General features: G+C 40.6%; 99 protein-coding genes and 1 pseudogene (1 of these 100 running past the window's edge). 49 read left to right on the top strand and 51 right to left on the bottom strand.

What is annotated here, in order from left to right; all coding sequences use genetic code 11:
- The 4 genes from Q4557_RS10835 to Q4557_RS10820 all read right to left on the bottom strand — a co-directional run.
- Positions 1 to 2,456, bottom strand: partial view of an efflux RND transporter permease subunit gene (locus Q4557_RS10835; protein ID WP_303412625.1) — the 5' portion only. 625 nt of this gene lie to the left of the window's left edge; 2,456 of the gene's 3,081 nt are visible here — the first part of the coding sequence; it begins with the start codon at positions 2,454 to 2,456; the stop codon falls past the left edge of the window.
- Entirely contained in the window at positions 2,453 to 5,722 is a 3,270-nt protein-coding gene (locus Q4557_RS10830) for an efflux RND transporter permease subunit (protein WP_102438313.1), read from the bottom strand. Before Q4557_RS10830 ends, Q4557_RS10835 begins: the two co-directional genes overlap by 4 nt.
- 17 nt (positions 5,723 to 5,739) lie before the next feature.
- Positions 5,740 to 6,846, bottom strand: a complete 1,107-nt coding sequence (locus Q4557_RS10825; RefSeq protein ID WP_102438311.1) for an efflux RND transporter periplasmic adaptor subunit — start codon at positions 6,844 to 6,846, stop codon at positions 5,740 to 5,742.
- A gap of 1,097 nt (positions 6,847 to 7,943) precedes the next feature.
- The gene (locus tag Q4557_RS10820; protein WP_102438309.1) at positions 7,944 to 9,230 is read right to left on the bottom strand and encodes a citrate synthase; all 1,287 of its coding nucleotides are present in this window, start codon (positions 9,228 to 9,230) and stop codon (positions 7,944 to 7,946) included.
- A 415-nt stretch (positions 9,231 to 9,645) separates the two neighbouring features.
- On the opposite strand from Q4557_RS10820, the gene sdhC reads away from it, so the two are divergent.
- The 9 genes from sdhC (at position 9,646) to Q4557_RS10775 (ending at position 19,979) form a co-directional block, all read left to right on the top strand.
- The gene (gene sdhC, locus Q4557_RS10815; RefSeq protein WP_102438307.1) at positions 9,646 to 10,041 is read left to right on the top strand and encodes a succinate dehydrogenase, cytochrome b556 subunit; all 396 of its coding nucleotides are present in this window, start codon (positions 9,646 to 9,648) and stop codon (positions 10,039 to 10,041) included.
- Positions 10,035 to 10,382, top strand: a complete 348-nt coding sequence (gene sdhD / locus Q4557_RS10810) for a succinate dehydrogenase, hydrophobic membrane anchor protein (RefSeq protein ID WP_076537444.1) — start codon at positions 10,035 to 10,037, stop codon at positions 10,380 to 10,382. Before sdhC ends, sdhD begins: the two co-directional genes overlap by 7 nt.
- Positions 10,383 to 12,149: a succinate dehydrogenase flavoprotein subunit gene (gene sdhA / locus Q4557_RS10805; RefSeq protein ID WP_102476208.1), complete on the top strand. Its 1,767-nt coding sequence runs from the start codon at positions 10,383 to 10,385 to the stop codon at positions 12,147 to 12,149.
- A gap of 10 nt (positions 12,150 to 12,159) precedes the next feature.
- Positions 12,160 to 12,867 carry a succinate dehydrogenase iron-sulfur subunit gene (locus Q4557_RS10800; RefSeq protein ID WP_076537448.1) on the top strand — a complete coding sequence of 236 codons (708 nt, stop codon included), beginning with the start codon at positions 12,160 to 12,162 and terminating at the stop codon, positions 12,865 to 12,867.
- A gap of 254 nt (positions 12,868 to 13,121) precedes the next feature.
- Entirely contained in the window at positions 13,122 to 15,944 is a 2,823-nt protein-coding gene (sucA, locus tag Q4557_RS10795; RefSeq protein WP_102476209.1) for a 2-oxoglutarate dehydrogenase E1 component, read from the top strand.
- Between the two features lie 27 nt (positions 15,945 to 15,971).
- The gene (odhB, locus tag Q4557_RS10790; protein ID WP_102438303.1) at positions 15,972 to 17,162 is read left to right on the top strand and encodes a 2-oxoglutarate dehydrogenase complex dihydrolipoyllysine-residue succinyltransferase; all 1,191 of its coding nucleotides are present in this window, start codon (positions 15,972 to 15,974) and stop codon (positions 17,160 to 17,162) included.
- A gap of 79 nt (positions 17,163 to 17,241) precedes the next feature.
- Entirely contained in the window at positions 17,242 to 18,408 is a 1,167-nt protein-coding gene (gene sucC / locus Q4557_RS10785) for an ADP-forming succinate--CoA ligase subunit beta (RefSeq protein WP_076537457.1), read from the top strand.
- Positions 18,408 to 19,280: a succinate--CoA ligase subunit alpha gene (sucD, locus tag Q4557_RS10780; protein WP_102438301.1), complete on the top strand. Its 873-nt coding sequence runs from the start codon at positions 18,408 to 18,410 to the stop codon at positions 19,278 to 19,280. The genes sucC and sucD overlap by 1 nt, the downstream gene beginning before the upstream one ends.
- Before the next feature lie 198 nt (positions 19,281 to 19,478).
- Positions 19,479 to 19,979 carry a GNAT family N-acetyltransferase gene (locus Q4557_RS10775; RefSeq protein ID WP_303412640.1) on the top strand — a complete coding sequence of 167 codons (501 nt, stop codon included), beginning with the start codon at positions 19,479 to 19,481 and terminating at the stop codon, positions 19,977 to 19,979.
- 85 nt (positions 19,980 to 20,064) lie between these two features.
- Here the strand turns inward: Q4557_RS10775 and fur are convergent, their stop codons facing one another.
- On the bottom strand, positions 20,065 to 20,496 hold the full coding sequence (gene fur / locus Q4557_RS10770; protein ID WP_076537462.1) for a ferric iron uptake transcriptional regulator: 432 nt from the start codon (positions 20,494 to 20,496) through the stop codon (positions 20,065 to 20,067).
- 290 nt (positions 20,497 to 20,786) lie between these two features.
- On the opposite strand from fur, the gene cobB reads away from it, so the two are divergent.
- Positions 20,787 to 21,533: a Sir2 family NAD+-dependent deacetylase gene (gene cobB, locus Q4557_RS10765; RefSeq protein WP_102438297.1), complete on the top strand. Its 747-nt coding sequence runs from the start codon at positions 20,787 to 20,789 to the stop codon at positions 21,531 to 21,533.
- A gap of 23 nt (positions 21,534 to 21,556) precedes the next feature.
- On the top strand, positions 21,557 to 21,985 hold the full coding sequence (locus Q4557_RS10760) for an AAA family ATPase (RefSeq protein WP_102519693.1): 429 nt from the start codon (positions 21,557 to 21,559) through the stop codon (positions 21,983 to 21,985).
- Positions 21,986 to 22,044: 59 nt separating this feature from the next.
- Here Q4557_RS10760 and Q4557_RS10755 read toward each other — a convergent pair whose 3' ends face one another.
- The 6 genes from Q4557_RS10755 to ggt all read right to left on the bottom strand — a co-directional run bounded on the left by Q4557_RS10755 (position 22,045) and on the right by ggt (position 32,787).
- A complete protein-coding gene (locus Q4557_RS10755) occupies positions 22,045 to 24,123 on the bottom strand; it encodes a bifunctional 2',3'-cyclic-nucleotide 2'-phosphodiesterase/3'-nucleotidase (protein WP_303412617.1) in 2,079 nt (692 codons plus the stop codon).
- Positions 24,124 to 24,520: 397 nt separating this feature from the next.
- Entirely contained in the window at positions 24,521 to 26,713 is a 2,193-nt protein-coding gene (locus tag Q4557_RS10750) for a M3 family metallopeptidase (protein ID WP_303412615.1), read from the bottom strand.
- A 272-nt stretch (positions 26,714 to 26,985) separates the two neighbouring features.
- Complete coding sequence (locus Q4557_RS10745; protein WP_102476215.1) at positions 26,986 to 27,378, bottom strand: phosphate ABC transporter substrate-binding protein; 393 nt, start codon at positions 27,376 to 27,378, stop codon at positions 26,986 to 26,988.
- A 14-nt stretch (positions 27,379 to 27,392) separates the two neighbouring features.
- Positions 27,393 to 28,592, bottom strand: coding sequence for an outer membrane protein (locus Q4557_RS10740; protein WP_102476216.1), 1,200 nt, complete (start codon positions 28,590 to 28,592; stop codon positions 27,393 to 27,395).
- Between the two features lie 68 nt (positions 28,593 to 28,660).
- Positions 28,661 to 30,277 carry a methyl-accepting chemotaxis protein gene (locus tag Q4557_RS10735; RefSeq protein ID WP_303412612.1) on the bottom strand — a complete coding sequence of 539 codons (1,617 nt, stop codon included), beginning with the start codon at positions 30,275 to 30,277 and terminating at the stop codon, positions 28,661 to 28,663.
- Positions 30,278 to 31,032: 755 nt separating this feature from the next.
- On the bottom strand, positions 31,033 to 32,787 hold the full coding sequence (ggt, locus tag Q4557_RS10730; protein WP_102476218.1) for a gamma-glutamyltransferase: 1,755 nt from the start codon (positions 32,785 to 32,787) through the stop codon (positions 31,033 to 31,035).
- Positions 32,788 to 32,876: 89 nt separating this feature from the next.
- Here ggt and Q4557_RS10725 point away from each other — a divergent pair, with 89 nt between their 5' ends.
- Positions 32,877 to 34,061 carry a GNAT family N-acetyltransferase gene (locus tag Q4557_RS10725; protein ID WP_303412608.1) on the top strand — a complete coding sequence of 395 codons (1,185 nt, stop codon included), beginning with the start codon at positions 32,877 to 32,879 and terminating at the stop codon, positions 34,059 to 34,061.
- Positions 34,062 to 34,144: 83 nt separating this feature from the next.
- Here Q4557_RS10725 and Q4557_RS10720 read toward each other — a convergent pair whose 3' ends face one another.
- The 4 genes from Q4557_RS10720 to sbcB form a co-directional block, all read right to left on the bottom strand.
- Positions 34,145 to 34,456 carry a putative quinol monooxygenase gene (locus Q4557_RS10720; RefSeq protein ID WP_303412606.1) on the bottom strand — a complete coding sequence of 104 codons (312 nt, stop codon included), beginning with the start codon at positions 34,454 to 34,456 and terminating at the stop codon, positions 34,145 to 34,147.
- A gap of 46 nt (positions 34,457 to 34,502) precedes the next feature.
- Positions 34,503 to 35,126 carry a LysE family translocator gene (locus Q4557_RS10715; RefSeq protein ID WP_102438280.1) on the bottom strand — a complete coding sequence of 208 codons (624 nt, stop codon included), beginning with the start codon at positions 35,124 to 35,126 and terminating at the stop codon, positions 34,503 to 34,505.
- Between the two features lie 252 nt (positions 35,127 to 35,378).
- Complete coding sequence (gene cdd / locus Q4557_RS10710) at positions 35,379 to 36,269, bottom strand: cytidine deaminase (RefSeq protein WP_303412604.1); 891 nt, start codon at positions 36,267 to 36,269, stop codon at positions 35,379 to 35,381.
- A gap of 42 nt (positions 36,270 to 36,311) precedes the next feature.
- On the bottom strand, positions 36,312 to 37,724 hold the full coding sequence (gene sbcB, locus Q4557_RS10705) for an exodeoxyribonuclease I (RefSeq protein ID WP_102519660.1): 1,413 nt from the start codon (positions 37,722 to 37,724) through the stop codon (positions 36,312 to 36,314).
- A 283-nt stretch (positions 37,725 to 38,007) separates the two neighbouring features.
- Here sbcB and Q4557_RS10700 point away from each other — a divergent pair, with 283 nt between their 5' ends.
- The 3 genes from Q4557_RS10700 (at position 38,008) to Q4557_RS10690 (ending at position 40,415) form a co-directional block, all read left to right on the top strand.
- The gene (locus tag Q4557_RS10700) at positions 38,008 to 38,847 is read left to right on the top strand and encodes a hypothetical protein (RefSeq protein WP_102438273.1); all 840 of its coding nucleotides are present in this window, start codon (positions 38,008 to 38,010) and stop codon (positions 38,845 to 38,847) included.
- A 212-nt stretch (positions 38,848 to 39,059) separates the two neighbouring features.
- Complete coding sequence (gene rlmA, locus Q4557_RS10695; protein WP_102531168.1) at positions 39,060 to 39,929, top strand: 23S rRNA (guanine(745)-N(1))-methyltransferase; 870 nt, start codon at positions 39,060 to 39,062, stop codon at positions 39,927 to 39,929.
- 279 nt (positions 39,930 to 40,208) lie between these two features.
- Positions 40,209 to 40,415: a cold-shock protein gene (locus Q4557_RS10690; RefSeq protein ID WP_012155714.1), complete on the top strand. Its 207-nt coding sequence runs from the start codon at positions 40,209 to 40,211 to the stop codon at positions 40,413 to 40,415.
- 698 nt (positions 40,416 to 41,113) lie between these two features.
- Here the strand turns inward: Q4557_RS10690 and Q4557_RS10685 are convergent.
- The 4 genes from Q4557_RS10685 to Q4557_RS10670 all read right to left on the bottom strand — a co-directional run bounded on the left by Q4557_RS10685 (position 41,114) and on the right by Q4557_RS10670 (position 44,588).
- The gene (locus Q4557_RS10685; RefSeq protein WP_303412593.1) at positions 41,114 to 42,016 is read right to left on the bottom strand and encodes an ABC transporter ATP-binding protein; all 903 of its coding nucleotides are present in this window, start codon (positions 42,014 to 42,016) and stop codon (positions 41,114 to 41,116) included.
- Positions 42,013 to 42,846: an ABC transporter permease subunit gene (locus Q4557_RS10680; RefSeq protein WP_102476226.1), complete on the bottom strand. Its 834-nt coding sequence runs from the start codon at positions 42,844 to 42,846 to the stop codon at positions 42,013 to 42,015. The genes Q4557_RS10685 and Q4557_RS10680 overlap by 4 nt, the downstream gene beginning before the upstream one ends.
- 170 nt (positions 42,847 to 43,016) lie before the next feature.
- Entirely contained in the window at positions 43,017 to 43,676 is a 660-nt protein-coding gene (locus Q4557_RS10675) for a YceH family protein (RefSeq protein WP_303412589.1), read from the bottom strand.
- 78 nt (positions 43,677 to 43,754) lie between these two features.
- Positions 43,755 to 44,588, bottom strand: coding sequence for a S1 RNA-binding domain-containing protein (locus Q4557_RS10670; RefSeq protein WP_102438265.1), 834 nt, complete (start codon positions 44,586 to 44,588; stop codon positions 43,755 to 43,757).
- 492 nt (positions 44,589 to 45,080) lie between these two features.
- Here Q4557_RS10670 and speE point away from each other — a divergent pair, with 492 nt between their 5' ends.
- The 10 genes from speE (at position 45,081) to Q4557_RS10620 (ending at position 54,127) form a co-directional block, all read left to right on the top strand.
- Positions 45,081 to 45,959: a polyamine aminopropyltransferase gene (gene speE, locus Q4557_RS10665; RefSeq protein WP_198589280.1), complete on the top strand. Its 879-nt coding sequence runs from the start codon at positions 45,081 to 45,083 to the stop codon at positions 45,957 to 45,959.
- A gap of 28 nt (positions 45,960 to 45,987) precedes the next feature.
- The gene (gene speA, locus Q4557_RS10660) at positions 45,988 to 47,901 is read left to right on the top strand and encodes a biosynthetic arginine decarboxylase (protein ID WP_102438263.1); all 1,914 of its coding nucleotides are present in this window, start codon (positions 45,988 to 45,990) and stop codon (positions 47,899 to 47,901) included.
- Positions 47,902 to 47,951: 50 nt separating this feature from the next.
- Entirely contained in the window at positions 47,952 to 48,881 is a 930-nt protein-coding gene (locus Q4557_RS10655) for an adenosylmethionine decarboxylase (RefSeq protein WP_303412585.1), read from the top strand.
- A 30-nt stretch (positions 48,882 to 48,911) separates the two neighbouring features.
- Positions 48,912 to 49,844, top strand: a complete 933-nt coding sequence (gene speB, locus Q4557_RS10650) for an agmatinase (protein ID WP_102519666.1) — start codon at positions 48,912 to 48,914, stop codon at positions 49,842 to 49,844.
- Between the two features lie 206 nt (positions 49,845 to 50,050).
- On the top strand, positions 50,051 to 50,689 hold the full coding sequence (gene pdxH, locus Q4557_RS10645; RefSeq protein WP_102438257.1) for a pyridoxamine 5'-phosphate oxidase: 639 nt from the start codon (positions 50,051 to 50,053) through the stop codon (positions 50,687 to 50,689).
- Positions 50,690 to 50,749: 60 nt separating this feature from the next.
- On the top strand, positions 50,750 to 51,199 hold the full coding sequence (locus tag Q4557_RS10640) for a YaiI/YqxD family protein (RefSeq protein WP_303412582.1): 450 nt from the start codon (positions 50,750 to 50,752) through the stop codon (positions 51,197 to 51,199).
- A gap of 131 nt (positions 51,200 to 51,330) precedes the next feature.
- Positions 51,331 to 51,906: a YceI family protein gene (locus Q4557_RS10635; protein WP_303412580.1), complete on the top strand. Its 576-nt coding sequence runs from the start codon at positions 51,331 to 51,333 to the stop codon at positions 51,904 to 51,906.
- A 57-nt stretch (positions 51,907 to 51,963) separates the two neighbouring features.
- Positions 51,964 to 52,314, top strand: a complete 351-nt coding sequence (locus tag Q4557_RS10630) for a DUF3802 family protein (RefSeq protein ID WP_102438251.1) — start codon at positions 51,964 to 51,966, stop codon at positions 52,312 to 52,314.
- A gap of 54 nt (positions 52,315 to 52,368) precedes the next feature.
- On the top strand, positions 52,369 to 53,247 hold the full coding sequence (locus Q4557_RS10625) for a RimK/LysX family protein (RefSeq protein WP_102438249.1): 879 nt from the start codon (positions 52,369 to 52,371) through the stop codon (positions 53,245 to 53,247).
- A 163-nt stretch (positions 53,248 to 53,410) separates the two neighbouring features.
- Complete coding sequence (locus Q4557_RS10620) at positions 53,411 to 54,127, top strand: RluA family pseudouridine synthase (protein WP_102438247.1); 717 nt, start codon at positions 53,411 to 53,413, stop codon at positions 54,125 to 54,127.
- Between the two features lie 78 nt (positions 54,128 to 54,205).
- Here the strand turns inward: Q4557_RS10620 and hppD are convergent, their stop codons facing one another.
- Complete coding sequence (gene hppD / locus Q4557_RS10615) at positions 54,206 to 55,246, bottom strand: 4-hydroxyphenylpyruvate dioxygenase (RefSeq protein ID WP_102438245.1); 1,041 nt, start codon at positions 55,244 to 55,246, stop codon at positions 54,206 to 54,208.
- A 72-nt stretch (positions 55,247 to 55,318) separates the two neighbouring features.
- Positions 55,319 to 56,479: a homogentisate 1,2-dioxygenase gene (locus tag Q4557_RS10610; protein ID WP_303412575.1), complete on the bottom strand. Its 1,161-nt coding sequence runs from the start codon at positions 56,477 to 56,479 to the stop codon at positions 55,319 to 55,321.
- A 248-nt stretch (positions 56,480 to 56,727) separates the two neighbouring features.
- Here Q4557_RS10610 and Q4557_RS10605 point away from each other — a divergent pair, with 248 nt between their 5' ends.
- Positions 56,728 to 57,660 (top strand): LysR family transcriptional regulator, encoded by a 933-nt coding sequence (locus tag Q4557_RS10605; protein ID WP_102476231.1) that lies wholly within the window; start codon positions 56,728 to 56,730, stop codon positions 57,658 to 57,660.
- A 44-nt stretch (positions 57,661 to 57,704) separates the two neighbouring features.
- Positions 57,705 to 58,160, top strand: a complete 456-nt coding sequence (locus Q4557_RS10600) for an EVE domain-containing protein (RefSeq protein ID WP_303412573.1) — start codon at positions 57,705 to 57,707, stop codon at positions 58,158 to 58,160.
- 97 nt (positions 58,161 to 58,257) lie between these two features.
- Here the strand turns inward: Q4557_RS10600 and Q4557_RS10595 are convergent, their stop codons facing one another.
- Complete coding sequence (locus tag Q4557_RS10595) at positions 58,258 to 58,671, bottom strand: YccF domain-containing protein (protein ID WP_076537536.1); 414 nt, start codon at positions 58,669 to 58,671, stop codon at positions 58,258 to 58,260.
- Between the two features lie 243 nt (positions 58,672 to 58,914).
- Between Q4557_RS10595 and Q4557_RS10590 the strand changes: the two genes are divergently transcribed.
- Positions 58,915 to 59,910: a 1-aminocyclopropane-1-carboxylate deaminase/D-cysteine desulfhydrase gene (locus tag Q4557_RS10590; RefSeq protein WP_303412570.1), complete on the top strand. Its 996-nt coding sequence runs from the start codon at positions 58,915 to 58,917 to the stop codon at positions 59,908 to 59,910.
- A 231-nt stretch (positions 59,911 to 60,141) separates the two neighbouring features.
- On the opposite strand, the gene Q4557_RS10585 is transcribed toward Q4557_RS10590, so the two are convergent.
- The 5 genes from Q4557_RS10585 to Q4557_RS10565 all read right to left on the bottom strand — a co-directional run bounded on the left by Q4557_RS10585 (position 60,142) and on the right by Q4557_RS10565 (position 63,669).
- Complete coding sequence (locus tag Q4557_RS10585) at positions 60,142 to 60,315, bottom strand: hypothetical protein (protein ID WP_102438235.1); 174 nt, start codon at positions 60,313 to 60,315, stop codon at positions 60,142 to 60,144.
- Between the two features lie 590 nt (positions 60,316 to 60,905).
- Entirely contained in the window at positions 60,906 to 61,583 is a 678-nt protein-coding gene (locus Q4557_RS10580; RefSeq protein ID WP_303412568.1) for a ChrR family anti-sigma-E factor, read from the bottom strand.
- Positions 61,576 to 62,238, bottom strand: a complete 663-nt coding sequence (locus Q4557_RS10575) for a sigma-70 family RNA polymerase sigma factor (protein WP_102519674.1) — start codon at positions 62,236 to 62,238, stop codon at positions 61,576 to 61,578. Before Q4557_RS10575 ends, Q4557_RS10580 begins: the two co-directional genes overlap by 8 nt.
- Before the next feature lie 248 nt (positions 62,239 to 62,486).
- Complete coding sequence (locus Q4557_RS10570) at positions 62,487 to 63,035, bottom strand: LON peptidase substrate-binding domain-containing protein (RefSeq protein ID WP_102438229.1); 549 nt, start codon at positions 63,033 to 63,035, stop codon at positions 62,487 to 62,489.
- 85 nt (positions 63,036 to 63,120) lie between these two features.
- On the bottom strand, positions 63,121 to 63,669 hold the full coding sequence (locus Q4557_RS10565) for a lipocalin family protein (protein ID WP_303412565.1): 549 nt from the start codon (positions 63,667 to 63,669) through the stop codon (positions 63,121 to 63,123).
- A 218-nt stretch (positions 63,670 to 63,887) separates the two neighbouring features.
- Here Q4557_RS10565 and Q4557_RS10560 point away from each other — a divergent pair, with 218 nt between their 5' ends.
- On the top strand, positions 63,888 to 64,829 hold the full coding sequence (locus Q4557_RS10560; RefSeq protein WP_102438227.1) for a chemotaxis protein CheV: 942 nt from the start codon (positions 63,888 to 63,890) through the stop codon (positions 64,827 to 64,829).
- 69 nt (positions 64,830 to 64,898) lie between these two features.
- Here Q4557_RS10560 and Q4557_RS10555 read toward each other — a convergent pair whose 3' ends face one another.
- Entirely contained in the window at positions 64,899 to 65,537 is a 639-nt protein-coding gene (locus Q4557_RS10555; protein ID WP_303412561.1) for a hypothetical protein, read from the bottom strand.
- A gap of 100 nt (positions 65,538 to 65,637) precedes the next feature.
- Positions 65,638 to 65,997, bottom strand: coding sequence for a DUF2750 domain-containing protein (locus tag Q4557_RS10550; RefSeq protein ID WP_076537554.1), 360 nt, complete (start codon positions 65,995 to 65,997; stop codon positions 65,638 to 65,640).
- A gap of 197 nt (positions 65,998 to 66,194) precedes the next feature.
- Between Q4557_RS10550 and Q4557_RS10545 the strand changes: the two genes are divergently transcribed.
- The 3 genes from Q4557_RS10545 (at position 66,195) to Q4557_RS10535 (ending at position 68,436) form a co-directional block, all read left to right on the top strand.
- The gene (locus tag Q4557_RS10545) at positions 66,195 to 67,409 is read left to right on the top strand and encodes a lytic murein transglycosylase (RefSeq protein WP_102438224.1); all 1,215 of its coding nucleotides are present in this window, start codon (positions 66,195 to 66,197) and stop codon (positions 67,407 to 67,409) included.
- 233 nt (positions 67,410 to 67,642) lie between these two features.
- A complete protein-coding gene (locus Q4557_RS10540) occupies positions 67,643 to 68,125 on the top strand; it encodes a peptidylprolyl isomerase (protein ID WP_102438222.1) in 483 nt (160 codons plus the stop codon).
- A gap of 83 nt (positions 68,126 to 68,208) precedes the next feature.
- Positions 68,209 to 68,436, top strand: a complete 228-nt coding sequence (locus Q4557_RS10535; RefSeq protein WP_102438220.1) for a DUF3389 family protein — start codon at positions 68,209 to 68,211, stop codon at positions 68,434 to 68,436.
- A gap of 37 nt (positions 68,437 to 68,473) precedes the next feature.
- Here the strand turns inward: Q4557_RS10535 and Q4557_RS10530 are convergent, their stop codons facing one another.
- A complete protein-coding gene (locus tag Q4557_RS10530; protein ID WP_303412636.1) occupies positions 68,474 to 69,481 on the bottom strand; it encodes a glutathione S-transferase family protein in 1,008 nt (335 codons plus the stop codon).
- Between the two features lie 473 nt (positions 69,482 to 69,954).
- Here Q4557_RS10530 and ushA (Q4557_RS10525) point away from each other — a divergent pair, with 473 nt between their 5' ends.
- From ushA (Q4557_RS10525) to Q4557_RS10510, 4 genes are all read left to right on the top strand, one after another.
- Positions 69,955 to 71,667 (top strand): bifunctional UDP-sugar hydrolase/5'-nucleotidase UshA, encoded by a 1,713-nt coding sequence (gene ushA, locus Q4557_RS10525; protein WP_303412558.1) that lies wholly within the window; start codon positions 69,955 to 69,957, stop codon positions 71,665 to 71,667.
- Between the two features lie 148 nt (positions 71,668 to 71,815).
- Positions 71,816 to 72,490, top strand: a complete 675-nt coding sequence (locus Q4557_RS10520; protein WP_303412635.1) for an alpha/beta hydrolase — start codon at positions 71,816 to 71,818, stop codon at positions 72,488 to 72,490.
- A 337-nt stretch (positions 72,491 to 72,827) separates the two neighbouring features.
- Positions 72,828 to 74,504 (top strand): bifunctional UDP-sugar hydrolase/5'-nucleotidase UshA, encoded by a 1,677-nt coding sequence (ushA, locus tag Q4557_RS10515; protein WP_102519677.1) that lies wholly within the window; start codon positions 72,828 to 72,830, stop codon positions 74,502 to 74,504.
- Positions 74,505 to 74,810: 306 nt separating this feature from the next.
- On the top strand, positions 74,811 to 75,278 hold the full coding sequence (locus tag Q4557_RS10510; RefSeq protein ID WP_102438204.1) for an Hsp20 family protein: 468 nt from the start codon (positions 74,811 to 74,813) through the stop codon (positions 75,276 to 75,278).
- Between the two features lie 234 nt (positions 75,279 to 75,512).
- Here the strand turns inward: Q4557_RS10510 and soxR are convergent, their stop codons facing one another.
- Positions 75,513 to 75,962, bottom strand: a complete 450-nt coding sequence (gene soxR, locus Q4557_RS10505; RefSeq protein ID WP_102438202.1) for a redox-sensitive transcriptional activator SoxR — start codon at positions 75,960 to 75,962, stop codon at positions 75,513 to 75,515.
- A 115-nt stretch (positions 75,963 to 76,077) separates the two neighbouring features.
- On the opposite strand from soxR, the gene Q4557_RS10500 reads away from it, so the two are divergent.
- From Q4557_RS10500 to Q4557_RS10490, 3 genes are all read left to right on the top strand, one after another.
- Positions 76,078 to 76,320 (top strand): hypothetical protein, encoded by a 243-nt coding sequence (locus Q4557_RS10500; protein ID WP_102476241.1) that lies wholly within the window; start codon positions 76,078 to 76,080, stop codon positions 76,318 to 76,320.
- A 27-nt stretch (positions 76,321 to 76,347) separates the two neighbouring features.
- Positions 76,348 to 76,767: a VOC family protein gene (locus tag Q4557_RS10495; protein ID WP_102438333.1), complete on the top strand. Its 420-nt coding sequence runs from the start codon at positions 76,348 to 76,350 to the stop codon at positions 76,765 to 76,767.
- An 83-nt stretch (positions 76,768 to 76,850) separates the two neighbouring features.
- Positions 76,851 to 77,243, top strand: coding sequence for a VOC family protein (locus tag Q4557_RS10490; RefSeq protein WP_102476242.1), 393 nt, complete (start codon positions 76,851 to 76,853; stop codon positions 77,241 to 77,243).
- A gap of 195 nt (positions 77,244 to 77,438) precedes the next feature.
- Here the strand turns inward: Q4557_RS10490 and Q4557_RS10485 are convergent, their stop codons facing one another.
- Positions 77,439 to 78,860, bottom strand: coding sequence for a DEAD/DEAH box helicase (locus Q4557_RS10485; protein WP_102476243.1), 1,422 nt, complete (start codon positions 78,858 to 78,860; stop codon positions 77,439 to 77,441).
- 205 nt (positions 78,861 to 79,065) lie between these two features.
- Between Q4557_RS10485 and Q4557_RS10480 the strand changes: the two are divergent.
- Positions 79,066 to 79,233, top strand: a pseudogene (locus tag Q4557_RS10480) (transposase); the annotation flags it as partial.
- A 408-nt stretch (positions 79,234 to 79,641) separates the two neighbouring features.
- Here the strand turns inward: Q4557_RS10480 and ilvN are convergent.
- Together ilvN and Q4557_RS10470 are read right to left on the bottom strand one after the other, a co-directional pair.
- Positions 79,642 to 80,136, bottom strand: a complete 495-nt coding sequence (gene ilvN, locus Q4557_RS10475; RefSeq protein WP_076537586.1) for an acetolactate synthase small subunit — start codon at positions 80,134 to 80,136, stop codon at positions 79,642 to 79,644.
- A complete protein-coding gene (locus tag Q4557_RS10470) occupies positions 80,136 to 81,854 on the bottom strand; it encodes an acetolactate synthase 3 large subunit (RefSeq protein WP_102530656.1) in 1,719 nt (572 codons plus the stop codon). Before Q4557_RS10470 ends, ilvN begins: the two co-directional genes overlap by 1 nt.
- A gap of 412 nt (positions 81,855 to 82,266) precedes the next feature.
- Between Q4557_RS10470 and Q4557_RS10465 the strand changes: the two genes are divergently transcribed.
- Positions 82,267 to 82,872 (top strand): LysE family translocator, encoded by a 606-nt coding sequence (locus tag Q4557_RS10465; protein ID WP_102519679.1) that lies wholly within the window; start codon positions 82,267 to 82,269, stop codon positions 82,870 to 82,872.
- 53 nt (positions 82,873 to 82,925) lie between these two features.
- On the opposite strand, the gene Q4557_RS10460 is transcribed toward Q4557_RS10465, so the two are convergent.
- Entirely contained in the window at positions 82,926 to 84,137 is a 1,212-nt protein-coding gene (locus Q4557_RS10460; RefSeq protein WP_303412549.1) for a multidrug effflux MFS transporter, read from the bottom strand.
- Between the two features lie 264 nt (positions 84,138 to 84,401).
- Here Q4557_RS10460 and Q4557_RS10455 point away from each other — a divergent pair, with 264 nt between their 5' ends.
- The 3 genes from Q4557_RS10455 to Q4557_RS10445 all read left to right on the top strand — a co-directional run bounded on the left by Q4557_RS10455 (position 84,402) and on the right by Q4557_RS10445 (position 87,580).
- On the top strand, positions 84,402 to 86,297 hold the full coding sequence (locus Q4557_RS10455) for a choice-of-anchor I family protein (protein WP_303412548.1): 1,896 nt from the start codon (positions 84,402 to 84,404) through the stop codon (positions 86,295 to 86,297).
- Between the two features lie 223 nt (positions 86,298 to 86,520).
- A complete protein-coding gene (locus tag Q4557_RS10450; protein WP_102438183.1) occupies positions 86,521 to 87,159 on the top strand; it encodes a GNAT family N-acetyltransferase in 639 nt (212 codons plus the stop codon).
- Between the two features lie 13 nt (positions 87,160 to 87,172).
- Positions 87,173 to 87,580, top strand: coding sequence for a hypothetical protein (locus tag Q4557_RS10445; protein WP_102438181.1), 408 nt, complete (start codon positions 87,173 to 87,175; stop codon positions 87,578 to 87,580).
- Positions 87,581 to 87,736: 156 nt separating this feature from the next.
- Here Q4557_RS10445 and Q4557_RS10440 read toward each other — a convergent pair whose 3' ends face one another.
- The 9 genes from Q4557_RS10440 to Q4557_RS10400 all read right to left on the bottom strand — a co-directional run bounded on the left by Q4557_RS10440 (position 87,737) and on the right by Q4557_RS10400 (position 96,945).
- On the bottom strand, positions 87,737 to 88,069 hold the full coding sequence (locus Q4557_RS10440; protein WP_102476248.1) for a YdbL family protein: 333 nt from the start codon (positions 88,067 to 88,069) through the stop codon (positions 87,737 to 87,739).
- A gap of 17 nt (positions 88,070 to 88,086) precedes the next feature.
- A complete protein-coding gene (locus tag Q4557_RS10435; protein ID WP_303412634.1) occupies positions 88,087 to 88,269 on the bottom strand; it encodes a YnbE family lipoprotein in 183 nt (60 codons plus the stop codon).
- A 27-nt stretch (positions 88,270 to 88,296) separates the two neighbouring features.
- Complete coding sequence (locus Q4557_RS10430) at positions 88,297 to 91,533, bottom strand: YdbH domain-containing protein (RefSeq protein ID WP_303412544.1); 3,237 nt, start codon at positions 91,531 to 91,533, stop codon at positions 88,297 to 88,299.
- A 205-nt stretch (positions 91,534 to 91,738) separates the two neighbouring features.
- Entirely contained in the window at positions 91,739 to 92,584 is an 846-nt protein-coding gene (locus tag Q4557_RS10425) for a D-hexose-6-phosphate mutarotase (RefSeq protein ID WP_102438173.1), read from the bottom strand.
- A 189-nt stretch (positions 92,585 to 92,773) separates the two neighbouring features.
- Positions 92,774 to 93,415, bottom strand: a complete 642-nt coding sequence (locus Q4557_RS10420) for a DUF938 domain-containing protein (RefSeq protein ID WP_102438171.1) — start codon at positions 93,413 to 93,415, stop codon at positions 92,774 to 92,776.
- On the bottom strand, positions 93,385 to 94,047 hold the full coding sequence (locus Q4557_RS10415) for a response regulator transcription factor (RefSeq protein ID WP_076537614.1): 663 nt from the start codon (positions 94,045 to 94,047) through the stop codon (positions 93,385 to 93,387). The genes Q4557_RS10420 and Q4557_RS10415 overlap by 31 nt, the downstream gene beginning before the upstream one ends.
- Positions 94,048 to 94,335: 288 nt before the next feature.
- On the bottom strand, positions 94,336 to 94,770 hold the full coding sequence (locus tag Q4557_RS10410) for an acyl-CoA thioesterase (protein ID WP_303412542.1): 435 nt from the start codon (positions 94,768 to 94,770) through the stop codon (positions 94,336 to 94,338).
- Between the two features lie 203 nt (positions 94,771 to 94,973).
- Positions 94,974 to 95,585: a histidine phosphatase family protein gene (locus tag Q4557_RS10405; protein ID WP_303412541.1), complete on the bottom strand. Its 612-nt coding sequence runs from the start codon at positions 95,583 to 95,585 to the stop codon at positions 94,974 to 94,976.
- A 280-nt stretch (positions 95,586 to 95,865) separates the two neighbouring features.
- A complete protein-coding gene (locus tag Q4557_RS10400; protein ID WP_303412540.1) occupies positions 95,866 to 96,945 on the bottom strand; it encodes a TonB family protein in 1,080 nt (359 codons plus the stop codon).
- A 287-nt stretch (positions 96,946 to 97,232) separates the two neighbouring features.
- Here Q4557_RS10400 and Q4557_RS10395 point away from each other — a divergent pair, with 287 nt between their 5' ends.
- Positions 97,233 to 98,513, top strand: coding sequence for an HD-GYP domain-containing protein (locus tag Q4557_RS10395; protein ID WP_303412538.1), 1,281 nt, complete (start codon positions 97,233 to 97,235; stop codon positions 98,511 to 98,513).
- Positions 98,514 to 98,591: 78 nt separating this feature from the next.
- Here Q4557_RS10395 and Q4557_RS10390 read toward each other — a convergent pair whose 3' ends face one another.
- Positions 98,592 to 99,656 carry a 3-deoxy-7-phosphoheptulonate synthase gene (locus tag Q4557_RS10390; RefSeq protein WP_102476251.1) on the bottom strand — a complete coding sequence of 355 codons (1,065 nt, stop codon included), beginning with the start codon at positions 99,654 to 99,656 and terminating at the stop codon, positions 98,592 to 98,594.
- Positions 99,657 to 99,848: 192 nt separating this feature from the next.
- Positions 99,849 to 100,667, bottom strand: coding sequence for a pyruvate, water dikinase regulatory protein (locus Q4557_RS10385; protein WP_102476252.1), 819 nt, complete (start codon positions 100,665 to 100,667; stop codon positions 99,849 to 99,851).
- A gap of 124 nt (positions 100,668 to 100,791) precedes the next feature.
- On the opposite strand from Q4557_RS10385, the gene ppsA reads away from it, so the two are divergent.
- From ppsA to Q4557_RS10365, 4 genes are all read left to right on the top strand, one after another.
- Entirely contained in the window at positions 100,792 to 103,161 is a 2,370-nt protein-coding gene (ppsA, locus tag Q4557_RS10380; RefSeq protein ID WP_102519685.1) for a phosphoenolpyruvate synthase, read from the top strand.
- Positions 103,162 to 103,276: 115 nt separating this feature from the next.
- Complete coding sequence (locus tag Q4557_RS10375) at positions 103,277 to 106,354, top strand: FAD-binding and (Fe-S)-binding domain-containing protein (protein WP_102436535.1); 3,078 nt, start codon at positions 103,277 to 103,279, stop codon at positions 106,352 to 106,354.
- Positions 106,347 to 106,787, top strand: coding sequence for a DUF1285 domain-containing protein (locus Q4557_RS10370; protein WP_241901000.1), 441 nt, complete (start codon positions 106,347 to 106,349; stop codon positions 106,785 to 106,787). The genes Q4557_RS10375 and Q4557_RS10370 overlap by 8 nt, the downstream gene beginning before the upstream one ends.
- A 329-nt stretch (positions 106,788 to 107,116) precedes the next feature.
- Complete coding sequence (locus Q4557_RS10365; protein WP_102436521.1) at positions 107,117 to 107,533, top strand: MarR family winged helix-turn-helix transcriptional regulator; 417 nt, start codon at positions 107,117 to 107,119, stop codon at positions 107,531 to 107,533.
- Between the two features lie 183 nt (positions 107,534 to 107,716).
- Here the strand turns inward: Q4557_RS10365 and Q4557_RS10360 are convergent, their stop codons facing one another.
- The 5 genes from Q4557_RS10360 to Q4557_RS10340 all read right to left on the bottom strand — a co-directional run bounded on the left by Q4557_RS10360 (position 107,717) and on the right by Q4557_RS10340 (position 115,090).
- Positions 107,717 to 110,824, bottom strand: coding sequence for an efflux RND transporter permease subunit (locus Q4557_RS10360; RefSeq protein WP_303412532.1), 3,108 nt, complete (start codon positions 110,822 to 110,824; stop codon positions 107,717 to 107,719).
- A complete protein-coding gene (locus tag Q4557_RS10355) occupies positions 110,821 to 112,173 on the bottom strand; it encodes an efflux RND transporter periplasmic adaptor subunit (protein WP_102476259.1) in 1,353 nt (450 codons plus the stop codon). The genes Q4557_RS10360 and Q4557_RS10355 overlap by 4 nt, the downstream gene beginning before the upstream one ends.
- 1 nt (position 112,174) lies before the next feature.
- Positions 112,175 to 112,843, bottom strand: coding sequence for a TetR/AcrR family transcriptional regulator (locus tag Q4557_RS10350; RefSeq protein ID WP_102436515.1), 669 nt, complete (start codon positions 112,841 to 112,843; stop codon positions 112,175 to 112,177).
- A gap of 377 nt (positions 112,844 to 113,220) precedes the next feature.
- A complete protein-coding gene (locus tag Q4557_RS10345) occupies positions 113,221 to 114,378 on the bottom strand; it encodes an iron-containing alcohol dehydrogenase (RefSeq protein WP_102476260.1) in 1,158 nt (385 codons plus the stop codon).
- A 22-nt stretch (positions 114,379 to 114,400) separates the two neighbouring features.
- Entirely contained in the window at positions 114,401 to 115,090 is a 690-nt protein-coding gene (locus tag Q4557_RS10340; protein ID WP_303412528.1) for a type 1 glutamine amidotransferase domain-containing protein, read from the bottom strand.
- Positions 115,091 to 115,343 lie beyond the last annotated feature (253 nt).

Genomic DNA, 115,343 nt, shown 5'->3' with positions numbered 1-115,343 from the left:
TTGACATTGGCCATTACCTTTTCAATCTGCTCTTGGGCTTCTTCAGTGGTAATGTCATTCACGTTTGCGCCAATCGACAGCGCAGTTTGGCGATTAAAGTGGCGTATGGTATCAAAGCGGGGCTGTATCTTAATATTGGCGAGATTATCTAAGCTATATAGGCGCTCACCTTTACGAATGATCGGTAATTGTTTTAGCTGATCTAATGATCGCTGCCAGCTTTTATCATAGGCGAGCTCAATGCGTAATTCGCCATTAGGATCATGCCTATAAGAACGAAGCGGTGCACCGCGTAGCGCCATGGAAATGTGAGAGGCGATTTCGTTAAGTTTTAAATCTAATCTTGCCGCCATTTCACGATCGATTGTAATCACCACTTCTTGCTGAGCAGAACTGACTTCAGAGCGCACATCTTCAAGCCCTTCAATGGCGCTAAGCAGAGGTACGACTTGTTCACTTAAGCGAATTAACTCTGAGGTCGAGCGACCGGTTAAGGTGACTCTTAAGCCTGAGTTTTCATTGCCCCAACCAAATTGTGGCTTGGCTGCGGCATATTTAGGGAAACCTTCACGTATGGTTTCTTTCAATTCAGACATTGGCGTTTCAATATCTTTTTGCAGTAGTAGCGTGGTTTGAATATTGTCTGCTGAGTAATAACTGTAAACAGAATCAATCATAAAGGCCTCTTTATTGGCATAAAGATAATCTTCCATTTGATTGATCATCGCTTCAGTGACTTTTAAATTGTGGCGACCTTCTAATTGATAATTAATGTAGAGGCGATCTTTGCCTTCGCCTTCTGATTGATCTTGTTTTACTAAACTTAAGGGTAATGCGGTAGAGACTAAAATGACCACTGCAATAACCCCTGATAGCTTTGAGTGAGCCAGTACCCAGGTTAGGCTGCGTTGATAAAGCTGCTGTAACTTAGAGACTTTAGCTTCGGTCTCAATATGAAAATCAAACTTAGTAAGCATTAATGGGATTAAGGTTTTAGCAACCAGTAATGATGCCGCTAACGAAATGCAAATCGCAATGGCCACATGCTCAAGGAAAATCGTTAGCTCGACCTTAACCCCGACAATGTTAGGTAAAAACACGATAGCTGTGGTTAATGTGCCCGCCAAGACGGCTAGGGCGACTTTCTCTACCCCAGTAAGTACCGCTTTTTCATTGGCCGCTGTTGTTATTTCAGTTGCAGCGCCATCATCTGATAATGCAATTTTTTGCTTTTGTTGTAACACGCTTTCGGTCACCACCACGGCGTTATCAATTAACATGCCTACAGCCAGTAATAATCCCATCATCGACAGAATATTTAAGCTGTAACCAAGAAAATACATCCCAGCTAATGTCATACAAAGGGAAATTGGCACCGATGACACGACCACTAACGTCATCTTTAAATTACGTAAAAATAAATACAATACCCCAAAAGAAAGCAGCGCACCCAGTAAGCCAGATAACAATAAATCCTGCAGTGATGACTTAACTCCATAAGCTTGATCTTCCATGACGAATAACTTGATGCCTTGAAATTGCTGATCTTGTTTCGTTTTTTCAATAACGGCTAACACTCGTTCAGATACATCGACTAAATTTGAGCCTGATTCTTTAAACACATCTAAACCAACAGCGTATTTTTGGTCTAAATGACGCCCTTCAAAGGCTTCAGGGAGGGTAAATTTGACTGAGGCAATATCACCAACAGAAGTGGTGCTATTAAGCTTTACTGCCTTGATATCTTCAAGTGATAAAAACTCTCCCTTGGGCGATACCTGAAACACCTGATTATTATTTCTAAGTGTGCCAGCACTAATGACAAAGTTTTCTTGTTGTAAACGTTGCTGCAACTGAGCTGGATTAATGCCAGATGCAGCAAGTTTGTCGGCATCTAGTCTTATTTCAATTTGCTTTTGATCAACCCCATACAAGGTGACTTTTGAGACCCCTTCAATACGCTCAAGCGGCTTGCGAAGTTGTTTGTCTAACAGATCAAAAGCATTTGATAACTCACGTTCACTGGAGATTCGAATCGTTAACACGGGCATATCAGCGGTAGAAAATTGCTGAATGAAAACCCGTTCCACATCTTTAGGCAGCAGGTGTCTTACCGAATCAATTTTTTCCCGTGCTTCTAAGCTTTTTGTGGCGACATCTTCGCCCCATTTCATATTTAGCTGAATGTTAGCACCATCTTGAGAAGAGTTTGAGCGGACCTCTTCAATACCACTCATGGTGGCTAGCGACTCTTCTAATACGCGGGTTATCTCTCGTTCCACTTCTGCAGGGGTAGAGCCTTTATAAGGCACGTTAACCTGAATTTGCGGAATATCAATGCCGGGAAACATTTCTAATGGCAATAATCGACTAGAGGCTAAACCAAATAGTAAGATGGCCAAAAAGAACATACTGGTGGTGACAGGCCTTTTAATGGCTAGTTTTGTTAGGTTCATGATTGAGTCTCCAAATCTAAAGACTCAGTGCTTTTGGTTTGATTAATTGCGGTTTGTTGATAGTTTTTTTTATCAAATAAACCGTATAGGGCAGGAATAACCAATAAGGTCAGCATGGTAGATAAGCCAAGACCAAAGATCACCGTTATTGCCATCGGCGCACGGATTTCACTACCATCACCGACACCTATTGCCATTGGCAACAAGCCTAAGGTGGTGGTCATGGTGGTCATCATTATTGGGCGTAATCGAGATTTAGCTGCAGTGCTTATAGCGACTTCTTTATCATGACCTTCTTTACGCAGTTGGTTAATTCTATCAACCAATACAATGGCATTATTGACCACAATACCTGCCAGCATTATTAAGCCGATAAACACGACTACGCTGATATGGGTACCAGTAATAAACAAGCCAATAATACTGCCGCCAACGGCCATAGGTACAGCAAACAGAATAAGTAATGGATGTAATAAGGATTCAAACTGACTCGCCATCACCAAGTAGACTAAAAATACCGCTAATACCAAGGCGATTTTTAAAGACTTAAATGAATGTTCCATTTCTTCATTTTGGCCGCCAAAGCGCGCTTGGATAGAAGAGGGGAGCTGTTGCTGATTTAAAATTTGCTGCGCTTCTTTTACAGCTTCACTTAAATCACCATAACTTAAGTTAGCTGACACTATCGCAACCCGTTGTTGGCTGACACGATTAATGGCAGAGGGGCCCACTTGCAGAGACACATCAGCAACTGCGCTTAATGGGATTGGGTGCTTACTGTTTGGATTAATAATTAATGAGTTAATATCTGAGATATTATTTCGCTCGTCCAATTCACTGCGCACCAAAATATCTACTTTACGATCACGAACCGTATATTGGCTGGCAATGGTACCGCCAACACGTTGAGCAATACGATTAGCAACGGTGGGCGCTTCTAAATTTAATGACGCAAGCCGGGCATGATCAAATCTAATACTGATCTCAGGTTGACCATCACGAAGTGAGGTATTGATATCACTAAAGCGGGCTGACTCTGATAAAGCAGATACCAACTGTTCGCCACTGTGCTTTAGTTGCTGTAAGTCATAACCTGATAACTCGATCTCTAATGGGGTTTTAAAACTAAATAGCTCAGGGTGATCAATAGTGGCATCAAGGGCTGGAATACGCCTTGCTGTGGCCCTTAAGTCATTGGCTACAGCATTAAACTCTTGAGGATCTGCCAGTACTACCTGTAACCGCCCCCAGTTTTCGCCGCCTCGGGCGGTATCAGATGTCATTAAGCCGCCACTGCCTGCTTGGCTAAAGGTGTGTTTTACTTCTTCTCGACCACTAATGGAGTAAGCTAGTTGCTCTAATACAGCATCAGTTTTTTGTACCGCGGTGCCAGGTGGCAGTAAGATCTCAACATAGAATTCACCTTGATTCATTGGTGGAATTAGCTCTACACCCAGTCTTGGGAATAAGCTGCCAGCACCAACAGTTAGCATGATTGCGATAATGACAGTCAAAGCTTTATGCGTCATCGCATGAGCTAATACCCGGTGATAAATGCTTTCAACAAAACGGTAGCCAAAGTTAAATGCAGCACTTAATGGACGCATCACTAATGATAATGCCCAAGAAATGAATCGAGCTGAAATGATAATGAGGTTTAATAGTGCATTAGGTAGATAGCTGAGTAATAGCTTAAATGGGAAACCAAACACGAATTTAAGATAATGCACAGCTTTAGCTTTTTTAGTGGTTGGCAGGGCTTTTACTTCCGGCTCATTTTCGATGGGTAATTGTTTAAAACCCTGTCTTGATGCCAGCATTGGTATTGCCGTTAGTGCAACAAATAAAGACGCTAATAAAGCAAAAGTTACCGTTAATGCTTGATCTGAAAATAATGCCCCTGCGATACCATCAACAAAAACTAAGGGGACAAATACCGCTAAGGTGGTTAAGGTTGAGGCAAAGATTGCCCCTGCCACTTCTTTACTGCCTTTAAGCGCTGCAGCAACTTTTTTAAGCCCTTGCGCTTTATAGCGGTCAATATTTTCCAGCACCACAATGGCATTATCAACCAATAAGCCTATGGCCAGTGCAATACCGCCTAAAGACATAATATTGAGACTGATATCGGCAAAGTACATCATGTTAAAAGTAGCAATAACTGAAAATGGAATGGAAATAGAAATAATTAAGGTAGCAATAATGTCACGTAAAAATAAGTAGATAACTAACATAGCAAGCAAGCTGCCAAACAGCGCGGCGGCGGTTACTTCACTGACTGCACTTTGGATAAACTCAGATTGGTCATAAATAACCTTTAACTGATTATCTGCAGCTTCACTGTTAATCTCATCAAGCTCAGCACTGAGCCTTTTGGCGACCGATACGGTATTGGCATCACCTTCTTTATATATTGCCAGTTCAATAGACTCTACCTGTCCAATACGAGTGATATCACTGCGCTCTTTATAACCGTCAACAATATCGGCAACTTCAGCAAGTCGAATTAAGGTTTGACCATCACGATAGACAATGACATTTCTTAACTCATCTAGGTTATTAAATTGGTTTAGGGTGCGAACTAAATACTCTTTGTCACCTTGGATCACTTTACCCGCAGATAAATTGATGTTTTCTTCATTAATACGGCGCTTAATATCGTCTGCATTAAGGTTTAGTTGCTGCAGCTTTTGTTGATTTAGCAGGATATGAACTTCTTGCTCTAAGCCGCCAGATAATCTCACTGCGGCGACACCAGATAGTGCTTCTAGGCGTCTTTTTAGTTCTTCTTCTGCAAAAGTACGCATACTTTTGAGCTGTGTTTCACTGGCATCAGGTACTGACAGCGCCACACGCATAATTGGATCTAAGTTTGGATTAAAACGCAGCAATAATGGTTTATTGATATCCAGTGGCAGTTCGATGGTATCAATTTTTTCACGCACTTCTAAACTGGCCATATCCATGTTGGTGCCCCATTCAAACTCAAGCACCACATCTGATAAACCTGAGCGTGAAATAGAGCTAATTTTACGCAGCCCTTTAACCACACCGACGGCTTCTTCAATGGGCTTTGAGATTAACTGTTCAACTTCAACAGGTGCAGCGCCATCATAGGCGGTTCTTACTGTGACGCTTGGGTAACTAAGATCGGGTAACAGTTTTACCGCAAGGCGGGTAAATCCGACCATACCAAATAGCATGATTGCCAGCATAAACATCCACACTGACACAGGACGTTTTACCGAAGTATTAATTATCGACATAGTAGGCGCATCCTTGTCTATTTGCTGGCTAGGCTGTTTTTGGCGTAAGAAAGCGGACTGATGATTTCAACTAACGACAGGTCTTTAAGGTTTTGCTGACCACGAATGACGATTTGTTCACCAGATTGCACACCAGATAGAATTTCAACTTTATCATTTTCGCGATAACCGAGAATCACTTCACGACGGTTAGCGGTGTTATCTTTAATGACATACAGTGCTTGGGTGTCATCTTGGTTAATAATGGCGTTAAAAGGCACAGTAACAACATCATTGTGGGTATCATATTTAAGCTCAACACGCGTGAACATGCCGGCTTTTAATGTTGCGTCTTTATTGTTGATGGCGATAGTTACTTTGAATGTACCGCTTTGGGCATCAACAATTGGGCTAATTCGTAATACATTAGCGATAATATCTTGTTCTGTTGAGCCCTTGTTATTAGCGTATTGATTACTAATGCGCGCTTCTTGTCCTAAACGTAAGCTATTAAGTTGTTGCTCTGGTAAATGTACAATTCCGTGTAGTTCATCTTGATTGACAATATAAAACAACTCTTCAAACTCTTTGGCCATATTGCCTTTTTTCACATGCCTGGTGGCGACAATGCCATCGATAGGTGAAACAATGCGGCTTTCAATCACGTATAGTTCTGCGAGATCTCGCTGAGCCATTGCGGCTTGTAAGTTAAACTCCAGCTTTGCCATCACATCTTGACTTACAAATTCTTTGTTTTTCATCTGTTTTAAGCGGTTTAATTCTTGCTCAATAATCTGAACTTCAGCAAGCGCACGCTGATAATCAAATTGTTGGCGTTTGGCATCAATGGTCGCCAGTGCTTGGCCCTTTGTAACTCTATCGCCTTCTTCAACGTTTATTGAAGTAATTAAGCCTGCAATTCGGGTGACAACATGGGCTTCCTCGGGCGCTTCTAGCGTCGCGGTGGTGCTATAAAATGAAGACACATTTCCTTGAGTCACTTGTGATACCTCAACAGGTACCGCGTATTTTTCTTCTTCTGCAGCTGTTTCTTGTTCACCATTACAGCCACTAAGCATGATTGAAAATGCCGTAATACAAAAAACGGATGAGGTGAATTTTTTAATGTTGTTGAACCTTTCCATGGGATACCTGCCAATTAACTAAGTGTTATAAGTGACGTGACATGCCACAGAGTCTGAAACCAAAGCATGCAAACGTCACGTTATAACATGTAACAAATGTTGAATTTATGTTTACAAAGCACGTAATGTGCCAAAATAAATTGTTGTTATTTTTCAGAGCTTTAATTGGGTGGCGGTATTTTAGGAACTTAAATGTTAACAAGGGGTAGTGGGAATGCTCAACAAATGGTGAAATTGCTTACTAAGATTTGAGTTAAGGGTTCTGATTTTTGTTGATTAGGATTGTGGGTAAATGGCCATTGAATTAATTTGGCTTTAACAAGAAAATTATTAATAATACAAATAAAATGAACGTGAAAATATTTCAAGGTGTAAAAGCATATAAAGAAGACCAAATTCTGGGTAAAAAGGAAACCAAATTGTAAGTTTTAATATCTCTAATGGCCATTTTTTAGAACAAAAAGATTTTCTTTATAGCGATATAATTTAAAAAGCAGCTTTTTATATCAGATTTAATTGATATTTTTACTCAATTTATTGTTTATTAGGGCCTAACGTGAATGAAAATGACTATTTTATGAATGTTTTTGGATGATTTACAGTATTTTTCTAGCTTAATCTTTAACTTCAAATGAATTAAAATCGGCAATATTTCTAATAGGCAGTTGTATTGCCTAGCACAAATCTGATGCAACTCCTTCTATAAACACAAATGTAATTGGGTTAATTAGGCCGATTTATGGCGTACTTTGGACATATTTTAAAGCTTATTTAATTCTAATTTGTAATACAAAACCAAGTGCTAAAGTGCCGGCGACCCTTTAATTTCGACTAAAATTAACCTGTGGCGGCTATTAGGATTTAGTAAATAATGAAGCGGACCTAGATAATGTGGCTTATGACCAATCTATGGTGAATGAGCTTTAAACGGGGATAAATGTGTTTGGCAGTTTTATTCATACTTGGCTGCTATGGTAACCAAAGTTCGCAGCAAGGGATTTTTGTGTTCATTGAGCGAGGCTGTCAACGCTAACAAAACAGCTTCTCTAGGCATTAAAAAAGCGCCTAAATAGGCGCTTTTTTCACAAACGATTAAGTTATCGTTTATCTATGCTGACAAAGTCACGCTCGTCTGAGCCAGTGTATAACTGACGTGGACGACTGATTTTGTGACCTGGTTGGTCAAGCATTTCTTTCCAATGTGCAATCCAACCAACAGTACGAGAAAGTGCAAATAACACTGTAAACATACTAGTAGGGATACCGATTGCTTTCATGATGATCCCTGAGTAGAAATCAACATTTGGATAAAGCTTTTTAGATACGAAATAATCGTCTTCTAAAGCAATGCGTTCAAGTTCCATCGCTACATCTAGCAAAGGATCGTTCACATTTAGCTCAGCTAACACTTCATGACATGTTTCACGCATCACTTTAGCGCGAGGGTCGAAGTTTTTGTAAACGCGATGACCAAAGCCCATTAAGCGGAATGGATCAGCTTTGTCTTTCGCACGAGCAATAAACTCAGGGATGCGATCAACACTGCCAATTTCTTCAAGCATATTTAGACAAGCTTCGTTAGCACCACCATGAGCAGGACCCCATAGTGAAGCAATACCCGCTGCGATACATGCAAATGGGTTAGCACCAGATGAACCCGCTAAACGAACCGTAGAGGTAGAAGCGTTTTGTTCATGATCAGCGTGTAATACAAAGATTCTGTCCATTGCTTTTTCAACAACTGGATTGACTTGGTATTGTTCACACGGAACAGCGAACATCATGCTAAGGAAATTACCTGCATAACTTAGGTCGTTGCGTGGGTAAACAAAAGGTTGACCGATTGAATACTTGTAGCACATTGCTGCAATGGTTGGCATCTTAGAAACAAGGCGGAAAGCCGCAATTTCACGATGTTTTTCATCATTGACATCAAGAGAATCTTGGTAAAACGCAGATAATGCACCCGTAACACCACATAGCATAGCCATTGGATGTGCATCACGACGGAAACCTCTGAAAAACGAAGCTAATTGCTCGTTCACCATGGTGTGATTCTTAACCATAGCCACAAACTCTTCGTATTGAGTTTTGCTTGGTAATTCACCATAAAGCAGTAAGTAACAAACGTCTAAATAGTTAGATTCAGTAGCTAGTTCATAAATTGGATAGCCACGGTGTGTAAGTACACCTTTTTCGCCATCAATGTATGTAATTGCAGACTCGCAAGATGCGGTCGCTAAAAAACCTGGATCGAAGGTGAAATGACCTGTCTTTCCAAGTTTACTGATATCGATTACATCAAACCCAGCAGTTCCCTGCTTGATAGGTAATTCGATCGAATCTGTCCCCGGTAACTCTAATTTGGCTATATTGTCAGCCATACCCCGTTCTCCTTACTTCATTCTTTTCTGTGAGTGCGGCATGTTAAGCGGACATTACTTTACAGTGAATTAGTGTCACATTTCAATTTAAATAAGCGTTTAAATTTATTAGACCATGGTATAAAGCTTGCTAGACGCCTTGTTAGCAATGGTTTTTTTGCAAAAAAAACATCAAAAAACAAATTTTACATAGTGTGATGTTTGTATTTGACAATTGCCTTGAGTATACTTGCCTGCGTCCTGAAGGGCGACAAACATCACATTTTTGAAAACATTTTTACGTTGTCTAAATTAGTGAATTCTCAAATTGTTAAGTGTTTGATAGTAGTCTGTTAAGTTTCAACATTTTGTTTACATTTGTAGTTTGGTGTAACAAATAGAAGCAAAGCAAGATGAATAATAAAAATAATGCTCAATGGAGCTGAGTGAGCAGAACGTGAAAAAGCAAAGACCTGTCCATATAGACCTACAGACCATTCGCTTTCCTGCAACAGCGATTGCGTCAATTCTTCACCGTATTTCCGGTGTTATCATGCTGTTTGCTGTCGGTATTCTTATTTGGATGCTAAATGAATCTTTAGCATCGCCTGAGAGTTTCGCTGGCTTACAATCTCTTTTTGATAACCTGCTAGTTAAGTTTGTTATTTGGGGAATTCTAACCGCGTTGGGTTATCACTTAATCGTTGGCGTACGTCATCTGATTATGGATACCGGTCGTTGGGAAGAGCTTGCCTCTGGCTTAGCGTCAGCAAAAATCGCCTTTGTGTTATCAGCGGCGTTTTCTATCATCGTGGGGATTTGGGTATGGTAACAAATGCAGCAAGCCTTGGACGCAGTGGTGTTCATGATTTTATTTTAATTCGTGCTAGTGCCGTAATTTTAGCCTGTTATACCATTTTTATGGTGGGTTTTATTGCGTGTAGCGCTCCATTGACATACGAAATTTGGCAGGGGTTATTCAGTACCTTACCAATGAAAGTATTCACTTTATTAGCGCTTGTTGCTGTACTTATCCATTCATGGATTGGTATTTGGCAAGTGTTAACTGATTACGTTAAAAACGTATCAGTGCGTGGATTACTTCAGTTCGTTTTTGTCGTAGCAGCTTTTTGTTATCTAGCTGCAGGCATATTAATTGTGTGGGGTGTATAAGTGAGTATTCCAGTTCGCGAATTTGACGCAGTAGTGATTGGCGCTGGTGGCGCTGGCATGCGAGCGGCATTACAAATTTCTAAAGAAGGTAAGAGCTGTGCGCTTTTATCTAAAGTTTTCCCAACCCGTTCTCATACAGTATCTGCGCAAGGTGGTATTACCGTTGCGTTGGGTAATGCTCATGAAGATCACTGGGAACAGCACATGTACGATACCGTGAAAGGTTCTGATTTTATCGGTGACCAAGAAGCAATCGAGTTCATGTGTAAGACAGGTCCAGAGGCGGTTATTGAACTTGAGCAAATGGGTTTGCCATTCTCACGTTTTGAAAACGGTACTATTTACCAGCGTCCGTTTGGTGGCCAATCAAAAAACTTTGGTGGCGAGCAAGCGGCACGTACTGCAGCTGCAGCTGACCGTACAGGTCATGCATTACTTCATTGTCTTTATCAGCAAAATGTTAAACACAAAACTGAAGTATTTTCTGAGTGGTATGCACTCGATTTAGTGAAAAACGATGACGGTGCAATAGTTGGTTGTACGGCTATTGAAATTGAAACTGGCGAGATTGTTTACTTCAAAGCGAAGGCAACCATTTTAGCAACCGGTGGTGCAGGGCGTATTTATGCTTCAACCACCAATGCACATATTAATACTGGTGACGGTGTTGGTATGGCAATGCGCGCTGGCGTTCAAATGCAAGACATGGAAATGTGGCAGTTCCACCCAACGGGTATTGCTGGCGCAGGTGTGCTTGTAACTGAAGGTTGTCGTGGTGAAGGTGGTTATCTTTTAAATAAAGATGGCGAGCGTTTCATGGAACGTTATGCACCAAATGCAAAAGATTTAGCATCACGTGATGTTGTTGCTCGCTCGATGATGACAGAAATTCGTGAAGGCCGTGGATTAGATGGTCCATTAGGGCCGCATTGTTTACTTAAGCTTGATCACTTAGGTAAAGAAACATTAGAAGCTCGTCTTCCTGGTGTTTGTGAACTTTCTCGTACTTTTGCGCATATTGATCCAGCAGATGGCCCAATTCCTGTATTGCCAACATGTCATTACATGATGGGGGGTCTACCCGCTAAAGTGAGTGGTCAAGTTGTTCGTCAAAATGCTGATGGCACTGAACAAGATATCGTGGGTTTATTCGCTGTAGGTGAAATTGCTTGTGTATCAGTACACGGTGCAAACCGCCTTGGTGGTAACTCATTACTGGATTTAGTGGTATTTGGACGTGCTGCTGGTCAGCATTTAGGTAAAGCACTTGATGCGACTGCGGATCCAAAAGCGCCATCTGAAGATCAAATTTCAGCATCACTTGAGCGTCTTAATCGCTGGGAAAGCAATAAAGACGGTGAAGATCCTGCTGTTATTCGTAAAGACTTACAGTTATGTATGCAACTTAACTTCTCTGTATTTAGAAGTGGTGATGCAATGGCTGAAGGCCTTAAAGAGCTTAAAGCAATTCGCGATCGTTTAGCGAATGCTAAGTTATCTGATAACTCTTCAGAATTTAATACTCAACGTATTGAATGTTTAGAGCTTGATAACTTGATGGCGACAGCAATTGCGACAGCTTATGCTGCGAACTTCCGTACAGAAAGTCGTGGTGCGCATTCTCGTGAGGATTTCTTAGACCGTGATGATGATAATTGGTTATGTCATAGCGTCTTTGACCCCGTCACAGAAGAAATGACTAAGCGTGAAGTCAACATGGAGCCTAAGCTTCGTGCGGCATTCCCGCCTATCAAGCGTACCTACTAGGAGAAGCCCGATGAAATTGGAATTTGCAGTTTATCGCTACAATCCTGATGTAGACACTAAACCATATATGCAGGATTACAGTTTAGATGTGGAAGAAGGTACCGATATGATGGTACTAGATGCACTGATGAAGCTGAAAGAGTTAGATCCTGCATTATCATTTAGACGCTCATGTCGTGAGGGTGTATGTGGTAGTGATGGTATGAACATGAATGGTAAAAACGGCCTTGCGTGTATTACGCCTGTTTCTACTTTTAAAGGTAAGAAAATTGAAATTCGCCCACTTCCTGGCATGCCAGTTGTGCGCGATTTAATTGTCGACCTGACTCAGTTCTACACTCAGTACGAAAAAATTAAACCGTTTCTTATCAATGATGAGAAAACACCGGCTCGTGAACATTTACAATCACCTGAAGAGCGTGCTCATTTAGACGGATTATATGAATGTATCATGTGTGCTTGTTGTTCTACTGCTTGTCCATCTTTCTGGTGGAACCCTGATAAATTTATCGGACCAAGTGGTTTACTGCATGCATATCGCTTCTTAATTGATAGCCGCGATACGGCAACTGAAGAGCGTTTAGATGGTTTAGACGATGCTTACAGTGTGTTCCGTTGTCACGGTATTATGAATTGTGTTGATGTGTGTCCTAAAGGACTAAACCCAACTAAAGCCATTGGCCACATTAAGTCAATGTTACTGAAGCGAGCAGTGTAAATGCGCAACATAGAGCTGGGATTTATTGTTATATAGCTCTATTGGGGAGTCATCTTCAACTATGGGGATGACTCTTTTGTGTGTGTTAGAAGACCTTTGTAATTAACTGTTTAAATTATATAGTTATATCGCTATTATCCGTAGTTGATAAACAGCGTTAAACGAAAGAGTTAATACGATTCGATTGTGGTGCAACCAGGTATCGCAATTATGAAATTGGCGAAGCACGTGTATCAAGTTTGGAAGGAAAAGTAATGCACCAAGGCATCATGAAAGCTTGGCTCGAATCGTCACATTTAAGTGGCTCAAATTCGACCTACGTAGAAGAGATGTATGAAGCCTATCAAGAAGATCCAAGTTCAGTTACCGCTGATTGGCAAGTCGTTTTTGATAATCTCCCTGCGGTAAATGGTACTTCTCAAGATCTACCTGAAACTGCACACTCTAAAGTACGTGATTATTTCCGCAGTTTAGCATTAGAAGGTCGTGCCAAAGGCGCTAGCCGTGTTACTGACCCAGAGTTAGATGCTAAACAAGTAAAAGTCCTCCAGTTAATTAACGCTCACCGTTTTCGTGGTCACCAAAATGCTAACCTTGATCCGTTAGGTTTATGGCACCGTGAGCCAGTATCTGAATTAGACCCAGCATTTCATGGTTTAGATGCCGAAGATATGCAACGTGAGTTCAATACCGGTTCATTTGCATACGGTAGTGACACCCTTAAATTAGCCGACATAGTTCATGCATTAAAAAGTACCTATTGTGGTTCTATTGGTGCTGAATACATGCATATTACCGATACCGATGAAAAGCGTTGGATTCAGCAACGTCTTGAACCGTCTTTGGGTAAAGCAAATTACGATAACACCACTAAGAAACGCATTCTAGAAGGCCTAAATGCTGCTGAAGGTATGGAAAAATACCTTGGCGCAAAATTTCCAGGCGCAAAACGTTTCTCGCTTGAAGGTGGTGATGCGTTAGTGCCAATGATGCGTGAGATTTTATATCGCGCAGGTGAAGCAGGTACCAAAGAAATTGTCGTCGGTATGGCTCACCGTGGTCGCTTAAACGTCCTTGTTAACGTACTGGGTAAGCGTCCTGCTGAATTATTTGATGAATTTGCCGGTAAGCATGATGAAATCCAAGGTTCTGGTGACGTTAAGTATCACCAAGGCTTTTCATCTGATTTCGAAACGCCAGGCGGAAACGTTCATTTAGCACTGGCCTTTAACCCATCACATTTAGAAATCGTTAACCCTGTGGTTATTGGTTCAGTACGAGCGCGTCAAGACAGACGTGGTTGTAGCGATGGTTTACAAGTTATGCCAATTACCATTCATGGTGACTCGGCAATTACTGGGCAAGGTATTGTGCAAGAGACATTTAACATGTCTCAGACCCGTGGTTTTAAAGTTGGCGGTAGTATTCGTATCGTTATTAATAACCAAGTGGGTTTCACTACCTCTAATACTGCCGATGTGCGTTCAACGGAATACTGTACTGATATTGCCAAAATGGTCCAAGCGCCTATTTTCCATGTCAATGCAGATGATCCTGAAGCTGTTGCCTTTATTTCGCAGTTAGCGGTGGATTACCGTAACGAATTTAAGCGTGATGTGGTGATTGATTTAGTGTGTTATCGCCGCCATGGTCATAACGAAGCTGATGAGCCAAGTGCAACGCAGCCGCTAATGTACGCAAAAATTAAGAAGCATCCTACGCCGCGTAAGATTTATGCTGATCGATTAATTCAAGAAGATAGTATCTCTGCTGATGACGTTACTGGCCTTGTCAATAACTACCGTGATGCATTAGATGCAGGTGATTGTGTAGTGAAAGAGTGGCGTCCAATGACGTTACACACTGTTGACTGGTCGCCGTATCTTAATCGTGAGTGGGATGAAAGCTATCAAGGTGCAATGAACTTTGACAAGCTGATTGGTCTTGCGCAAAAGATGGTAGATATTCCTGAAAGCCACAAATTGCAATCACGGGTCGCTAAGATTTATAAAGACCGTGTATCGATGGCAAACGGTGAAAAACCGGTTGATTGGGGCTTTGCTGAAACCTTAGCTTACGCCACCATTTTGGAAGATAAAAAACGCGTTCGTATTACCGGTCAGGATTCTGGTCGTGGTACTTTCTTCCATCGTCATGCAGTTTTACATAATCAAAATGATGGTACGACTTATTTGCCGCTTCGTAATGTCGCTGATGAACAGGGCGAGATTGATATTACTGACTCAGTATTATCAGAAGCCTCGGTACTGGCATTTGAGTACGGTTATGCCACAGCAGAGCCGGGCGGATTAACCATCTGGGAAGCGCAGTTTGGTGACTTTGTTAATTGTGCTCAAGTGGTTATCGATCAGTTCTTATCTTCAGGTGAGCAAAAGTGGGGCCGATTATGTGGTCTAACGATGCTACTTCCCCATGGTTATGAAGGCCAAGGCCCAGAGCATTCATCTGCTCGTCTTGAGCGTTTCTTACAGCTTTGTGCAAACCACAATATGCAAGTGTGTGTTCCTTCTACACCTGCACAGGTTTATCACATGCTACGCCGTCAAGTTGTACGTCCTATGCGTCGTCCACTGGTGGTGATGTCGCCTAAATCATTACTACGTCATCCATTAGCGGTTTCTACACTTGAAGAGCTCGCTGAAGGAAGTTTCCAAAGTGTGATTGGTGAGCTTGATGCATTAGACGCGAGCAAGGTTGATCGCGTTGTCTTCTGTAGTGGTAAGGTGTATTTCGAATTACTCGACAAGCGTCGTAAACAAGAAATTACTAACGTTGCTATTGTCCGTGTGGAGCAGCTTTATCCGTTCCCGCAAGAAGAAATGCAAGCCGCACTTGCTGACTATCAGCACGTTAAAGATTTTGTTTGGTGTCAGGAAGAACCTCAGAACCAAGGTGCTTGGTATTGTAGCCAACATCATTTCTGGGCAGCTATCCCTGCCGGAGCTGAACTAACCTACGCTGGCCGTGAGGCATCTGCTGCACCAGCTTGTGGTTATCCTGCTCTGCATGCACGCCAACAAGAAGCATTAGTTAATAGCGCATTAAAACTGTCGTAATAGAAAATTATAAAAGGAAAGCTTTCCATGAGTATCGAAATTAAGGTACCCGTTCTGCCAGAATCAGTTGCAGATGCAACAATCGCGACATGGCATGTGCAACCTGGCGAACAGGTTTCTCGTGACCAAAATCTAGTTGATATCGAAACTGATAAAGTTGTACTAGAAGTTGTTGCGCCAGAAGATGGTTCTATTAGCGAATTATTATTCCAAGAAGGTGACACTGTTCTTGGTGAGCAAGTGATTGCAAACTTCGTTGCTGGTGCAGTTTCAGGCCAAGAAGTGACTAAAGCAGAAGCAGAAGCTGCATCACCAGTAGCTGAATCTACAGATGAGTCAAATGATGCATTAAGCCCATCTGTACGCCGTCTCATTGCTGAGCATAACCTTGATGCAAGCAAAGTAAAAGGCACTGGTGTTGGTGGACGTGTGACTAAAGAAGATGTTGAAGCATTTGTGAAGTCAGCACCTGCGGCTAAACCTGCTGCAGCGCCTGCGCCAATTGCACCACTTGAAGGTCGTACTCAAAAACGTGTTCCTATGACGCGTTTACGTAAGACTATTGCTAATCGTTTATTAGAGGCTAAAAACTCTACGGCAATGCTAACAACGTTTAACGAAGTTAACATGCAGCCAATCATGGATATTCGTAAGCAATACCAAGAAGTATTTGAAAAACGTCATGGTATTCGTTTAGGTTTCATGTCTTTCTACGTAAAAGCTGTGACTGAAGCATTAAAACGTTTTCCTGAAGTTAACGCGTCTATCGACGGTGATGAACTGGTTTATCACAACTACTTTGATGTCAGCATTGCGGTATCAACGCCACGTGGTCTGGTTACCCCAGTATTACGTGATACCGATACCATGAGCCTTGCTGAAATTGAAAAAAATGTGCGTGAATTAGCAATCAAAGGCCGTGATGGCAAGTTATCTGTTGCTGATATGACCGGTGGTAACTTCACCGTGACTAATGGCGGCGTATTTGGCTCGCTAATGTCGACGCCAATTTTAAACCTTCCACAAAGCGCGATTTTAGGCATGCATGCTATTAAAGATCGCCCAATGGCTGTGAATGGTGAGGTTGTTATTCAACCTATGATGTACCTAGCATTATCTTACGATCATCGAATTGTTGATGGCCGTGAGTCGGTTGGTTTCTTGGTCGCTATTAAAGACTTCCTTGAAGATCCAACTCGTCTATTGCTTGACCTCTAAGAGTCAACTAGACAATACCCTCGTAGCTGGCTCGTTAGAGCCAGTAGGATTTTATAAAGAAGTATATGGATAGATCATCATGAATTTGCATGAGTATCAGGCAAAATCCTTATTTGCCGAATATGGTTTACCAGTTTCAGAAGGCTTCGCTTGCGATACAGCCCAAGAAGCGGTAGAAGCTGCTGGTCACATTGGCGGCGATATGTGGGTTGTTAAGTGTCAAGTACACGCTGGCGGCCGTGGTAAAGCAGGTGGCGTTAAAGTCACTGGCGATAAAGAAGAAATCAGAGCATTTGCTGAAAAATGGTTAGGTAAGAACTTAGTGACTTACCAAACTGATGAAAAAGGCCAGCCTGTTGCTAAAATTTTAGTAGAAAGCTGTACTGATATTGCAAATGAACTTTACCTAGGTGCTGTTGTTGACCGTGCGACTCGTCGCGTTGTGTTTATGGCATCAACTGAAGGTGGCGTTGAAATTGAAACTGTGGCTGAAGAAACCCCAGAGTTAATTCACAAAGCAATTATCGATCCTTTAACAGGTCCTCAACCATACCAAGCACGTGATCTTGGCTTTAAGTTAGGTTTAAACCCAACTCAAATGAAGCAGTTCACTAAAGTGTTTATGGGTCTTGCAAAAATGTTCGAAGACCATGATTTCGCTTTATTAGAAATCAACCCGCTTGTGATCACTGACGAAGGTAATATCCATTGTCTTGATGGCAAGATTGGTATCGATGGAAATGCTTTATTCCGTCAACCTAAAATCCGTGACATGCACGATCCATCACAAGATGATGCTCGTGAAGCACACGCAGCTAAGTTTGAACTTAACTACGTTGCATTAGACGGAAACGTGGGTTGTATGGTTAACGGTGCAGGCCTAGCAATGGGTACTATGGACATCGTAAACCTACATGGCGGCAAGCCAGCTAACTTCTTAGACGTTGGCGGCGGAGCAACTAAAGAACGTGTAGCAGAAGCATTTAAAATCATTCTTTCTGACTCAAACGTTAAAGCTGTTTTAGTTAACATCTTTGGTGGCATCGTACGTTGTGACATGATTGCAGAAGGTATTATCGGCGCTGTAAAAGAAGTCGGTGTAGAAGTTCCTGTTGTTGTCCGTCTTGAAGGAACTAACGCTGAATTAGGCCGTGAAGTGCTTGCAGGTTCTGGTCTTGATATTATCGCAGCTGCGTCATTAACTGATGCTGCTGAGAAAGTTGTTGCTGCTGCGGAGGGCAAATAATGTCCGTATTAATTAACAAAGATACTAAAGTTATCTGTCAAGGTTTCACTGGTGGCCAAGGTACTTTCCACTCTGAGCAAGCAATTGCTTACGGTACAAAAATGGTTGGCGGTGTATCTCCAGGAAAAGGTGGTCAAGTTCACCTAGGTCTTCCTGTATTTAATACTGTTAAAGATGCTGTAGCTGAAACGGGTGCAACTGCGACTGTTATCTATGTACCAGCACCTTTTTGTAAAGATGCAATCCTTGAAGCAATCGACGGTGGCATTGAGCTAATCGTATGCATTACTGAAGGTATTCCAACTTTAGACATGCTTCAAGTTAAAGTTAAACTTGAAGAAACTGGCGTGCGTATGATTGGTCCTAACTGTCCAGGTGTTATCACTCCTGGTGAGTGTAAGATTGGTATCATGCCTGGTCACATCCACAAGCCTGGTAAAGTCGGTATTGTTTCACGCTCTGGTACATTAACGTACGAAGCTGTTAAACAAACTACTGACGAAGGTTTTGGCCAATCTACTTGTGTAGGTATTGGTGGTGACCCAATTCCAGGTACTAACTTCATCGACGTATTGGAAATGTTCCAAAATGATCCACAAACTGAAGCAATCGTAATGATTGGTGAAATTGGTGGTACTGCTGAAGAAGAAGCTGCTGAATTCATCAAAGCAAATGTAACTAAGCCTGTTGTATCTTACATTGCTGGTGTTACTGCACCAGAAGGTAAGCGTATGGGTCATGCTGGCGCAATTATCGCTGGTGGTAAAGGTACTGCTGAAGATAAGTTTGCTGCATTAGAAGCTGCTGGCGTAAGCACAGTTCGCTCTTTAGCTGACATCGGTAAAGCACTGCGTACTAAAACTGGCTGGTAAATTCTAGTGAGTTAATCAAAAGGCGCCATTTGGCGCCTTTTTTGTTTTTTCGTTTCCTATCGCTAAATATGTTCTTCAAAATTATTAATTTAAAACTGTAATCATATGTTTTACTGAGTATTAATCTGTGTTTAACTAGCCATATTAGTATTTAAATGATTAAGGATAATCATGAGTAACGTCATAAAACCGATTGGTATTATTACTGAAACCCCAAGGCTTATCATGCGACCTTTTGTTGAAGAGGATGCAGAAGCATTATTTTTAATGAACAGTATTCCAGAAATATTAACTTATATCCCCCAAGAGCCACTTACTAGCATAGCTGAAGCAAAAGAGATTTTTACCTCAATTATTCAGGCTGATTATCAAAAGCATGGTTTTGGTCGTTGGGCGGTGCATCATAAGGAAGATAATAAAGTCATTGGCTTTTGTGGGCCTAAATATCTTCCTGAATACGATAAAGTAGAAATAGGTTATCGCTATTTACCAGAATATTGGGGCAAGGGCATAGGCAATGAGGCAGCGCAAGCGGTAGTTGATACACTAAAGCCACAGTTCGATATTGATTTAGTCATAGCCCTTATTTTACATGGCAATACAGGTTCAGAAGCGATAGCGAAAAAGCTCGGTATGAGCATACATGAAGAAAGCGAATATCTCGGCTCGAAAGTACATGTGTATCAAATGGCTTTATAAAGGCATAACTTATGGCGAGTGTAAAAACAAAAAAACCAGCAAGTATGCTGGTTTTTTAATGACTATTTATCAGGCTTGGCGATAATTATTCGTCAGCGTGATCACAGCTGTCATTGGTGCAGTGACCGTATAAATATAAGCTGTGGTGAGTTAGCTTAATATTATGACGCATTGCTATTTCGTCTTGACGACGTTCAATGACCTCATCAGAGAATTCAATTACTTTATCGCAGGTTAAGCAAACAAGATGATCATGATGCTTTTGGGTCGACATTTCAAAAACCGCTTTGCCACTTTCAAAATGGTGACGATTAAGGATACCCGCATCATCAAATTGGTTTAATACGCGATAAACAGTAGCTAAGCCAATTTCCTCACCAATATCGAGTAATTTTTTGTACAGATCTTCTGCACTGATATGTTGGTTTTCAGGGGCTTGCATTAATTCTAGAATTTTAACTCGTGGCAGTGTTATCTTTAAACCTGCTTTCTTGAGTGCTTGATTTCCATCTGTCATCGCTAATCTCTTGATTACAGAACCTTATCGGTTCCTCCGTGGATAATTAAGATCATTATATGTGTTGCAATCAGAAACTGGAACCTTTCAAATGAGTTAATCGTCATATAAGCAGTGATTTTGGCCAATGAGCCATACAATATTGACCAATAGGTTAAAATTCACCTAATAAACTTACTTATACTAAGGGATTATTGAGCATTAACGGCTTTTATATCACTATAATGTTAAATAGGGTTATCAAGCTTTGTACCCAGTAATGATAATTATAATCAAAACAAGGAATTCACATGTATCAGCAGATTGTGGTCTTAACTGGCGCAGGTATTTCCGCTGAATCGGGGATAAAAACATTTCGCGATGAAGACGGTTTGTGGGAGCAACATCATATTGAAGATGTGGCCACCCCTGAAGGTTATGCCCGCGATATCAATTTAGTTGAACGTTTTTATAATAGCCGTTGGGAAAACCTCCATAGCGGTGAGGTTCATCCTAATGCCGCTCATGCAGCATTAGCAAAATTAGAAGCTGAGTTTCCTGGCAAGCTACTGGTTATCACTCAAAATGTAGATGATTTACACGAGCGGGCAGGTTCAAAACGTTTATTACATATGCATGGAGAATTATCCAAAGGACGCTGCCCACAGTCATTGCAAACGTTTGTCCTTAGAGAACCTTTTGGTGAAGACAATTGCTGTACCTGCTGTATTCCTGCCAAACGATTAAGGCCGCATATTGTCTGGTTTGGTGAAATGCCATTTGGTATGGATAGAATTCATGATGCGCTGGATAACTGTGATTTATTTATCGCTATTGGGACTTCTGGGACGGTTTATCCCGCAGCGGGCTTTGTCGACAGCGCTAATCATCATGGTGCACAAACAGTAGAAGTTAATCTGTTAGCGGCAGATCGCCATAGCCAATTTCAATATCATTTTACCGGTAAAGCTGGTGATGTTGTGCCGGCGTTAGTAGAGTCAATTTTAGCCGGTAAAACCCTTGGCAGTGAAGTCGCGACAAAGGAAATGAGTGCTTGAGTAGGGATAAAGTTGCGATAATCATGCGCGGTTTACCGGGTAGTGGTAAATCAACTTGGGTTAATGAATTCATTGAACAGTTAGGTGTAGATAACGCCATACACATACGGCAATATGGTTACTTCTCTACTGACAGCTATTTTGTTCGTAATGGCGAATACCGCTTTAATCCAAAAAAACTTGCCCAGTATCACCAGGCTAATTTAAGCGCATTTATTAATGCGATGGCTCATAACGAGCCTTACGTTATTTGTGACAATACCAATGTATGCCGTTGGGAATATATGGCTTATGAAGCCGCAGCGAAGGCCTTGGGTTATCAAGTAAGAGTCGTGGTGACTGGTGAGCCTAAAAGTGTTGAACATCAAAAATTATGCGCTAAACGTAATCAACATAAGGTGCCATTGGCACAAATTGCTAAAATGGGATTAATGTTTGAACTTGATGATTAGACTTGTTTTAAGATTAACTAAAAAGGCGCCGCGGCGCCTTTTTTGATGTTAAAGGTTGATTATTTAGCTTTAACAGCGGATTGCAGGTCAATATTATAAATCGCAAAACCAAATTCATCTGTGATATCAGTGCGCTTTGTCATAGGTCGCACTTGATAGCCGCTGATAAATTTATCAGCAAGTTCACTGTTTTGGGTTTCAAAGCGAATATCTAACTTTGTTGCCGAATTAATGGTCACGAAATCCCAGTTATTATCAGCATTTGGATCAACTAAACCATTGGCTTCAGTTTCATCAGTGATGTACTGAGCTAGGGCTTCACGGTTTGTGTCTGGTAGTTCCATTACCACGAATTCAGAACCCGTTCCGGCGAATTTACCACCAAATGCGCGATAATTATTGGTTGCGATTATAAATTCTTTGGCATTAAATTCAGCACCACTGATAACAGTGTCGCCGTGAGTGTAACTTAGCCCGACTATTCGGTTAGCATCGGCATTAACTAATGCACAATCGCCATCAAATTTATTTGGTTGAGTTACATCAATGTTGTAGCTGACACCATCTATGACATCAAAGTTATAGGTGCGGTGGGTATTCCAGTTAATCAGGTATTGAGGCTCAGTAGAGTTAACATCAATTTGATTAAATTGATTTGCACTGCATTCCAACCAATCTTTAATTTGAGCGCCACTTAACTTAACAGCAACCAAGGTGTTAGGGTAAAGATATAAATCTGCCGCATTTTTATAGGTTAGCTCACCACTTGGGACTTGCACATAAGACTCGGCATCTGCTGCAGTGCTATGGCGGCCACCTGCTTTAAATGGCGCAGCAGCGGACAATACCGGAATATCTTTTAAAGCCTCCGTTAAGTTAGCTTTTACTTTAGCAATTTGTGCATCTGACACAATTTGCACTGTGGGATCATCTTGTACTAAGGTCAAAAAGCTAAACATATCAGCCGATGCTTTACCTATGGGCTGATCGACATAATCCAATGTAGCTTGATGCTCTTTAGCTACAGCATCACTTATGGTTTTATCTGCAGTCACCAGCTCAGGGTTAGTCGCTTTTTTATCAAAAATAGGCAAGGCTTTGGCCATGCTGTCAACAATTGTCCAGCTGCCATCTTGTAATGCTAACTTAAAATCGATAACGCCGAGGTTATCGCCCCAACGTCCAGGCATAACCGCCGCAACGCCATTTATGGTGCCTTTGTTTATATCGGCATTTTTAAGGTCTGAAAAGGTGCTTGAAGGGAATATTGAATGACTATGACCAAAGGTAATCGCATCAATACCCGCTACTTTTGATAATGCCCAAGTGGCATTTTCATCATTAATGTCGATGGGGTTTTCAGGGCTGCCGACCCCAGAGTGGGGAATAGCGACGATAATGTCAGCGCCTTGAGCTTTCATCATAGGCACAAACTTTTCAGCCGCTTCTATAATTCCCATTACGGTGACTTTACCCGTAAGGTTTTGTTTGTCCCATAAAAGAATTTGTGGTGGTACAAAGCCAATATAGCCGATGTTAATTATGTGTTTATCGCCATTGGTGTCGACGACGTTTTTTTCTTCAATGATATAAGGGGTAAATAGGTTATCGCCTTTGACTTTGTTATCCCAACAGTCGGCTTCACATAATACGTTGGCGTTAATATAAGGGAAATTGGCTCCAGAGATAGACTGGTGTAAAAAATCTAAACCGTAGTTAAATTCATGATTACCAATATTTCCTACTGAATAACCCAGGGTATTCATTGCTTTATAAGCTGGGTGAGTATCACTGTTAGCGCTTTTTTGTTTAAAATTATTGGCAATATAGTCACCCATAGGGCTGCCTTGAAGCAAATCACCATTATCAACTAAGACAAAATTATCAGCACTTTGACCTTGTTGTTTTATCAAACTTGCAGTGCGGGCTAAGCCTATGGTCGGATCATATTTTGTTTTGTAATAATCAAAATCCATGATGTTTGCATGAAGATCCGATGTTTCTAGAATACGTAAATTGACGGTGAGGGGCTGAACATCATCAGACTTAACTTCTGTCGCCTGATCATGCAATGAATCACAAGCGCTGACGCCTAGTACGCCAACTATAATAGTGACTATTAGCTTTTGGTTTACCATTATTTTTCTCTCTTATTTTGACCCTGAGCTTGATTTTTGTGCTCTATTATTTTTGTTAACTCATCGGGTTTGATTTGTGAGTTAATTGCAGTGGATTATACAGAAACTATATTGCAAAGTTATGATTTGATTGGTGATAAGTTAACTAAAATGGTTGTAGAAGCAGTTTGTTGAATATTTTTTGATTGTTATCGGCTTAGTGTTTGATTAAATGGGCTGTAAATTGATCGTGCAGCGCTTTAATGACGATAAAGTATTTCTTTATCAGCATAAAAAACACCGCTTAGCTGCGGTGCTTTGGATGAGAACGATGAGCTTTTTCAGATAGCCTGATGTTAACACATCAGGCTTTGTTCTTTGCAGGCAGTGGATTGTCTGCAGATTTACTCTGATAAAGTTACTCTGCTGCGTTATCTTCTAATAAGCCGCGGCTTCTTAACAGTGGCTCGATCCCAGCATCTTTACCACGGAACTGACGGTAAAGCTGCATTGGGTCGGCGCTGCCACCTTGAGACAAGATATTGTCTCTAAAAGCTTGGGCTGTTGCTGGGTCAAAAATACCATTTTCTTTAAATGCTTCAAAAGCATCGGCGCCTAAAATATCAGACCAAAGATAGCTGTAATAACCTGCAGAATAACCACCGGCAAAAATATGCGAGAAGTAACTGCTGCGATATCGTGGGGCAATTTCTTTAATTAAGCCCATATTGGCAAGTGATTCAGCTTCAAATTCGGCGGCATCTCTTAGTTTGGTGTCCGTTAATGTATGCCAGTCTAAATCAAGCTTAGTGGCTGCCATATATTCAACGGTAGCAAACCCTTGGTTGAATTTACTGGCAGCTTGAATTTTCTTAACAAGTTCAGTGGGGATCACTTCGCCGGTTTTATAATGTTTTGCAAACTGCGCTAACACTTCAGGTTGCGTCATCCAGTTTTCCATCACTTGTGAAGGGAACTCGACATAATCTCGCGGTACTGAAGTACCTGATTGAGAAGCATATTCAACCTTTGATAGCATTCCATGTAGCGCATGTCCAAACTCGTGGAATAGGGTGCTAGCTTCATCAAATGTTAGCAGTGAAGGCTCATCACCCGTTGGGCGAGGGTAGTTAAGTACATTGACAATAATAGGCTTTGATTCAACGCCATTCATATTGTATTGCGAGCGGTAGGCATTCATCCATGCGCCGCCTCGCTTAGTATCACGTACGTAATAGTCACCCATGAAAATAGCCATTAAAGAACCGTCTTTGTCATAGACTTCCCAGGTTCTGACATCTGGGTGGTACTTAGGTAAGTCGGTGCGCTCTTTCATTGTGATGCCGAATAAGCGATTAGCGGTATAAAATACCCCTTCTAATGTTGATTCTAGCGAAAAGTAAGGCCGAGTTTGTTGTTCATTAAAGTCGTATTTTGCAACGCGGATTTGATCTGAGTAATACCACCAATCCCAAGCTTGTAAAGTAAAGTCACCACCTTGCGAGTCGATAAGTGCCTGCATATCAGCAACTTCAGCATTAGCTTGTGCTAGTGCTGCTGGCCAAACTTTATCAAGTAAGCCGTAAACATTTTCAGGGGTTTTAGCTGTACGTTCTTCTAATACAAAATGGGCATGGGTTTTATAGCCCATTAAGTTAGCTTTTTGTGCGCGAAGTGCCGCAATTTTCGCTAAACCTGCTTTGTTATCATTGGCATTATTATTATTGGCACGCTCAATATAACCTTTCAAAAGCGCTTCTCTTAAATCGCGATTTTCAGCATAGGTTAAAAATGGTGTAATTGAAGGACGCTGCGTGGTAAACACCCACTTGCCTTCATGGCCACGTTTTGTAGCTGTTGCTGCCGCAGTGTCGATTACGTCTTGAGGAAGCCCGGCTAAATCAGCTTTGTTATCGATAACTAACTCAAAGGCATTGGTTTCAGCCAGTAGGTTGTCACCAAACTCTAAGTTTAATTTACCAATCTGTTCATTAAGGGCACGCAAAGTGCTCTTGTCTTCAGCTGATAGGTTTGCTCCGCCGCGAGTAAAGCGTTTGTAGGTATCTTCTAAAAGCTTTGTTTGAGCGGTATTAAGTTGATATGTGTCAGCTTGGTTGTAAACTGCTTTTACCCGCTGAAATAATTTATCATTTAAATAAATATCATCACTAGCTGATGACAACATAGGTGACACTTGTTTTGAAATCGTTTGTATATCTGGGTTAGTGTGAGCACCGGTCAAATTATAGAAAACGCTCGATACTTTCGTTAATAAGGTGCCTGAAAACTCCATCGCTTCAATGGTGTTTGCAAATGTCGCAGCATCAGGGTTATTGGTAATGCTATTAATTTCAGCTTTACGTTCAGCAATGCCTGCTTCAAAAGCCGGTAAAAAATGCTCATTTTTGATGTTATCGAAATCTGGGATTTCCATAAAGGTATCATAGGGTTTGAAAAAAGGGTTGTTAGCATCTTGGGTGATGCTAGTCGTTGCAACCGCATTGGGTGCTTGAGACGTTTGGACGCTTTCAACGTTATTATCTGAACATGCACTTAGCGCTAAAGTTAACGCCATGGCAGAAAAAAGTGGTGTGAGGGTTAGTCCCTTCATAATTATTTCCCTGTTTGCTTTGAAATGGTTGTCTAAATAACCCTATGCCGATGTATAAACCGTTAAAGAGTCACAAATCATCATTGTTATTTGTTTATGATTTGCTGCTAGATTAACAAATTTTTATCATACTTTCGTATACCTTTAGGTTACTTTTGTAACAAAACATAAAAAAAGGACCTAACGAGAGTTAAGTCCTTTATTTATTACTAACTAGTGATATGTAAACAAGGCTTATAATCTATGTTTAAGTCACACTATTTCGAGCAATGTTATGGTTTTAGAATTACTTTCACGCTGCCATCAACATCGGCTTCGTCAATATAACCGATAGCATTAGCATCTGCTGCTATTGCAGCTTTCATGCCTGATGCGTCACCAATGGTTGCTGGTGGTGTGCCTTTACCAGTAAATACCTGCTTTGACCAAAAAGCTTTAAGCTGAGCATCAGACTTACCCGTTACTGCGCTATGAAATTCAGAGCGGATAGGGTTGCCTTCTTCAAGTTCATAAACGACAAATGAAGAACCTTTGCCTAAAAAGGCTTTTTTAGCATCGGATTTGCTTATATCAGCAGCGGCTGGATTACCGATCACTACTACGGCAGCATTAACAGAAAACACACAGCTCACACTGAGTGCTAAAATAGATAATAATTTTTTCATTTCATCACTCCTAATTAAAATACTGCGTCAAATTGAACGGTATACACGGTAGTATCATCAAATTCTTTTGCTATGTTAGTCTCTAATCCACCAGATGTTTCGCCAAAATCATTAGAGTATGTGACGTCGAATTTTATGGCTAAATTATCAAGTGCATCCCAACGTAGGCCTGCACTGTATGACTTTCTTTGGCCATTAAAAATAGCGGCTTGAATTGCTGAAGCCTCATCAATAATAGTTCTGCTATCGTTATCTTTAGTTTCGAAGAAAGAAGCTGTTACATAAGGTGTGAAGTCATTGATACGGTAACCCAAGGTTAAGTAACCTGAATCAGAATCAGGATAAGCGCCATCCACTTCGATGCGTGTTAACTCTGTAATGGCTAAGAAAGATCCATTATCGTAACTAGCGCCAACGCCCGCGAAAGTGCCTTTTTCTCGATCTATTTCTAGTAGCGTAACAGTGACATCGATCTCGGTATTTGGCATTAGTTCTTGTGTAATTTGACGCTTAACATCACCGTCTAAAATTGCTTCACCGTATAAGCCTCGTAGAGTCCAAGTTTCATCAGTCCAAGTAACATTGACACCTAAAATATTTTTCATGTCAACGCCAGCAGCTTCAGATTGTCCACCAAAAGCTTGAATGGTCATTGTTGAATCATCAAATTCAACATCGTAGCTAACATCTCCACCTGTATAGGAGGTAAATGGCACTGGGTCGTATACATCTGATGGTGGACGTACAAATGGCTGGGCATAACCAACATCAAGATAATCTGAGTACATATACAGTGGTATACGTAATTTACCTGCACGAGCTTGGATATTATTTTCAAAGCGATGAGAGATATAAGCCCATTCAGCTTCTACATCCCAATCATTTTCGCCTCTCATCATCAACTGCATAACAGCTTGAGTCTGATCTGTAATTGCAAACGTACCTTGTAAACCAAATTTGCTGCCTTCATTGAAGTTAGCTGAAGTGGTTGCTCCGGCATAACCTGCGTTGTTATCGGAAGTGATGAAAGCGCCCGTCATAAATCCGTTGAATTTGAAGCGTTCGGTCAAATTGGCAGTTTGATTTGCTTGTAATGATTTAACTTGTTGTTCAAGTTTGGCTAATTTTTCATCGGTAGCGTCATTAGCCACAGCAAGTGCTGGTAGCATTGCGACTGAAATTGCTAAAGGTAGCGCTTTCAAATTAAAACTCATAGTGTTACTCCTGGTTATTATTCTTAAGGCAGAAATAGTGTGATTTTCTACCTTTATATTTCTAATTATTAGACTTTAAATTGACCTGTAATGGTTTGAAGTTGTTGGCTAACACCTTCAATATCATGACTAATTCCGCCCATTTCATCCGTGGTCATTTTTACTTTAGCGGCATTGGTTTCAATATCTGCGACATATTGTTGAATGAGTTCTGAAGTGTTGTGTTGCTCTTCAGTGGCCGCGGCAATTTGGTCATTAACTACGGATATAGCACTGACCTTATTGGTGATATTGATTAATGCATCTCCTGCTAGTGAAGTGGTTTTTACGCCTTCTTCTGCGGTTTCTATTCCACGCTGCATTGCATCAACCGCTTGTGTTGAAGTAGAGCGAAGCTCTTGCAATACTTGTTGAATTTCTTGTGTTGAGGCTTGAGTGCGTGAAGCTAGGGTTCTAACTTCATCTGCGACAACGGCAAAGCCTCGGCCTTGTTCGCCGGCTCTTGCTGCTTCAATCGCAGCATTTAGCGCCAGTAAATTAGTTTGATCTGCAATCCCTCTGATTGTATCTAGGATGTCATTCACATTACTGGTAAAGGCTTCAAGTTGATTGACCACAACTGAGGTTGTTCTGACTTCTTCAGACAGCTGATTGATGGTGGTAATTGCTTTACTGACCACTTGCTGACCTTGTAAAGCTTCTTCATTGGCATTATCAGCTTCTGATGCTGCATTGGCGGCATATTCGGCAATATGGGCAACACTGACAAACATCTCTCGCATTGCATGGGAAATTTGTTCAACAGACTGATTTTGTGCACTAACGGTTTGTTCGCTGTGTTTACAGCTAGTTAATAATGTTTGTGAAGCAAGCCCTAAGCTGTCAGTAGTTTGTTTAGTATCTGCAATACTGGCCTGTAACTTGGTGACAAACTGGTTAAACCAATGGACTAAATCGGCAATTTCATCTTTACCTTGGTAAGTGATTCTTGAACGTAAATCACCTTCACCTTCAGAGATGTTGCGTAGTGATTGGGTAACACTTTCTAGAGTGACAATAATTGAACGGTTAACCAAAAAGCCAACCACGATAAGGAAAATAGAGACAATAATGCCGATTATTAACATTGATGTCGCTGCAGAGTCAGAGCTGGCTAAACTGTTTTCAATGCTTAATTCAAACTGCTCTGAAAATGCTGTTTGTTTTTGGCTAAAGGCACTTACAAGTTGCTCATAACGTTTGGCATTTGCTGCTGCTTGTATAGTGATTTTATTAAAATCAACATCACTTTTTAAAAACTCAGCGACCAAAAGTTGTGCATTATCAAAATACAGTGATAAATCATTCTGCATATTATTAGCGTCAAATGATTCTGCTGGCAGCAAGTGTTTAACGGTATCTAGATTACTCACGATCTGCTTTACCATATTGGCAGCGGTATCTAAGCTCTCTTCTTCGCCAGTGGTTACTGCTGTTTGTATATTTTGATCTAATTGAAGCAGTAGACCTTCATTGATAGTGGCTAAATTTAATGCTGGATATAGTTGAGCTTGCAGAGAATTTAACCTTTGTGCATTTTGTTGCACGCTTTGATTGTTAATTAATATCGAGATAATAAATGAAAATATTGCGACAATGGTTAATAACGCGATCCGATGCTTTATTTTTAAGCTATTTAATTTCATTTCGAATAATCCTACTTATCTAGCTAAAGGTGAGTCATTAAAGTTTCGGTTATATAATGATTGGCTGTTGTAAAATAGCTGATATTAAAAATGAAACTTTTACTTTTTGTTATCTTTGATTGCAAATCGCTATTGCTTGTGTGCGATAACTTCATTTTCTCAAGTTGTAAAACGTTTTTAGTATTTAAAATTAATGCCTTTCATATTGACTTATTGCCACCTTAGAGCTGTGGCATCCATCATTTGCTTAAAATTACCTATAACGGATATTGAACTATAAATAAAAATTGTTACCTTGTGGTTATTATAGTTGCTACGATGTTTAAGTCTGTTCTTGTTGTTACAATATCGGCAGTAATGTTCAAATACTTAAGTTTTATTTAATGTTTTTTTGAGTTGTTAAAATATTGATATAAAAATCTGCTGCGAAGAAGTGGAATTTAATTAGTTTTCGTTGCTGGGTTAACTTATTATTAACATTGCGTTTGGGTTTTAAGTTGATAATACAATCTTGCGTATAAATAGAGCTGTAATTGCATAAGTTTGAACATCATCATTAGTAGAAAGTTAGGAGGATTGCTGGGATATATGAAAAATAGCGGCAGGCTTAATCTACAAAGCTTGAGTGATTTTATTGTTTATAGCGGTGTTTAAATAATAAGCACAATGAATGTTAGCGCTACAAAGGCGCATTAACTATTTATGTTGTAGCTGATTGTCCATAAATAGTTAATGCAGATGTTTGAGGTTTATTTTTAGTGCCCTAGGGTTTCTGAACCTGCTCGTCGTGGATCAGATGCGCCAAACAACCCCTTGTCGGTTATCACTATGGATTGAGTGCTGCCCATTGCGCTACTGGTTTTAACTTGATGGCCTTTGGCTTCCAGTAAAGTCACCGTATCGTTATTTAAACTGGTTTCAACACCAATGTAATCAGGCAGCCATTGATGGTGAATTCGCGCTGCGGCAGTGGCTTCTGCAATATTGAGTTTATGGTCAATGACATTCATGATTACTTGCAATGTGGTGGTGATAATTCGTGAACCACCAGGGCTGCCTGTCACCAAAAATGGTTTACCGTCTTTCATCACAATCGTTGGACTCATTGAGCTTAGTGGCCTTTTATGAGCATCAATTGCATTGGCTTCACCGCCGATTAAGCCATAGGCATTGGGAATACCGGGTTTTGCGGAAAAGTCATCCATTTCATTGTTAAGTAAAATGCCGGTACCTGCAGCAACCAGCCCAGAACCATAACTGAAGTTTAGGGTATAGGTATTTGATACAGCATTGCCCCATTTATCGACCACAGAGTAATGAGTGGTTTGATTACTTTCGTAAACGGATAAATCACCAGGCTTAATTTCGGCACTAGGCGTGGCTTTGTTATAGGCAATTTGTTTAGCGATTGAATCAGCATACTTTTGACTAGTGAGTTTATCTGTCGGCACGTTATGAAAATCAGGATCGCCCAAATACTCACTTCTGTCAGCATAGGCATGCTTCATGGTTTCCGTCATTAAATGCAGTGTTTGTGCAGTATTGTGACCCAACTCTTCAATAGGATAGTGCTCGAGTACATTAAGCATTTCAATGATATGAATACCACCAGAAGAAGGGGGTGGCATGGATACCACTTTATAGCCGCGGTATTCGCCTGTTACAGGTGTTCTTTCAATGACTTGATAGTTTTTCAAATCATTCATGCTCATTATTCCGCCAGCAGCTTGAATCGCAGCCACAATTTTCTCAGCGGTTTCGCCTTGATAAAAGCCTTTACTGCCATGCTTAGCAATTAATGATAATGAATGAGCTAAATCTTTTTGCACTAAGGTGTCGTTAACGGCAAAACTGTCGCCATTACTTTTATAAAATATTTTGGCAGAACTTGGCCATTGTGAAATACGGCGTTTTAATCCATCAAGTGAATCTGCTAAGTCTGAATTAATTAAAATGCCTTTTTGCGCAAGTTCAATAGCAGGTTTAACGACTTCGCTCATGCTCATGGTGCCATACTTGTTTAGCGCAAGTTCAAACCCCATCACAGTGCCTGGCACGCCAACCGCTAAACCATGTTCACGGCTAAGTTTTTTTACTACATCACCTTGTTCATTTAAAAATATATCTTTGTGGGCTTTTGCTGGCGCGGTTTCGCGGTAGTCGATAGCAATGGTTTTATCTTCTTTTTCAAGATGAACTAACATAAAGCCGCCACCGCCAATATTACCGGCTCTAGGTAAGGTGACCGCTAATGCAAACCCTACCGCGACAGCAGCATCAACAGCATTACCACCTTGTTTGAGAATATCGACACCAATGCGGGTTGCAAGTGATTCTTGGCTGGCAACCATGCCATGTTTGGCCCAAATTGGTTGTGAAGTATCAGAACGGCTATAAATCGATTGTTCATTTGCAGCATGCAGTTGTAGGGAAGTAAAAGATGATATGCTCAACGTCAGCGCAATACTTGTTGATATGACGATCGGTTTTAGTTTTGAAAAGAAACTCATTTTCAATCCTTTATAATTTTAATCATGTGTTGCAATGTGCCATAACTATGATCTAATACACAATATGTAACTGTGCTTTTTAAGGGAATATGTCTATCACACACACTATTGACTTGAATATTGGCTTTTATGATTCGGTGTCTGTTATTACTAAAGCTGAGTGGCAACGTATTTTTTCAGATCAAAACCCCTTTACTTCATTTGATTACCTTAATGCATTAGAGCAAAGCCAATGTGTTTCAGAGCAATCGGGCTGGTTGCCCAAACATATTGTGGTAAAGCAAGCAGGTGTTATTGTTGCTATTGCGCCTTGTTACGAAAAATCTCACTCTTGGGGAGAGTACGTGTTTGATTGGGCGTGGGCTGAGGCTTATGAGCGTAATGACTTAAGCTATTACCCAAAGTTAGTGCTAGCGGTGCCATTTACACCAGTAAGTGGTGAGCGTATTGGGTTTGATTGCTGTCAATCAAGTTTAAACAAAGCCGAGATCATCGCTGCAGTGAGTGAATTTCTAAATCAGACACTTGGGCAAGGGTATTACTCTTCTTGGCATTGTTTGTTTTTACCCAAGGCTGATTATTTGAATTTAGCTCAAGATAATATTTCAAGGCTAGGCACTCAGTTTCATTGGCATAATCATAGCTATCAGCACTTTGATGATTTTTTGCTGCAATTAGTGTCACGTAAACGCAAAAATATCATTAAAGAGCGCAAGGCTTTAGCTAGGCACAATTTGGATTTTGAGTTTATTGATGGCGATAAAGCCACCGCTGCGCAATGGCAAGGCTTTATTGCTTGTTATCAACAAACCTATTTAAAACGCTCAGGTCATGGCGGTTATTTATCTGCTGAGTTTTTTTATCAAATCGCTAAGACTATGGGCGCAAGTATTAAGTTGCTGTTAGTGACAAAAGCGTCAGATGCAACAACGCACCAGCCGGCACAATTAATCGCTTCTGCATTATACTTTGCCACTGATACGCATTTATATGGCCGCTACTGGGGCTGCTTACAATTTATTGACGGCTTACACTTTGAAACCTGTTATTACCAAGGTATTGAGTACGCCATAGCGAACGGGCTTATGGTGTTTGATGCTGGGGCGCAAGGTGAGCACAAAGTGGCCAGAGGTTTTGTCCCCATTGAAACTTATTCTAATCATAACCTTACTCATCAAGGCTTTAGCAATGCTATCGAAGATTATTGCCTGCAGGAGCAACGGCACATAAAGCAATACATGCAGCAGTTAGCTGAAAGTTCGCCTTATAAATAGCGTTTTGGCTAGCTTTGACAAACTAAGCCAAATGGTGTGCTTTTTATCAACGGATATTGAATGACTGCTTTGCAAGCCGCTATTTAATCCTTGATGAGGCTATTGAATTGATAGTGACGGCTGACATTTTTACTCACAAGGGCCCAGTTAGAATGACTTGTTCTTTGCTGGTGGTGACCAAAAGCTTGTTGGTTTTTAAAGGTTTCAGAGACGTAAAACTTAACAGGGTTGCTTGCATCTTGTGTGACTGAAAATGATAAGCAGCCAGGTTCTTGTTTTGTGAGTTGGCTATGCACCTTAAGTGCTTCAATCACCGCTTTTAATTCAGCCTCAGGGACTAGTATATAGCCTGTTAAGGTGACTTTATTCATGCTATTACTTATAGCATTGCTCATGTCATTACTCATGTTCGTAGGTCTTGTACTTATCTGTTTTATACGATTATCCCAAGGCCAACCATAAGCCAACACCGACCATTAAACTGCCCGCTATGCGATTCATTAATTTAATATTATCCCCACGAGATAGAAAAAGTCTCAAGCTCTTTCCGCCACTGGCGTAAGCTAACATCGAAGCTGATTCTGTGAGCATGATAATCGACAATAACCAGAAAAGTTGCGTTCCAACAGCTTGGTCTACATTAATAAAAGGGGGCAGCAGTGAAATCATAAAAGCCCAGCCCTTAGGGTTGGCAATAGCGGTTATAAAACCTTGTGACATTAATGCGGAATTACTGATGCTAGTATCTGTTTGCTGGCCTTCGATAATGGCCATTTTTCCTTTTGAACGCCACATATTAATGCCAATATAAGCAAGATAAGCGCCGCCCAACCATTTTAAGACTGCAAATATATCAGGGTAGTTTAGCATCACGCTAGCAACGCCCATCACCGCCGCAATAGCCACCAATGCCACGCCAATAAGCTCACCTAGCATCATCCAAAGGGTGCGTTTAACGCCAATGCTCATACCTAAGGTCATTGCCAGTGTCATACACATACCGGGAGTGATCGATACAAAAAAGAAAGTGGGAATAAATACAGCTAATACGGTTAAATCTGGCATGAAGGTTCTAATGTCATTAAAGAAACAAGCGAGTAAGGAAGAGCAGAGTGTAAGGCTTTAAGATGTGAGTGTAAATGTGGCTGTGTTTTAATTTATTGCTATTTGAATACAACCCATAGCAAAGGTGCCGATGGATTGTATTCAATGCTATTTTTAAAATTGAGTGGCTTAAATATAGTGGTTTAAATTTAGTCACTTGGATTTAGTCACTTAGATTTAGTCACTTAGATTTAGTCACTTAGATTTAATAAGTTAACTTGGGTCAACCACGATATGTTCAAGTTCTATGGCGCACACCGCTTGCAAGGTATCCATAGACGCATTGACTAAGCTTATCTTGCCCTTTGATGACTCAATGAGTACAACGCGGTTGATATCACTGTATTCACGGTTATGGCGAATTAAATTAGATAGCGCCATTTGCATTGGCATCATAGATGGGTTGAATGCCGCATTTTCAGCATAACGTCCACAATAGGTTTTGCCGTCTTTGGTTTCTAGTACCACTGCAGCATAATTATTGGTATAAGGCGCATAGCTTAGGCCTGCTTGATCTATGGCTTCAATTATCATGGGATCATCAGAGCTTAAACTAAACTCAATGTTACTTTTTGATAATAAAGGTTTTGTCACCTGCAAATCAGCAGGGCCAAAGGCATAGGGTAAATAATGACTAAGTAACTGTGATTGCTGACCTGGCAAGTGAATTTTAATACCAATGCCGTCGACCAATTCATTGATAAACTGACGACAATGACCGCAAGGGGTAAAGTTGACAACAATATCAATAATTTTTTGCTCGCCATTGAGCCATGCATGGCTTATCGCGCTTTGCTCGGCATGGACGGTATGAAATAGAGCTTCAGAAGCTAATTCAAAATTGGCTCCCATATAGATATCACCACTTTCACCCTTGGCGATTGCGCCGACATAAAATTCACTAATACTTGGCTTGGCGAGGGCGGCAGCAATTGGCAACAAGCTCAGTAGTAATTGCTCTTCATCTATTTGCGATGCTGTGACGAGCTGAGCTAATTGGCTTGCATCAATATGGCCACAAAAATCGTCATTAAGTAATGGTATTAATGCGCTTACCAGTGGCTTGGGTAGTTGGGTGATGCTATCAATAAAGCGATTTTGCATGACCAATTCCTTTATAAAATGATTAATGACTAAAAGCTTGCGTTATAAGGCTTGTAAATACATGCACAGTGCTTTTAGTAATTTCTGCTTATGTTCATTGTCGCTGGTTTCTTCCAACAAGTTTTCGAGATTAATCACATAATCGGCATCTGATAAACGTTGTTGGCAAAACTCTCGCCATCTTAATGACTCATCGTGGCTTAATGTTTCTGGGTAATTACGGCCACGATAGCGAAATAGCATCTGCTCAATGCGGGGATCGTCAAATTCTAGATTAAGCGCGGCTAAGTTTTCGGCTTTGGTATTGCGGATCATTTCCATTTTGGCTTTATCGGCGCGGCTAAAAAAACCGCCGCTATAAAGCATTAAATCAGGATCTGTCGCTGCAGGGTGATTATTCGCCTCGAATACCGCCTGCATTTTTTCTCGTAGCTCAGGGTGCTGTTTGAACAGTTTGTATTGCTGACGGGCAAAGTCCATATCAAATTGGTGCCTTGCTGCCACTTCTTCAGTGAGTAACTTAGGCGTACCAATAAATGGACATTTATTGACGTGGATTTGCTTTAACGGGATCGGTAATTCATCTGGGGCTAAATCGGCACGTGAGGTATACATGCGCTCGACGATATCTTCTACCGATAAGTCGATCAGTGGGCTAATATCCATTGCCAAATTAATACAAATCATGGCGTTTTTATTGGATGGATGCGGCGCAACAGGCGCGATTAAAGTGACACATCCTTTAGCTGCACTGATTTTAGAACTCACATGTACCAAAGGCTGCATAAAGTCGCCTTGGATTAATTCGGCAACTTTATTTTTATTACGAAGGTTAAAGTAATAATCATATAACTTAGGTTGTTTCTCTTTGATGAGTTTTGCAATGGCAATGGTGGCGTAAACATCACTCATAGCATCATGGGCTTGTTCATGACTTAAGCCATTAGCTTGGGTTAACTGTTCTAATTTAAAGCTTGGCGAGCCATCTTCTTTTAATGGCCAGTTGATGCCTTCTGGTCTAAAGGCATAACAGGCTCTGACTAAATCAATGATATCCCAGCGAGTGTTGCCGTTTTGCCATTCACGGGCATAAGGGTCAATGAAATTACGGTAAAAACCATAACGGCTAACTTCATCATCAAATCTTAGTGAGTTGTAGCCAACGACACAGGTATTGGGCTGGCTGAAAATGGTATTAATGCGCCCCATAAACTCTGATTCAACCATGCCTTTTAAATTGGCTAATTGCGGCGTGATCCCTGTAACAAGTATTGCTTCTGGTTTAGGAAGATAATCAGTTGCTTGCTTACAATAAAAGTTTTCAGGCTCACCAATGATGTTTAAATCATAATCAGTACGGATGCCTGCAAACTGAGAAGGGCGATCTTTTGCTGGGCTTACCCCGAAGGTTTCGTAATCGTGCCAGAAGAGAGTAGGTTGTAAAGCGCTTGCCATAATTAACTATTGTCCTATAACTCATGTTTTGCCATCTTAGCACTGTTAATTACGAATGTTTACCTGTGGTAACTTGTTTGGCTGGATTTTAACTCTAGCATCGAGCATTTTTGCTGGTTTAAGGGACGTTTGAGCAAATTATTAAACCTTGTTGATGGTATAAAAACCGCTTTGTCATTAAAGCTAAATTATGTAAAAAGCACTTAATTTTATAGGCTTAAGTATTAATTGGTGACGCAAATCATTTTGCTGGTTACAATTTAAAAAAATCAGAGGTAAGTTCATGTATAACCATTTATTAAGTCAGCCCGTTAAATATGAAGTGGATCAGCATCAGACTTTACATCTTAGCCTACCTGATGAAGTAAGTGATTTTGCGATATTACCGGCATTGAGCCAGCCTATTGCTGAGGTCATAGTAAAAGAGCTGAAGTTTAATAATGCGAATGTGCTGCAAGGTGCGACTATCATTTTAACTTGTCAGCCACTTTTTAAGGTGTCTGTTCAAGAGCAAGTCAATACGATTGTAGATAATGATCACAATCTCATTAGCCAGCTAAAACGTGGCGTAGGCCAAGGCTTTCGTTTGTATACTCGCTCAGGTGTCGCACCGAAAAAATCCGCGACCATGTTAAGGCAGGGAACCACATTAGTCTTTTCATTTGCTGAAGCTCTACAAATTAAGGTAAAAGGGCAGCTTGGTGATGCCATTAAACTTGAAGATGATTTTAGACTTAATCAAGAACCTAAAGCATTAATGCATGCAAGGGCGATATTAGCCCGCAGCTTTAACTATGAAGACGCGCCGGCAACCATTGCGATAAATATGAGTGAGATCGAACAAGTGCGAGCTGAAATAACCGCTTATTTGTCATCAGAGCATAATAAGGTTAACGCAGTGATTGCCGCTCAGCTGATAAAGTTAGATAATCTACTCAGTCATAAACACCGCTGGTTACTCAGAACTTATAGTCAATCGCAGCAGCGCACTAATTTTGCTACTGCAGCCAATGAGTTATCAAAAAATGTTGAAGATCTTCAGCGTAAACTTGAATGCTTTAGCTTGCTTGCTCCGGCGGATGTTAGCCAAATGGTTGATAAATTAACTGAAGAACATGAGTAGTTATTTGCTACAGCGGATCAATCGACACTATTTGTAAGTAACTGCATTGTAAGTAACTGCATTGTAAGTAACTGCATTATAAGTAACCGAGACTATTTTAAGTTTTCGGTGCTATTTATATTAGTTGTAGTCTTAACTAATCTCTAAATATAACTTAAATCACAAGCTAGAATTCAACTTAATCACCTTTTTCATTTCTATAGAGTTATGTCATGCAATATATTTGTCCAATCTGCCAAACAGAGTTATCACTGCACCAAAAATCATGGCATTGTCAAAATCGTCATCAATTTGATTGCGCTAAAGAGGGCTATGTGAACCTGCTTCCAGTGCAGAAGAAAAACTCCAAAGACCCCGGTGATAATAAAGACATGATGCTAGCGCGCCGAGAATTTCTGAACCAAGGCTATTATGAAAAGCTCAGTGAGAAAGTGAATCAGCTCGCGGTTAAGTATGCTGCTAATGCACAATGCGTGCTTGATATCGGTTGTGGTGAGGGGTATTACAGTAACAGGCTTCATAGCGCTTTAAATGCAAATAGCGCCTTAAATGCAAGCAATAATTCGCTTGTTACCGTCCCAAAAGCCAATGTTGAACAAACATGTCACTTACAAGGGTTAGATATCTCAAAGTCTGCGATACGTTACGCCTCTAAACGTTATCCACAAATGGACTTTTGTGTTGCTAGCGCTTATGAGATGCCGTTTTCAGCGTCAGCGTTTGATTTGGCTATTCGTATTTATGCACCGTCAAAAGTAGAAGAGTTGCAACGGGTACTTAAAAAAGGGGCTATTTTAATTACCGTAGCACCTGGGCCAATGCACCATTTTGCAATGAAAAAAATTATTTACAGTGAGCCCAAACCCCATGATGAAGCCAAAGCGCAGATTGAGGGCTTTAGCTGCTTACATCAGGAGCGATTACAGTATCGGCTTGAGTTATCTAAAGTCGTTGATATTGAAAACTTTTTGAATATGACTCCCTATGCATGGAAATTAACAGCTGAGCAAAAGGCTGAAATTTCAAATCAAGGGCTTAGCTGCGAGTTAGACTTTAGTATCGAAATTCACATCCGTAATTGATTTGTCATATAGAACTGGTATTTTACTATTTGAATCTGATATTTAGTTGTGAATTTTGTTAGTCCGAGCACTGAATATTGTTGTTGTAGCATCTATATCAAATTATATAGCGATTTAGTTGACATACCCGCAAAAAGGTTCATAATCTATCGGGCTTGAAGGTTGGGCTTAGTTTATGTGTTTCAATACGACCAGTTTCGTCCTGTGAACATAAGTAAAACCGGCATTTTCAGCTCTACTGCCGTTAAGGCTTTAATTTATATATACAGGATTTATATCATGTCTCAAGTTACTGGTGTTGTTAAGTGGTTCAACTCTGATAAAGGTTTCGGATTTATCGAGCAAGAGTCTGGTCCAGACGTATTCGTTCACTTCCGTGCTATCAACTCAGACGGTTTCAAAACTCTTGACGAAGGTCAAAAAGTACAGTTCACTGTTACTCAAGGACAAAAAGGTCCTCAAGCTGAGAACGTTACTGTAGTTTAATTATTTCTAGCTTCGGCTAGTATAATTAATAAAGCTGTAGTCTTTGACTACAGTTTTTTTTTGCTTTTTTTAACTATCCTTTGTTTAAATACCTTTATTTCAATAACTTAGGTTGATAAGTTGTTTTAACCCTTGTTGTTGCAGTATGCTCTGCTAGTTTAGATGTTGATTTGGTGACTCTCTCTTTAGTTGCATTCCATCAGCTTAGAAGCATCAATCCACTCCATTTTTTGCCTCGCTTTTATCTGCATCTGAAATACTTTTACTATTTATTTACTGTGATTGCTATTTCGTTACTGCCGATTTCTTAGTGTTTTCCCAGTCTGTTTCTCACTCTATTTTCGTTATTTGAACCTTGGATTTTGGGCGTTATAGCCACCTATGGAAATCTACAATTTGCTGATTTGTCCTAGTCAGCCAGTTTCAGCTGTATGTTTTCTTATGTTGATTTGATTTAGCTAATTGCAAAATGTATACGCTTCTATCAGGTTTACTAAGCAGATAAAGTCATCGTTCAATGTTGTTTTTACAGTTAAAAAATCGACATTTTTATTTTGGGAGCAAGTGCAGATTAAGAGCGATTTGAAATTATTGAGGGTGCTAGGTGTGACGGGGGTCACGTTTTTGTTAATTGCTTTTAAAAATTAAAACCCAGCAATAATTGCTGGGTTTGTTAGATTTAATCAACTTAATGCTGCTTAATTTGAAAACAGTGTTTCTTCTAAGCTTCGTCCTTTCATCATTGCTTTATATTGCCATCCTTGCTCGCTAAATAATGTTAGTAATGACAACTCTAAGCTAAAGCTTACATCTATACGGTGCTCAATAATTATTTGCTCATCGTTGTTAATTTTCACATTGAGGATATTAGGCAGTAAACGCACCTTATCACTTAGTGCACTAATGTCTGCTTGCTGCATCGTCAAGGTTAAAAAGGCGGTTTCAGCATCAGCTTTCATTGACACCGATTGTTGTAGCTGACCGTTCTCTAAATAGACAACTTGATCGCACAGTTTTTCAAGCTCTTCTAAATTATGGGAGCTAATAACAAAAGTCGTTTCTACTGATAAGTCTTTTACTATTTGACGGATTTTTTTTGCGTTAACAGGATCAAGCCCTGCAGTGGGTTCATCAAGTAATACCAGTTTAGGCGAACCTATCAGCGCTTGAGCGATCGAAACTCGTTTACTCATTCCATGACTGAGGCTTTTAGGTAACATTTGCGCTGAGCTAGTTAAGTCAACTAATTCAAGCACTCTAAGTGCTTCTTGCTTAGCTTTCTTACCTGACATACCTTGTAATTTACCAAAAAAAGTAAGTTGCGACACTATACTAAAGTTGGGGTCTAACGCGGCGTCTTGTGGTAAAGCTGAGACAATATTTTGTAATTTAGCACTGCCTGGCTTTTCCCCAAAAATGCTTATTTCACCATTACTGGGATGAATAAAACCACAAAGTAAGCTAAAAAGGGTAGTTTTGCCGGCGCCATTAGGGCCTACAAGCGCGATAGGCGCACCAGCATCAAGTGACAGATTGATATTAGATAGCGCCACTTTATTGCCATATTGCTTAGAAATATTAGTACAGGTAATTAACTTCATAGTGCACTCCTTTGCATGTAAATTCGGCCAAGTGCAAGGATAACTATGGCTTGAATGATTGGGATCGGGGCGTAAATAAGCGAGCCAAGACCCTGAGTATTAATCATTAAAGATAACTGTGAACCCGGCAATACCCAGCTAATGAACGAAACTGCAGGTAGCTGACTATTAATAATGGCTATGACGATACCGCTGAGTGCCCAAAGGATTACCGCATAAATGCTGGCCATTCTGGCAGAGTTGGCGTACCAAGATAACACTGCCATCACTGCGGTATAGGGTAAAAGGACGATAGTGATACTCAAGAATACCGCAAAGCCGCTAATTACTGCATCGCCAAGTAAACTGGCATCACGACTTATTACCATCACAAGAGTGGCGATAATGGTCAGTAGTAATAGGCTTGATTGAATAAGCATTTGCCCTAAAAAACGGCCAAAGAAAATACTGTCTCTACTGACTCTGAGGCTTAAAAATCGGAATGATCCTCTTTGTTTATCAGAACTAAATTGATCTGCAGTAATGAAAATACTGAAAAAAGGAAACAGATATAAAGCAATACACCAAAACACTGCAAATTCAGCCACAGACCAATTAAATAATTGATCTAAGGTGCCAGGGCCGTATAGACCTTGGACCAAGTCTTTGGTTGCGGGTTCGAGTAGGTAGCTAGAGGCACTATTAACTGGGTATAAAAGGATAATCGCCCAGATCAAGGAAAAGGCGATTAATGCTGCAATGCCTTTGGTATTGGTAAAACGTTTACTGACCTCATAGGAGGCAATGAGCCATAATTGGCGTATTGCTGAAGGTCTTTGAGTTGAATCCATTTAGTATCAATCCTTGCAAATACAATAATATTTTAGTCATCATACTTTATCGCTACTATTTATCAGATTAATTTTTGTTAAATTACCGGCAAGCTGTGCTCAACAGTGTTGTTTGCTGAGCACGCAGTATAAAAAGTGGCTTGAGTGTAGATGCTTATTTATTAACAGTGTTAGTTTAATAATTGCTCGAGTTCTTGAAGGCGCTGAGTTAACTCACTGACTTGGGTTTCAAGTTGCTCCACTCTAGCGGCTAAGGCTTGTTTATCTGCTGCTGATGGCGTGCTTGCAACACTGGCATCGAATGATGTTGTGCCTTGTTCAAGGTATTGCTTATCAGAAAATAATTGTGCGTAACGATTATCACGACGGCCAGCTTCGCGGGGCAATTGGACGATTAACGGCTCTTCACGGCTGGCTAGCGCTTGTAATGTGGATTCGACTTGCTGAGGCGTTTCAAAAGCATGTAGTCGATTACAGCGGGTTTTGAGCTCACCGGGCGTTTGTGGCCCACGTAGCAGCATCACAATTATCACTGCAAGTTGATCACTACTAAGCTGTAAGTCACTGAACTCGGTATTACAAAAACGATGCTTGTATTTTACCACTCGACTGCCAAAACCTGACTGCTCACTGATAAGTCGCTTCTTGGCTAAATCATCAATAATGGTTTGTACTTCAGTCTCGCTTAATGCCATGACGGGTTCACGACTACTTTTTTGGTTACAGGCAAGGGTGATTGAATTGATTGAAAGCGGGTATTGCTCAGGGGTAGTAATTTCTTTTTCTAATAAACAGCCAATAATGCGGGCTTCCAGATTGCTAAGTTCCATAAATTACTCCAAATAAAAAAGCATGGTTTGTTATAACAGAACCATGCTTTTTATCAAATAATTTGGCTATTTAGGCTGCTATTTAAGTAATCTAATGCCGTCAGCTTCAATGCTAATTTGTTTCGCTTTGAATAAACCGCCAATGCTGCGTTTGAAGGCTTTTTTGCTCATGGCGAGTTGCTCGTAAATAATCGCTGAATCAGTTTTGTCATTTAATGGTAAAAAACCACCTGCGCGGTGCAGTTTATTAATAATGGTTTCAGCATTTTTATCAAAGCTTTGTTGGCTGTCTTTTTGTAAAATTAAATCCACTTTGCCATCTTCACGAACTAGCTTGATATAGCCTTTGATTGATTGACCAAAGCTTAGGCGTTGGAATACTTCATTTTGATAAAGCACGCCCCAATGGGCATTATTAATAATGGCTTTGAAACCTAAATCAGTGGTGCCACCAATGATTAAGTCAACTTCTTCACCCACTTGATATTCAGCAGGTGTCTTGTCTAAAAACTTATCGACTTTTGCTGATGCCATAATGCGTTCATCGGCTCTATTGGCATGAACATAAACTAGGTATGACTTACCTTCTTCAATGTGTCGATGCTGCTCACCAAAAGGCAATAATAAATCTTTATCTAAGCCCCAATCTAAAAATGCGCCAAAAGGACCAGTAGCAATGGCCTCTAAATAAGCAAATTCCCCCACTTGTGCATAAGGTGTTTGGGTGGTCGCAATAACAATATCTTCAGAATCGAGATAAAGAAAAACATCTACCATATCGCCGACTTGACAGCCTTTAGGGGCAAATTTATTGGGTAACAGCACTTGCCCAAGTTCTTCAGCATTTAGGTAAACGCCAAAATTAACTTGTTTAACGACCTCTAGGGAGTATTTCTTTCCGATCTGTATCATTCGCGACTCTGGTTAACTTAGGTTATGAAAAAACAGTTTGATTATATACGCAATCAGCTTGCTTGTAACTTGGGTTTCTAAACAAACTCATTGAAGTTAATTTTAGGTGATGACGATCATCTATACTGTCAGATAACATGCTATTGCTATTTGTTAGTAAGTTTCTGTTATTCAACAAAAAAAACATCATCAATTTGCAGTGGCTAAATATTAAGATATTTTTATATTAAAATGGATTTTTCTTGCTTGCATTTAACCGGTTAGCAGGGTTTAATTGCGCCGCTTTTTTATTTGCACTTTTCAAGTTTCTGTTGTGTCATAACCGTGAGACTGTTTGCTATGGCTAGCGCACAGCAGGTATTGAGGCTTGATTGTTTGCTATTAACTGAGTCGTTCATGACCACATCGTTTTGGTCGCTTTGTATGACTCTTTTTGCTCACTTATTTCTACGTGGTGTTATTACAAAAATAACCACGTTGGACTTTTATAACATGATAAACAAATCAGATATTTATTACGAAACATTGCACGCTGGCTATGGTCAGTATTTTGAGGTTGAGCAGGTTTTGTTTGAACAAAAAACACAGCAGTGGCATTTAAGTATTTTTGAAAATAAAACATTTGGCCGTGTTATGGCGTTAAATGGTGCGATTCAAACCACTGAAAAAGATGAATTTGTTTATCATGAAATGATGACTCATGTACCTATTATTGCCCATGGTAAAGCCAAACGAGTACTCATTATTGGTGGCGGCGATGGCGGTATGCTAAGGCAAGTGCTTAAACATAGCGCGATTGAGCAGGTTACTATGGTTGAGATCGATGCTAATGTGGTTGAGATGTGTAAAACCTATTTCCCGCAGCATTCTCAAGGTGCGTTTGAAGACCCAAGAGTAAACTTGGTCATTGATGATGGCATGCATTTTATTGCCCAGTGCCAAGACAAGTTTGATGTGATTATCTCTGATTGCACTGATCCGGTGGGGCCTGGTGAAGTACTGTTTAGTTCACCATTTTATGAAAATTGTAAACGCTGCTTAACTGAGCAGGGGATTTTTGTGGCCCAAAACGGTGTGGCTTTTTTACAGCCTGAAGAAATACAAGATACGGTTCGTAGAATGAGCCCTTATGTAAAAGACTGCTGGTTTTACACTGCAGCAGTACCGACTTATATTGGTGGCACCATGGCATTTGCGTGGGCTACCGATAATGTGTGTGCCAGACAGCAAGATTTAGCAACATTAACCCAACGGTTCGAGACGGCAAACATTAATACTCGTTATTATACGCCTGCTCTTCATATGGCAAGTTTTGCATTGCCAGCTTTTGTAGAAAATGCAGTCAAAAGTGCGCAAGTAACCACTGCATAATTTGCTTGATATAGACGGAATAAAAAATATGAAAGATTGGTCTATCGAAAATGCACGTGCAAGCTATAACGTGACTCATTGGAGCCAGCAGTATTTTGGTATTGCAGATGATGGCGAAGTGACTGTTACTCCAGATCCATCCAAACAAAACTGTACCATTGGCTTAAATGAACTCGCCAAAGATATGGTTAAAGCTGGGGTGTCGTTACCTGTATTAGTGCGTTTTCCGCAAATTTTGCATCGCCGAGTTGAAAACTTATGTGATGCGTTTAATGCCGCTATACAAAAATACGAGTATCAGAATGACTATTTATTAGTTTATCCGATCAAAGTGAATCAACAGCAAACCGTAGTTGAAGAAATTCTTGCCAGTCAAAAGTCTAAAGAAGTGCCACAACTTGGCCTTGAAGCAGGTAGTAAACCTGAATTAATGGCGGTACTGGCGATGGCGCAAAAAGCCAGCTCAGTTATTGTTTGTAACGGCTATAAAGATAAAGAGTATGTTCGCTTAGCCTTAATTGGTGAAAAGCTAGGTCATAAAGTTTATATCGTCATTGAGAAGTATTCAGAGCTTAAGCTAATTCTCGAAGAGTCAGCAAAACTTGGGGTGACACCACGTTTAGGTTTACGTACCCGTTTAGCTTTCCAAGGTAAAGGCAAGTGGCAAGCCAGTGGCGGCGAAAAATCCAAATTTGGTTTATCTGCAGCTCAAGTACTAAAAGTGCTCAATGAGTTAAAGCGCGTCGATAAGATGGAATCATTGCAACTTATCCATTTCCACTTAGGTTCGCAAATTGCCAATATTCGCGATATTCGCCAAGGTGTGAGTGAAGCCGCACGTTTTTATTGTGAATTACGTGAAATGGGCGCCTTGATTGATACTTTCGATGTCGGTGGTGGTTTAGCCGTAGATTATGATGGTACCCGAAGCCAAAGTAATAACTCGATGAATTACGGCTTAGCTGAGTACGCTAACAATATCGTTAATGTGTTAACCGATATTTGTAATGAATACGACCAACCTATGCCACGAATTATTTCAGAATCAGGTCGCCATTTAACCGCGCATCATGCCGTGTTAATTACTGATGTGATTGGCACCGAGTCATACTATCCTGAAGAGATCCATCCGCCTGAAGAGAGTGCGCCGCAGTTACTGCACAACATGTGGATGTCATGGACGGATATGAGTGAGCGCCCAGATAGCCGCGCCATTATCGAAATTTATCATGATACGCAAAGTGATATTGCTGAAGCGCATTCATTATTCTCAATGGGTCAATTGACCTTAATGCAGCGCGCTTGGGCTGAGCAAACCAATTTACGTGTTTGTCATGCACTTAAAAGCTTATTAAGTAATAATAACCGTTTCCATCGCCCTATTATTGATGAGTTGAATGAAAAATTAGCAGATAAGTTCTTTGTTAACTTTTCATTATTTCAATCAATTCCAGATGCTTGGGGGATTGATCAGGTGTTCCCAATATTGCCGTTAAGCGGTTTAGATAAGCCACCTGAAAGACGCGCGGTCATGCTTGATATTACCTGTGATTCAGACGGTATTGTTGATCAATATGTTGATGGCCAAGGCATTGAAACGACGTTACCTGTGCCTGCATGGTCAGCTGAAAGTCCATATTTGATTGGCTTTTTCATGGTCGGTGCTTATCAAGAAATTTTAGGTGATATGCATAACTTATTTGGTGATACCAATTCTGCGGTTGTGCGTGTAGAAGACAATGGCTTACCTAATATTGAGTCTGTGTTGGCTGGCGATACCGTTGCTGATGTGCTGCGTTATGTCAATCTTGATGCAGTTGCATTTATGCGTACCTATGAAGAGCTTGTGAATCAGCATATTGCTGAAGATGAAAGAGCATCAATTTTGGAAGAGTTACAGTTAGGTCTAAAAGGTTATACCTATTTAGAAGATTTCTCGTAAAAGTGTTTTTGCGGCGCGGATAATGCGCGCCGCTGTTTTAGGTTTAATTTATGTTTTTTGAAGGTTCAGAAAAGAAAATTGAAGTCATCATTGCTGACTCCAATGTTAGATTACGGCATTTGGGCCAGCCTTTTTGGGCTGGTATCGTTGCTTGTGCCAATGCTGAAATTTTATCTTCAGTGAGTAATGATTATTGCGACGCCTACTTGCTTAGCGAGTCGAGCTTATTTGTTTGGGATGATCGCTTTGTGATGCTAACGTGCGGCACGACAACCCTTGCTGATGCGGTTATGTCATTTATCGACCACGTTGGGGAGCAAGCAATTGCTTTTGCCAGTTACCAGCGTAAAAACGAGTATTTGTCGCATTTACAATCAAGTTCATTTAAAGAAGATTTGACTAAAATTCGTCAAACAGTAACCGGAAATGCCTATCGCATTGGTCACTTAGACTCGCATCATCATTATTTGTTCAGTACTAAAAAGCCATTTATTGCGCCAACAACTGACGTCACTAATGAACTATTGATGTATCACATTAATGGCGCTGCAGCGAATTATTTACGTGGCGTAGATCAGTCTGCACTGGGTATTCGTGACTTGCTTGAATTGTCGGTGCTATTTCCTGATTTTATTATTGATGACTTTTTATTTGAGCCTTTTGGTTATTCCATCAATGGCATCAAAGATGAGTCCTATTTCACCATTCATATCACCCCGCAAGAAAAAAGCTCCTATGTGAGCTTTGAAACGAATCTCAATCTTGCAGATTATCCTGTTGATGTTTATGGCAAGTTATTGGGCATTCTCAACCCTGGTAGCTGGGATGTGATTGGCTTTAACTCCCCGAGAAATACTCAGGGGTTCCCTGAACATCTATGTTTAGGAAGTTGCTCATTAGCTACTGAGCAAGGCTATACCATTGATTTCAGTCATTATCAGCAGCTTTGTCATGAAGTGTTGATCCCAGAATATTTGTAGTTATTGGCTTAAGCCATTACGGAGATTTTTATGAGCACTTTTGCTGAAAAAGCAGATTACTCTTTGTATTCAAATGCATTTGGCTACTTACGTCAGCCATTAGATTTTAAACCCACTGAAACAGATGCCGATGTGGTGGTTATTGGTTTGCCTTTCGATATGGCCACCACGGGTCGCTCTGGTGGCCGCATGGGCCCTGAAGCCATTCGCCGTGCATCAGTCAACCTTGCGTGGGAAGAAACTCGTTGGCCATGGGATTTCAGCTTAAGCGAAACCATCAATATTGTTGATGCTGGCGACTTAGTGTTTGATTGTGGCGATCAAGAAGATTTCACCAGCCGTTTAGAAGCGTTTGCCACCCGTATTCTTGATGCAGATAAAGCACTACTCAGTTTTGGTGGCGATCACTTTGTGACTTTACCACTGCTGCGTGCTCATCATAAAAAGTACGGCAAAATGGCTTTGCTGCATTTTGATGCACATACCGATACATATAGCCAAGGCAGTAAATACGACCATGGCACTATGTTTTATCATGCGCCTAATGAAGGTTTAATTGCGCCTGAAAATTCAATTCAGATTGGTATTCGTACTGAATTTAATGCCGCCGATCATCTATTTAAAGTGATTGATGCTGCACAGGCCAATGATTTAACTGCTGAACAAATTGTCGAACAAATTAAAGCGAGAGTGGGCGATATGCCGCTTTATGTGACCTTTGATATTGATTGTTTAGATCCTGCTTACGCGCCAGGTACTGGTACGCCAGTTTGTGGTGGCTTAACCAGTGATAAAGCGATGAAGATCATCCGCGGCTTACGTGGCATGAACATAGTTGGTATGGACGTAGTTGAAGTAGCACCAGCCTATGATTCTGCTGATATTACCGCTTTAGCTGGGGCAACCTTAGGGCTGGAAATGCTCCACGTTTGGGCTGCAGGCAAAGGTTTAGTAAAAAAATAGTCGCAAATTAGTCTTAAATTAACGACTAAACACTTAAAATGCTCCTTTATAAAACCAACGTTCATCGTTGGTTTTTTTTATCGGAAATGAATTGTTTTTCAATGCTGATAATATTTGTCAATATTGTCATGATCATATATCAGTGTTCGTGAGTATAATGGCAACATATACAAAGACAGTTGCATCTAACGAGGTTTAGCAAAGATATGAATGATTTAACAGATATCCGCCGTGAATATACTCAAGGTGGTTTAAGGCGCAATGATCTCCCTGCTAATCCAATGACGTTATTTGAAACTTGGATTGAGCAAGCCAAAGACGCGCAATTAACCGATCCAACCGCTATGTGCGTAGCCACTGTTGATGAGCATGGGCAACCTTTCCAACGAATTGTGCTATTAAAAAAGTTTGATGATGATGGCTTTGTTTTCTTCACCAATCTAGAAAGCCGTAAAGCCACTCAATTGGCTCACAATGCCAAAATCAGTTTGTTGTTCCCATGGCATCCATTAGAGCGCCAAGTCGCCGTCACTGGCGTGGCAGAGCCGTTATCCATGCTTGAAGTGACTAAGTACTTTATGAGCCGCCCTAAAGACAGTCAAATAGCTGCATGGGTGTCAAAACAGTCCAGTAAAATTAGCGCAAGACAAGCCCTTGAAGGTAAATTTAATGAGATGAAGAATAAATTTGCCAAAGGTGAAGTGCCGTTGCCAAAGTTTTGGGGCGGTTACCGCGTAAAAGCTGACAGTATTGAGTTTTGGCAAGGTGGCGAGCGCCGCTTGCATGACCGTTTTATTTATCAAAAACAAGATAGCGATTGGCTTATCGATAGACTTGCGCCTTGATAAACGGCTTAAATTGCGTGCAAGTTTGATGTGTACTGATAAAAATTGACGAGAAAATGAATGTGTAAAACAATTTGGGTTGATGCCGACGCCTGTCCTAATCCGGTTAAAGAAATGCTATTTCGCGCCGCCGACCGCAAAAAAGTGCCATTGATATTAGTGGCCAATCAACTGATCCGCGTGCCAGCATCGGCTAATATTTCTGTGGTCAGAGTCAGCTCAGGTTTTGATGAAGCTGATAATTACATTGTTAAGCAATTAAATAGTGGTGATTTAGTTATTACCGGTGATATTCCGTTAGCGGCAGATGCCATTGAAAAAGGCGCCGTGGTGTTTAATCCCCGCGGTGATATCTATACCGTTGATAACATAAAACAACGTTTGACCATGAGAGATTTTATGGAAGAGCTAAGAAGCAGCGGCGTGCATACTGCAGGGCCCAATAGTTTTTCACAAGCCGATAAACACGCTTTTGGGCAAGCATTAGATAAATGGTTGAGTCGCTTGTAAAAATTTCTTGAGTCGTTGTATAGAGCAAGGTTTTACCCTTACCGGAATCATGGTGATAATAATAGCGTTCCAGCCAGTTAAGAAAATTTAATCTATAATTTAACTGTTTTTATTCACAAAAAGGATTAATGATGAAAAAATGGATCGCAGTATTACCATTAGTATTACTCAGCACCTCAGTGTTGGCCGCAGATTGGCAAGTGAAACAAGCGCATTCAAAAGTGAGCTTCATTTCAATTAAACAAGCCGATGTTGCTGAAGTACATGATTTTAAACAAGTCAGTGGTAATTTGACCTCAGCAGGGGCCTTTAACTTAACGATTGATTTGGTCAGTGTTGATACCAGTATTGAAATACGTGATGAACGCATGCAGGCCATGTTATTTGAAGTGGCTAAATATCCGCAACTACAGTTAAGTTCGATGGTTAATCCACAACTCGTGGCTGATTTGAGTGTTGGCTCAACGTTAGTGGCCCAAATTGATGGCACAATTGAGTTACATGGTAAAACCAAGAAACAATCATTTGATGTGTTGATCGCTAAATTATCAGACACAAAAATGGTAGTGACCAGTATGTCTCCTGTCATTGTGCAAGCGGCAGATTTTGGTTTAACTGACGGGGTGAATAAGTTGCGCGAAATCGCTGGCCTTGGCAGTATAAGCTTAGCGGTACCCGTGTCGTTTGTATTAACGTTATCGCAATAAAACGAATTGTGGCTTTTGTGTGAATCACATACAAAAGCCACCTCATTAAGGTAAGTAATGGTCACAGATAAAGACGGTTATATTCATCTAATTCAATATTTAACTGAACATTTAGGCCTATTTGAAAAGTCTGAAGCCAGCAGCATTAACAATCAAACGGTTTTAGAATTATTTGAAGATCAGTTATCAGCCCAAATCATCATGGTATGTGGTCAAAACCCCAAGCTTTCATTTGAACAAAGAAATGACATCATTCGAGAAATTGATGCCATTGTTTATGATCTTGAAGAAATTCTCGCCAGTGTCGCTAAGCATAATGCTACGGCGGAGCAGAGTATTTTTATCACTGAGTTCTCAGGGCTTATTAAGAACTTATTCGATAAAGAAATCGAGCAACTTCTCAGATAAACCTATTTTTAACGTCATTATTTTAATTATTTATATTCATTATTAGGAACCTGCATGTTTAAATCTCTTGTTGGTGCAATGCTATTCATTTGTATGTCTTTTTCATCAGTGGCGGCTGAAAAACAAGTGTTGGGGCAAACTGAAATGATGTCAGTGAGCCAAGGCGGCATTGTATTTGAGGCTCGTATGGATACTGGAGCGGTAAACTCTTCATTGCATGCACTTAATATAAAGGTGTTAGGCGGCAGTGCAAAGAAAATGAAGGATAATGTTGGTAAAACCGTTTCGTTTACCACAGAAAACGAAAAGGGTCAGCAGCAGCAAGTTAGTGCCAAAATTGTTGGTACTTCGACCGTCAGTAACTCCCAAGGCACTGAAACCCGCTACGCGGTTAAGTTACCTATAACATTCGGTGACAGCACCCGTACGGTAAAAGTTAATCTTCGTAATCGTGCCTCCATGGATTATAAATTACTCATAGGTCGCAATTGGTTAAAAGGTAAATATGTGGTTGATGTTTCAGAGCAAAAACTAATTGGCCCTACTGCAGACATTAGCATTGTAGAGTCAGGGTTAATATTTGATACCCGCATTGATACCGGCGCCGTTGAGAATTCATTACACGCTACTAACCTGCATATTATTGGTGAAGACAAAAGCAACATGGAGAACAATGTCGGTAAAGATGTCACTTTTACCACCATGAACGAGAAGGGTGAAAAAGCACAGGTCACAGCTCGAATTCATAGCACTTCCTTAATCCGTAATGCACAAGGCAGTGAAATCCGTTATATGGTGACCTTGACGCTAGGTGAACCTGGCCAAGAGTTCAAAGTTGATGTTAATTTACGTGATCGCAGTAAAATGACCTATAAATTGCTTATTGGACGTAATTGGCTGCAAGGCCACTATATTGTCGATGTGGACATGTAAGCCTGTTTACAGATTCAATACCGTTCAGTTGAGCGGTTTTTTTTGTCGATATTATTTAAACGATTAGCGTTAAGTTGTTATTTTTACATCAGCATTTAGTGTAACGCTTGTATCTATCATAAACTTCAAACTTAACCCTTGCCCCCCCCAAAAAAAGGCCAGCATGTCTGAATTTATTGCACCGCCGTGTTCAGAACACATCACTATTTTGTATCAAGATGAGCATTTATTACTGATAAATAAGCCTAGCGGTTTACTGAGTTTATCGGGTAAGAACCCGCTTAATAAAGACTCTGTTCATTACCGTTTAGTGCAGGACTTTCCCACTGCGACATTAGTCCATCGACTCGATTTTGGTACCTCAGGGATCATGCTGGTGGCGTTAAATAAAACCATTAATGGCTTACTGACCAAACAATTTCAAAATAAAACTGTGAGTAAAACCTACAGTGCGATTTTGTTCGGCCATGTTTTTGGGCTGCAGCAACATGATAAAGAAATTGGCTATATTGATGCGCCAATTGCTAAAGATGTTGATAATTTTCCGTTTATGAAGATTTGCCATGAAAAGGGCAAACCATCACAGAGTCAATTTGAAGTGATAGAGCGGTTAGAGATAGAGTCAGTTCATTTACAAGAAGCGATACCAATAACTAAAGTGAAATTTGTGCCTATTACCGGTAGAACACATCAGTTACGGCTGCACAGTCACTATGTTAAGCATCCTATTTTGGGCTGTGATTTATATAAAAATGCCACTTCAGAGGCGCTTGCAGAAGAAGTCTTTGGCCCACGACTATTATTACATGCCCAAAGGCTGCGTTTTCAGCACCCAGTAACTCATGAAATGATTGATATGGTGTGTGAAGCACCGTTTTAGCATTCCAGTAAAATTCAGATATGAAAAAGCCAGCAGTTAAGCTGGCTTTGTTTACAAATTAAAACTGCTGAACAGGCTTTAAAGCACACCGCGTTTCATTTGATCACGCTCAATTGATTCAAATAGCGCTTTAAAGTTACCTTCACCAAAGCCTAGGTTGTTCTTACGCTGAATAATTTCAATGAAGATTGGCCCAAACAGGTTTTTAGTGAAAATTTGTAATAGGTAACCATCGTCATCACCATCAACTAAAATTTGGTGATGCTTGATGCGATCTCTATCTTCAGTGACTTGTGGTAGCTTGTCAAAAATAGTGTCGTAATACTCAGGAATAATATCCAGCGTTTTAATTGCGGTACCTTCCATTGCATCTAAAGAGCCAACAATATCACGGCTTCTAAAGGCTAAATGCTGAACCCCTGGGCCATTATATTCACCTAAATATTCATCAATTTGGTTCTTGTCATTGCCTTTACCTTCATTAATCGGAATACAGAAGCTGCCATCAGGTGAACGCAGGGCGTAAGATACAAGCGCAGTTTGTGAACCACTAATATCAAAATAACGCACTTCAGTGAAACCAAAAATATCTTTATAAAAGTTGGCCCATTTTTCCATGGTGCCTTTATAAACATTGTTGGTCAGGTGATCGACTTCCATAAAGCCTTTTTCTTCTACAATAATAGGTTCAGCTAAATCTTCAAAATCATTAGCATAAATATTATTGTCAGTGCCAAATACATCGATGAAGTAAATTAAGCTATCACCAATACCGTAAATAGCAGGGTAAGGCATATCTTTAGCCGTATCATCAGCCGGTTTTGCGCCGCGCGCTACAGCTTCAGTGTAAGCAAATTGTGCATCTTCAACACGCCAGCCCATAGAACAAATAGCGGGGCCATGAGACTTAGCAAATTCAGCTGAGAAGCCTTGCTTAGATTTGTTCAATAAGAAGTTGATATCGTTTTGTTGGTAGTAAACGATATCGCTATGTTTAGCTTGTTTAAGCATTGAAAAACCAAAGTCGACAAACACTTGATGCATAAAATCAGTATCAGGACTGGCAAATTCAGTAAATTCAATACCTAGTAGTCCAAGTGGGTTTGTTTCGCTAGCCATGGTGTTTTCCTTAATAATTATCTTTATTTTTCATCACTCTGTGGTGATGTGTAATAGGGATGCTGTTGGTGATTAATCTTCAATCCAAGAGCGGTTGTAATCATCACTCATGCAGTTTTTGACATGGGTGGTTACATTAAGTGGCGCAAAGGTATCAACCATTACGGCATATTCGTAAGTTTCGGTTTTGCCGATAGAGGCTTCGGTGCGCCCAGGTTGTGGCCCATGTGGCACGCCTTTTTGATGCAAGGTCATGTAACCTGCTTCAATACCTGTGCGGCTCATAAAGTCACCGTCAACGTAATACAGCACTTCGTCGCTATCGATGTTGTTGTGGTAATAAGGTGCTGGAATTGATTCTGGGTGGAAGTCATAGGGACGCGGTACAAAGTTACATATCACAAAATTGTTAGCCGTAAACACGATATGGTCAGAAGGCGGTAAATGAATTTTTCCTACTTTAGGTGCATATTCGGTGATATTAAATGCCCAAGGATAGACGCAGCCATCCCAGCCCACTAAATCAAATGGATGCCACTCTAAGGTGGTGAGTTGATACTTATCGCCAAACTTGCTGACTAAAGGAAACTCACCTTTTTCAACGGTAGCATCAGTAAGTTCAGGGGTGCGAATATCACGTTCACAATATGGCGCTGACTCCAGCATTTGCCCATAGTCATTTCTAAAATGTTTGGGTACTTCAACCATTGAGTTTGATTCAATAACGAATAAGCGTACATTACTGTAATCATTAAACTTGAGCTGGTAAGTCGTGCCTCTCGGAATGATTAAGTAATCCCATTGCTTAACTTGAAGTTGACCATATTCACTTAACAGCGTTCCTTCACCTTGGTGGACAAAGACCACTTCATCAGCATAGGCATTACGGTAAAACTCAGCCGTATCTTCAGTGACTTTGGCTGTGTACATGGCCACATCACTGTTATAAAAAATCTTGTTACGGGCACTGAAAAAGTTGCCGCTGCAATCAGCTTGGCGCGAATCGAGTTTGTAGTTTTGGATTAACGAGTCTTGCCACTCGTCGCCGTGCTCAAGAGCATAGGGAGCCACCGCTAATGCCTTAGTCGGCATATTATGGTGATATTTATTGGAGTAAATATTGGCAAAGCCGTGAGTAGAAAACAGTTCTTCACGGTAAAGCTCGCCAGAGTCTTTTTTAAAAGCGATATGGCGTTTAGAAGGTATTTGTCCTTGTTGAACATAAACCGGCATCGTAACTCCTCAACTCTTATTCGTTTGGTTGTCGTTATTGAGCTTCATTAATCTGCTTTGTTAATGTTTTTCTAGCGCAGCGTTAATAAACTATTTGTGATCTAGTTAACAATTTAGTTGCTAGGATGGACAAAAAAAAGAATAATAAACCACTTAACTTAATCTAATTTTTAGATGGTTAATAAAAGTTTACATAAGTGTCACGACTGCAGAACACTTAAAGGCAGAATAGGGACATGGAGGCTTAAATGAAAATCGATGTAGAAGCATTTAATGTGCTACAAGTACTTGTTGAAGAAGGAAGTTTTGCTAAAGCCTCTGAGCGGCTACACAAAGCGCAATCAGCAGTAAGTTATCAAGTAAAAAAACTCGAGCAACACCTAGGGGTGACTTTATTTAATCGGTCTCAATATCGGGCTGAATTAACCCCAGAAGGCAAAGTGATTTTGGCTGAAGGCCAACGGTTACTGCAACATTTAGCCAATATTGAACATTTAGCCAGTCGTTTTAGCGAAGGTTGGGAGCCAAAGCTTGAATTGGTGATTGACGGCGCGCTGCCAATGGAGCCTATCATGACAGCGTTAAAGCGCATGTCTGAGCATAATATTCCTACCAAGATACAACTTAACATGGAATTTTTAGGCGGCGTTCAACATCGTTTTGAGCGAGATAAAGCCGATTTAATGCTGGTTAAGGATTACCTTGCAGGGCCTTATTTTTCTGCCCAACAACTGCCACCAGTGACCAGTTTATTGGTTTGCTCATCGCAGCATCCTCTTGCTGAGTTATCCGGTGTTACCCTGACTGATCTGCAGCAACATGTAGAATTAACCATTGAAGACTCATCGCCGCAAAAACTACACCGAGACGAGTTACAGTTTGGCGGCGACAAAGTGTTTTACTTATCAGGCTTTATTATGAAGAAAAATGCCTTACTAAAAGGGCTAGGTTTTGGCTGGATGCCGGAGTTTCTTATTAATGATGAGCTTACGGGCAAGAATTTAGCCATAGTAGATTTTGTTGGTGGCCATAGATTTAGATTTACCCCGCAGTTAGTATCGACCCTAGAAAGGCCACTTGGGCGGGCGGGCCGATTATTTACTGAGTTAATTTCAGAAGAATTTGCAACTTTTAATCAATCAACTAATGATCAAAAAATTAGTCATTCGGCCATTGGTTAGTTATGGATTGCATAAGTATTATCGTTTTACTGTTAAGGATTTAAATGAAGTATTGGTTAATGAAATCGGAACCTGATGAGTTCAGCATTGACGATTTAGCAGCATGTTTACCACAGTCAGAACCCTGGCAAGGGATACGTAATTATCAGGCGAGAAACTTTTTACGGGATGAGGTAAAAACAGGAGATTTAGTGCTGTTTTACCATTCCAGCTGTAAAGTTCCCGCTGTTGTGGGGATTGCCGAGGTGACCTCAGATGCGGTGACTGATTTAAGCGCCTTTGATAATCAAAGCCCTTATTTTGATCCTAAATCAGATAAACAAAAACCGAGATGGGTTGCAGTAGATATTCGTTTTATTCAAAAGTTAACCCGCATTATTACCTTGGCGCAGTTAAAAGCAGATCCAAAACTTGCTGACATGGTATTAGTAAGTAAAGGCGCTAGGTTGAGTGTTCAACCAGTGACAGAAGAAGAGTTCAACTATATCGTTGCCTTATAAATGCTTTATAAATGCCTTAAACATAAAAAAGGAGTGCTAATAAATTAGCGCTCCTTTTTTAACATTCAATAGTAACAGCAATTAAAATTGGTTTAGATTAATAGCTTTCTTTTGCCACTATGGTTTGTCCAATCGGCGTGAGGCTCAATAAAGCCAGCTTCACATGTTGTATAGCAAACGGAATACCAATGATAGTGATAAAACAAGCTAGAGCATGGGTGAGGTGACCGATGGCCAACCAAATACCGAAAAATAAAAACCAGATTACATTACCTATCATCCCTAATGGACCGGTACCAAAGTCTTCTGTGCCTGATAGGTGTTTACGATTTACATTTTCTTGGCCGAATGGCCAAAATGCCATTTCACCAATGACGAAACAGGCTCGGCCAAAGGGGATACCGATAATACTAATAAAACATAAGAGCCCAGCTAGCCACCAAGCTAAGCCCATTATAAAGCCGCCCATGATGAACCAAGCGATATTAAAAACTAATCTTAATACTGACATCTAAAATCCCTTACTTGTTGTAATCACGTACTATTTTTAATCGTGCTTTGTACAGTTTGTTAGTCGAACTATGCACTATTGAAGCGAAATCTGTGCCACATTATTTATATTTTTTATCTTGCTGAATTTAAACGATAATTTTATAAGGTATATTGTCTCTTAAACTCTCAGCATAAATAGGTTAGTTAAAAACAACATTTTTTAGTTAAAATAATAACTCTACTCATTGATGTTGAGATAAACATGTTTGCCACCACACCAGTACAAACCATTCGATTTGCAGAGCAGGCGATATTTGTAAAACGCGATGATTTACTCCACCCGGATTTCAGTGGTAACAAAGCGCGAAAATTTCAATATTTTCTCGAGCAAGATTTCCCTCTAGTAAAAAAACTGGTTGGCTATGGCTCAGCGCAAGCAAATTCGCTGCACTCTTTAGCTGCCTTAGCCAAAATGCGCGGCTGGCAACTTGATTATTATGTTGACCATATAGCTGGCTATCTTAAGCAAAACCCCCAAGGAAACTATAAAGCGGCCTTAGACAACGGCGCCAACATCATTGAAAAGCCAGCGGGTATTGAGCTGAACCTAGAGACTTATGTACAACAAGATATTCAAGCGCCGTTTGAATCGAACAAACAGCTTGTCGTTAAGAGTACGGTGTTTGTTCCCGAAGGCGGGCGTTGTGAATATGCTCAGCTAGGGCTTGATCAACTAGGGCGAGAGATTATTGAATGGCTTAAACAAAATAATATGAAAAAGTTAGAGCTATTTCTTCCTTCAGGTACAGGTACCACGGCACTTTACTTACAACGTTTTTTTGTCGAATTCAGTAAAACAGCCAGCAGATCAGACCTCTCGCTGCCCAGTGTAACGGTATTAACCTGCAGCTGTGTTGGCGGTGATGAATATCTCACTAAGCAGTTTTATCAATTAACCGATAATACTGACTATCATCCAAGGATCATCTCTAATGGTAAAAAGTATCATTTTGGTAAGTTGAACCGTCAGTGTTATGACATGTGGCAACACGTCAATAAGCAAGGTATTGAATTTGAATTGTTGTATGACCCAGTTGGTTTCATCATGCTGGAGCATTATCTAAATACTGCAAACCTAAGCGGCGATGACTTAAACAAAGGTGCTGCTGTTCCTGTGATGTATTTACATCAAGGGGGCTTGCTGGGTAATCCAAGCATGTTAGCGCGCTACAAAAGGAAATATCAACAGCAAGGATGATAGCGGGTTTATATCTAGGCTAGATAAGCATTCATTAGAGACAATATTGAAAATTGATTTGAATTATGACGTTGGAGAGTTGCTTAGAGAAGGATTTGAAAAGTGCTCTTGGGTGAGGGTAACTTCATGTTGCTCAGTTCTAATAAACGTCCGGTAAGGTGTGAGAGGAAATACCGAGAAGCGATGTCTATTGAGTAACTGAGCAAATGAATAACGCAAGCGTTAAAAGTCTTACTTGTTAGCCGTAAGTAACCATTTCATAAATGTTAACGCTTCAGTGCGCTTAGAAAAAGTTGTTTTAGTTTTACCTTGGCTATCGGTAAAAGCTATTGAGTTTTTATTTGATGATATTGAATTAACAGGGAAATTAACTGTAATTTCATGACCATTTATGTTGTATGACATGTGCCACACTCCTTTTTAATTTTCACCTTTTTGGTGAATAAGTAATAACAATATTTATCCTTAAGCAGTTGTGTTGCGTAAGTTTAGATTTATGTGCTTAAGTTCACTGTGCTTATTACACTTACAAGTAGGCTGGTTTGATCAATTTTATTTTTAATCGCCAATTTACTTGCTGTAGTTAGTTGAACATAGGCATATGACAAACAAATGACAGAGAACAACTTAGCAAATGACTTGTAGTGTGGGTTTACTGCATGTAGTGAGTGACTAACAGAAGGGTAAACAAATAATTACAAGAAAACTTAAATACACAGAGGATATTAGTTATATATTTTTTATATAGCAATACATTTTTTACAATTCAGGACAATTAATGGATAAAAGGTGAACTTAATCGCCCTTTATCTGAATATTTATCCAACAAAAGCAGCAACACACTGTACTTTGTGGCGACTTATCCTCAGTTAGGGTAAATAATCTAGCTAAGTCGACGATAAGCATAACTGTTATAAAAACCGCAAAAAAAGAGTGCTTTGTGTCATTAAAGCACTCTTTTATCTTTAAAATCAGAGTCAGTGTTAAGCCGTTGATTAATAAATCAGTTCGCCTATTGGGTTGAGTAGCTTACTGATCCCTTTAGTAAAATATAAAGGCGCATCAACAACGGTATAACATAAACACCCCTCAACTGTTTTAGGGCTGTGCTCATGGTCACTATTAAGTAACAAAAAGTCACCTGCGCTGTAGGTGTTGTATTCATCGCTGAATTCGCCTGCTAACAACAAGGTCAACTCTTGGCCTTTATGGGTGTGCTGTGGGATTTCGCCGTTTTTATCAATATGCAGTAAACTCGCTCTTGCTTGTTTCTCGCCGGTGTCGAGTCTTAACCGACTGACTTTACCTATACCTTGCCAATGGTTTTCTACTTGCTGGCGAAATGCAGCCGGTAAATTGTATTGCTGACCTTTGACCTTGACTGCGACCTTGGTTTGCTTTGGCGATACATCAACGGCATCATCCATTTGCATCATAGTGTTAAGCATGGCTTCAAGCTCTGCATCCATAGCTTCATTTATGCTTGAATCTAGTGATGCTGTGGGTTGCGCATTTAAGCTGTTTTCAGCAGCAAACAAAGTTAGTTGCTCAATTTTATCGGCGCAATGACGACACAGTTCACAATGGGCTGACACGGCCAATGATAGAGACAAAGGCAGTTCTCCTTTGGCATGGAGAGACAGTAATTGCTCATCGGGGTGATAATTAATCATAATGTTTCTCCATGAAGCCTTTTAACTTCTCTAATCCTAATCTGAGTCTTGATTTAACCGTGCCAATGGGCACTTTCAATTTATCTGCCAGTTCTTGCTGAGTGAGCTCTTGCATGTAAATGCCTTGCACCACCTGTTTTTGCAGCGGCGGTAGTGACTCAACGTGTTTAAGCAAGGTGGCAGACAATTTGAAGTCATTTTCAGTTTCATCGCTGCCATCAGAATCGAATAGAGACCAAATATCGTCACCAAACGCATCTTCACGGTTATGTTGCACTTTACGCAACATGTCAAAGCACTGATTACGCATGACTGTGAACACCCAAGTGCTTACTGCAGCTTTATCAACATTATAAAGATGGGCTTTAGTCCATACTCGGGTCATGGTTTCTTGAACTAAGTCCATGGCTAAGCCTTGTTGGCTCAAACGTTGGATCCCAAAAGAACGTATTTTGGGCGAAAAATGAGCAAACAGCTTAGCAAAAGCAGCTTTATCTCTATGATTTGCAACACGTAGCATTAAGCCTGCAAGCATCTGGGCTTCGACATCATTTTTATCGGTTGATTTCATGGCAGTATCTATTGCTTTTGTATTTTTAGATAACATACCTTTATCATAACGACTTTGAACCGTTTGTGATTGAAAATTTTGCATTTATTTTCACTCGCATCGTCAGTGTTAAGAGAGCTTTAGTCACATATATTGCATTAATCTGTTTTATATAGCAGGTTAAAAGCTGACTAAATCCGAAAGTTACTTGTTGATACGCAAAAGGATGAAAGATGGTTCAAAAAAGGCTTAAAAATGTGCAACTTTTTTATCATTTATTACTAAGAGTTAAAAATTTGAGTGGTTTGCTTTGAGTTAAAGTCGCTAACCACCTGATTTTGAATGCGTTAAGATTACTTAATAATGCTGGTGATCAAGGCTTGGGTCATTTCGTGATTATGACTATTAATGCACTGGTACTTTTCCTCTGGGCTAATGGGCATTATCTCTAACCAGCGCTGACAGACCCATGACAAATTATTAAAGTCGTCATCTTTATAGTGAGATAATTGTTGTGGGTACTGCTGTAAAATCTCTTGTAAGGTTTTCTTTAAAAAATGTTGTTTGGGCTTTATATCTGTTTGCGGCCAATCGGGGATTAAACTGACATCACCTCTTTTTAAACCATCAGCTTCAGTATCGAACTGATTGATTTTAAACCGCTGTTTACCTTCGATACTAATACCTAATAGTCCATCGTCTAGCGTTTCAAAATCGATAATATGAACCCAAGTTCCTAAAGGCATGAGTTGGTTGTCACTGGTTAGCATGCATAAGCCAAAACCTTCACCTGATTTAAGTGATTCAGTCACTAAACGTTTATATCTTGGTTCAAAAATGCGCAATTGCGTGAAGCCTTGAGGTAACAAGCAAATGGATAATGGGAACAGAGGCAATTTCATAACAGCACCTTTATTACTAACTTAATGATGAATGTAGTATTCATGTTTTCAATAGTTTATACGGTGATATTGAGGGTAATGATCACTATTGTTTTACCCAAATTAATTGCTGAGTATCAATGCCTAATGCGGTCATTTTTTCTGTGAATCTGAGTTTATGCTCGGCAGAGATGTTAGGTGTGCGCGATAAAATCCACGCATAATCATTGTTTGGACCTATCACTAACGAACTTATATAGTTTCCGTTGTTATCTTCCATCAAATCATGGATTTGATAGGCACCATAAAACGGCCCAAAAAAAGAGACTTTTAAACGGCCAATATTGTCCGTTTCAATGAAGTAGGCTTTACCCTCTGCTTCACTCCAACGTGCTTTTTCGTCTGAATAACCTCGATTGATGACCACAACTTTATCGTCATCAACAGAATAGTTGGCTGTGACTTTTGAAAGGCCTCTTTCAAATGAATGGTCAAGTCTGGCGATTTCATACCAGCTACCGAGGTAATTGTTGAGTTTAAAGTTTTCAACCACAGTCACTTTATTATCGAGCATAGTGCAAGCGCTTGTTCCGCTAACTAGCAAGGCACACAAGGCGATGCTTTTTATGTTGTTATAAACCTTGGTCGATGTCATTTGTTGTGATCCCTATAGTTTTATCTTGAGTTGAATTTGCACTAATTACTCATGTTACGTACGATGCTGCCGATAAGATCTATATTAAAATTTATTAGGTTAATATCTGTTCTAAATGATGTTTTACAGCCAATCTTATTTAGTCAATGTCGCTGTTGTATCCGCTAAAAATTTTTTAATGGCTAGTAGAACCAAGGTCGAGTTAACGAGAAATAATAATGAAAAAAATGCTGGATTCAGTCGATCAACGTACTAAATTAGTCGGTGAGAACCGTTTAGAGTTACTGTTGTTCAAAATTAGTGCCACCCAATTATTTGCTATTAACGTGTTCAAAGTCAAAGAGGTCGTTAAGCTTCCGCCTTTAAGCGCATTACCTGGCAGTAACCCAAACATTAGTGGTGTTGCCAACATTCGTGGTATGTCTATTCCAGTGATTAATTTGCGCGGTGCTATTGGCTTTAGCCCTATGCCAGTCTCAGATGACTGTAATTTGATTATTACTGAGTATAACCGCAGTGTGCAGGGCTTTTTAGTTGGCAAGGTAGAGCATATTGTCAATATGACCTGGGGCGATATTATGCCGCCGCCAAAGTCTGCTGGGGCTAATAACTATTTAACGGCTATCACTAAACTGCAAGATAATGATGTACAAAGATTGGTCTCTATTATTGATGTCGAAAAGGTGCTAGCTGAGATCATTGATTACGACATTACCTTATCAGAAGGCGTACTTGATCAACAATTAGTGGCGCACATGCCGGGCCGAAAAGTATTAATTGTTGATGACTCCGCCACGGCTAGAAAACAAGTACGCGACACCCTCAGTCAACTGGGGATTAAAATCATAGAGGCCTCTGATGGTTTGCAAGCATTGAATATGCTTAAAGGTTGGGCAGCAGAAGGTAAAAGCGTTGCCGATGAGTTATTGATGATGATTACCGATGCAGAAATGCCTGAAATGGACGGCTATAAACTCACAGCTGAAGTGCGCGCCGATGAGCGCATGGCGTCACTGTATATCACCCTTAATACCTCGTTAAGTGGCAGCTTTAATAATGCTATGGTTGAAAAAGTGGGCTGTGACAAGTTTATTTCTAAATTCCAGCCAGACTTATTGGTTGATGCGGTGCAGCAGCGCTTAAAGATGATCCTTGACTAAGTGTATCTTCAGAGCGATGCGGTTGTTAGCGCTCGCTCTGTTGTGGCTTACTGTTTTAGTCGCTCAAATTTAAGTAAACTCTTCTTGAACCTGTTCGATAAGCAGCTTTTGATGCTCTTTGGTAATGCCAATGTTCATTCGACATAACCTTACCGCATAAGAAAACTTGTCTTTGCCGACAATATTGAGTATTTCACATAACAGCGATTTGTTGAGCGCTAAGGTGTCACAATAGTGATTAATTGCCTTATTTAGGCTATTAAACTGTAAACCATCAAACTCAAATACCGCGCTATAACCTTGTTCAATATCAATGCCATTGAGCACCAAGGGCCAACCTTTTGCATTAATGCGGCCTTTGGCAATGTTGTACATCATCCATGCACTTTCTTTAAAGCCAGATAATATTCGACAATCAAAACCTGACTCAGCCAACTCTTCTTCGGTCCAATTAATGCCAATGGCGAGATCTTTATGATAAATCTGCATTAAGTCATCTTTTACTGCGTCTCTGCAATCCCAAATAGAAGTCAGTAAATTCTTTTTAGCTAACCTTGCACACTCACTGCATACTGGCAGTGTTAATGAAGGGTGCGGGGTTGATGCTTTAGCATAATAACTGAACACATCGTTACTAGGCTCGGCGCAAAACCAGCATTGATGGCGAAGATCGAAAGGGATATCAATTAGGGGAGGTAAATGATTCAAAACAGGCCTTTAAGTTATAACTGGCAAGTAAATTTTTCTTATAAAAAAGCTGCTTTAGTTCGTAACGAACTGCAGCAGCTTAATTTAGCCAAGAATGTAATTATTCGGCTTCAATATCAACTAGCTCTTTAGCTAATTCAATTGGATCTACTTCTAAACATTCTTCGTTTGCAACCCAATCAAGACCGATTAATACACCGTCTTCATTTAAATCGCCAACCCAAAATTCTAAAAAGTCATTCACACTGATCTCAACAGCGACATAGTCTGCCCACTCTTCAGTACAATGGCTTGCCGCCGCAGCTTGTGTTGACCATAAAGGCATCACATCAGTTTGTTCAAATTCAGAAGAGTCACAGACAACCCAACCTTCACCAGTCTCATCCGCTAAGCCCCAAAGGACTTGATGCTTTTTCACATTTTCAATAAAGCTTACAACTGCAGGGGTTAGTTCAATCATGATTAGTCTCTTAGAAATTTCAATTAACTGATGCATTATACGTTAACGCTAAACAATACAAAACACTATTAATCTTCTATCGCAAAATGAAATAAACAAATACAAATTATCACAGTTTTAGCGGTTTTTGATCTTGTTTCCTTTTGCTTGATAAGTCAGGATGTGGCTATTCATTGATTAGTCGAAGTATTCTTTTTATGGTGAGTTTCAAATTTCCGGCGTTACTAAAATCGGCTGTAGTGGTTTCTAGCTGCTTTGTTAGTCTTCAAGCAATTGCAGCGTCCGATGATTTTTCCCAGTGTGTGGATAAGCTTAAAGTTACAGCCCGCAGTGAAGGCTTATCCGAGCAAACGATAAATACCAGTGTCGCTAATCTAAAGTACATTCCTAGAGTGATTGAGCTTGATAATCAGCAGCCAGAGTTTAGCACCACCTTTGGTAATTACTTCAATAAGCGTGTGACTGATTGGCGTGTTAAAGAGGGGCGGCGTTTATTAGCCGAGCATCGAGAATTATTAAATAAGCTTACCCTTGAGTATGGGGTACCAGGCCAATATATCATTGCTTTTTGGGGGCTGGAAACCAACTTTGGTGGCTATAAGGGCAAAATGTCAGTGTTAAATTCGTTAGCGACATTAGCCTGCGATCCTCGTCGTAGTAGCTATTTTACCAATGAATTGATGCAAGCTTTAAAGCTTAAAGAAAAGTATCAATTTGATGATGCGACTATGGTGGGCTCTTGGGCTGGCGCGATGGGGCATACTCAATTTATGCCAACCAATTACGCTAAATATGCCGTTGATGGTGATGGTGACGGTAAAGTCGATTTGTGGAATAGCACTGCCGATGCCCTAACGTCTGCGGCAAACTTTTTGCAGCAACTGGGCTGGAAAGCGAATGAACGCTGGGGCAGAGAAGTATTATTGCCTGAAAATTATGATTACCAATACCTTGGCCGCAAGCACCCTAAACCGTTAACCGATTGGGCTGCATTAAACCTCAAGCAAGCCAATGGCACACCGTTGACGACTCCAGAGATGGAAGCCTCATTGTATGTCCCGTCTGGTCATACCGGGCCAGCATTCTTAGGTTACGATAACTTTGATGTCATTATGCGCTGGAATCGCTCTGAATTTTACGCCATTGCCGTGGGCCATTTAGCCGATAGGGTGAATGGTGCAGCGCCGCTGAGAGTAAGCGCGCCGGATCATGGTCTATTTAATCGCAGCGACATTAAGCTTATGCAAGCAAAATTAAATGAACTGGGTTTTGATGTTGGTAAGCCAGATGGTGTACTCGGGCGAAACTCGATTGCAGGAGTGCAGGCATTTCAGCGCAGTAAAAACTTGATTGCTGATGGCTTTCCCGATCAAAAAACCTTCGCCGCGTTAGGTATTAAGATCAGTTTATAATCCGTAGCTTCAATTAAAAAATAATGATTGCATCGCTGAGAGTTTATTCTCTGCCAGTTCGCAGGCTTAGTGCTTAAACTCAGTTCATAAGCTTAAAGAATAAGCTTAAAGAATAAGCTAAAAGCATAAGCTAAAAGCATAGCAATCGATTATCTCGGCTTTTACTGGCAGCTTAATCGGGTATTTGTTAAGCTGCGGAAACTATTGATATCGAAGTAAACTAAGGACATTCGATGAGCGCTCAAGACAATATGGTAGTTCGATTCAACTACACCCTTCGTGACGAACAAGGTGAAGTGATTGAAAGTAACGAAGGTGGTTCTCCAATCGCCTATTTACATGGCCATGACAACATGATGCCAGGTGTAGAAAATGCCATTGCTGGCAAAGATGCGGGTGAAAAGTTCACCGTTACATTACCAGCTGCTGAGACCTATGGTGAGCGTATGGAAGGTGCTGAGCAACGTGTTTCAGTAAAACACCTACAAGGCGCTAAAGTATGGAAAGTGGGCATGTCTGCTATTGTCAATACTGAAGAAGGCCAACGCCAAGTGACTATCGTTAAAATGGGTAAATTCATGGCAACGATTGACACTAATCACCCATTGGCTGGTCGTGAGTTAACCTTTGATATCGAAGTGGTTGATTTTCGTGAAGCAACAGATGAAGAAATTGCCCACGGTCATTCACACGGTGAGGGTGGTCATCAGCACTAATTTATTGCTGCATTACCCCAAATGTAATCCCAAGTGTAGTTAATATACTTGGGATTTTTGTTTGAAATAAAAGAAGCATCCGAATGATAATTGAATTTTCCCAAGGTAAATTAGTGGTCACGCCATTTGAAATCCAGTGTCGATTAAATACCAATAACATCGTCTTGACCGCAATGGTCGATGACATGAAATGTCTTAGTGACAGTTTAATGTTAATCGCAGATGCTGGCGCTGTGCGCTGGAGTTTAAAATTGGATAATGCCCAGCAATTTTATGAAGCCATCGAAATAATGGGCATTGCAGCCGAATAATCTGATTCGGCTGCGACAAGCTTCACTACAGGAACACCTAGGCTAGTGAATCTCGGTTATGGGGACTGCTATAGTCAATCTCTGGGCCAACTGGCACGATTTGGGTTGGATTAATTTGTTGGTGGCTAAAGTAGTAATGCTGCTTGATGTGCTCAAAGTTTACCGTGTCAGCAATGCCAGGCTGTTGGTATAAGTCCCTGAGGTAACCAGAAAGGCAAGGGTAGGACTCAATGGTTCTAATATTGGTTTTAAAGTGGCCTACATAAACACAATCAAAGCGAATTAAAGTGGTAAATAAACGCCAATCTGCTTCAGTTATCACATCTCCCATTAAGTAGCGTTTTGTTGCTAAGCGTTGTTCTAATTGCGCTAAGCTGGCAAACAGTGGCGTTATTGCTGCTTCATATGCTTGTTGAGTAGTAGCAAAACCACTGCGATATACACCATTATTAATGTTGTCGTAAATCATGGCATTCAGTTCATCAATATCTTGAGGTAGTGCTGCTGGATAATAGTCGTCATGGTTAGCCGTAAGATGATTAAACGCCCGATTAAACATACGAATAATGTCAGATGATTCATTACTGACTATGGTATTAGTGTGTTTATCCCATAATACGGGCACAGTGGCACGACCGTTATAATCAGCTTTGGCCATTTGGTAAATTTGATACAGGTAATCTTTATTAAACAAAGGATCGGTATTAGCGCCTTCAATGGCATTAGCAGCTGCCGACTGATTAGATCCTGCAAACTCCCAGCCGTTACTGAGCATGTGCGGCTCAACCACAGTGACATCAATCATTTGGGTTAACTGTTTAAGTTGTAGAAAAATTAAGGTTCTATGAGCCCAAGGACAAGCCAATGAAACGTATAAATGGTAACGTCCAGCTTCAGCTTTAAAGCCTGCATCACCACTTACTTCTGCACTGCCGTCTGGTGTTATCCAATGCCTAAATTGTGCATCTTCTCGGTGAAAATTGCCGCCATTTTCCTTCGTTGGGTACCATTGATCGACCCAGTGTCCATTTTGTAATAACCCCATCATTGCCACCTGATAATTTCAACTTCTATGACTGAGTTTAAGTGATAAATTTTAGCAAAAAAAGCGGATTAAATGGGCTATAACGTTCGATTAATTCGAAGCTGCTTGAGCCTAAATGTATTTACTGTTACTGAAAATATTGAATTGGAATAGCGAGTATTGGTTGCTTTAATTGCGGTGCTTTTAACAAAAGACTTACATCAATAGAGAAATATGGCTATATGGGTTTAAATATCAACCAGATACAATTTGTGTTGTTACAGCTTGAAATGTCTGACTTGTTTTGTTTTTTTTGTGCGAGTGTTTTGTTTTTGATTTTAATGTTTACCAATATGTATCTTGTTGTTATGGTTGGGTAAATTGTGGTTTTTTGTAATCAAACTGACATGAGATTTATGCAATGTTTGCTAGCATTCAGCAATGGGCTGGATAGCTCGTACATTATAAAAATTATATTGATTAAGGGTTAGATCATGAAAAACATCTTGTGCAAATGCTTAGTGGCCTCTGCTGTACTCGCGACATTGTCAGGTTGTAGTAATGACGATGATAAAAACCTAACAGCTTGTGAAGCTGCTGGTGATGCATGTACTAGCTTTACTGTTATTCATACCAATGATAATCATGGCCGTTTTTGGGAAAACAGCAATGGCGAATATGGTATGGCTGCGCGTAAAACTGTGATTGATCAAATTCGACATGAAGTAGAGCGTGCTGGCGGTGAAACCATTCTTTTATCTGGTGGTGATATTAACACTGGTGTACCTGAGTCAGACATGCAGCAAGCCATTCCTGACTTCATGGGGATGAACCTATTAGGTTATGACGCTATGGCAGTGGGTAACCATGAGTTTGACAATCCTCTAAGCACACTTGATATGCAGTCAACATTGGCTAATTTTCCAATGCTTGCAGCTAACATCTATGACAAAAATGCAGACGCGCGCTATTTTGAACCTTACCGAGTGTTTGATATTAATGGCGTAAAAATTGCGATTATCGGTTTTACCACTGTTGATACCCCCAAAATTGTTAATCCAGAAAATGTCGACAGACTGACATTTACCGATCCTCAAGACGAGCTGCCTATTGTTCTTGCTGAAATCGAAGCCAATGAAGACGTTGATATGGTGTTTGCTGTAACCCATATGGGTCATTATGCTGACGGTAATCATGGTACAGAAGCCGCTGGTGATGTGATGCTAGCTCGCTCTGTTGAGCAAGGTCAACTGCACGCGATTATAGGTGGTCATTCACAAAACCCTGTGTGTATGGAAGGGGATGAGTACGCAGATTTTGCTCCAGGTGATGACTGTAAACCTGATCAGCAAAATGGGACTTATATCATGCAAGCCCATGAATGGGGCAAGTACGTTGGACGTGCTGATTTTGAATACATGGATGGAGAGCTAACGCTGGCAGAATACTCACTCATCCCAATTAACTTAAAGCAAGAAGATGAAAGTGGCGAGTTAGTTTTCATTACTGAAGAAATTGAAAAAGACCAAACAGTATATGACACCTTATTGCCATATCAACAGCGCGGTCAAGAATTGTTAGATGTGGTGATTTCCTATACTGATGGTAAGTTTGAAGGCGATCGTGAAGTGGTACGTGTTGAGCAAACAAACCTAGGTAACCTGCTCACTACAGCTTATTCAGAATTTGTTAGCAATAACTTCAATGTCACTGCAGACTTTGGCGTAATGAATTCAGGTGGTGTCCGCGCTTCTATCGCTGAAGGTGATATTTCATATCGTGATGTGCTAACAGTGCAGCCATTTGGTAATTTTGTGTCTTATGTCACTATGACGGGTGCGGAAGTTGAAGACTATTTAGCTGCTGTGGCAGTTAAAACCGGTGGTGGTTTCCCACAATTTAACCATGTAGCTATGGATGTGAATTGTGATGCTGAAACCGTCGATATTGCTTCTCTTGGTGGCCGTAGTTTCGATTTAGAAGATGATTATACCTTCTCGTTAATCCATTTCAGTGCTGCTGGTGGTGACGATTATCCAGTTATTAATCAACATAAAAACTACATAGATACTCAATTAACCGATGCTGCTGTTTTCCGTGAGTACTTTGTGGCAAATCCTGTATTATCAGCTGCCGATTATGCGCCAGTGGAAGGTCAATTAAACTTCTACCGTAATGGCGCGTTAGTGAAAAGTTGTGCTCAATAATTTCTTTTGATTAACTAATGAGTAAGTTAAAAACGGTGTAAATTGAAAAAGGTAGCTACGGCTACCTTTTTTGTTTCAAGCTTAACGGTGCTTATGGATTGGTATAAGATAGCCGCAATTCATCATAAAGGATTTAATTATGTCGTCGGTGACAACCCTACTAGAACGTATAACAGTTGAACCAGCTACACCTGCGAAGTCATGTGTCATTTGGTTACATGGCTTAGGAGACTCGGGGGCCGGGTTTGCGCCCGTCGTGCCTGTTTTAGGTTTACCAAGTGATCATAGTATTCGATTTGTTTTTCCCCATGCACCAGAACAAGCGGTGACCATAAATGGCGGCTATATCATGCGATCTTGGTATGATATTAAAAGCATGGATTTACATGATCGAGCCGATATCAATGGGGTGTTAACCTCTGAAATCGCAGTAAAAGCGCTGATCAATGAACAAATTGAATCGGGTATTAGCGCTCAAAACATTGTGCTGGTAGGTTTTAGCCAAGGTGGCGTCATGAGTTTATTTACTGGGTTGAGGTTTGAGCAAAAACTTGCAGGCATTATGGCATTGTCATGTTATTTACCCGCAGGAGAGGCTTTACCTGAGGGCTTAAGCGAAGCTAACAGTGATACGCCGATATTACAAAACCATGGTGAGCAAGATGAAGTGGTGCCATTATTTGCTGGAAAAATGGCCCATGATGCCTTAATTAAAGCAGGCTATTCGAGCAAGTGGCTTACTTACCCTATGGCACATAGTGTTATACCTGCGCAGTTGTCCCACATTGGTCAATGGCTAACCGATAAACTCGGGAAAGCATAACTGGCACTTTAGTGTGGCTGTTTCAAATTAAGTACAATGTCACTATTAACTTGTGATAGTTAAATGCTATAAAAAACAAGAGGCTTAGCGCTGTTATGGCGCTGAGCCTTTTTTATATTCGAACAGCTCAATCATTTGGCTAAATCCCTTTTTATTATATTGGACAATCTGCGTATATTAATAAAAACTAAATCATTGTTATTTAAAGTGATAACTTAAAAATAAATCACAATATTTAGTAAACTTTTGTTAAAATACAGCTCGTTTTATGTAGTGAAACTAGTTGCAAACAAATTGCAGGCAACTTGTATTAAATTGAAGGTTTACGGATAACATAATGATAAGAAAAATTCCGAGTCTACTGGTCGTCATCGGTGTATTAACCAGTTTAACTGCGTGTGATCGAAAACCTGACTGCGAAGATAATAATTGCACTAAATTTACTGTGGTGCATACCAATGATAATCATGGTCGTTTTTGGCATAACAAAGCGGGTGAGTATGGCATGGCAGCGCGGTTTACTGTCATTGATGGTATTCGTAAAGAGGTCGCCGCAAATGGTGGGCATACCTTAGTGTTATCAGGTGGCGACATCAATACGGGTGTACCAGAATCCGACTTACAAAACGCCATCCCCGATTTTATTGGCATGAATATGATTGGTTATGATGCCATGGCGGTGGGCAATCATGAATTTGATAACCCATTGTCAGTATTGGCAGAGCAAGCAGAGTTAGCGACATTTCCAATGTTGGCTGCCAATATCTATGATAAAGAATCTAATCAACGTTATTTTGAACCTTATAAAGTGTTCAAAGTGGGTGATATTGACATTGCTGTAGTGGGGTTGACCACTAACGACACACCAAAGCTAACTAATCCATTGCATACAGAATCGTTGATTTTTACCGATCCTATCGCGGAAATGAAGCAGTTGTTACCGCAAATAAAAGCCAATGAAACTGTAGACTTAGTGTTTGCAGCTACCCATATGGGCCATTATCAGGATGCAGATTTTGGCAGTAATGCCCCTGGTGATGTCACGATGGCTAGAGCGTTAGAGGAAGGGCAGTTAGACGCCATTATCGGCGGGCACTCGCAAAATCCAGTGTGTATGGCTGGTCGCAACAGTGAATATGATAAAACCTTCACCGCGGGTGACTCTTGTCGTCCAGACAAACAAAATGGCACTTGGATTATGCAAGCCCATGAGTGGGGACGCTTTGTTGGCCGCGCTGATTTTGAATACATTAACGGTAAATTGTATTTAGTGGACTACCGATTAATTCCAATTAACTTAAAGCGAATGGCTTTTGGTAAAAAGCTTGCTTGGCCAGTAGGTGAGCATGTTGAGCGTAACCCTGAGGTTGAAGCGGCGTTATTACCTTATCAGCAAAAAGGCAGCGCAGAGCTTGATGTGATCATAGGTAAAGTAGATGGGCTATTACAAGGCGATCGCAAGGTGGTGCGTGCCCAGCAAACCAATTTAGGTAGGTTAATTGCGAAAGTACACAGTAATAAAGTGCGCGCTGACTTTGGTATCATGAACTCTGGTGGCGTCAGAGCCTCTATTCCGGCAGGAAATATTGCTTATCGTGATGTGCTCACGGTGCAACCATTTTCAAATACTATTGGTTTAGCAGAAATGTCAGGTGACAAATTAATTAGCTATTTATCAAAAGTGGCTACCAATACCCGAACTAGCGGTGCTTATGCGCAATTTTACGGTATTGATATGACTGTAAAATGTCGTGATCAAGACGTTGAAATTCATAGTATTAATGGTCAGCCTTTTGATATATCGGCAACCTATCAGTTCTCTATTCCAAGTTTTAGCGCAGCAGGTGGTGACAATTACCCTAAGATTAATATTCTTGAAGCGGGTTATGTAGATGCCATTGAGCTTTATGAATACGTTAAGAAAGAGAAAAATATTCAAATTGAGGATTATAATCCGAAAAATGAAGTGAAATTTACCCAATCTAAAAGTTCATTAGGCTGCAGTATTTATTAGTATCCATGAGTTAATGTTAGCTTCTGTTAGCATTTAAACCTAAAGGCAACCACTTGGTTGTCTTTTTATTTGAAAATTTCTATCTTTTTAAGATATTGATTATTAATGGTTATATTTAAATTAATTGGCTGAAGGAAAAATTATTTTTGCTAATTTACTTGAAAAATAAAATATCGTTCTCATATCTAGTTGTAAGTTAGGCACGCTCAATAGAGGTACTAACTAGCATTACGCCGCAAGGGTAATGACAAACAGCCAATAATGGCATTTTATTTTTCACATATTGCTTTAGACAAGGATATGACAATGCGTAAATTTAATTTAACTCCAGATTTAACTCCTCTTTATCGTAGTGCGATTGGTTTTGATCGTTTAGCTAAAATGGCTGAACACGCCGCAGTACAAAATGGTAACACCGGTTACCCTCCATACAACATCGAATTACTTGGCGAAAATCGCTACCGTATCACTATGGCGGTTGCTGGATTTAGTATGCAAGAACTTGATATCACTAGCGAAGGTGACAAGTTACTTATCAAAGGCAGTAAAGTGGCTGCAGTAAACGATGAACGTAAATACTTACATCAAGGTATCGCAGAGCGTGGATTTGAGCGCACTTTCCAGTTAGCAGACCATGTCAAGGTTGTTGGTGCTGAATTAGAAAATGGTTTATTAAATGTTGATTTAGTAAGAGAAATCCCTGAAGCGTTAAAAGCACGTAAAATTCAAATTAATTCTGCGCGCAGCGCTACCAGTAATACGATTGAAAGTTAATGCGTTACCGCCCTTTAGGTAAATAATAAAGGGCACTAGTTTCATCTCTTCCCTGATTTTTGCCCAACTAGATTCATTTTCCTAGTTGGGCTTTTTGCCTTATGACTGTTTATAAAGCCCCTCACAACAAATTGACGCCACATTATTGATCCCACATTAAAGTCACTCTCAACAAAAGCACTTCGCGATAACGTCGCTTTCAATAAAAGCACTGCTCGTAAAAGTCACAAGCCCCTATTTAAGCGCTCTATCTAAAATGACCGCACCAGCATCATTGTTACCCAGTTCATCATTAGGATTGTATATGGGGCAGTTTTTCATTGATAAACATCCACAACCAATACAGCCATCTAGAGAGTCACGTAAATTAGTCAAATAATTGATTTTTCTAGTTAACTGATTTTGCCACTTGGTCGATAGCAACGCCCAGTCTTCAGGGGTTGGGGTGCGTTCATTGGGAAGGTGGCTAAATGCCTGCTTGATATCCTGCAAGCTTATTCCCATGGTTTGGGCGGCTTTTATCACGGATATCCGCCTGATCACATCTCGGCGATAGCGGCGCTGATTGCCTTGATTGCGCAAACTGGTGATCAAGCCTTTTGATTCATAAAAATGCAGGCTTGAGACTTTTATGCCGCAACGCTTGGCCACTTGCCCGACTGTTAAATCCATTTCATCAAGCATCAAAATATTCCTATTACAGTAAAAATAATACTTTACCTCAACCAAGGTTGAGGTTTTATAGTGGCACTATATTACAACAAGTTGATTTAAAAATCGTTGCAATGCAGGAGGCAAAATGACGTATTTAATTTTTAAAACTGAACAAGTGAATACATTCAGTCATCGAACAACAACTCCGGTTACCACAGTAATCAAACCCTCTAAGGAAGTGGTCACTGAGCAAGCTTATGATGCTTCAGATGACCCAAGCCGCTCCCCAAGTGGCGCTAAGAATCATGATTTGTCAGCAGAAAACGCAATCACAGCGGTTATTGAACTAAGCCGAACCCTATTCAATCAAGTGATGATTAATAAGTAATGTCAGCTTTTTAAAACAAGGAATATGATTATGCGATTAGAGCATTTAAATTTAGTAGTACAAAATTTAGACGCTAGCTTAGCGTTTTATCGGGCAGCTTTTCCCCATTGGCAAGTTCGCGGCGGTGGTGAAGGTGAGTGGCATGGGGTGCAGCGTAAATGGCTGCACTTTGGTGATGAATATAATTACTTATCGCTTAACGATGGCGGTAAAGGAAAAATGCGTCCCAATGAAGGTTATGATTTAGGCTTAGCCCATTTTGCTTATGTGGTGTCAGATCTTAAAAGTTTAATGGCAAGAATGGAGCAAGCTGGTTTTGAAATAGCGATTAAAGGCCGTGAAGATACTTACTCTGACAGTGTTTATTATCTAGACCCTGATGGCATTGAGGTAGAGTTTGTCCAGTATTTAACGGATATTCCCAGTGAACGAAATCGTTATGTTTAAATTTCATTGGCGCTTATAAATAGTATAAGCAACAGTAAAAACGAACAGTATTAGTTGGAGATTTATCTTAAGTCGGAGTCAGTATGCATCTTAATCAAGTTACCTTAACGGTTAATAATATGACTAAAGCCTGTGAGTTTTATTTAACTCTCGGTTTTACTCAAATCGTTAATACTGCCCATTACGCTCGTTTTATGTGTCCTGATGGTGAGGCCAGTTTTTCATTAACCTTAGATGAGCTGCAATTGAATATGAGTGATAACCGAACCGTTATCTATTTTGAACATGAGCAACTAGATGAATGGGTTAATCAGCTGATTAAAAAAGGCATCGAATTTGAAACTTTGCCCACAGATCAAGACTATTTATGGCGTGAAGCAAGGCTGTTTGATCCTGCAGGTAATAAGATAAAGCTGTATTGGGCAGGAGAGAATCGATTAAATCCACCGTGGCGAGTGACTATTCGTGATAAATAACCATTCACAATTAACCATTAACCATTAACCATTAACCATTAACCATTAACCATTAACCATTAACCATTAACCATTAACTACAGATACTCATACTGAGGTAATCAGCATTAAAAAAGCGCCGCTATTAAATTAGCGGCGCTTTAAACAATATTGACCAAGTGTGGCTTTTAACCTAGCTGCTATAAAAATATCAGCCTATTTACCCCAAGGGTTTACAGCGCCAGTGCCATTGGGCACTGATCTGCTGGTGTTATTTTTACTAGGCTTGCGAGAGTCTGAGCTTCTATTCTCGCCGCGGTCACTAGTTTTATATGGGCTTTTAGCTGCGCTTTCTTTGTTAAAGCGTTTGGCTTTATTTTTATCGTAATGATTATTCTTTGGCTTATCTGACTTGCCACGAGAAAGCGTTGGCTTGTCATCAGTTTTCGCTTTTGGCACTTTGGCGTTCTTTGGCACAAAATCTAAGATTGAAATCGGTACTTCTTTACGCGTAGTAAAGCCTTCAACTTCTTTACGGACAATTAAGTGACCCAAACGGCGCTCAATTGCGCAGAGATTTTTAAAGTCATCTTTTGACACCAATGACACTGCAATACCAGACGCCCCAGCACGGCCAGTACGACCAATGCGATGCACATAATCATCAGCAGGGTATGGTAAGTCGTAGTTAATGACGATAGGTAAGTCATCAATATCAATACCACGAGAAGCAACACCAGTGGCAATAAGATAGGTGATTTTTCCATCTTTAAAATCTTTAAGTAATTGCTCACGTATCGGCTGGCTACGACCACTATGAAAAGACTCTGCAATAATGCCGCGCTTTTCTAATTGAGTCACCAGCTTTGCTGCACCGTGTTTAGTTTCGATAAAGATCAGCGCTTGTTTCCAATCGTTGTCTTTAATCAACTGGCTTAGTAATGCTGACTTCTTTTCTTTATCAACGGTAACTAACCATTGATCAATTTTTGGCGCTGCGTCAGCATCTTCAACCACTGAAATTTGCACTGGGTTACGCATGGCTGATTTAGCCAGAGCGCGAACTTGGTTAGACAAAGTGGCTGAAAACAACATGTTTTGACGTTCATCAGGCAACAATTCGATGATGCGGTTAATGTCTTCAATAAAGCCCATATCCAGCATTCTATCGGCTTCATCAAGCACTAACACTTCAAGCTCGTCAAAGTTAACGGCACGTTGAGTATACATATCCAGCAAACGGCCAGGCGTTGCCACCAGGATATCAATGCCTTCAATGAGCTTTTGCTTTTGGGCATTACTGTCAACGCCGCCATACATGACCATTGAATTTATTGATAAGTTCTGGCTGTATTTTTTTATGTTTTGCTCAACCTGAATCACCAGTTCACGGGTAGGTGCTAATACCAGTGCTTTGACGCGTTTGCCACGTACTTTATGGGGGGCTTTAAAGCGTTCGATAATAGGCAGTACAAAGCTGGCTGTTTTACCGGTGCCGGTTTGCGCCGCGGCAATGATATTTTTACCCGATAAAGCAACAGGTATAGCCTTAGATTGAATGGGAGTCGGCTTGGTATAACCTAAAGAACTAAGTGCACTGATTATTGGATCGCTTAATCCCAGCTTCGAAAATGGCATGTGTAATCTCGGGTAAAGTAAAATGATAATTAACAACACTGTCAGCAATGATTAATGTTTGGTTTAGCGTTAATCATGGCGCAGTGGTAAAGAATAGCTGGTTAGTATAACAGAGTGAGCAAAATATAGGGTAGGGCTGTTTTCGCTTTAAGCGTAAAGCTAACAAGGTGAATCAATATGATCTGTCGGCAGTCAATAAAGTTTTGACGCAGCAGTTCTTGCCTGTATGGCCTATGTTGATTTGAATCCAATTCGCGCGCAAATGGCTGCAACACCTGAAACTTCAGATTACACTAGTATTCAACGACGCATAAATTCAGCGATTAAAGGTGAGCAACCCAAAGAGTTACTGGCATTTGTAGGAAATGAACGTTTAGTGTAGTGACAAGGTGAATTTGGCCACTCATTTGTAGTTGAACTCACTTAGCATAGAAATTTTAATCCTAAATTCACCAATTAGATTTAGAGATCTAACTCGGAAATGTCCAGAGGTGAGTTACAAAATGATCAAACGATATTGTTTTCAATTGACAATAACTTCACTTCAGCTAGTGAAAACGATCAAATTTCATCAAGTCGAAGTTCAATAAATAAGCAACCCCCTGCCATTTCTGATCAAACATTATTGCTCTCAAACATGAACAGTGAATCAATTAGCCTCAAAAACAGGTTATCTCAGGAGGGGTCAATAATGAGCATAATAAAGGGAGCTAATCAGCTCCCTTTATTGTGACACTTTTTTAAGCATAGACTTGTTACTAGCCATGCAAAAAGTGAACTGCTATGCTTTCATGACTTTCTCGCCACGGGCAAGACCTACAACGCCTGAGCGAGAAACTTCAATTACCTTTGTGACTTCAGCAAGCGCGCTGATGAAGGCATCTATTTTTTCGCTGGTACCGGCCATTTGAATGGTATACAAGCTGGCGGTGACATCCACTATTTGACCACGGAAGATATCAGCAGTGCGTTTGACTTCTTCACGCATCTCTCCTTGGGCTTTAACTTTGACCAATGCCAGTTCTCGCTCAATATGGGCATTTTCAGTTATGTTAGAGACTTTTAAAATATCAATTAACTTATGAAGTTGCTTTTCAATTTGTTCGTGAACATCAGCTTCAGCATTCACCGTAATATTAAGGCGTGACAGGGTGGTGTCTTCTGTTGGCGCAACGGTTAAGCTTTCGATGTTGTAGCCACGCTGAGAAAACAGTCCAACCACACGAGACAATGCCCCTGGTTGGTTTTCTAATAATACAGAAATAATACGACGCATTAGCTTCTCTCCGTTTTACTTAACCACATATCTTTCATTGCTTCTCCACGGATCAACATTGGATAAACATGCTCTGTTTCATCAACGCTAATATCAACAAAGACTAACTTGTCTTTCATTGCCAATGCTTCAGCTAACTTTGACTCTAATTCGTTAGGATCACTAATCGTCATGCCAACATGGCCATAAGCTTCAGCGATTTTGGCAAAATTAGGCACTGAATCCATATAAGAGTGTGAATGACGACCTGAATAAATCATGTCTTGCCATTGCTTAACCATACCTAAGAAACGGTTATTCAAATTAATGATTTTTACTGGGGTGTCATATTGCAGCGCAGTTGAAAGTTCTTGAATATTCATTTGGATTGAACCATCACCCGTAACACACACTACGGTTTCATCTGGCATCGCCATTTTTACGCCCATGGCAGCAGGTAAACCAAAGCCCATGGTGCCAAGCCCGCCTGAGTTAATCCAACGGCGTGGCTTATCAAATGGATAGTAAAGCGCGGCAAACATTTGGTGCTGACCCACATCAGAGGTGACGTAGGCATCGCCATTGGTTAATTTATGCAGTGTTTCGATCACTTGCTGTGGCTTTATGCGATTACTTGATTTGTCATAGGCTAAACAATCTTTTTCGCGCCATTGATTAATCTCAACCCACCAAGCATCAAGCGCTTCGCTGTCGTTGGTTTTTTCGGTGTCATCAAGTAAAGCTAACATGCTATCGAGGATATTTTCAGCAGAGCCAACAATCGGTATATCCACTCGTATGGTTTTAGAAATAGATGCCGGATCAATATCGATATGCAAAATGGTGGCATTAGGGCAATATTTTTCTACATTATTGGTGGTACGGTCATCAAAACGCACCCCAATACCAAAAATTAAGTCACAGTTGTGCATCGCCATATTAGCTTCATACAAACCGTGCATGCCTAACATACCTAAGCATTGTGGGTGAGTGCCAGGGAATGCGCCTAAGCCCATTAAGGTATTAATGACTGGAATATTGAGCTTTTCAGCTAGGCGAATAATTTGTTGGTCGCAACCTGAAATAATAGCGCCGCCGCCCACATATAACACCGGTTTTTTAGCCGATAACAGCGCTTGTAATCCACGGCGTATCTGACCTTTGTGGCCTGCGGTTGTCGGATTGTAAGAGCGCATATTAACGCTTTCAGGGTAAATGTATTCGTGCAGGACTTCAGGGTTTAAGCAATCTTTTGGTAAATCAACTACGACAGGGCCAGGTCTACCGGTTGCTGCAATATAAAAAGCTTTTTTGATGATTTCGGGGATTTCACGGGGATCTTTAACTAAAAAGCTATGTTTGACAATAGGGCGTGAGATCCCAATCATGTCACATTCTTGGAAAGCATCATTACCAATCAAATTACTCGGAACTTGGCCTGATAAAACCACTAAAGGAATAGAGTCCATGTAGGCGGTAGCAATACCGGTAATGGCGTTAGTAGCACCAGGACCAGAGGTTACCAGTACGACACCCACATCACCGGTGGCGCGGGCATAACCATCAGCCATATGCACAGCTGCTTGTTCATGTCTTACTAGGATATGTTCTACGCCAGAATCTTTGTGCAGCGCATCGTAGATGTCGAGTACTGAGCCACCTGGGTAGCCGAAAATGTGTTTTACGCCTTCATCGATTAACGAGCGCACTATCATGCTGGCGCCGGATAATTTTTCCATTGCTAAATCCTCTTAAGTTACCGTTATGGTAAACAGTATCTTGCTACAACGACGGTAATCGTTCTAAAAATAAGCCCGAACGGTAATTCGAACTCGCTTATCTACGCAGTAGAAAACCGCCTCAGATAATTTGACTAAATATGTATCTTGCTGATTTCCAAGATACCTTCATCATATTTATTTTTGAGCACGATACAAGTGTCTTGTTGAAATAAAGTAATTTAGGTGAAAGTATTTCATGATTGTTTAAGATAAATGACAATTAGGCGTTTTAAATTAATTAAAAAGCGTGAAAACTGCAGAAACTTGAATTAAACCGAGTATATTACGCTTGCTTGTATCGTGTTGTTTTTCGGACAGGTATTTGCTGAGTTTAAGGTGATTTGATTAAAAATGTTTAAATAGGAAATGTATGGACCCATCTGTTGTCATGTTGATGCTATCGGCCGCACTATTTTGCGCTACCATGACGGGTACGCCAGGGCCTAATAATGTGCTATTGGCTAACTCTGGAGCTAATTTTGGTGTTAAACAAACCGTACCGCATATGATTGGGATCCGTTTAGGCCAAACCAGTTTGCATGTGGCTATGTTATTGGGGTTAGGGTCTTTATTTGAGTCATGGCCGCTACTGCATCAGATGTTAAAATATGCATCCATTGGCTATTTGATCTATCTCGCGGTCAAAATAGCCACGCAACATGGACGCAATCAAGCCAGCGAAAGGGCTAAGCCGATAACCTTAGTTGAAGCGGCCTTTTTCCAATGGATAAACCCTAAAACATGGATGGCTTCAATTAGCTTATTAAGCGCATTTACTATTAGTGGTGATTTATATTGGACAACGGCAATTGGTGGGGTGCTGGTATTCAATATTGTAGGGCTACCAATGTCATTGCTTTGGGTACTGATAGGCTCTTCTATCAGTCAGAAGTTAAACACACCTATTCGTCAGCGAAATTTTAATTGGTTGATGGCGGCGATGTTACTAAGCACATTACCTATGGTGTTAGTGTGAATTTAAACGGCTCTTTATGAGCCGTTTTATTACAAGTTCAAGCCGCTAGATGATTAGTTTCTTGGCTGGGTACGTTGAAACAATAAACAACCCATTACCAGCATTACTGATAACAACATCATCGCCGAAAATGGCACCGCGGTGCCAGTATAAAAGAAAGCCAATAAAGGGCCAGCTAATGAGCCAAAGCCAAATCTCAGAGTGCCAATTACAGCCGTTGCAGTACCGGTTTCTTGTTTAAATTTCATCAACACAATGGCATCGGCATTAACTGACATCACTCCTAAACAGCCCATTAATGGGATCAGCATGGCGACAGTAAAGTGGTAACTCAAGCCTAAAAGATTCACCAGCAACAAACCTGCGGCTGCTAAGGTGGCAAACACGGTTGCAGCAAACAGCATTCTGTTTGAGCCAAAACGCCCGACAATTCGAGAGTTTAAAATGTTCGCCAACATCAGAGCGCCGACATTAGTACTGAATAATATTGAAAATAAGGTTTTATCTAAATCAAAGACTTCCATATAAATGAAAGGCGAAGCTGTTAAATAACAGAAAAACGCAAAGGAAGTCAGTACTCCGCAACTAATATTGAGTTTCACACCTTGGCGGCTCAGCACGGTTTTATAGGCGTTTAAAAAAGACTTATTACTGCGGGCATCTTTTGCTTTGTCGCTGGGCATTTTTAATTTAAAAATAACCAACAAAAGCAAAAATATAGCATAACAACTTTGGCTTAAAAAGATTAACGGCCATTCACCCACTTCTAAAATTAAACTGCCTACACTGGGCGCAAGTAACGGCGCTAACATCATTATTAAGCTGACGTAAGACATTCCTTTGGCAGTATTGTCACCATAAACTTCCTTAATATAACCAGGTACCACAACCGTGGCAGCTGCGCCAATAAATGCTTGGGCAAAACGCAGCGCTAAAAATAACTCAATATTAGCGGTGATAGAAATAAAGAAACTGATTAAGGTAAACCCACTTAAGCCAAAAATGACCAAGGGCCTACGGCCAAAGCGATCAGCAAGCGGGCCAAAAGTGAGCATCCCTAGCGCGTAGCCCGCAAGGTAAATACTTAACGATTGCTGCACTGTGGTGACATGGGTTGAATAGCTGTCAGCAATGGCAGACATTGCTGGTAAATACATATCGATGGCTAATGGGGTTATGGCCACAATCGCAGCCAGCATAGGGATAAGCATGGCAAGGTTTGGGGAGTTCTGCGTCGAGGTCACAGAAGGAGAGTTAGAAGACATGCTGACAAAAACCTCATTGGATAGACATAAAATAGGATCACATCGAAGAATTTTATAGGAAAGAGAGTACGAAATTCTGGCAAAATTTTACCATGAAAAAGGTGATCAGCATCGAAAAATATCAGGAATTAAGTGTATTTTAATCTTTACTAAATCAGACTGTTGAGGCTTAACATTAAAGTAACATTGTTGTCGTCTTAGTGTCATCGAACTTGAGTAGCTTAGCGCCCAACTTTGCAACAATTACTTAATAGAGACTAAAGCATGAAAACGAAAATTTTTCCGTTAACCACACTTTTGCCGTTAACCACAGTAATGTCAATGATGCTGCTAGCAGGCTGTAATGGTGATGATGGTCTTAATGGCGTTCAAGGTGTTGATGGTACGAATGGTTTAAGCTCGTTAATCTCAATCACTGAATTAACTGCTGGTAATAGCCAGTGTCCTTTTGGTGGTCAACAGATCGACACGGGGATTGATGTAAACATAAATGGTGTTTTAGACACAGATGAAGTGCTTACTGGCCAAACTCAAATACTATGTGCTGAAGCTCAAGGTCAATTGCAGTTAGGGCTAATCGGTCGTTATGAATCAGGAATTTATGGCCAAAGCGCAGCAGAAATTGTTGACTTTCATCAGGTTAGCAACAGCGTATATGTAGTTAATGCACAAAGTGGCATGTTAGATGTCCTTGACTTATCTTCGTTAGCAAGGGTTAGTTCCGATGACATAACTGCGATTACTTTAAACAACCTCACTAAAACCTTAAGTGTAAACGTTGCTGAAGATGCTGAAATTAATGATTTAGGCAGCGTCAACAGTGTCAGTATTTATGGCGACTTATTAGCCGCTGCAGTTGAAAGAGCTGATAGTGCCGGCAATGCGACCCAAGGCAAGGGTATCGTTGCATTTTATCAATTATCAGCCACTGCAGAGCCTGAATTTATTAAGGCCGTAGAAGTAGGGGCATTACCGGATAATGTGGTTTTTACCCATGATGGTGCCAAACTGGTTATAGCAAATGAAGGTGAGCCAAACTCTGATTATAGCGTTGACCCAGAAGGTACTATTGCGTTGATAGAGATTACCGATGGTCTGCCAGCAGATACTGCTACTTTGATTGATTTTAATGAATTTAATCTAGGTGAAGCTCGCCATAATGAGCTTAGTAATATGATTAAGATTAATGGACCAAACGCTTCAGTTTCACAAGATCTTGAGCCTGAGTATATTGCAGTGTCCAAAGATAATCAGTTTGCTTATGTCAGCTTACAAGAAAACAATGCTATCGCAGTGATTAACTTAGAGAATAATACCGTCGAAGCCATTAATGCTTTAGGCCTTAAAGATTACGGTAAAGCAGGTAATGAGCTTGATGCCAGCGACAAAGATGATGCCATTAATATCGTTAATTATGCTGGTGTCTATGGGATGTATCAGCCTGACACTATCGCCAGTTTTCAATGGCATGGACAAGACTTTATTGTCACAGCCAATGAAGGTGATGCTCGTGATTATGATGGTTTTTCTGAAGAAGCCCGCGCCGATGATTTGATTTTAGACTCAAGCCACCCGCAAATATTAGCCGCCCAAGATAAAACTCAATTAGGCCGATTAAAGGTTACCACTAGCATGGGTGATGATGATAATGACGGCGATTTTGATAAAATTGTATCTTATGGTGGCCGCTCATTTTCTATCTGGAGTCATGCTGGTCAATTAGTCTTTGATAGTGGTAATGACTTTGAGAGGATTACCGCAGCAGTGCTAGGTGAAAACTTCAACAATCATAATGAAGAAAGCAAAGGCGATAGTCGCAGTGATGATAAAGGTCCTGAGCCTGAAGCGCTAGCGATAGGTAGAATCGGTGATAAAAATTATGCTTTCATCGGCTTAGAGCGTACATCTGGGATAATGATTTACGATATTACTAATCCTTTTGACGTCAGTTTTATTGACTATGTGGTGAACCGTGATTTTGATATCGACTTTGAAATAGACGGCGAAACCATGAGTGGGCAACCTGAGCTTGTGGGTGATTTAGGCCCAGAAGGGATGAAATTTATTCTAGCTGAGGATAGCCCTACAGGTTTGCCATTATTAATTATTGGCAATGAAGTAAGCGGCAGCACCAGTGTTTATCAAATAAGTTTTAATTAGCACAAAATAAGCTAAATCCATCGTTACACTCGAGCAGCAATCTTGACTCAGAACACTTACTCCAAAGACCAATATCAATTGATATTGGTCTTTTTGGTTTTTTGGTTCGTATGAGACAAGACATTATTGTTGTTTTTAATAGCAAAAAGGTGATTTTATTCTGATCTAGATCATGTATTCTGTCATTGTTTGATCAAGTTAACTATTTATCTAGGAGCACTCAATGGCATACGCAGACAGTCATACTTTTTTAATGGGTGAACATGTCATTTTAGAGCCGTTAACACTCGAGCATGTGCCAGCGCTAAGTCTTGCAGCTGCTGATGGCAACTTATGGGAGCTTTGGTATACCTCGGTTCCACATGCCAATGATATGAAAGCTTATGTTGAAAAAGCCATAGCCCAAGAACAACTTGGCGAAGCATTGGCTTTTGCCGTGCGGGACAAAACCTCAGGTGAGGTGATCGGTAGCACCCGTATCTGCCAATGGGATCAACCTAATCGTCGCTTAGAAATTGGCTACACTTGGTATGCAAAACGTGCCCAGCGCACCGGTGTTAACACCGAAACCAAATTGTTATTACTCGATTATGCGTTTTCAACCTTGGATGTCATGGCGGTGGAATTTCGCACCCATTGGCACAATCAAGCATCAAGGCAGGCAATTACGCGTCTTGGGGCTAAGCAAGATGGGGTGTTAAGAAACCATAAACTTTTGAAAGATGGCACAGTCAGAGACACAGTTGTTTACTCCATTATTGATTCAGAATGGCCAACGGTTAAGCAGCATTTAAAGCATCGTTTAGCTCATTACCAACAACAATTTAGCAATAGCATTGCGCACTCAGAAATTAATTACTAAGAAAGGATACAGTATGTTTAAAAAAGGATATCAGTTCGCCGCTGCGATCACGTTAGTTGCCACTAGCTTAAGCGTACAGGCGCAAGATAAAGCTGAAGCCGCATTTACTAATGAATTAGTCCAATGTGCCGCATATTATCAAATTAGCTCTAGCATGATTATGGGTATGAATGCGCCGCAGATGAAACCGGTTGGTGAAAGATTGAAAACATCAGCAGTTGAAGCTGAAAAATTAGCCGCGGGCTACTTAAGTGCCGAAAAGGCGGCTAAAGCGGTCACAGAAGCGAAAAACCAGCAGCTTGCCAGTTTACAAGGCCAAAGCGGCTTAGGTCCGTTAATGAATAAATACAAAGAAGTGTGTAAAAAAGCGGTGTTAGACCCTAAGGCGCGTCTCGATTACTGGGCAATGGTCACTATGTAATTTTAAGTTTGCGGCGCGCCAAGGTATTTTAAACCAAGGCGCGTTAGTTTTGTTAAAGTCTGAGCTAGTACATATAATGCAATTATCCCTCATGCAGTTAATTCTCATACCAAGCTCCAAGCCATAATCGATCGACTGAAATCGGTATTTAGTCATTTATTTTTGAGTCCATTTCCCTTTAGCTGTTTGGATAAAATGACTTTTTCTGGCTGCGGCAATGGCTTTTTGCGCGGCTCTTGCAGCGACATCTTCAGTGGATAATTTATTCTTTTTGGCAATTTTTTGATAATGTAGCTTTCGCTTACTATTTACCTCAGTTATTAATGTTTTTGCGTCGTTATCATTGACCACCAAACCAAGATAACCATTAGTTTGCTCACCAACTAATCCTTGGTCTTTAGCTTGTTGCAATGTCAACGCAGCTACATTTGAACTCAGTGTTAACCCTAGAAGTAACGTTAAAACTAAAGCCATGATTTTTGTGTTCATTATTGCTTCCTTATTGATTAAAACAGCTCATCATCTTCTAAAAGAATATCGAGCTCTTTATCGATTTTTATAATGATTTCATGCTCAATTTTTACATTAAGATTAATGACAATAGGCTTATCTGGTGGCTCAATTTTAACGGTTGGGGTACAGGCGCCTATCAGCAGTACTGATGCGGCAATAAGAAATAATCGGTAAATCGACTGAGTGTTCACAAAGGTGTCCTTTTACTTCACGGAACGTTCAATATCATTTTGCAGTTGGTTACCAATCTGCGTGCTTTTGTATAATTGAAATAGGTTCTCTTCATGAGAGTAGTTCAAATGAATAGGTCGTTCAATATCTTTGCTTTGTCCTTTTACTTGAACGGCTAATTGGGCATCGCCATTTTGTTGCATATCAAGTGTGCTTATTAGCTCGGAATACTGCAAGTGTTCTAATGCTTGCGCCACTATCTCTAAATGAGGTTGGCTTGCGTTCACTTGCTCAAGTGCTGGGTTATTAGAGACTTTGATTAAGCCGCCAGGGGCTCGGGCGGCTAAATGGCCTCCGGCAATATTAATTTTTCCATCAACTAAAGTCGCGGGTAAGACTCCGTCAAAGATCCCATCGGCATATACGCCTACTTGAGGCTGTGCTGCCAGTAAGGTTTGTAAACTAATGCCGTTAAGCATCAAATAGCCTTCTGACTTATCGTGTAATTTTAAAAAAAACTCAGGTATTAAAAACTCGCCATCCAGTAAATTGCCCCGTGCTGTTAAGTTGACGTCTGTATCACTTAAACCTGTGATTTCTTGTAACCAGTTCTTGGCAGGTATTTGCTCATTTTTACCTAATGAAATATCGGCTTTGAGATTGAGTTCATCTAAGTTTATGCCGACATAGGCGTTAGCAATGTTTAGCTCAGTTTGTTGACACAATAATCGACTTTGGCTGTAGGTTTTTGTTAATAATTGTGAGCTATGGGCTTGTTGCCAGTTAAATTGGCATTGGGCATTGATACTGCCATTATCAAAAAACATTTCGTTGTACTGCGCCTCAACATCAGAGAGTGACTGAGTAAATTTCATTTCAAATAAGGATACCCCTTGGCTTTCAACAAGGGCAAAACCAGCATCCAATTTATTATGGCCTGCAATGGATAAATCACTCGGCAGCATTTGAGTTTGCGCTAACACTCCAAGCAGAGGGGCTAAATCAGAGTCAGTGTGCCACTGACCGGCTAATGATAAAGGGTTATTATTTTTAGGTAGTTGCAGTAGGTGGTAGCTCGATAGTGCTAGCTCATCAAGTTGCCAAAGCTCTTTACCTGTGAGCAGCTGGCTGTGTAACTGCAGGTTTTGTTCAAGGGTTAAGCTGTCTAATCGCAGTAGTGGATAGCGGCGCAGTTTTGATTTAGTCGGGATCAATTTATCGATGCGGATATCGTTTAATTGCCAGATTAAATCACTGCTATTGCGCTGATTTAATAATGACGTAAGTAAGCTTGGTTGGCTTTTGATGTCATTAGTTGAATTGTTACTAGCTAGATTCTTAGGCTGGTTCATACTTGAAGGTAAGAGCTTTGAGGTTAATTCATCCACGGGTAACGTCGCTGGCATAAATAACTCAATTGCTTGTTTAGCATCAACAGCAAATTGGCCTAAATGTATTTCAAGCGATTCTTTGGCGTTAATCGTATCAGTTGCCGTGCTTAGATCTTGAAGATGAAACTTATCAAATCCGAATGAGAAGTCATTGAGCTTTATTTGGCTGCCGTCAATGGTTGAACTAAGCTCGCTAGCCCCTTGTTGTTGCCAGTTAAGTCCCTCAAAGGCGATAAGTTTGTTGGCAGATATTAAGCTTAAATCACTAAGCTGTAATTGAGCGTTTTGTTTGAGGCTAACTTTGGTTGTGGGGTGATTTTGACTTAGCTGATGCTCAACAGCTAATTGGCCTGTTAAGCTTGCGCCATCAATAATTAAAGTACTGTCGACATTATCTAAGTGACTTAAATCAATTGGTTTAACTTGGTTGATATCAACATTTATTGCGCTTTTTACTTGGTAGTTTTCATTAGCAATAGCGGCGCTGTTATCAGTAAAAATGAGCTGAGTAGTAAGCAGTGGATGGGCTATTTGTGCATTGAATGAAGCTATATGTAAATCATAATGGCTATTTGAGTTTGGGCTATCGTTAGCCAGTGTGATATCCATGTAAGTCGGTGAGTTAAACGCCAAAGACCAGTCAATAGTGGCGTCACCCTTAGGTAATCCTGTATTTGTCTCGGCGCTAAGCTTAGCAACTTGAGTCAGTAATGACTGTATATTGTTCTCACTTTGGTTTTTTTCGAGATTTTGGCGATCTTCGACTTTTTGATTCACGTTGGCAACGCTATCTGCACGATTACCTTGAATATCATTTAAGTAACCGCTGAGTTTTATAAGCGCCTTTGGGCTGGTGGATTGCTGCCACGAAAACGGCGCTAAAGAAATTGATACCCGCTGATTAGCATTATGTGTATCTTGTGGCTGATAATTAACCTCGAGGCTGATGGGCATTTCAGGTTTAAAGCTAATAGTACTATTAACGTTATTGTCAGCAGTTGGCGCGATTTCAATATTGCTAATTTCGTGATGACTGCTGATTGACCCACTTGGTAAATCTAATCGTGTTTGCCCTAACCAGTTGCCATTAAATTGATAATTTGCCGCTGAAATAGGCGTTATTACAGGGGCTAAAGCTTGGGATAATAGTTGTAATCCCTGCTGTTCATCTGTATTCGTGGTGGCCGTTATTCTCTGAGTCACTGACTGTTCCAGCAATTGCAGGCTTTGGAGCACTTTATTGATATCGACATCGGAATTAAGCTGCCACTCACGTGGATTTAGGCTTAGCGCAATATCAATAAACTCTTGCTGCATAAGCAACAGCTTACCTGTCAGTATTGTTGAAGTTGAAGTAGCAAAAGATGTAGCAGCGCTTTTTTTACGACTTGTTTGATTAACTGCTATGTTTTGATTTTGACCACTGGCAGCAAGGCTTAAATTATGCGCCTCGATTAACGGCTGAGTTAAGTCTTTATCATCAGCCCAGTAAATATTTATCTTAGCCAGCTCAATGAACGGCAAATGATTGATACTCAGGCCGACATCAGCGTCAGTTGTTGCTTGGTTATCTTTACCCACAAAACGGCGCTTAAGAAATGAATAACCTAAGTTAACATCAATTCTTTCTACTGTAACAGCCTCAAAATCTTGTATTGTCAGAGCCATGTTTTTTAATGCGCCATAGCCATCGACTAATCTTAGCTCGGCATTGTGTAAGCTAATTACACTATCTTCATACTCAAGGGAGATAAATTTAAAATTGAGTTTATTAACAGTATCAAAGCTAACCGCGAGATCTTTAACCTGAATATCATAAGCCGAGGTGAGGGTGTTAAGTACTTTTAAGGCGATAGGGCGAAAATTTTGTTGCAGCACAAGCAAGCCTAATGCAATGGTAAAAAAGCATAGGATAAAGAATCGTTTAACAGTAAAAAGGCGAACTGTCATTTGGGCTGAGTAGTCTTTTAAGATATTGATTGTAAGCTAGTTTATCACAGCAGTTTACTCGCTGATATCACCCTGTTAACAACAGCAGGTTAAGCTGTGCTATTAACAGGGAAATAACTGATGCAAATTATGCTTATCGCCAGCGAATGTGGGTTGTGAGGGTATGACTTTCACCTGCTTGCAAGTGAACTTCATCTTCTAATACGTTAGCCGCTTCAAGGCAAACCATAGTGAGATAGTCATTATCATTAAAGCGAGATAAACGCTGGGACTTATCAATCCACGGATTCCATAACACCGCAGACTGGCTGTTTTCACGGCTGACTTCAATATCACCAGCTGCAGTATGCAGTACCTGGGTTTGTGCTAAACCTGTATAAACTCGGTCAGTTTCACGGTCAAATAACACGTCGTCAGACTCTTGGGCAAAAGGGCCTTTGGCAAATTCTATGTATTTGGAATCTTTAAAGCCTGAGGCTTTAAGTTGATGAATATCCTCAATAGGAAAATAACTGTGCAATGCTTGGGTAAAGTTAATTGGGTAATCAGCATTGTTTTTATTCACTATGCTGACAGTTAACGTTTCAGACAGTGAAAATAATACACTTACCTCAGTATCATGTGGCCAATACTGTTGCTGCTCGGCTGAAACTTTCAAGGTAAACACTAAATCAACAATTTGATTGCGCATTTTAACGGATGCTAAAGACCATAAACTGGTGCGGGCAAAACCATGCTGCGGGAAACCTTCAATGTCACTGGCACCAAACCATGGCCAACATATTGGAATGCCGCCGCGAATACCGTTACCCGGCTGATAATCATCAGCATCAGAGACCCATAACAAAGGCGCTTTATCTTTGGGCTGGAAAAAATCTATTTGAGCCCCTTGATGAAATATACGTGCCTGACAAAGTGGGGTATTAACTTCGACAAATTCCAAACCGTTTGGGTGTTTTTTAGTGGTAACCGAACCCATAATGCGTGTTCCTTGTTGTAGATATCGTTAGAGAAATAACTAAGCTCTAGCTTACAAAGTTTTGCGACATAACTTAAGCTATTTGGGCTTTGATTTTATGGTTTAAGTGTTCGGCAAAAGCGATAAGCAATAATGCTAATGTTGCCGAGATTAAGTATTAAGTGATGCGCTTTAATATAATCATTTAATTTAGCTGCGGCTGAAATGTAATAAGCGATTATTGGCCGGCATTGAGGTGTCGGCTTGTAAGCTTAGGCCTTGATCGCTTGCAAGTGATGTTATCCACTCTATATCTCTAATACCGCTTTGAGGGTTATTTTGCTTAAGCCACATATCAAATTGCGCATTACTGTCGCTACTAAATTGACCTTGATAATTAAACGGCCCATAAATTGCGACATTAGCATGTAAATTAAGATATTGCCCTAAGCCTTCAAAAAAGGCGACTACCATAGATTCGCTCATAATGTGAAGAGTATTGGCGCTAAATAAACCATCAATGTTTGTCGCAATTTGTGCACTTGGCCAAGCCTTGGTGACATCAAGTTCGATTGCGGCTAGTAGGTTTTCAGGGCCTTCAATGTGGATGCGGCTATTAAGCTGGGCTAAGTAATCACTTTGATCGCTAGCTTGCCAGATTAAGTGAGGTAAATGTTTAGCAAAATAAACACAATGCTGACCAGTACCACTGCCGATTTCTAATACTTGTGTTGAACTTGAAAAAACCGACTTTAACTCAGTTAAAATCGGTTTTTTATTATTTTCACAAGCTTGGGAAAACGGCAGTTGAGAGAGTTCGCTTAAGATAGGTCGACCTTTTCCATTTCTAATTGCTGCAATGCGATAACTGCTTGGGTGCGGTTTCTCACCCCGAGTTTACGAAATATTGCTGTGGCATGGGCCTTAATTGTTGCTTCAGATACACCAAAGTCATAGGCGATTTGCTTATTGAGTAAGCCTTCTGCAAACATTTGCAATACCCGATATTGCTGCGGGGTTAAGTCTGAAAGCTTACTGGCCATTTGGCTTGAAGGATCATCAGAAACGGGGAGTACTTCAGTTCCTTTAGGCAGCCAAATATCTCCTTGAAGAACGCCATCAAGGGCTTCTTTAAGGGTATCCATAGATGCCGACTTAGGAATAAAGCCTGAGCTACCGTAATGAATAGCACGACTGATGGTTTGGATATCTTCGTGAGCTGAAATCACCACCACAGGAATGTCAGGGTAATGGCCACGTAAATGTATTAGCGTAGAGTACCCATGGGATCCCGGCATTTGAAGATCAAGTAAAATGAGGTCAAGCTCACTGGCTTTATCATCAAGTATATGTTGCAGCGCTTCAGCACTGTCTGCTTCAAACCAATTGGTACCTTGAAAGGCATTACTTAACGCTTGTCTTAATGCATTTCGAAATAATGGATGGTCATCGGCAATAATTATATTTAAGTTATGTAGCTTCATGGCTTTTTAATAGTCTTGTTTGCACGTGAAGAAGATTTAATGTAACAGATAAGTAAGATAAAATTCTAGGGTTTATCAAATACAAAGCGGCAAACGAACAATTTAACTCATTATTTTAGACTTTTGTCTAATAAGCTTATGGGTTAAAGGCATGATTGTACGTAAAAACAGAAAGTAACGGAGCGAAAGAGTCATTCCGTTACTTAAACCTGCTTTTTGATAAGCAACTCGCCATTGAATAGGGTCAATCACGATTTATGATGGGCAGTTTTTTATAGCAATTTGAGTTTATGGCCACACTTGAGTTGGAGCGCGCTGCTCATCAACGGCGACGAATGTAAATACCCCGCGTATGGCATGCTCACGCTTGTCTTTATACATATCTTCAAGGAATATATTCACTTCAACTTTAATTGATGTGTTACCGACGTGGATAACGCGGGCAATTAACTCAGCTAAGCTACCTGCCGGTATCGCTTTTTTAAAATCAATGCGATCAGAACTAACAGTAACTAAAGACTTACGGCAAAAACGGGTGGCCGCAATAAAGGCGGTTTCATCCATCCACGCCAATGCATCGCCACCAAAAAGGGTGTTGTGATGGTTGGTATTGGAAGGGAAAATTGCTTTAATCACTCGCGACTCTGATTGTTCGATTCGCTTAGCGACATCTTCATGAAAACTAAGCTGTGATGTGATTTCTGTTTGACTAGTGGAGGGCATATAACGACCTAATATTATGCTTTTATGTGGCGGCTTCGCCAAGGTGGCGGGATTATACGTTTAAGCGGGAATAAAGGGTAGCTGTGCGAGGGAGTAGTAGCCTTAGATTAGCAAAGTTTAATTAATAATATGCACAAGTTTCATGAGCCTCTAACTTGTTTTAGGTTAAATCAACAAGGCCAATAACACAGGTTTTTAGTAGGCTAATACTTTAGCAATGTGGTACTAACCTGCGCTGCTGGTTTTTCTGTAATGCTTGGGGCAAATATCGTTACTATATATAAACGGTCAAATTCAGATTTCTCATTAATCTCAGTGCCGGGTTCGCCGCCCAGTAAATTCACCAGTTTAGGGGTGGTATTGCTGTGTCCAACCACTAATACCTTAGCGCCACTATTAAGCTGTAATTGGCTGGCAAATTCAGCTAACTCTCTGGGATTATAGTAACTGATTTTGAGGTATTGTGAGTTAGCTGTTGGCAGCGCTGTTTGCTCTGTGCGCTGGTATTGAGTGCTATAAACGGCATCAAGCTTAATTGCTGATAAGGTATTCGCTAAAGCAAGGGCGCGATTTTTACCTTGTTCTGTTAATTGTGGATCTTCACCAGTTTGTTTTTCACCATGGCGAACCAAAAAAATGGTGCTGGTTTTATGGGACGTTGATGCACTAGCGTTAGACATAGCAGGAGTATTATGGCTATTTACTGCGGCGTTTTTTTCATTGGCTGTGGCGAGAATTGGCGAACTTAATCCAATGAAAATTATCGATATGATGCTTAACTGAAATATAATTTTTACTGAAGGGTAGCTCATCATTTTATTATCGCTTTTCGGGGGGAGTTGTTGATTAAGTAATTAACGAGAGTCGCTTAATATTAGTCACTTAACCTTAGTCAAGTAACATGAGTCACTTTACCTTAGTAAAGTAACATGAGTCACTTAACTTTAGTAAAGTAACATGAGTCACTTAACTTTAGTCACTTAACATTAGACTAGGACAGCAATTAACGAGACTATTATTACTGTCTTAGCCTAGATAAATAACTCAAGTGGCTAGCGATGGCTGACTTTAAAGAACAGTAGAATGTCCAATAATTTATCCGATGGAAAAATCTAGTTGCAGGGTGGTTTCTGCTTCAACGGGTTTGCCATCAACAAATTTTGGCGCATAACGCCATTTCTCAAGTGCTTTTAATGCTTCTATTTCAAAGGATTTCCCACCCTTGGATTTTATCACTTTAGGATTGGTGACAAAGCCATTTTTATCAATCGTTAATGACAATTGAACTAAGCCTTCTTTTCGTTGAATCAGCTTTGATCTGGGATAATTAGGGTTAGATCTAAATAGTGGTGTTTGCTCTTGATTAGCTTCCCATGGCGTCATATTTCCAATGGCTACGCAATGCTCGGTAGCCTTGGTTGGCTCATCTTGCAAGCTGTAAATTTCAACTAATTTAGCGTGAGCACTTAACTCGAAGGGATGGTCATAATCGAGCACGCTGTACTCTTTAATGGCTTGTAAAAGTTTAGTTTCAGCTTCAGAGTATTGTTTTTCCCAAAGTAATACTGAGCCGAGCAGATAGGTAGCATCGACTCTATCTGCAGAATTAGCCGGTAAATGCTGCACGTATATCGTTTCAGCATCAATTAGAAATTGCTTAACTCTAGAAGTATAAAACTCAGTATTCACCAAGCGTTTAAATGCCAGCATCAAGGTTTTAGCATGTAATAGTGGATTGCCAGAGTCTTCACTAATATTTATTGCTTCATTGAGTAAAGATCTTGCTTGTTTGTTATTTGTAGTGGCATCGGCCAGTAAGGTGAGTGGATCAATTAATTCTATATCGTCAATGGCGTCACCATTGGTACGATAAATATCTAAGGCCAATTGGTAAAAAGTCATTGCTTGTGATTTTTGCGCGTTTTTAGTTAACGCAGTAGCTAAATTTAAGGCTAAATTAGCGCTATTAATATTATCCTCGCCAAATTTGAGCTTACCTAAATCAAACGCTAACCGGGCATATTGTAGTTCTAACACCGCATCATTATTTTCTAATGCTAAATTATAATCTTTAAATGCAGTATTAAAATCGCTGTTAGCAGCCAAAGATGTCACAGGCAAAAGTAAGCTACTAACAAGTACAGCTATGGTTTTAAGAGATGATGATGATTTCATGTAAATCCTTTTAAATAATCAATATTTTGTGCTTGATATTTTCCTTTAAGCTGGCAGTTTTTTTTACCTGAGTCAAACTTGCAAGCTGTTAGCGGCAAAAACATTGAGCTCATGGGGCAATAATTGTTTAAGGCTGTGGCGGCAAATCTATTTATAGGTAACAGGTTTTTATCGGCAATTTATGTTGCTATTCCCGCTATCTCTACAATACTTAAAGCTTAAAGCATCATATTTTTGTTTTAAAAAGGCAAGGTTGGTTGTTCCAATGAACGATTCAAGGATGAAGTATGTCACCATTTGCAGGCTTGTTAAGAGAGCTCACCGCATCAAATGAATCATTATGCATTTGGCGTAAAGTGGTATTTGACCGGATATTTACCACGTTAGCCTTCCTTTGTATTCCCGTTTACTTTACTAGTGTTTATTTGTGTATTGTTCAAGGCTTATGGCCGATGGCGATCTTTAATACAGTGGTTTATGCCACCTTATTGCTGATTATTTATAAAAACAACTTAGCAAATAGACTGCGATTCATCATTGGTTGCTTACTTGCCTATATGATTGGAACAGGCTTCTTACTGGCGATAGGCCCAAGTGGTGCCGGTTTTTTCTGGTTATTTCTTTTTCCTCCATTAACAGGGGTGTTATTAGGTCGTAATGCCAGTTATTGGGCGCAAATACTCAATGCCATGTCGTTAGTTATTGTCGGTATTTGCGGTCATTATAATTGGTTGCCTTGGCCGAGTATTGAAGGCTACAACAGTATTATTTGGGCGGTTGTATGCATTAATTTTGTGGCAGCTAATGCCATTCTTACGCTTTCTGTCAGTTATTTATTAGAAAAATTATTCAGTTCGTTACAGTCAACATTAACTTCAAGAAGAGCAACTGTGATTGGTTTAGCCAAATTGGCAGAATATCGCGACAATGAAACAGGCGCTCATTTATTACGTATGCAGCACTATGCCGCGTTATTGGCAAGCCAAAGAGGGTTAGACAAAGATGCGCCTAATGAGTTAACTGGCTCATTTGTAGAAGAAATAACTCTGTCAGCTGTATTACATGATATTGGTAAAGTGGGGATTGCCGATGCTATTTTATTAAAACCGGGTCGACTAACCCCTGAAGAGTTTGAAAATATTAAAGCTCACCCAGTGATTGGCGCAGAAGTGTTAGATTCTCTAATTGAATTTGCGCCTCAATGCAGTTTTATAAAAATGGGCCGTGATATTGCTGGTGGGCATCATGAAAAGTGGGATGGCAGTGGTTACCCTAAAGGGCTAAAAGGTCTCGAGATCCCATTGTCTGCAAGAATAGTCGCGCTAGTGGATGTGTACGATGCGCTGACTTCACCACGGTGTTACAAAAAGCCCTTTAGTCATTTTGAAGCGGTAAGAGTGATAGTTGCAGGAAAGGGCAAACATTTTGATCCAAGGTTGGTTGAGAGCTTTATGAGCGTACATGAACAATTTCAGCAATTATCATTAAGCTCATTAGATGACGATCCCGCTTATACCAATGTTCCTTGTTTACAAGCAGTGGAGCCGTCGGCACAAAAAGTGAGTTAACGTCAGTACAAGTTAAAGCGATAAAAAAGCCAGTTAGGTTACCCTAACTGGCTTTTTTATAAGTTAATACTTGAGCCGTTATTTGGCTAAAAGTGCTTTACGTTCTTTAGAGGCTTGGGCTAAATCACGTAATAATTTTTCTGAGTCTTCCCAATGCAGGCAAGCATCAGTGATACTTTGACCGTATGTTAATGGCTGGCCTTCAACGACTTTCTGGTTGCCTTCAATCATAAAGCTTTCTGCCATAATCCCTGCAACCGCAGTGCTGCCAGCGCGCATTTGCGCCATGATGCTATCAGCAACTTTTAGCTGGTTTTTATGTTTTTTCTCACTATTACCATGGCTAAAATCAACCACCATACGTTGGGTTACGCCAACGGTTTCGAGCTGGGCGCGGACGATTTCAACATCTTCGGCTGAATAGTTCGGGGTTTTACCACCACGTAAAATGATATGGCCATACGGGTTACCGTGTGTACGATAAACTGCCATAGCACCATCTTTATCTGGTGAATAGAATATATGTGGTACTTGGGCGGCGCGAACAGCATCGACTGCAATATTAATGTTGCCGTCAGTACCGTTTTTAAAGCCAACAGGGCAAGATAAAGCCGACGCCATCTCACGGTGAATTTGGCTTTCAGTGGTGCGGGCACCAATAGCGCCCCAGGTAATTAAATCGGCAATATATTGACCATTGACCATATCTAAAAACTCAGTGGCAATAGGCAGTTTTAATTCAGTGATTTGCTGAAGTAAATGACGCGCCATACGTAAGCCTTTGTTTGGGCTAAAACTACCATCAAGATCAGGGTCTGAGATTAATCCTTTCCAGCCAACAATAGTACGCGGCTTTTCAAAATAAACCCGCATCACAATGCATAAGTCGTCTTTTAACTCATGGTGAAGTTTGGCTAACCGCTGGGCGTAATCTAAAGCGGCGTCGGTGTCATGTATTGAACAAGGACCAATGATGACCAATAAACGTTGATCTTCGCCAGCAATAATGGCTTCAACTTCATGACGTTGCTCAACTAAATAATCGGCAGCATCTTGCGTCAGTGGGTATTCAGATGCGAGTTGCGCAGGAGAAATAACCTTACATAAAAGGGATGTACGTAGTTCGTCTGTTTTAATAGTCATTCACTTTACCGAGCATGTTTGCGATGAATTAACATCATATTGCTCGAGATTATAACTAATTAGCAGGCGTTAGACACGGACAAATAATGCAGGTTTTTGAACTGATATCATTTTATTCACATAAGTTAGCCGAAAATGTTATGAATTTCACATTTTCGGCTTAACAGTTAAATAACCACAGCGACATTAAAATTAAAACATGTGACGCTTCAGCCCGGTAATATCGAGGATTTTAGCTGAAATCTCTTCTACAGAATGAGATGTGGTATTAACAAACGGGATCCGTTCTTTTTTATACATCATTTCTACTTCTTTCACTTCAATCCGGCATTGTCTTAGTGATGAATAGCGGCTGTTTTCCATGCGGCCTTGGCGAATTTCATGTAAACGTTGGGGATCAATGGTTAAGCCAAATAATTTGGACTTATTACGTTTTAACGCTTCAGGTAACTTGAGATTATCCATGTCATCTTCAACAAAAGGGTAGTTTGCTGCTTTAATGCCAAATTGCATAGAAAGATACAAACTCGATGGCGTTTTACCGCAACGAGAAACACCTAGCAAAATAATGTCAGCTTTATCCATATGTTTCATGGTTTGACCGTCATCATTATCTAAAGTGAAATTAATCGCATCAATACGATTATCATAAGATTCGTTAGTCGTGCTTTTACCGTGAGTTCGGTTGATCACCGGCGCAGCTTTTATACCCAGTTGTTGTTCTAATGGCGAAACAAAGGTGTTCAAAAAATCATAATCTAAACCTTCACTGGAGAAAATAATATCGCGAATGTCGGAATTTACGATGGAATGGAACACAACGGGTCTTAAGCTTGTTGTAATAAAACTATCATTGATTTGTTGTTTTACCTTTTCAGCTTTAGCAATGCTGTCAACAAATGGAATTGTAAGTGCTTCAAAATCAACTGGAAATTGGGATAGGACAGCATGGCCAAATACTTCTGCTGTGATCGCGGTCCCATCTGAGATATAGAATACTTTTGGTGTCATTTCAGCCTCTTGTAGTAATAAAATTACAAATAAAATTATACATTTACGGTTGTTGAGGGGGAGTGTAGAATGCCTCTGCCCTCGTGTGAAGGGGCCATTGAAATAAACTTGTGGAGAGATAACTGTGCAGCAATACATACTCTGGTATCAAGAATTAGGCATGGGTGATGTAAACAAGGTTGGCGGCAAGAACGCGTCACTTGGTGAAATGATCAGTAACCTGGCTAATGCCGGTGTTCAAGTACCTGGCGGATTTGCGACTACATCTCATGCATTTAATGAGTTTCTAGAGCAAAGTGGTGTTAACCAGAAAATTTTCGACATCTTGGCAACCCTTGATGTTGATGATGTAAACGAACTTGCAAAAGTTGGTGCGCAGATCAGACAATGGGTTATCGACACCCCATTTCAACCAGAACTAGAAGATGCGATTCGTGAAGCTTACGAGCAACTTTCTAGCGAGACTCAAGAAGCTTCATTTGCAGTGCGTTCATCAGCAACAGCTGAAGATATGCCAGATGCTTCGTTTGCGGGTCAACAAGAAACTTTCCTAAACGTTAAAGGCTTTGAAGCTGTACTGCTTGCGATTAAGCATGTTTACGCATCGCTATTTAACGACCGCGCAATTTCCTATCGTGTTCACCAAGGTTACGAGCATCAAGGTGTGGCATTATCTGCTGGCGTACAACGCATGGTACGTTCAGATAAAGCGTCTTCTGGTGTGATGTTTACCATGGACACTGAATCAGGTAACAACGACGTTGTCTTTATCACTTCATCATTTGGTTTAGGTGAAATGGTAGTACAAGGCGCTGTTAACCCTGATGAATTCTATGTTCACAAACCAATTTTAGCGCAAGGGCATAAAGCCGTTGTGCGCCGTAATATCGGTAGCAAGATGATTCAGATGGTTTACTCTGATGATGCTTCTCACGGCAAGCAAGTTAAAATCGAAGATGTTGCAGCAGCTGAACGCGGCACTTTCTCTATTAATGATGAAGAAGTGATGGAGCTTGCAAAGCAAGCGGTGATCATTGAACAACATTATGGCCGTGCAATGGATATCGAATGGGCAAAAGATGGCAACGACGGTAAGTTATATATCGTTCAAGCTCGTCCTGAAACTGTTCGTAGCCGTGAAGACGTGCAATTAATTGAACGCTACCACTTAAAATCCAAAGGTGCTGTTGTTTCAGAAGGACGCGCGATTGGTCATAAAATCGGTACTGGTGTAGCTAAAGTGCTAGCCTCTATCGAAGACATGGATCAAATCGAGCCAGGTGATGTACTCGTTACTGACATGACTGATCCAGATTGGGAACCTATCATGAAGCGCGCTAGCGCAATTGTCACTAACCGTGGTGGCCGAACTTGTCACGCAGCAATTATTGCGCGTGAGCTTGGTGTTCCTGCAGTTGTTGGTTGTGGTGATGTTACTGACAGTATCAAAAATGGCCAAGTAGTGACTGTATCTTGTTCTGAAGGCGATACCGGTTTCATCTACGATGGTAAGCAAGAGTTTGAAGTTATCACTAACCGTGTTGATACCTTGCCTGAACTACCAATGAAAATCATGATGAACGTCGGTAACCCTGATCGTGCATTTGATTTCGCCCGTTTACCTAACGAAGGTGTGGGACTTGCGCGTCTTGAGTTTATTATCAATCGCATGATTGGTATTCACCCTAAAGCGCTGCTTGAATTTAATTCACAACCTGCTGAGCTGCAGCAAGAAATCAATGAAATGATTGCAGGTTACGAATCACCAGTTGAGTACTATGTCGCTCGTCTAGTGGAAGGTATCGCAACCATTGGTAGTGCGTTCTATCCTAAGAAAGTTATCGTACGTATGTCAGACTTTAAGTCTAACGAATACGCTAACCTTGTTGGTGGTGACCGTTACGAGCCTGAAGAAGAAAACCCAATGTTGGGCTTCCGTGGTGCTAGTCGTTATATCTCTGAATCGTTCCGTGACTGTTTTGCTCTAGAATGTGAAGCAATTAAACGTGTGCGTAATGATATGGGCCTTAAGAACGTTGAGATTATGATCCCATTCGTTCGTACCGTTGATGAAGCCGCGCAAGTTATCGAATTATTAAAAGAGCAAGGTTTAGAGCGTGGTAAAGATGGTTTACGCGTCATCATGATGTGTGAGTTACCGTCTAATGCATTATTAGCTGACCAATTCCTTGAGCATTTCGATGGTTTCTCTATCGGTTCTAACGATTTAACTCAATTAACTTTGGGTCTAGATCGCGATTCTGGCATTATCAGTCACTTATTCGATGAACGAAATGATGCTGTTAAAGCATTGCTTTCATTAGCGATTAAAGCGGCTAAAGCCAAAGGTGCTTATGTTGGTATTTGTGGCCAAGGCCCATCTGATCATGCAGATTTTGCACAATGGCTAGTAGAGCAAGGTATTGATACTGTGTCACTTAACCCTGATACAGTCATCGACACTTGGTTATATTTAGCAGAAGAACATGCTTAATATGCTTGAAAAGTTAGTTTTTAGTTAACTAATTTATCAACATGAACAAAAGCCGCTTTTAGCGGCTTTTTTTTTGTTTATAATGGCTTTAAATTACTATAAACAGAAATTGACTATGTTACCGCTGCTATCACATCAACAGACGTTAGAACCAATTTACTTAAGCTTTCTTGATGCGCTTGAAGCATCTTCGTTTTCTGGCGAAATTGATAAACGTTATAGTGCGCGTTTAATTCAAGCGACCGACAATTCTGTTTACCAGTTTTTACCTCAAGCAGTGATTTACCCTTTATCCCAAGCGGATGTTGAGCTGGTGATGACATTAGCTGCTGACCCTCAATATAAACAAGTGACTTTTAGTGCCCGTGGCGGCGGTACTGGCACTAACGGACAATCACTGACCCATGGCTTAATACTTGATGTCTCAAGGCACATGAATCAAGTACTGGAAGTCAATGCAGAAGAAGGCTGGGTACGAGTACAAGCTGGTGTGGTAAAAGATGCACTTAATGATGCCCTTAGGCCACATGGGTTCTTTTTCAGTCCAGATTTATCAACCTCTAATCGTGCAACGGTTGGCGGCATGGTCAGCACTGATGCATCGGGTGCGGGTTCACTGGTTTACGGTAAAACATCTGATCATGTCCTTGGCCTTACCAGCGTATTGGTTGATGGTAGTGTGCTTTCAAGCACACCAATAGCGGCAGATGAGGCGTTAAATCAGTCAGAGTCCCAATCCGTAAACACCAATAGCTTTGCTGCCAATATTATTAGCACGATTGCCAAGCGTTGCCGCGACAAGCGTGAGCTTATTCTAAAACAGTTTCCGCCATTAAATCGTTTTTTAACCGGATACGATCTAAAACATGTATGGAATGATGATTTAAGCCAATTTGATTTATCACGCATACTTGCAGGCTCTGAAGGTACACTGGCGGTATTAACAGAGGCCAAATTAAATATCACCCCATTGCCACATACGCGGATGATGGTAAATATTAAATATGACTCGTTTGAATCAGCATTGCGTCATGCACCATCATTGGTTGAAGCCAATGCCACCGTGGTCGAAACCATAGACTCAAAAGTGCTGAATTTGGCCCGTGAAGATATTATTTGGCACTCAGTGTCTCACCTCATTGAATCAGTACCCAATAAAACCATTGAAGGCCTCAATATGGTTGAATTCGCTGGGGATGAGGCTGATATTAGGCAAGGCATTGCTGCCCTTGAAAAAACACTGGCGGCACAATTGGCTAGCGAACAAGCTGGGGTTGTGGGTTATCAAATTACTGAAGATAAGCCCAGTATTAATAAAATTTACGCCATGCGTAAAAAAGCCGTAGGCTTGCTAGGCGCAACTAAAGGCCGCAGAAAACCACTGCCATTTGCCGAAGATACTGCCGTACCGCCAGAAAATTTAGCTGACTTTATCATGGAGTTTAGGGACTTATTAGATGGCCATAAATTGCAATATGGCATGTTTGGTCACGTTGATGCAGGAGTGCTGCATGTGCGTCCCGCGCTTGATATGTGCGATGAAGCGGATGAAAAGCTGCTAAAAGTGTTATCCGATCAAGTTGCTGAACTCACGCTTAAATATGGCGGTTTGATGTGGGGCGAACATGGTAAAGGGGTGCGTGGTGAATATGGACCAGCCGTATTTGGTGATGAACTATATGGCGAACTTGAAGAGGTTAAAGGCTTATTTGACCCTGACAATCGATTAAATCCGGGCAAACTAGTCGCGCCTAAAGGCAGTGGCCCAATGATGTTTAATGTTGATAGCGTTAAGCGCGGCACCTTTGATAGACAAATTCCGATTCAAGTCCGTGATGCATTTCCTGATGTAATGAATTGTAATGGTAATGGCTTATGTTTTAACTACAGTAGCTATTCGTTCATGTGTCCGTCATTTAAAGTTACCGGCGATCGGATCCATTCACCTAAAGGCCGAAGTGGCTTGATGCGGGAATGGTTAAGGCTGCTGGAGGCAGAGGGCGTTGATGTAGAGGCACTGGCTCAATCTAAACCTTTAAGCTTTATGCAGCGAGCGCAAAACAGCTTTCACATTGGCCGAGATTATGATTATTCACATGAAGTCATGGACTCGTTAAAAGGCTGTTTAGCCTGTAAAGCCTGTTCAGGGCAGTGCCCTGTTAAAGTGGATGTGCCTAAATTTCGCGCGCAATTTTTCAATATCTATTACAAACGATATATGCGCCCAGCAAAAGACTATTTAGTTGCAGGTATTGAAGACATGCTGCCGCTTATGGCTGCTATGCCAAAAGTAACCAATTTTGCCTCGCAAAATAAATTAAGTCAGTGGGTTATCAAAAAATCTATTGGTTATATAGATTCACCTGCATTATCAGTTCCCACATTAAAACAGCGTCTGGATGGCCATCCAAGCCGTGGTTATGATTTAGAGGCGCTGCAAAGTATTCCAACATCAGAGCGTGGCAATTATGTACTGGTGGTGCAAGATCCATTTAACAGTTTTTATGATGCTGAGCTGGTTTATCGTTTTATACAATTAATAGAAAAAATAGGTTTAAAGCCGGTGTTATTGCCGTTTAAACCCAATGGTAAACCATCACACATTAAAGGCTTTTTAGATAAATTTGCCGCGACTGCCAAATCAAGTGCAGACTTTTTAAATCAAGTTTATCAACTTGATATGCCGATGGTTGGCTTAGACCCTGCATTAGTGCTTTGTTATCGAGATGAATATCAAGAGGTGCTAGGGGCGCAGCGAGGCAATTTTGAAGTACTGTTAGCTAATGAGTGGTTAACCGATGCGATTCAACTCATGCCAGCGTTAGACAAAACCAGCGCGTCATTTAGTTGGTTTAGTCATTGTACTGAATCCACCGCAAAACCGGCTACGGCCAACGAATGGAAAGCGGTATTTAATCATTTTGGCGCTGAGTTTGAAATGATCAACGTGGGTTGCTGCGGTATGGCGGGCACCTATGGCCATGAATTGGATAATATGGGCCGCTCATCTAAGCTGTTTGCTATGTCTTGGCAGCCAACCTTAGACAGCATCGCTGAGAAAAGCCAAATATTGGTATCAGGCTATTCTTGCCGTAGCCAAGTGAAACGTTTTGCGGGCTTTAAGCCAAAACACCCAGTAGAAGCCTTACTTCAGTTACTGATTGCTGCCGATGAGCACGTTGCTAATGACTAAACATAAAAATGATGAACCATTGAGTATTGCCAGTCAATTAGGTGCAGAAGTTGATTTATGTAGCACTGAGCCATTGTTTTATATTGACCATCATGGGGATTGGTTCTATTTAGCCAGTCCTTTACCGACAAAATTTGCTAAGCTTTTTGCCAGTGTGCTTCATTGTATTGATAATGAATATTTTCTTATCACCCCGGTTGAAAAGGTTAAAGTCAGCGTAGATAACCATGCAATTTTTATCGTTGACTATGAGCCGCTAGCAAATAATGGACTAACCTTAATAAGTAGCATTGGCACTGAGCATCAGATTGTTGATATTAAGGCTGTGAAACTATTAGAAAACACCATTGAAGTGCCCATTGAGCGAGGCATCATCGCTTGTTTGGGGCGGGCTTGCTATTACCGTTATATAAATCAGTTTGTAATAGATTGACTAAAAAAGCGGTCTTATACGTACAAAGAGGGTGAGGTGCTAATTGGCCTGTGTAGCAAGCTGTTGTATAACAAAGCAGCTCCGCAAGGGTTTACTGACCTACACGTTAACAAGCTTAATAAGTATAAAGATAAATAATATCAGTACTTAAGCCTGTTGATGTTAGTCACATCCGTTAGTGATAGCACCAATGATTAGTAGCAATTACATTTTTAGGGCAACATTGATTAACTTGGTTAGTTCTTTTACGCACCAGCCACCAAGTATTTTATGTTGATGATTAACTTTTGCGCTTAACTAAGGATTGATGAGCCTGTAGGAGTGGTTATATGAAACGATACGAAAGCCTATATTATCAAATCTCGCATCTTAATCTTACGCTGCAAAACGAGCTAGATGAACGCTTAAAACGTTACCAACTTGACGTTAAGCTTTGGCCTGTGCTGTTTTCACTGTGGCAAGAAGAGGGCATTAGCCAAACTGAACTGTCTAAAGTGTGTGATGTGGCTAATTACACTATGACTAGGCTATTAGATCAACTGCAAGTACAGGGTTATATCACTCGCCATCAAGAGTCTGATAACCGCCGCGCCTTTCAGATTTTTTTAACTGATGCCGGTAAGGCCTTAGAGCAAGATCTTATTGGTGAAGCTGAGTGGGTTAATCAAAAATGCCTAAGTGGCTTATCCTATGAAGAGCAACAAACTTTCATGAGATTATTAAATAAAATCAATAAGCCAGATTAACATCATTGTTTGGGGCTTATTGATCGTTAGGCTAAAGCGCCAACCTATAGCTAAAGCTTCTAGCTCTTTCATATATCTACACATGTAAAAATAACCCGCTAGCCATTAATACAGCTTGCGGGTTATTTATTAGCCATTATTTTTAGCTTGTAACTTTGTCTGAGAGCTATAGCCTAGTAAGCACTAGGCCTCTAAATCCTCGTGTTTATGGACTAAATTAAAATCTGCTAACACCGCATACGCACAGGGAATAATAAACAGTACCAACAAGGTTGAGGTAAATATTCCAAACACAATTGATATTACAATGGGTTTTACAACCTGCGCTTGTAGCGAGGTTTCTAACAGTAATGGCAATAGTCCAGCAGCCGTGGTCAGTGAGGTGAGAAATACTGCTCTGAACCTGTCTCGAGACGCTTTAATGACCGCTTGCTGAATATCATCGCCAATATCTACGTGATGGCGGATATATTGCACCAACAAGATGGAGTCGTTAACCACAATACCCGCTAAAGATACAAAGCCAAGAATTGATGGCATTGATAGATTATGGCCTGTGAGTAAATGGCCCCAAAACACACCTATGAGTGCTAAAGGAATGGCTAACATCACCACAAAAGGTTCTAAATAGCTTCTAAATTGAAAACTTAAAATCGCAAATAATCCAAATAAACCGATAATAAAACCCTGTAAGAAAGAAGCGCCAGTCTTAGCGGTTTCTTTGGCTGCGCCTTCATAATCAACTTTTAGTCCCGGATACTTTTGGCGTAATTCATTAGCGTATTCATTTTGCACTTTGGCGACAATTTCGCTGCCATTGGCTTTGGCATTATCTATGTCAGCCATAATGGTTACAGTGCGCTGACTTTCAATGCGCTGAATACGTACATAAGATCGTTCAAAGTCTAATGTTGCTACTGCGCTTAATGGTATCTGATTACCGTTACTTAACATGATTGGGAAGTTAGCTAACGCTTGCAGATTACCTGCTTGCTGTTTATTCAACCTGACTTGTATTTCGATGTTTTCAGGGCCTGATTGCACATCATCTGCGGTTTGGCCAAAGTATGCCGCACGCAGTTGCGATGCTACCATCTCACCATCAACACCATAATTTTCAGCGCCATCTTTTAATTTTACCAGTACTTCTTCTTTGCCTGGGCGCATGTCATCTAAAATGCCATTAACCCCAGAAAACTGACTTAAGTAAGATTGCAAATCAACGGAGGCCAGTTTCAACGTGGCTAAATTATCATGCTGCAGTCTGACTTCAACATCACGGCCAGCAGGGCCCATACTCGGTTGTTTAAATACCAAGGAGATGGGCTCTGCAATATCACCACTGGCGCTGCGCCATGCTGAAATGAAGTTATCAATCAGGGTTTCGCGGGTTTCAGCTGATAACAAATCTAATCTTACCGTTGCCACATGTGGGCCTTGTTCGCCCGCATCCGCATTGACATTATATTGCTCGGTAACGTAGCGGATGAGATTCGACTGTTCGCCATTTTGTTGCGTTAATTTATCGCCAACGGTATTGGCTGCGGCAACCAAGTGACTAACGACAGTTTTGGTTTGCTCTAAAGTGGAACCTGGTGGCAAAATGATTCTTGCTTCAGCAATATCGCCATCGAGTTCAGGAAAGCCGACAAATTTTACCGCGCCACCTGCCACTAAGGCAAAAGACAGCATTAAACCGCCAAGTGTAAGCCCAAGGCTGGCATAGCGCCATTTCACCACAAAGGTAACGGCATTAACTAAGGTGTTGTTTTTGAAGTGTTCAAACTTTTCTAAAAAGACCCGTTTAAACTTTAACGGTGGTTTCTGCTGTTTATTAGATTTTAGCGAGTGACTTAAGTGATTCGGTAAAATCAAAAATGCTTCAATTAAGCTCACACTTAAGACCATGATTAATACCAGTGGCACCACCGACAATACCGCGCCCATTTGCCCGTCTAACCACAATAAACTGCCAAAAATAAACACTGTGGTTAAAAATGATGAGAATACGCCTGGGGCGACTTTATTTACCCCTTGGATCACCGCCTCATTGGTGGGCAAGCCTTTTTCAACATGGGCAGCAACGGATTCGGCAATAACAATGGCATCATCCATCATAATACCAATGGCCATTAGTAAGCCGACTAGGCTCATAATGTTGATTGACACGCCAAACATGCTCATTAAGAACAAGCCGCCCATAAAGGCTACAGGTAAGCCCGCTGAAACCCAAAACGAATAGCGTAACGAGAAAAATAACCACATCGAAAAGAACACTAAGATGATACCTTGCCAACCATTTCGCAGCAGCATTGATAATCGGTCTTGCAGTAGTGAAGATAAATCGTTGGTTAAGGTTAGGGTCACGCCATCGGGGGCTATAAGCCGTTCTTGTGCGATAAACTCAGTGACTCTGGACTTAATTCTTAAGGCATCATCGGCTTTGTTTTTTTGCACTTTAAGCATGGCCGCAGGTTGGCCGTTAAAGATGGTATGTTCTTCCTCAAGCTCAAATAAGTCGGTGATGGTAGCAATGTCGCCTAAGGTAACCACGCCGCCTTCAGTATTAGAGGAAACGATGATTTTACTGAGGTTATCAGGGGTGATTTGTCGTTCATCAAAACGGATCAACAGGTTTTTATCAGAAAGCTCGATACTGCCAGCGGGCATTTGGACATTTTGCCTGCCCACTTTATCAGCTATTTCGGCTACTGTTAGCCCTAAGCGACGAATATCCGCTTCGTTTAACTCGACTCGTATTTGATGATCTGAAAAGCCAGACACGCTCACTAAGCTCACGCCCGCCTCGATTTTTAACCGTCGCTTTAAATCCTCAGCATAGGATTTAAGGTGTGGCAAGCTGGCATCTGCAGCGATGGCAATATCTACAACCGGTTCAGCCCAATCAAGCTCTTTGACCGTTGGTGGGTCAATTTGCGCCGGAAAGTCTTTAATGGCGTTAATTTCGGTTTGAATATCAACCAAACTGCGGCCAATGTCGGCTTCGCCATTAAGTTTTACCGTCAATGATGCAATCCCTTCTTGGGCGTCACATTTCACTTCTTCGATATTACTTAAGCCATCAATGGCGTCTTCCATACGCAGGCACAGGCTTTCTTCCACTTCTGCTGGAGATGCGCCGGGGTAAACCACACTGGCGATAATGTAAGGCGGACTAAATTCAGGAAAGGTTTCACGTTTAATGTTACCAATACTGCTTAAGCCCATGACAAAAAATGCCAACATCATTAAGTTAGCAATGGTGGGGTGACGAGTGAAAAAATTAATCACAGTGCCTGCTCCTCGTCATTCGCTAGATCACTTGTTACTGGGGTAGTGGTTTCGTTCGCTGTTGATAATTTAAGCCCCATGCCATTAATGGCAGGAATTAAGTCATTGGTAACCACACGGTCATTTTGGTGAATATCGCCTTTAATGGCGACGCCATTGTCGGTTCTAAATAGCACTTCAACCTGTTTAATAACCAGCTTGTTGTCTTGATCCATTAAATAAACTTGCTCACCATGTAAGGCTTTTTCTGGGATAACGTAATGCTCTGAGGGATAACCTTTAATATAGGAGGTGACAAACATGCCCTTGGTTAATGGCGGTTTAGCTAACAAATTCATTTGGTTGAAATCTTGATCAACTTCAAGATAAAAACCTATCGTCGCTTGATCTGGGTTTATGGTATCGGCAACGCGAGTCAATTTAGCTTGCCATTGGTGTAAGGTTTTACCCATATTGACCGTGATATGAGTGTCAAAATTAACTTTTTCAATTGAAGGTAATGCAGAGGTATCTCTTGGCAGTTCATTAATTGAATGAATTAAGGTTTCGGCATCAAATAATGACAATTCAGCCTTTATTTCAACTGCGCCTAATTGATGGGCCTCGAACAACACAGCGCCATTGGTGACGGCTTGAGCTTGCTCAATGTTGACCTCGGCAATGCGTGCATCAAAAGGCAAAGTAAAGCGAGTATTATTGAGTTGACGTTGGGCATCTTCCAGTAAAGCTTGATTAACCTTAACTTGCGCCGCAGTGACTTTTTTATCATCAGGCAACAAGCTTAAGCTGCTGGTTAAGTCTTGCACTAAGTTACGCTGGGCCAGTAAAGCTTGTTTTTGGGTTTCAAGTTCTGATTTTGAGATCAAGTTTTTCTTATTTAACGATTGTTTACGTTTATATTCTTGATCAACTAAGGTCAGTCGTTGGCGCTCAATTTCTATGCTTGATTGTAAGTTTATTTCTTGCTGATTTAGCTGTACTAACTGCGCTTGAGCTGAATTATAGTTAGCTTCAGCTTGAGCAAGTTTTAGTTGGTATTCAAGAGGGTCAATGGTTAACACTAAGGTGCCAGCCTTGATCAATCTGCCCGTTTCAAGCTCAGGGTGGCGATAAGTAATTTTGCCGCCCACTTCGGCAATGCCTTGCCAGATATGCTTTGGAGCCACACGACCATAGGCTTTGATCACAGGTTGTACGGGTTGTTTTGTCAGGCTAATAACATCGACCAGGCGTGATTTATCATGGTTGGGTTGCAACTCTGGTGACGAGCGTAATGATATCGCAGCGATAAAGATGATAATACCGGCGATGATGCCTGGAAAAACATAGCGTCTTTTTAACGGGGTCATGTTAAGCGTCCTGACTGAGTTGAGATTCATTGGCAATAAGCCCATGACGTAATATTTGTGCATTTTGCTTAGCTAAATGCTGTAAAAATTCTGCTGAGGTTTTAATATTCAATGCTTGTTTAAATATGTCAGGCATTAAGAATGGAAATACCATTAAACTAATAAAACTCATTTTGGCGCACATTGGATCAATACCTTGCTGTAGACGGTTTTGCTGATGCATCTTTTCAAAAATGGTTAACCTATTTTTCGGGAATAAACTCAATAAATTGGCTTGCAGCTCTTGGTTTTTCTTGGTGGTTTTAAGGCTGGCGGTGCGAAATATGAGTTTCGGAAAATCTGGGTTTTGACTCATAATTTTATAAAAGGCCAGTAATATTTTTTCTGGTGAATCTTGAGTCGATTTTTCCTTGGAATTATTTAATTGGGCATGAACTGGCTCAATGGTTTCCTTGAGCATTTCGGCAAAAAGCCCCAATTTAGATTGAAAATAATAGCGGATTAAACTTGCATCCACTTTTGCTTTAGCAGCAATGGCTCGAATAGAGACTTTATCGTAATCATTATCGACAAATAAGGTTTTTGCTGCATTGATAAGTGCGCAGCGATTATCTGCTTTGACAGCTGGCCTACCGACTGGCTTTTTAACTGGCATTATTTTTTTAGGCATAAATTCAACACAGCTTTGAAGATACTTAGCGTATCCATTAATTCATTAAGTGTAGAATATGGTAAAGCAATGCAGCGGATTGTTTTAGTGAATTAATTCTTCAATATTCATCATCTGATGAATTATTTAACTAGATCACAAATACAAGCGCTAGTGAAGGCTGGGATTAGCGGAAATAGCTATTTACTGCTATGAAGTCAATGATTAAAGCTACAAGTCGAAGCATAATTTTACCTATAAAACCACTTGGCAAACTTAGTGGTTTTATTTTGCAAAGAAGCAAAGAACAGTGAGCTATTAAGAGTAAAGATAAAAACTGCCATTAAAAAAGGCTAGCAATGCTAGCCTTTCATCTAAATGGTCAATTGAGTTATAGATCAGATCGCAGTGGTGAGAATTTCGCGGCTTACTGCTAAGTCAATATCGCCATGTTCGCCAAGTTTAGTCATGCCATGGCTTTCAAGTGCAGCAACTAATACGTCAACTTGCTCTGCACCAAGATCAATATCACTTAGGCGTGTAGGGACTTGCATTAACTTAAAGAAGTTTTCGGTAGCCTCAATAGCTTGATCAATTTTTTGCTCATCGCTACCTGTTGTGATGCCAAATACACGTTCAGCATACTGAACTAATTTTGCATGTTTTTGCTCACGACGCACTTTCATTACCGCAGGAAGCACGATTGATAAGGTGCGCGCATGATCAATACCATGGCTTGCTGTTAGTTCATGGCCAATCATATGTGTAGACCAATCTTGTGGTACACCGGCGCCAATCAAGCCGTTAAGCGCCATAGTGGCAGACCACATGATATTAGACCTAATCTCTAAATCGTCTTTTGTTTCAGCAGCAAGGGCTTTAGGGCCTTCTTCAATTAAGGTTTGTAGTAAACCTTCACTGAAACGGTCCTGTACTTTAGCGTTTACATCAAAGGTTAAATACTGTTCCATGATGTGGATATAAGCATCAACAACACCATTACCAATTTGACGGTCTGATAAAGATAAAGTGACTGAAGGATCAAGCACTGCAAATAACGGACGTACTAATGGGCTACCAAAAGGCAATTTATTACCATTACGAGTAATAACAGAGCCGCCATTTGATTCAGAACCCGTAGCAGGTAAGGTTAATACGGCACCAATAGGTAATGCTTGTTCAATTTTGGCGCCTTTTGCGACGATATCCCAAGGGTCATCACCTTCAAATTTCGCAGCAGCAGCAATAAATTTAACCCCATCGACCACTGAGCCGCCACCGACTGCTAGCAAGTAATCGATGTTTTCAGCTTCAATGATGGTTTGTGCCTTCATTAACGTATCGTATTGTGGATTAGGCTCAATACCTGAAAACTCAAACCATGTGTGATCTTTGAGCGCATCAGACACTTGCTGATAAACACCATTTGATTTAATGGAGCCGCCGCCATAAACAACTAATATTTTAGCTGATGTTGGAATTTCCTTTGAGATAGCGCTAATTTGGCCCTCACCGAAATGAATTTTAGTGGTATTTTGGAATGTAAAATTAAGCATGAGAATATCCTAAATAACGAATTTATGACTCAGTGATCTGAGCAACTAATTTTTGTGCTGTTAATGATGAGCTTGCAGGATTTTGGCCTGTAATAACTAGCCCATCTTGAACTGAAAACGCATGCCAGTCAGCTGCTTTTTGGTAATCTGCATCACGTTTTAGTAATTCATCTTCTAATAAAAAAGGAACTACATCAGTTAATTGCACAGCATCTTCTTCACTATTTGTAAAACCAGTTACCGCTTTACCTTTTACAAGGTACTGGTCATCTTGTTTTACGTTAAGTAACGCTGCCGTTGCATGACATACCGCAGCAACAGGTTTGTTTTGAGCAATAAATTGCGCGATTAATTTAATAGAGTCTGCATTATCTGTTAAGTCCCACAGTGGACCGTGACCGCCAGGATAAAATACCGCGTCGTAATCACTGGCATCAATATCAGCTAATACGTTGGTGTTAGCCAGTGCCATTTTAGCTTGGCTATCGTCATCAAAGCGCTGAGTGTCAGCGGTTTGAAAGTCTTCTAGTTCACTGCTTGGATCAATCGGTGGTTGTCCGCCTGCTGGCGATGCGAGGGTGATTTCAAAACCTGCATCTAAAAACACATAATATGGAGCGGCAAATTCTTCGACCCAAAAACCAGTTTTGTTACCCGTGTTGCCTAGTTCTGAATGAGAGGTAAGCACCATTAATACTTTTTTCTGTGTCATTTTAAAACCCTTTTATTTTAGTTATTACGGCAAGTACAAAGCTTGCATAAGTTCTGATGTAGAGTGATTCAAAAGAGAAAGTCATTATCTCTTTGTTGAAAGTGGCTACAGTATAGAAAGCCAATTAGCATCTGACAATGCAGTTATAATTGACTTCATTGTTTAAATAATTGATACAATATTCCAGTAAATAAACTCTTGGATATTAAAATATGAATGTGTCATTTGAGCAGTTGAAAAGCATGGTGGTGTT

This window comes from Shewanella sp. 5_MG-2023 (assembly GCF_030547465.1).
Classification (GTDB): Bacteria; Pseudomonadota; Gammaproteobacteria; order Enterobacterales; family Shewanellaceae; genus Shewanella.
The sequence above is the reverse complement of the archived record's forward strand: the minus strand, read 5'-3'. Positions and strand labels throughout refer to the sequence as shown.

What these genes read in the sequence shown, in the direction of transcription:
- Q4557_RS10605 (WP_102476231.1), top strand. Translation starts at nt 56,728, where the DNA reads ATGAAAATCGATGTAGAAGCATTTAATGTGCTACAAGTACTTGTTGAA.
- Q4557_RS10450 (WP_102438183.1), top strand. Translation starts at nt 86,521, where the DNA reads ATGGCATACGCAGACAGTCATACTTTTTTAATGGGTGAACATGTCATT.
- Q4557_RS10440 (WP_102476248.1), bottom strand. Translation starts at nt 88,069, where the DNA reads ATGAACACAAAAATCATGGCTTTAGTTTTAACGTTACTTCTAGGGTTA.
- speA (WP_102438263.1), top strand. Translation starts at nt 45,988, where the DNA reads ATGAAAGATTGGTCTATCGAAAATGCACGTGCAAGCTATAACGTGACT.
- Q4557_RS10700 (WP_102438273.1), top strand. Translation starts at nt 38,008, where the DNA reads ATGTATAACCATTTATTAAGTCAGCCCGTTAAATATGAAGTGGATCAG.
- Q4557_RS10345 (WP_102476260.1), bottom strand. Translation starts at nt 114,378, where the DNA reads ATGCTTAATTTTACATTCCAAAATACCACTAAAATTCATTTCGGTGAG.
- Q4557_RS10550 (WP_076537554.1), bottom strand. Translation starts at nt 65,997, where the DNA reads ATGATTGAACTAACCCCTGCAGTTGTAAGCTTTATTGAAAATGTGAAA.
- Q4557_RS10425 (WP_102438173.1), bottom strand. Translation starts at nt 92,584, where the DNA reads ATGGGTTCGGTTACCACTAAAAAACACCCAAACGGTTTGGAATTTGTC.
- Q4557_RS10465 (WP_102519679.1), top strand. Translation starts at nt 82,267, where the DNA reads ATGGACCCATCTGTTGTCATGTTGATGCTATCGGCCGCACTATTTTGC.
- Q4557_RS10755 (WP_303412617.1), bottom strand. Translation starts at nt 24,123, where the DNA reads ATGGTAAACCAAAAGCTAATAGTCACTATTATAGTTGGCGTACTAGGC.
- hppD (WP_102438245.1), bottom strand. Translation starts at nt 55,246, where the DNA reads ATGGCTAGCGAAACAAACCCACTTGGACTACTAGGTATTGAATTTACT.
- Q4557_RS10580 (WP_303412568.1), bottom strand. Translation starts at nt 61,583, where the DNA reads ATGATTAATTATCACCCCGATGAGCAATTACTGTCTCTCCATGCCAAA.
- Q4557_RS10445 (WP_102438181.1), top strand. Translation starts at nt 87,173, where the DNA reads ATGTTTAAAAAAGGATATCAGTTCGCCGCTGCGATCACGTTAGTTGCC.
- sucD (WP_102438301.1), top strand. Translation starts at nt 18,408, where the DNA reads ATGTCCGTATTAATTAACAAAGATACTAAAGTTATCTGTCAAGGTTTC.
- Q4557_RS10485 (WP_102476243.1), bottom strand. Translation starts at nt 78,860, where the DNA reads ATGCCATTTTCGAAGCTGGGATTAAGCGATCCAATAATCAGTGCACTT.
- ushA (WP_303412558.1), top strand. Translation starts at nt 69,955, where the DNA reads ATGAAAAACATCTTGTGCAAATGCTTAGTGGCCTCTGCTGTACTCGCG.
- Q4557_RS10385 (WP_102476252.1), bottom strand. Translation starts at nt 100,667, where the DNA reads ATGACACCAAAAGTATTCTATATCTCAGATGGGACCGCGATCACAGCA.
- Q4557_RS10720 (WP_303412606.1), bottom strand. Translation starts at nt 34,456, where the DNA reads ATGAGCAATGCTATAAGTAATAGCATGAATAAAGTCACCTTAACAGGC.
- Q4557_RS10470 (WP_102530656.1), bottom strand. Translation starts at nt 81,854, where the DNA reads ATGGAAAAATTATCCGGCGCCAGCATGATAGTGCGCTCGTTAATCGAT.
- sbcB (WP_102519660.1), bottom strand. Translation starts at nt 37,724, where the DNA reads ATGGCAAGCGCTTTACAACCTACTCTCTTCTGGCACGATTACGAAACC.
- Q4557_RS10680 (WP_102476226.1), bottom strand. Translation starts at nt 42,846, where the DNA reads ATGGATTCAACTCAAAGACCTTCAGCAATACGCCAATTATGGCTCATT.
- Q4557_RS10640 (WP_303412582.1), top strand. Translation starts at nt 50,750, where the DNA reads ATGTGTAAAACAATTTGGGTTGATGCCGACGCCTGTCCTAATCCGGTT.
- soxR (WP_102438202.1), bottom strand. Translation starts at nt 75,962, where the DNA reads ATGCTTGATGAAATGGATTTAACAGTCGGGCAAGTGGCCAAGCGTTGC.
- Q4557_RS10355 (WP_102476259.1), bottom strand. Translation starts at nt 112,173, where the DNA reads ATGACCCCGTTAAAAAGACGCTATGTTTTTCCAGGCATCATCGCCGGT.
- cobB (WP_102438297.1), top strand. Translation starts at nt 20,787, where the DNA reads ATGTATCAGCAGATTGTGGTCTTAACTGGCGCAGGTATTTCCGCTGAA.
- Q4557_RS10415 (WP_076537614.1), bottom strand. Translation starts at nt 94,047, where the DNA reads ATGAAGCTACATAACTTAAATATAATTATTGCCGATGACCATCCATTA.
- Q4557_RS10820 (WP_102438309.1), bottom strand. Translation starts at nt 9,230, where the DNA reads ATGGCTGACAATATAGCCAAATTAGAGTTACCGGGGACAGATTCGATC.
- Q4557_RS10715 (WP_102438280.1), bottom strand. Translation starts at nt 35,126, where the DNA reads ATGCCAGATTTAACCGTATTAGCTGTATTTATTCCCACTTTCTTTTTT.
- sdhD (WP_076537444.1), top strand. Translation starts at nt 10,035, where the DNA reads ATGGTAACAAATGCAGCAAGCCTTGGACGCAGTGGTGTTCATGATTTT.
- Q4557_RS10490 (WP_102476242.1), top strand. Translation starts at nt 76,851, where the DNA reads ATGCATCTTAATCAAGTTACCTTAACGGTTAATAATATGACTAAAGCC.
- odhB (WP_102438303.1), top strand. Translation starts at nt 15,972, where the DNA reads ATGAGTATCGAAATTAAGGTACCCGTTCTGCCAGAATCAGTTGCAGAT.
- fur (WP_076537462.1), bottom strand. Translation starts at nt 20,496, where the DNA reads ATGACAGATGGAAATCAAGCACTCAAGAAAGCAGGTTTAAAGATAACA.
- Q4557_RS10830 (WP_102438313.1), bottom strand. Translation starts at nt 5,722, where the DNA reads ATGTCGATAATTAATACTTCGGTAAAACGTCCTGTGTCAGTGTGGATG.
- Q4557_RS10725 (WP_303412608.1), top strand. Translation starts at nt 32,877, where the DNA reads ATGTCTATCACACACACTATTGACTTGAATATTGGCTTTTATGATTCG.
- Q4557_RS10590 (WP_303412570.1), top strand. Translation starts at nt 58,915, where the DNA reads ATGTTTGCCACCACACCAGTACAAACCATTCGATTTGCAGAGCAGGCG.
- Q4557_RS10585 (WP_102438235.1), bottom strand. Translation starts at nt 60,315, where the DNA reads ATGTCATACAACATAAATGGTCATGAAATTACAGTTAATTTCCCTGTT.
- Q4557_RS10750 (WP_303412615.1), bottom strand. Translation starts at nt 26,713, where the DNA reads ATGAAGGGACTAACCCTCACACCACTTTTTTCTGCCATGGCGTTAACT.
- Q4557_RS10735 (WP_303412612.1), bottom strand. Translation starts at nt 30,277, where the DNA reads ATGAAATTAAATAGCTTAAAAATAAAGCATCGGATCGCGTTATTAACC.
- speB (WP_102519666.1), top strand. Translation starts at nt 48,912, where the DNA reads ATGAGCACTTTTGCTGAAAAAGCAGATTACTCTTTGTATTCAAATGCA.
- Q4557_RS10455 (WP_303412548.1), top strand. Translation starts at nt 84,402, where the DNA reads ATGAAAACGAAAATTTTTCCGTTAACCACACTTTTGCCGTTAACCACA.
- Q4557_RS10595 (WP_076537536.1), bottom strand. Translation starts at nt 58,671, where the DNA reads ATGTCAGTATTAAGATTAGTTTTTAATATCGCTTGGTTCATCATGGGC.
- Q4557_RS10340 (WP_303412528.1), bottom strand. Translation starts at nt 115,090, where the DNA reads ATGACACAGAAAAAAGTATTAATGGTGCTTACCTCTCATTCAGAACTA.
- Q4557_RS10760 (WP_102519693.1), top strand. Translation starts at nt 21,557, where the DNA reads ATGCGCGGTTTACCGGGTAGTGGTAAATCAACTTGGGTTAATGAATTC.
- Q4557_RS10570 (WP_102438229.1), bottom strand. Translation starts at nt 63,035, where the DNA reads ATGAAATTGCCTCTGTTCCCATTATCCATTTGCTTGTTACCTCAAGGC.
- Q4557_RS10510 (WP_102438204.1), top strand. Translation starts at nt 74,811, where the DNA reads ATGCGTAAATTTAATTTAACTCCAGATTTAACTCCTCTTTATCGTAGT.
- ggt (WP_102476218.1), bottom strand. Translation starts at nt 32,787, where the DNA reads ATGAGTTTCTTTTCAAAACTAAAACCGATCGTCATATCAACAAGTATT.
- Q4557_RS10545 (WP_102438224.1), top strand. Translation starts at nt 66,195, where the DNA reads ATGGTGAGTTTCAAATTTCCGGCGTTACTAAAATCGGCTGTAGTGGTT.
- Q4557_RS10600 (WP_303412573.1), top strand. Translation starts at nt 57,705, where the DNA reads ATGAAGTATTGGTTAATGAAATCGGAACCTGATGAGTTCAGCATTGAC.
- sucC (WP_076537457.1), top strand. Translation starts at nt 17,242, where the DNA reads ATGAATTTGCATGAGTATCAGGCAAAATCCTTATTTGCCGAATATGGT.
- Q4557_RS10400 (WP_303412540.1), bottom strand. Translation starts at nt 96,945, where the DNA reads ATGAAATCATCATCATCTCTTAAAACCATAGCTGTACTTGTTAGTAGC.
- ilvN (WP_076537586.1), bottom strand. Translation starts at nt 80,136, where the DNA reads ATGCGTCGTATTATTTCTGTATTATTAGAAAACCAACCAGGGGCATTG.
- Q4557_RS10655 (WP_303412585.1), top strand. Translation starts at nt 47,952, where the DNA reads ATGTTTTTTGAAGGTTCAGAAAAGAAAATTGAAGTCATCATTGCTGAC.
- Q4557_RS10540 (WP_102438222.1), top strand. Translation starts at nt 67,643, where the DNA reads ATGAGCGCTCAAGACAATATGGTAGTTCGATTCAACTACACCCTTCGT.
- Q4557_RS10405 (WP_303412541.1), bottom strand. Translation starts at nt 95,585, where the DNA reads ATGATGAGCTACCCTTCAGTAAAAATTATATTTCAGTTAAGCATCATA.
- Q4557_RS10610 (WP_303412575.1), bottom strand. Translation starts at nt 56,479, where the DNA reads ATGCCGGTTTATGTTCAACAAGGACAAATACCTTCTAAACGCCATATC.
- Q4557_RS10365 (WP_102436521.1), top strand. Translation starts at nt 107,117, where the DNA reads ATGAAACGATACGAAAGCCTATATTATCAAATCTCGCATCTTAATCTT.
- Q4557_RS10575 (WP_102519674.1), bottom strand. Translation starts at nt 62,238, where the DNA reads ATGCAAAATTTTCAATCACAAACGGTTCAAAGTCGTTATGATAAAGGT.
- Q4557_RS10825 (WP_102438311.1), bottom strand. Translation starts at nt 6,846, where the DNA reads ATGGAAAGGTTCAACAACATTAAAAAATTCACCTCATCCGTTTTTTGT.
- Q4557_RS10625 (WP_102438249.1), top strand. Translation starts at nt 52,369, where the DNA reads ATGTTTAAATCTCTTGTTGGTGCAATGCTATTCATTTGTATGTCTTTT.
- Q4557_RS10800 (WP_076537448.1), top strand. Translation starts at nt 12,160, where the DNA reads ATGAAATTGGAATTTGCAGTTTATCGCTACAATCCTGATGTAGACACT.
- sucA (WP_102476209.1), top strand. Translation starts at nt 13,122, where the DNA reads ATGCACCAAGGCATCATGAAAGCTTGGCTCGAATCGTCACATTTAAGT.
- Q4557_RS10630 (WP_102438251.1), top strand. Translation starts at nt 51,964, where the DNA reads ATGGTCACAGATAAAGACGGTTATATTCATCTAATTCAATATTTAACT.
- Q4557_RS10675 (WP_303412589.1), bottom strand. Translation starts at nt 43,676, where the DNA reads ATGGAACTTAGCAATCTGGAAGCCCGCATTATTGGCTGTTTATTAGAA.
- Q4557_RS10390 (WP_102476251.1), bottom strand. Translation starts at nt 99,656, where the DNA reads ATGACTATTAAAACAGACGAACTACGTACATCCCTTTTATGTAAGGTT.
- Q4557_RS10745 (WP_102476215.1), bottom strand. Translation starts at nt 27,378, where the DNA reads ATGAAAAAATTATTATCTATTTTAGCACTCAGTGTGAGCTGTGTGTTT.
- sdhC (WP_102438307.1), top strand. Translation starts at nt 9,646, where the DNA reads ATGGAGCTGAGTGAGCAGAACGTGAAAAAGCAAAGACCTGTCCATATA.
- Q4557_RS10460 (WP_303412549.1), bottom strand. Translation starts at nt 84,137, where the DNA reads ATGTCTTCTAACTCTCCTTCTGTGACCTCGACGCAGAACTCCCCAAAC.
- pdxH (WP_102438257.1), top strand. Translation starts at nt 50,051, where the DNA reads ATGAATGATTTAACAGATATCCGCCGTGAATATACTCAAGGTGGTTTA.
- Q4557_RS10395 (WP_303412538.1), top strand. Translation starts at nt 97,233, where the DNA reads ATGTCACCATTTGCAGGCTTGTTAAGAGAGCTCACCGCATCAAATGAA.
- Q4557_RS10690 (WP_012155714.1), top strand. Translation starts at nt 40,209, where the DNA reads ATGTCTCAAGTTACTGGTGTTGTTAAGTGGTTCAACTCTGATAAAGGT.
- Q4557_RS10350 (WP_102436515.1), bottom strand. Translation starts at nt 112,843, where the DNA reads ATGCCTAAAAAAATAATGCCAGTTAAAAAGCCAGTCGGTAGGCCAGCT.
- Q4557_RS10500 (WP_102476241.1), top strand. Translation starts at nt 76,078, where the DNA reads ATGACGTATTTAATTTTTAAAACTGAACAAGTGAATACATTCAGTCAT.
- rlmA (WP_102531168.1), top strand. Translation starts at nt 39,060, where the DNA reads ATGCAATATATTTGTCCAATCTGCCAAACAGAGTTATCACTGCACCAA.
- Q4557_RS10410 (WP_303412542.1), bottom strand. Translation starts at nt 94,770, where the DNA reads ATGCCCTCCACTAGTCAAACAGAAATCACATCACAGCTTAGTTTTCAT.
- Q4557_RS10375 (WP_102436535.1), top strand. Translation starts at nt 103,277, where the DNA reads ATGTTACCGCTGCTATCACATCAACAGACGTTAGAACCAATTTACTTA.
- Q4557_RS10635 (WP_303412580.1), top strand. Translation starts at nt 51,331, where the DNA reads ATGAAAAAATGGATCGCAGTATTACCATTAGTATTACTCAGCACCTCA.
- Q4557_RS10530 (WP_303412636.1), bottom strand. Translation starts at nt 69,481, where the DNA reads ATGGGGTTATTACAAAATGGACACTGGGTCGATCAATGGTACCCAACG.
- Q4557_RS10560 (WP_102438227.1), top strand. Translation starts at nt 63,888, where the DNA reads ATGAAAAAAATGCTGGATTCAGTCGATCAACGTACTAAATTAGTCGGT.
- cdd (WP_303412604.1), bottom strand. Translation starts at nt 36,269, where the DNA reads ATGCAAAATCGCTTTATTGATAGCATCACCCAACTACCCAAGCCACTG.
- Q4557_RS10565 (WP_303412565.1), bottom strand. Translation starts at nt 63,669, where the DNA reads ATGACATCGACCAAGGTTTATAACAACATAAAAAGCATCGCCTTGTGT.
- Q4557_RS10670 (WP_102438265.1), bottom strand. Translation starts at nt 44,588, where the DNA reads ATGATACAGATCGGAAAGAAATACTCCCTAGAGGTCGTTAAACAAGTT.
- Q4557_RS10740 (WP_102476216.1), bottom strand. Translation starts at nt 28,592, where the DNA reads ATGAGTTTTAATTTGAAAGCGCTACCTTTAGCAATTTCAGTCGCAATG.
- ushA (WP_102519677.1), top strand. Translation starts at nt 72,828, where the DNA reads ATGATAAGAAAAATTCCGAGTCTACTGGTCGTCATCGGTGTATTAACC.
- Q4557_RS10535 (WP_102438220.1), top strand. Translation starts at nt 68,209, where the DNA reads ATGATAATTGAATTTTCCCAAGGTAAATTAGTGGTCACGCCATTTGAA.
- Q4557_RS10685 (WP_303412593.1), bottom strand. Translation starts at nt 42,016, where the DNA reads ATGAAGTTAATTACCTGTACTAATATTTCTAAGCAATATGGCAATAAA.
- Q4557_RS10620 (WP_102438247.1), top strand. Translation starts at nt 53,411, where the DNA reads ATGTCTGAATTTATTGCACCGCCGTGTTCAGAACACATCACTATTTTG.
- Q4557_RS10370 (WP_241901000.1), top strand. Translation starts at nt 106,347, where the DNA reads ATGACTAAACATAAAAATGATGAACCATTGAGTATTGCCAGTCAATTA.
- speE (WP_198589280.1), top strand. Translation starts at nt 45,081, where the DNA reads ATGATAAACAAATCAGATATTTATTACGAAACATTGCACGCTGGCTAT.